Origin of the sequence: Oceanithermus desulfurans (assembly GCF_014201675.1) — a bacterium.
In the GTDB taxonomy this organism is placed as follows: Bacteria; Deinococcota; Deinococci; order Deinococcales; family Marinithermaceae; genus Oceanithermus; species Oceanithermus desulfurans.
In genome coordinates this window covers 1-110,730 of sequence record NZ_JACHEZ010000008.1, presented here as the reverse complement: position 1 = coordinate 110,730, position 110,730 = coordinate 1, and the positions used below count along the sequence as shown (strand labels likewise).

Below are 110,730 nucleotides of genomic sequence, written 5' to 3'. Positions count from 1 at the left end.
CTGCTGGTGCTGGAGGCGGTGCGTCCTGAGGTGATCGAGGCGGGTACGCAACTCGCGGAGGTGCGCGCCTGGACGTTCGAGCTCGTCGAGGAGGGATGCCGCGATGCGTGAGGAGATCGTCATCGTACCGACGCACGAGGCCGAGATCTACGTCGAGGACACCGGACCGGAGGACGCGCCGGTCCTCGTCGTGCTTCACGGCGGACCGGGCGGGTCCAGCTACCCCTACCGCGCCGCCTGGGAGGAGGAGCTAGCCGACTACCGGGTCGTCTACCTAGACCAGCGCGGCGGCGGGCGCAGCCCCGAGTTGCCGCTCGAGCCCCGCTACTTCACCGTCGACGCCCTGGTCGACGACCTGGAGGCGGTGCGCAGCTGGCTGGCCGTGGACCGTTGGATTCCCGTGGGCCACGGCTTCGGGGCGCTCGCGGCGCTCGAGTACGGCCGCCGCTATCCCGAGCTGGTCCGCGGGGTGGTGACCCTCGGGCCCTGGATTCATTTCCCCGAGCTGGCGCGTGCGCTCTGGCGCGCGGCCTTCGGCGGCGGCGAACCTCCTGCGGACCCCACCCAGGCCGTGGAGGAGGCCTTTTCCGCCGTCGGTCCCAAGCCGCTCTTCGACCGGCTCAGCTTCCCCTCCGAGCACGGCCGCGCCCACCTGGAGTGGATCGTCGAGGGGCTGCCGCTCGCCGGCAGCGAGGGCGTGGAGGCGGCGTTCCGCACCAACGGCCTCTGGGAGCTGGACTACAGCGGCCACCTGCTCGAGTACCCGCTGGAGGTCGTGGTGATCGCCGGCGAGCGCGACGGCACCAGCCACCCGCACCAGACCGAACGCCTTGCCGACCTGACCGGGGCGCGGCTGGAGCTGATTCCCCGCGCCGGCCACTACCCCTGGATCGACGAGCCCGAAGCCTTCTTCCGGGCCTTCTACGGCGCGGTCGACGCGTTCAGCGAGTGAGCGCGGCGCGCTATGGACGCCGCGGCCCAGGAGGCGCTTCGCGCGGTTCCCGTCGCCGCCGCCCTCACCGCCTCCCCCTTTCCTCCCGCCCCAAACCGGTTGGCCTTCCTCATCAAAGAGTGAAAGAATAGGCTCATGGAGCTCTCGATCGCCGCGGCCTTCCTCGCGGGTATGCTGTCGTTTCTCTCGCCGTGCGTGCTGCCCCTGGTTCCCACCTACCTGGCCTACCTCGGCGGCGACCAGGGCCGCCCGGTGAAGAACGCGCTCTTCTTCATCCTGGGGTTCGGCATCATCTTCATCCTGCTGGGGCTGCCCTTCACCGTCCTCGGCAGCCTGCTGCAGGACTACAAGCCGGTGCTGGCCAAGGTGGGCGGCGTCCTGCTCATCCTCTTCGGGCTGTACATGCTGGGCCTCAAGCTCCCCTTCCTGGCGCAGATGCGCGGCGTCAGCTACACCGGGGACACCTCCCGGCCCTGGGGCGCCTTCCTGATGGGTGCGGCGCTGGCCACGGCCTGGCTGCCCTGCATCGGCCCCATCCTCGGCGGCATCCTCACGCTGACCGCCATGGAGGGGTTCGGGGGTCTGGTCTACCTGGTGGCCTACGTGCTCGGCCTGGCCGTTCCCTTCTTCCTCGTCGCCCTCTTCGCCGACCGCGTGGCCGTGATCATCCGCAAGAGCGGCCGAATCTCGCTCTGGGTCGAGCGGGTGGCCGGGGCCATCCTGATCTTCGTCGGTTTCCTGATGATCACCGACGCCTTTCAGCGGCTCAACAACTTCTTCATCCGCTTCACGCCCGAGTGGCTGTTCGAAAGGCTGTAGCGAACGGTGGCGGATCCCTTCGTCGAGGTCCAGAACGTCTGGAAACGGTTCGGCCGTCAGTGGGTGCTCCGTGACCTTTCGCTGGCGGTCGAGCGCGGCGAGGTGGTCGCGCTGCTGGGGCCCAACGGCGTGGGCAAGACCACGCTGCTGCGGGTGATCGCCACGCTGATCCGTCCCCAGCGGGGCACGGTGCGGCTTTTCGGGAAGCCGGCGCGGGCGCTCGAGGCCGAGCGCGGCCGCATCGCGCTGGTGGCCAACCCGCCGGCCTTCTACCGGCACCTGAGCGGCGAGGAGAACCTGGAGCAGTCCCTGGCGCTGGCGGGCCGGCCCATCGCGCGCGCAGAGGCGCTCGAGGCGATGGCGCGGGTGGGGCTGCCGGAGGGCCGCGCGGTGGCGGCGTACTCGAGCGGGATGCGCAAGCGCTTGGCGCTGGCGCGCACCCTGCTGGCGCGGCCGCAGCTGCTGCTGCTGGACGAGCCGGAAACGGCGCTCGACGCCGGGGGGCGCGAGGAGCTGGTGCGCGTCATCGGCGAGGTCGCCCGCGAGGGCGCGGTGGTGCTGGCGACCCACGACCACGGCTTCGCCGCCGAGGTGGCGACCCGCAGCTTCGCGATGGGGGCGCAGGCGTGAGGGCGCTGGTGCTGGCGCTGCGCGACCTGCGCCTGGAGTGGCGCGGGCGGGCGGGGTTGCTCTCGGCCTTTTCGTTCATCGCCGTCGTGCTCTTCATCATGGGCATCGCCTTCGGCCCCGACGAGGCTAACCTGCGCCGGGCGGGCCCGGGGGTGCTCTGGGTCGCCCTGGCCTTCGCCGGCAGCATGCTGGCGAGCCGCGCCTGGGCGCTGGAGGTGGAGAACGAAACCCTCGACGACCTGCTGCTCACCCCCGGCAGCCGCGAGTGGATCTACGTGGGCAAGCTGCTCTTCCTCTGGCTCCTGATGATCGTGATGGGGGCGTTCCTGCTGGTGCTCGTCGCCGCCTGGTTCTACCTGCCGCTCGCGGCCTGGCCCCAGCTCTTCGTCACCTTGGTCCTCGGCGGCACCGGCTACACCGTCATCGCCGCCTTCTACGCCGGTCTGACCGTGCGCCTGCGGGCCCGCGACGTGCTGCTCTACCTGCTCGTTTTTCCCATGATCCTGCCGGTGGTGCTTGCGGCGGTCAAGGCCACGCTGGGGATCGCCTTCGGGGCCGAGTTCGCCGAGATCGTGAGCTGGTGGAAGCTCCTCGGCGTCTTCGACGTCGTCTACCTGACGCTCTGCGTGCTGCTCTTCCCCGGGGTCATCGAGGGCTGAACACGAAAGGCGCCGCCGGGAGGCGGCGCCCGGGCGTGCGCCGGCGCGTCATTCCCGGAAACGCAGCGCCGCCTGCACCCGCTTGGCCTCCTCGCCGAGCCGCTTGACGTCGTTGCCCAGGAAGATCTGGTAGGCGTCGGCGTGGCCGTTGCGGTGCAGCGCCACCACCAGCGCCTGGCGGCGTTCAGGGCTGTACTCGGGGGTTACCTCGAGCACCGCCACCGCCGCCCAGTCGGCCCGGAAGAGCCGCAGCGCCTCGTCCTCGGGGTATTCCCGGGACTTGTAGCGCCCCCAGCCGGAGATCTCGGTGAGGATGCCGGGGAAGAGCAGGGTGAAGAGGTGGTCCGGTTCGGGTGCGGACGCGTGCGGGTCGTCGTAGTCGATCTCGACGCGGTCGAGCGGGAGAACGACGTAGCGGATCTCCACCTGGCCGTCGTCCGAGACGACCCGGTGCTGGTAGGGGAGGACCGGGTTGAACTCGACGGGGGCGGGGGCGTAGCCCGGGGGCAGCTGGTAGACCATGCCGGCCTCGTCGAGCAGCTCGGCGAAATCCTGGGCTGCGGGAGCAGCGGCCAGCGCCCCGCCCAGCCAGGCGAGGGCGAGGAGGGCGAGGGCGAGGGGCCGTCTCACGGCCCCGCCTCCCGTTGCGCCTGCCACGAGGCGCGCAGGTCGCGCGCGGTATCCTTCCACGCGCCCACCGGGGCACGCTCGATGAAGGCGTCCAGGTCGGCGATGGCCGCTTCCTTCTCGCCCAGCGCCCAGCGCACCGCGGCGCGGTTGAAGTAAGGGGCGGCGGCGGTGGGGTCGATGGCGATGGCGCGGTCGAAGTCGGCCAGGGCCCCTTCCTCGTCGCCCAGCTCGAAGCGCAGCACCCCACGGTTGAAGAGCGCCGGCAGGTAGTCGGGGTTCGTCTCGAGCGCCCGGTCCAGGCTGGCCAGCGCGTCGGACTTGCGGTCGAAGCGGCGCAGCGCCTCGGCGTAGTTCACCCGGACCCCGGGGTCTTCGGCGAGGTCGAGGGAGCGCTCCAGGTCGGCCAGCGCCTTGGCGTACTCCTCGAGCTGCAGCCACAGCGCCCCCCGGACCGCGTAGAGGTGGGCGTTTTCAGGGTAGCGGGCGATCGCCTGGTCGAGCGTGCTCAGCGCCTCGCCGAACTGACCCTTGGACTGGTACATCAGCGCCACGCCCGCCCAGGCGTCGGGGTCCAGGCTTTCGTGGGCGTAGGCCTCGTCGTGGGGCCCGATCTTCGAGAGGTCGAGGGGTCCGGCCTTGGCGCCGGGCGGCAGCGTCGGCGGGGCCGTCGGGGCGGCGGCCGGCGCGGCTGCGGTGGGCGGAGGCGCGGCCGCCTGCTCGGCCTTCGTCGGCTTGCAGCCGCCGACCAGCGGCGCGAGGGCGAGCATAAAGAGGAGCGCGGAAAGGTGCCTGGGCATGATTCGTCTCCTGGTGCACAATTTAACGCGTGAAGATGAGGCGTGGGCTGGAGTCGATCTCCAGCCCACGCGCGGCAAAGCCACGGGATTACTGACCCTTCTTGGCATCCTCGTAGTACTTGAGCAGCATCTTGTGCATCAGGTCGAGGTGCTCGGCGTTGCTGAGGGTTCCGGGCGTGCTGACCACGTTCCAGACCTTCTCGTTGGTCATCTCCTTGTGGCAGCCCATGCAGAGGCCGCTGCGGTTCATGTTCTCGCGCATCTCCGCGGGGAGCGAGCGCGAGAGCGGCCAGTGGGTGCCCACGGTGGCGACCTGCTCGCCGGTCTTGGGGTCGACGATCCGCGACCAGTCGAAGGTCAGGTCGGGGATGGCCGGGATCTGCACCTGGTAGTTGCTGGCCAGCGGTTCGCCGGTGCGCGGGTCGGTCAGGTCGGTGATGATGTCCTCGGCGTAGCGGTTCTGGTAGATGCCGCCGTCGATGCCGTACCCGAGCGCCTTGGGGTTGTCGTGGCAGCTTTCGCAGCGACGGGCTTCGGGCAGGGCCGAGTGCGGCTGCGCCGGCGCCATGTCGATGGCGAGGGGAACCAGATCCTGACCCAGCTGGGCCGCCTCGTCGGGCGAGCGGGCGATCACGTTGTGGGCGATCGTCTTGCCCTCGGTGTCGATGACGGTGTAGACCACCTGGCAGCCGGGCATGAGCGGGGTTACGCGGCCCTCGCCGTTGATGCCCAGGACCGGGTCTTCCCAGCGCAGGTAGGAGCGCGACTCGGAGATCTTACCCGGCGACTTGATGCCGCTCGAGCCGATCGCCGACTCGGCGGTCATGCCGTGCTCGTCCACGACGCTGCCCGACTTGATCCAGTCGGTGCCGCTGGCGCCGCCGGAGTAGTCCACCTTGACGTGGCAGCCGTAGCATTGGGGCACCCAGGAGGCGTGGCAGGCGTAGCACTCCAGGTTCTCGGCGTGCTTGGCCACCGAGACCATGGCCACCTTGGCGTCCTGGGAGACCCAGGCGTCGGCCTGGTTGATGGCCTTGAGCACCGGCACCTCGAAGTCGGAGCCCGAGGCCGAGTGCACGATCACCTTGTCGCCCTTCTTGACGACGTTACCGAAGGGGTTGCCGCGGGCGGTGAGCAGGTAGCCGTCCTCTTTGGGGTAGAGGGTGGCGAAGGCCGCGGTCTCGGGGAGCGGCGCGTCGGCGAGGCCGCGCGGGGCGTTGCCGATGTCGCGTCCGAACTCCTCGCCCTGGCCCAGCGGCAGCTCCCAGGGGAACTTCTCGGGGGTGCCGTGGCAGTCCTCGCACTCGATCTCCACCTGGGCCAGCGTGGTGGCGAAGATGTTACCGTCGCCGTGCATGTCGATCGTGGTGTGGCAGTCCTGGCAGAGCATGCCGCCCTTGCCGGGCTGGCCGCGGTGGTGCACGTCGTCGGCGATGAAGAGGTACTTCTTGGTGTGCAGCTTGGGCTGTTTGCCGCCCTTGGCGTTGAAGGGCGTGCCGTAGGGGAACTCCATCAGCCCCTGGAAGGTTACCCCGATGCGCTTGCCGCGGTTGTGGCAGGAGTTGCAGGTCGCGGTGGGGATGCCGCCGCTCGCGCCCTCGTGGATCCCGCCGATCTCGCGGGTGGCCACGATGCGGTGCTTGAGCGGGTGGCCCCGCTCGTCCTTCTTGATCGCGGGGTCGTTCCCTTCGTAGAAGCCCTCGTCGCCGTAGAGGATGTGGCACGACGAGCAGCCCATGCCGCGGTAGTCGCCCCGCTTCTCACGGCCGTTGACGCCCACGTGGCAGCGCTGGCAGTCGTGGCGCTGGTAGGTGAGCGCCGCCAGCTTGGGGTCGGCCTGCACCTCTTCGGGGCTGGCCTCGGGGAGCTGCTTCAACTCGCGGGGGAAGGCCTGGGGGTACATCTCGATCAGCTGGGTCATGTACTTCTTGTAGGCCTCGGTCCCCACCTGCGGCACCGGCCCGTCGGTGTCCTTGACGTCGTAGTTGCCGTAGGGCGTCTTGCCGTCCCAGGTCTCGGGGAAGCCCCAGGTGTGCAGGTTGCCCTGGATCTTGCCGGCCTCGGTCTGCATCAGCGCCAGGTTGAGGCGGTAGTCGTAGCCCGGGTGGCACTGCCCGCAGGTGCGGTCGGCGATCCAGATGGAGCCCGGGTCGGGGTAGAAGGTCTTGGGCCCGCGCGCTGCGAGCGCCTCGGGGGCGCCGGCGTGGGCCTCCTCGGCCGTCAGCCCCTGGGGGTTGCCGCCGTGGCAGACCACGCAGCCCGCCGGATCCCCGGCCATCGCCCCGAAGGCCTTGATCTGGGCCATCATGCCGCTTTTTGCGGGCACGATGTCCTCGATCCCCTCGTGGCAGCTGAGGCACCCTTTCTGGGCCGCCACCTCGGGGCTGACCTTCTCGGGTGCCTGCGCCCAGGCCAGCGCCGCGAGCGCCACCAGGGCCGTCCATACCAGTCGATTCATGCCTCCACCTGCCTTTCCACGTCCGGCCTCGTCCGGACATGCTGTGGTTTCTAATCCACATCATAAAAGTTGGAGCAGGTCATTTGTCCCGAAAAGTACTGGGCAAAATCGGCGGAAAAGCCCGTGCTGAACGAAAGGTGTAAATGCATATACTAAGTACAAATATTCATTTACTAAATACCCAATCCAGGTTGGTGCCGTCGCGTTCTCATCCTTTGCTGCAAACCCCTTCATCCTCGGTGTGATAGGTTGGGGCGCGAGAAAGGTCGGGCGCCGTCACCGTTTTCACCTGAAGGGGAAGGAGAATGTACGCGTGAACCACGCCGAGAACACTTCCAGCCTCGATTCTGCTTCGCGCGGGTTGCTGGCCCTGGCGCTGGTCGTCTTCGCAGTGGGGCAGTACCTGGCGTTCAAAGCCCCCCCGGACGTGCAGCAGGGGTACCTCATCCGCATCCTCTACGTGCACGTCGGCGCGGCCTGGGTGGCCTACCTGGCCTTCTTCGTGGCCATGCTCTACGCCGTCCTCTACCTGTGGAAGCAGGACGCCGCCTACGACCGGCTCTCAGCCGCCAGCGCCGAGATCGGCCTGCTCTTCATGCTGCTGACGCTGTTCGGGGGCATGATGTGGGCCCGGCCCACCTGGGGGGTGTTCTGGACCTGGGAGCCGCGGCTGACGACGAGCGCCATTCTGACCGCGTTCTACGTGGGGTACTTCCTGCTGCGGCACGCGATCGAAGACCCCGAGTTCCGCGCCAAGGCGGCCGCTGCCGCGGCGATCCTGGGCGTGGTCAACATTCCCATCAACTACATGTCGGTCTACTGGTGGCGCAGCATCCACCAGACGGCCACCTTCGACGTCATCAACCGCAAGACCCACATGGACGGGTCCATGGTGGTGGCCATGCTGGTGAACCTCCTGGCCATCACCCTGTTCTACCTGGCCTTCCTGCGCATCAAGGGTCAGATCGCCGCGCGCGCGGCGGCCCGGGAGGAGTGGGATGAATAGCTCGAGCCTCGGCATCTACGTTACCGCGGTCTACGTCGCGACCTACGCGGTGCTCTTCGGCTACGCCGCCTACCTGCTGTGGCGGAACTCGGAGGTGGGCGGTGAAGACTAAGTACCTGATCGGCTTCCTGATCGTCGTGGCTGCGATCGCCTACCTGGCCTTCGGAGGGCTGGGCAACAGCCTGGTCTACTACGTGCTGCCCAGCGAGTACGCCGAGAACCCGGCGCGCTACGAGGGCAAGCGCATCCGCCTGGGCGGCCTGGTCAAGGAGGGCACGATCCGCTACGATCCCCAGACGCTCGAGCTCGACTTCGTCGTCACCGACGGCGTGGTGGACATCCCCGTGCAGCACGAGGGTACCCCGCCGGAGCTCTTCAAGGACAACCAGGGCGTCGTCGTCGAGGGGCGCTTCGACGGCAGGGTGTTCAAGGGCGATAACCTGCTCATCAAGCACTCCGAAACCTACCAGGCGCCGCCGGAGGGGGGCTACACCCCCGAAGAGGTGCGCAAGCTGATCGAGGAGGCCAAGTGAACCCCAGCATTCTGGGCAACATCGGGCTCGTCCTGGCGGTCTTCTTCAGCGTCGCGGGCCTGGTGGCCGTCGTCTTTTCCTGGTTCCTGCGCGACGCCCGCTACGTGCGGGTGGCGCGCCGCAGCGCGCTGCTGGCCTTCCTGGGAACCTTCGTGGCCTTCGGCGCGCTCGAGTGGGCGCTTCTCAGCGACGACTTCTCCATCGCCTACACCGCGCGCAACCACACCTCCGCGAGCCCCACCTGGGTGAAGTTCGCCACCCTCTGGGCGGCGCTCGAGGGTTCGATCCTGCTCTGGGCGCTCTTGCAGACCCTCTACACCTGGCTTGCGGGGCGCAGAATGCGCGACTACTGGACGAGCCCCGTCGCTCTGGGCACGCTCTTCGTCATCCAGCTCTTCTTCCTCGTCAACGTCCTCTTCGTCATCAACCCCTTCACCCCGGTACCCAACCCACCCGCCGACGGCCCCGGCCCCAACCCGCTGCTGCAGAACCACTGGATGATGGCCGTCCACCCCATCCTGATGTACCTGGGCTTCGTGGGCCTCTCGGTGCCCTTCGCCTACGCGATTGCCGCGATGGTGACCCGCCGCTACCAGACCTGGGTCGGCGAAACCAAGTGGTGGCTGATCTTCGCCTGGGGCTTCCTCACCGCCGCCATCTTCGCCGGCGGCTGGTGGAGCTACGAGGTGCTGGGCTGGGGCGGCTACTGGGCGTGGGACCCGGTGGAGAACGCCTCCTTCATTCCCTGGCTGCTGGCCACCGCCTTCGTGCACACCGCGATGGTGCAGGAGCGCCGGGGGCTGTTTCGCAGCTGGAACTTCGCGCTCGTGACCCTGGCCTTCGCCGGCACCGTCTTCGGCACCTTCCTCACCCGCTCCGGCGTCATCGAGTCGGTGCACGCCTTCGCCGGCGGCCCGGTGGGCCCGATCTTCCTGGGCTTCCTGCTCGTCATCCTCGCCGTGGGCTTCTCCCTGCTGGGGCGCGTTTCCTCCGAGGTGCGCGACGTCGGCAGCGTGAACGTCTGGAGCCGCGAGGGGCTGCTGCTCTTCGGCGCCCTCGTCTTCGTGGTCATGGCCTTCGTGGTGATCCTCGGCACCCTCTTCCCGCTGCTGGTGGAAGCCACGAGCGGGGCCAAGGTCTCGGTGGGGGCGCCGTTCTTCAACCAGCTCTTCGTACCCCTGGGCTACGCCATGCTGGTGCTCATGGCCCTCGGGCCGCTGCTGCCCTGGCGCAGGGCCGACCCCGAGACGCTGCGCGTCATCGCCTGGATGGCGGTTTCGCTGGTGCTGGGCACCGCCGTGGGGCTCGCCGTGGGCTGGACCCTGTGGGTGAGCCTGACCGTCGGGCTCTTCCTCTTCAACCTCGTCGCCCTGGGGTGGCTGGTCGCCAGCCCGCTCGCGCGCAAGTCGCGCGCCCTTGGGGGCGTGCGCGCCGGCATGGGGTCGCTGGCCTGGACCCGCAGGCGGTACGGGGGCTACCTCGTGCACTTCGCGGTGGCGCTCACGGCCCTGGCCATCGCGTTCAGCCAGAGCTACCGGCTGGACGTCCAGAAAACGCTGCAGATCGGTGAGGCCTGGCAGGTGGCCGGCCGCACCATCACGGTGCACGCCCTGCGCGCCGTCGAGGACCCGCACCGCTACTCGGTGATCGCCGACGTGGAGATCAGCGGCATGGGTCTCCGCCAGCCGCGGCTGAACTACTACCCCACGTCGCGCACCCCCTTCGCCTCGCCCTCGGTGGCCTACACCCTGGGCAAGGACTACTACCTGGTGCTGCAGGCCTTCGACCAGGAGAACGCGCAGTGGGTGACGCTGCGGCTGGTCGTGACGCCGCTGGTGCTGTGGCTTTGGGTCGCGGCGGTCCTCATGGCGCTCGGTACCGCAATGATCCTCTGGCCCGCCCGCCGCACGGCGCGGGCGGGCGCCGCCGCCGGGGAGGTGGGCGCGTGAGAGCCTTTTTCGGAGTGCTGCTCGCCCTGGCCATCGGGGCGTTGTTCTGGTGGGGCATGCAGACGAAGGACGAACGCAGCGAGCTGCCGTCGGCGCTGGCGGGCCGGCCGGCGCCGACGTTCGACCTGGAGCTGCTGCCCAGCTCGCGCGAGGTCTGGGGCGAACGGCTCAACCTGAGCGACTACCTGGGCAAGAAGCCGATCATCCTCAACTTCTGGGCCAGCTGGTGCTACCCCGCCTGCTACGAAGAGGCGCCGATCCTCGAGGCCACCTGGCGCCGCTGGAAGGACCGGGTGCTCTTCGTCGGGGTCAACACCCAGGACGAGCTGGACGCGGCCGAGAAGTTCATCGAACAGTTCGGCATCAGCTTCCCCAACGTCTACGATCCCCGGGGGAAGGTGGGCATCGACTACGGCATGTACGGCGTGCCCGAGACCTTCGCCATCTCGGTCGAGGGGCGGGTGCTCGAGCGCTTCGCCGGTACGATCAGCGCCGAGAAGCTCGAGTCCATGATTCGTGAGGTGCTGCCGTGAGACGCTGGCTTTGGATCCTGGTCTTCGCGCTGGGGCTGGCGGGCGCGCAGACGGTGGGCAACGAGCCGCCCCCCGACCTGCCACCCAAGGTCTTCGAGATCGCCAAGAAGCTGCGCTGCCCGGTGTGCCGCGGCGAGAGCGCGGCCGAGTCGAACGCCGGGGTCACCGAGGAGATGCGGCGGCAGATCGCCGAGATGCTGGCCGAGGGCAAGACCGAGGACGAGATCATTCAGTACTTCGTGGACCGCTACACCGAGTGGATCCTCTACGAACCCCCCAAGCGCGGCCTGGGGCTGGTGGTGTGGCTGGCGCCGGTGATCGGGCTGGGCCTCTTCGGTTTCGGCCTCTACAGCTACCTGCGCGCCACCTCGCGGCGGGCGGCGGAGCTCGAAGGCGTCAGCGATGAGGAGCTGGCCCGGGCCGAAGCCGAGCTCGGGCGCGACGACGAAGGAGGTCCTCCGTCATGATCCTGTTTTGGACCGTGGTTGCGTTGCTGGTGCTCCTGGCCGCCGTTTACGCCACCCTGCCGCTGGCGCGCGAGCCCGAACCCTTTCCCGCCGACCCCCTTCCCGAAGAGCTGCGGGCCGAGATCGAGGCGCTGAAGCAGGAGGCGCGTGAGCTCGAGGGCAGCGAACGCAAGCGCACCCTGGGGCGCATCGTGCAGCTCGAACGCCGCCTGGCCGAGCTCGAGGGGCGCCCGGCCGCCCCCCGAACGCGCCGCGTTTCCTGGGTGGCCCTCATGGCGACGACCGCCTTCCTGGTCTTCGTGGGCGGGGTGCTGCTGCGCTACACCCTGCCGCGGGCGCCGGGCGAGACGATCACCACCTCGAACCTGATCAGCGGCGAGCGCGCCGTCGACCGCGCCAAGCTGGCCGAGCTCAACCGCCTCAAGGCGCAGGCCGAGCGCAACGACGACGCGGAAAGCTGGCTCGCCTACGGCAACGCGGCCTGGGAGGTGGCCGACTACAACGCCGCCGCCGAAGCCTACAAGCGGGTCCTCGACCTAGACAGCAAGAACCTGACCGCCTGGAAGCGGATGGGGATCCTCTTCTTCATGTCCGGGTTCCCGGAGGACGCCGCCCAGGTCCTCCAGGTCGTCGTCGGGGTGGACCCCAACGACCCCGAGGCGCTGCTCTTCCTGGGCAACGCCTACTCGATGCTGGGCCGCTTCGACGAGGCCGTCGGCGTCTGGGAGCGTTACCTCGCCGTCGGCGGCCCGGACGCCGAGCGGGTGAAGGCCCTCATCGCCCAGGCGCGCGCCCAGCAGGAGGCCAAGGCCGCGGTCGACCGCGGCCAGGCTCCTGACGGAAACGTCGTCTACGAGGCCAAGTGCGCGGCCTGCCACGGACAGAACGCCGAGGGCGGCATCGGCCCCCGCCTGGTGGGCAACCCGGTGCTGCGGGTCGACGGCGCGGTGGCCGAGATCGTGAAGAAGGGCACCGGCAGCATGCCGGCCATCCCCATGAGCGAGGCCGAGCTGCAGGCGCTGCTGGACTACCTCAAGGGGTTGTAGCCGTGAAGCTGAGCCGCCGCGACCTGGTGTGGATCGTGCCCTCGGGGATCGCCGCCACCTTCTTCGGCTGGTTCGGCTGGCGCACCGTGAAGATTCAGTTCCTCAAGTCGGGCCCCAACGCCCAGCCCCAGTGGAAGCAGGGCGAACGCGTCCGCATCGCGGAGCTGGCCGAGCTCGACGAGGTCTGGTCGTTCAAGTACTTCGAGTACCCGCTGGCCGCGGGCAAGCTGCCCTGCACCGTGCTGCGTCTGCCCGGCCCGGTTCCCGGCGGGCTCACCGTCGAGGGCCGCCACTACGCCGCCTGGTCGCGGATCTGCACCCATCAGGGCTGCACCGTGGACTACGTGCGCAACACCGAGGCCGGGGCCATCCTCTACAACTACCGATCCGACCACCCCTTCTTCGGCTGCAAGTGCCATTTCGGGGCCTTCGACCCGGTGCAGGCGGGCAAGGCCGTCTTCGGCCCGCCGCGCTTCCCGCTGCCGCGCATCCGGCTGGTGGCCGAGCTGGGCGTCCTTTACGCCACCGGCCACGAGGTTCCGCTGCGGCCGCTCGAGAGCCTGCGCACCACGGGCGGCGGCTCAAGCGCCTGAGCCGCCCGCGCCGCGGAGCGGCGCTACGGGTTGCGTCCGGGCCGCACCGCGCCTCCGGTTCTCCGGGCAGTACCGGTCAGCCCGTCCGGAAAGCGGCGGCGCCGCGCCAGGGCCAGGCCAGGTAGCCGAGGAGCGCGCCCACCGCGAGCGCCAGCCACGCTTCCGGCGTCGGGGATAGGGCCTCCTTAGGCCAGAAGCCGGCCCAGAGCAGGCTCACCGCCGCGCCCACCAGGGGCCGGCGGGACCAGGCCATGAGCGCGAGGGCGGCCGCCCCCAGCGCCAAAGCGAGGAGGGCGAAGGCGGCGATCGCCGGCCCGAGGTTCATGGGATCGGCCGGGGCCATCAGGGCCGCCAGGCCCAGGCAGAGGGCGAGCCAGGCGGCAGGGTTGGCGACGAGGCTCGTCCAGAAGACGGCCCGGGGGCCGTAACGGCGCGCCAGCTCCGCCACCCCGGCGCCGTAGACGGCGGCGACGAGGTAGGTCAGCCCGGGCGGTGCGGTCAGGGCGAGGGCCGCCCAGGTCCAGGAGGCGATGCGCAGGTAGGTGCGCATGCCCCAGTCTAAGCGGGGCGCGGCGGCGCTCCGCCGTGACGGGGTTTACAAAGCGCGGGCTACTCCTTGAGCTGAACGCGCACGAACTTGTCCTTCCCGCGGCGAAGGATCCGCGGCCGCTCGAGGGTGACCTGCAGCTGCGGATCGGTGATCACCTCGCCGTCGAGGCGCAGGCCGCGGTTCTGGATGAGGCGGCGGGCCTCGCCGTTCGACCGGGTGAGCCCCGCGAGGGTGAACAGCCGGGCGACCCAGATGGCCCCCTCCTTGAGTTCGGAGGGGTCGATCGCGACGGTGGGGATGTCGTCGGGGACGCCCCCTTTGGCGATCTCGTCGTAGCGCGCCTCCGCCTGGGCGACGGTGCGGGCCAGCTCCGCGTCCTGCGGGTCACGGGGCTGGCGGTCGCGTCCGGCCTCGTCGAGCCGGTAGCCGAGGCGTTCGTAGAAGCTGCGGTCCAGCCAGGCGGGCACGACCTCCTGGGCGTAGGCGCCGGTGAGCAGGCGGGCGAGGACCCGGTGCGCCCCTACCATGCCGCCCTTTTGGATCACGGCTTCGACCTCCTCGGGCTCCAGGTCGGTGAGCAGGCGGAAGTAGTCGGGCAGCACCGCGTCGGGGACGCGCATCAGCTTCTTGAACATCACCGCAGGTTCCTCGCTGACGCCGACGTAGTTGTCCAGGCTCTTCGACATCTTCTCCACGCCGTCGAGGCCCACGAGCAGGGGCATGATGACGAGGACCTGGGGCTCCTGGCCGTAGAACTTCTGCAGGTCGCGGCCCACCAGGAGGTTGAACTTCTGGTCGGTGCCCCCCATTTCGACGTCGGCCTCGAGGGCCACCGAGTCGTAGCCCTGGGCCAGGGGGTAGAGGAACTCGTGGATGCCGATGGGGACGCCCTCGGTGTAGCGTTTCTTGAAGTCCTCACGCTCGAGCATCTGCGCCACCGTCATCTGCGCGGCGATGCGGATGACCTCCTCGAAGCTGAGCTTGGAGAGCCACTCGGAGTTGTAGCGCAGCTCGAAGACCTCGGGTTCCTGGCGCAGGATCTTGCGCGCCTGCTCGACGTAGCTCCGAGCGTTGGCGCGGGTCTCCTCCAGGGTGAGCGGCGGACGCGTCTTGCTGCGCCCGCTGGGGTCGCCGATCATGCCGGTGAAGTCGCCGATCAGCAGGATCACCTTATGACCCAGCTCCTGGAACTGGCGCATCTTGCGCAGCACGACCGCATGGCCGAGGTGCAGGTCGGGGCGGGTGGGGTCCACACCCAGCTTGATCCGCAAGGGGCGTCCGGAGGCCAGCTTCTGCTTCAGGTCGTCTTCGGTGATGATCTCGGCGGTGCCGCGACGCAGGAGGGCGAGGGCTTCTTCGGGCTCCATGACCTTCAGAGTATACTCTAACCATCTACGGCTGCTTTGGCCCATGGGGAGGCGATATGTGGCGGAACCTGCTGATTCTTGGAGCGCTCCTGGGAGGGGTCTACCTTTACGGTCTGAACTACGGCCTGGCCCTTGGTCTTCCCCCGTTTACCCCGGTTTACTACCTGAACCACAGCGCCGAGATGAGCTACGGGTTGCGGGTCGCGGGCGGTTCCGACGCGGTCAAGATCAAGCTGGAGGGCAACCTCAAGAAGGGCCGCGTCTCGATCTGGCTGACGCGCCAGGGCCGCCGGCTGGGCAAGGTGAAGGTGTACAAGGGCCGCTTCCGCGACCAGATCAAGTACAAGGTCGAAGACGGGTTCTACACCGTTCACGTCAAAACCCAGGAGGCCGAGGGCACGGTGCGCTACGACTGGGTGTCGACGCGGTTCCAGGCTTACTGAAGGCCCGGCGCTTGGCAGCCCGCCGGGCGCTGTGGTAAACTTGCGGTTGGCTTGCCCTACGGGGCCTAGAGGAGGAATATGGCGAACAGCAGCGCACGTACCCCTTCGGCGATGAAACGCCACCGCCAGTCGCTCAAGCGGCGCGCGCGGAACAAGGCGAAGAAGTCGATGATCAAGACGTTCAGCAAGAAAGCGGTTCAGGCGGCCGAAAACGGCGACAAGGAGCGCGCCCTGCGCTACCTGCGGGTGGCCGAGAGCCTGATCGACAAGGCGGCCAAGGGTTCGACCCTGCACGCCCGCGCCGCCGCGCGCAAGAAGTCCCGCCTGATGAAGAAGCTGCACCAGATCCTCGGCGGCTTGCAGGCTTAGGAGGCAACCATGGGCCGTGGAGACCGCAAGACCCGCAAGGGCAAGATCGCCAAGGGTACGTACGGCAAGTACCGCCCGCGTCGCAAGAAGTAGAGCGCGGCTTTCGAAACCTCACACGCCCCCCGCGGGCGTTTTTTTCTTCAGGCTCCCTGCCGGCGTCCCCAGGGTTCGATGACGATCTGATCCCCCTCGACCCGGGCGCGCTCGGGGCCCGCGGGCGCGGGGGCGTCCTCGGGAGCGACGGCGACGTGGCCGGCGATGCGCAGCTGTTTGGCGGCCAGCTCGAGCGCCCATATCGTCGCCTGCTCGTTCCCTTCGGCCCCGGCGTGGGCGAGGCCGCGCAGTTTCCCCACGACGATCACGTCGCCCCCCGCCACCACCTCGGCCCCGGGGTTGACGTCGCCCAGCACGACGACCGTTCCCGCCGAAGCGATGCGCTGACCGCTGCGCAGGGTGTGGTCCACGACCTCGGTGTGCGGCACCCTGCGCTCGCCGCGGGGCGGGCGGAAGCGCACCTCGAGGTTCCGTGAGGCGGCGGCCTCGAGCAGCGCCTGCACCACAGACCCCGGGGTGGCGCCGGCGATCTCGACCTCCAACGGCATCTCGGGGGCTTCGGCCAGGGCGGCGGAGAGCTCTTCGGGGGTCTCGTTTCCGTCGAGGCGGATGGCCAGGGCGCCCAGGGTCGCGCGCAGTCGCATGCTGCTTAGTATGTCACGGGCCGGCCGCCCGGGCGACGGGGGCCGGCACCTTCCAGTAGGCGGCCATCACCTTCTTGACCGCCGGCAGGGCGACGCGGCTGCCCTCCCCGGCGTTCTCGAAGAAGGCCACCACCGCAAGGGGCGGGTAGGGGCTGGAGCCGTCGAGCGGGTAGGGGCCGTAGCCCATGTACCAGGCGTGCTCGTAGCCCGCCTTCTTGCCGGGGGTCTCGGCGGTTCCGGTCTTCCCGGCCGTCGGCACCGGGAAGTCCTTGAGCCGGAAGGAGGCGGTGCCTTCGGTCACGGTCTCGCGCAGGCCTTCCTGCACCACCCGCCAGTAGCGCCCGCGAACGCGCGCGGGCGCGCTCCCGGCCCCCTGCACCAGGTGGAGCGGCGGGGTGCGCCCCGAGGTGGCGACCAGCGCGAGCATGCGCGCGACCTGCACCGGGGTGGCCAGCACCGCGCCCTGACCGATGGCCACCGAGAGGGTCTCGCCGGGGTACCAGGGCTCGCCGAAGCGTTCCCGCTTCCAGGCCTTGTCCGGCACCAGGCCCCGCTTCTCGGCGATCTCGAGCCCCGTCGGCGCCCCCAGCCCCAGGGCGCGGGCCCGGTCGGCGATCACCTCCACGGTCTCCACGGGGCCGGCCTCGATCACCGCCTGGTAGAACCAGGTGTTGCAGCTGTAGGCGAGCGCGTCGGTGACCTTCATCGGGCCCATGTCCCGCGGGGACCAGTTACGGCGCGTCTGCCCCCCGAAGCGGATCGAAGGCAGGCAGCGGAAGGTGGTGGCGGGGCCCACCAGCCCTGCTTCCAGCAGGGCGCTGGCGGTCACCGGTTTGAAGGTCGAGCCCGGCGTGTAGGCCTGGACCGCGCGGTTCAGCAGCGGCAGGGCGGGGTCGTTTTGCAGGGCGCGGATCTCCGAAGCGGGGGTGGGGCGGCGGGTGAACAGGTTGGGGTCGTAGGCGGGGGCGGTGGCCATGGCCAGCACCTCACCGGTGGTGGGGTCCACGGCCACGATCGCCCCCCGGGCCACGGTCTCGGGCGGCAGGCCCAGCTTCTTACGGCCCGCGTTCAGGTCGGCCAGCGCCTCGGCCAGGGCCCGCTCGGCGGCGCGCTGCAGGTTGAGGTCGAGGGTCAGGCGCACGTCGCGGCCCGGCACCGGCGGGGCCAGCACCTGTTCGCGCAGCACCTCGCCGCGGACGTCGACCTCGACGAGCTTCAGCCCGCGCCGGCCGCGCAGCGTCTCCTCGAGCGCCGCCTCCAGCCCCGCCCGGCCCACCAGGTCGCCCCGTTCGTAACCGCGCTTCAGGTCGGCGGCGGTGGGCCCCTGCACGTAGCCGATCACCGGTCCCGCGATGGGGTTGGGGTAGTAACGCTCGATGCGCTCCTCCAGGCGCAGGTTGGGCTGGCCCGCGGTCAGCTCCGCGAGCGTGGGCACCCACTTGTCGGGCAGGTTGGCCGCGAGCACGACCTCCTCCTCGCCCTCGGGGACCTCGGGCAGGCGCTCGAGCCCCAGGATCGTCAGGATCCGCGAGGCGAAGCGCACCGGTCCGCCGCGGTAGTAGAGGTCCACGGCGATGCGGTTGGCGGCGATGGGGGTGCCGTTGCGGTCGAAGATGCGGCCCCGCGGCGCGGGAATCGTCTCTGTGCGCTGGTGGTTGCCCTTGGCCAGGGTGGCGTACTTGCCGTGCTCGAAGACCTGCAGCTGCACCAGCCGCCCCACGAGGAGCAGGAGGACGAAGTAGACCAGGACGAGCAGCAGCCGGACCCGCTCAGGCATAGGCCTCTTCCCCCGGACCGAGGAGCGCTTCCGCGAGCCGCAGGTAGAAGGGGGCGACGAGCAGGGTTAGGACCAGCTCCGGGGCGAAGACCTGCGCCCAGGTGCTCGTCGGCAGCGTGGTATAGCGCATCCAGTAGACCAGGATTAAAAAGCCGCCCCACTTGGCGAGGAAGGCGAGGGCCAGGACGACCATCCGCGCCGCCGGCTCCTCCCAGTGCAGCCAGACGCGCAGGCCGTAGAAGGCGTAGGCGGCGGTGGTGAGCCCCAGGGCGTGGAAGCCCAGGTAGCCGGCCGAGCTGAGGTCCTGGAGGAGGCCCAGGCCGAAGGCGGTGGCGAGGCCGGCGTAGGGGTTCTGGCGGCTGGCCAGCACCACCGCCAGCAGGAACCAGAGGTCGGGGGGGCTGACCCGGTCGGGCAGCAGCCCCGAAAGCAGAGCCTGCAGCACCAGCGAGAAGAAGACGAGCACGAGCGCGTTCATAGTTTGCCCAACACCACCACTTCTTCGAGCAGGCCGAACTTGACGAGCGGTTCGGCGCGCACCACCTTGCGCAGCGCCCCCGGCGCGCGCGGCAGGATGCGGGTCACCCGCGCCACCGGGATGCCCTCGGGGAAGAGCCCCTGCAGGGAGCCGGTGACGAGCAGGTCGCCTACGGCGATCGGTGTCTCCACCGGCAGCTCGACGCGCAGCCCCGCCGGCGGCTCGCCCATGGCGATGCCGCGGCCGGGGCTGCCCTCGGGGCGCACCCCGACGCGGGACTCGGGGTCCACGATGGTGCGGACCACCGCGCGGTGGGGGGTGGTCTCGATGATCACCCCCACCAGCCCGTCGGGGCTGGTCACCGGCATGCCCACCGAGAGGCCGTCGGCCTCGCCGAGGCCCAGGATGAGGCGCCGGTAGAGGCCCGAGGTGTCTTCGGTGATGACCGGAGCGATGGCCACCACGCCGGGGGCCTGGGCCTCGCGCACCGCCAGCGCCCGGCGCAGGCGCTCGAGCTCGACCTTGAGCTCGAGGTTGCTCTCCTTGAGCCAGGCGACCTCCTCGGCGAGCAGGCGGTTCTCGTGCCGCAGGTTGCGGCGGTCGAGCAGCGTGGTCGCCGCGGCGCGCAGGTTTTGCGCGGCGCGGTGGCCGAGGCCGAACAACGGCGCGATCCGGGCCGAGACCTCGCCCGGGAACCGGGGCGCGAAGTTGGCGGTCAGCGCCGAGAGCGCCAGCGCCAGCAGCACGTACCCCAGGTAGACGAGCCTAAGCATCCCAGACCTCCGCAAGCGGGTAGCCCAGCCGCGCCAGCGCTTCCCACAGCCGGGCGACGGGAAGCCCCATCACCGTGAAGAAGTCGCCCTCGACCGCCTCGACCAGGACCATGCCCTTTTCCTGAATGCCGTAGCCGCCGGCCTTGTCGAGGCCTTCGCCGCTGGCGGCGTAGGCGGCGATCTCCCAGTCCGCAAGCTTGCGAAAGCGCACCCGGGTGCTGCTGACCAGCGCCGCCGTCCCGGCCGGGGCCCGCAGGGCCAGGCCGGTGTGCACCCAGTGGTCGCGTCCGGAAAGCAGCTCCAGGAACCTGCGGTTCTCGGCCAGGTCCCGCGGTTTGCCCAGAATGCGGCCGTCGACCGCGACGACGGTGTCGGCGGCCAGCACCCACGCCCCGGGGGTGCTGCGCACCTTGAGCTGCGCGAGGCGGCGGGCGGCGTCGGCGGGGTCCTCGCCGGGGACGACCGACTCGTCCACGCTTGGCGGCTCCACCCGGTGCGGCAGACCCAGCCGCGCCAGCAGTTCGCGCCGCCGCGGGCTGCCGGAGGCCAGCACGATCACGGGCCGGCTCGTCGCCACGCTTGCCATACCTTTTCTTTGTACCGCCGCGCCAGCTGAGGGTGGGTGAGAACCAGCAGGTTCTCGTCGTTGCGGCTGACCGCAGAGCGCGTGAAGTTGAAGGATCCGGTGACGACGGTGCGCTCGTCGATGACGATCGCCTTCAGGTGCATGGCCGCGGGGTTGGCGTCGGCGCGCACCTCCACCCGGGGGCCCAGCGCCTCCTCGCGCGAGTCGGGCAGGTTGCGGCGCTCGAGCAGCACCCGCACCGCGACCCCGCGCCGCGCCGCAGCGTTCAGCGCCTCCAGGACGCGGGGGTGGGTGAGCACGAAGGCGGCCACCCAGACCTCGCGCTCGGCGGCGTCGAGTTCGCGCACGACCCGCCCTATGGCCGCCTCCCCGTAGCCGGGGCTGAAGTAGACGCCGAGCCGGCCGCCGTCGAGCTCCAGCGTCGCCGGTGCGGGGGGTCTGGGCTTGCGCTGCCAGAGCGCGACGAAGGCCGCGTGGTAGAGGCGCGCCGCCGGTTCGCCCCGAAGGACGAGCAGGTCGTTGTCGTTCTTGTGCAGGCCGTTGTAGCTCCAGTTGGCGCTTCCGGTCCAGACCTCGCGGGCGTCGAAGACGGCAAACTTGTCGTGCATCAGACCGGGCCGGTCGTCATAGCAAAGGTCGACGCCGGCGAGCCGCTCGCAGTTTTCCGAGGTGCGCCGCAGCAGGGCGTAGGCCTCATCGAGGCGCACCCGGGGCCTTCCTGAGGTCTGCCCCCGCGAGCCCGCGAGCAGTGTGGAGAGCGTCTGCTCCCGGTTTTCCCGCTCGCTGAAGATGCGGACCCGGACGCCGCGGGCCGCGGTCTGCGCCAGCAGGTAGCCCAGGCGGGTGTCGTTCAGGGTCAGCAGGGCCAGGTCGGCGGTGCGCTTGCTGCGTGCCAGGGCGCGGCCCAGCGCTTCGACGGCCGGGGGCTCGTCCTCGGGCAGGAAGAAGACCGCGGGCCGCACCACGCCCGCGGGCGGCGGGTTGGTGTAGCCGCTGCGCTGCTGCCACAGCGCGATCCCCGCCAGCAGCACCAGGAGCGCGTACCCCAACCAGGCGGGTTTCGGCTTGGGACGCGGCGGCGGCTTAATAGCCCCGGCTCTCCCCGCCCTCGACCAGCGCCACGCCGCTCGAGGTGCCCAGGCGGCTCGCTCCCGCCTCGATCATCTTCCAGGCGTCCTCGCGGGTGCGGATGCCGCCGGCGGCTTTGACCTTGGCCCGGCCGCCGGCCACCTCGGCCAGCAGCCGGACGTCCTCGAGGCTGGCCCCGCGGGGCCCGAACCCGGTCGAGGTCTTGAGGAAGTCGGCCCCGCCGGCGAGCGCCGCCTCGGCGGCCCGGCGGATCTGCGCCTCGTCCAGGTAGCCGGTCTCGAGGATCACCTTGAGCACCGCGTCCGGGGCGGCCTCGCGCACCGCCCGCACGTCGGCGGCGACCGCGTCCCAGTCGCCGGCGAGCGCCCGGCCCACGGGGATGACCATGTCGAGTTCGTTGGCGCCCTGGCTGACGGCGAGGGCGGCCTCGGCGGCCTTGACCTGGGAGGCGTTCGCCCCCAGGGGAAAGCCGATCACCGCCGCGACCCGCACGGGGCTTGAGCCCAGGGCCTTCCTGGCGGTGGTCACGAAGCCGGGGTTGACGCAGACAGCGTAGAAGTAGTGCTCGTCGGCCTCGCGGCAGAGGCGTTCAATGTCGGCCGGCGTGGCCGTGGGTTTTAAGAGGGTGTGGTCGATGTACTTGGCGAGCTCGGTGTCCATGCTTCCATGCTACACGCCGCCGTTAGCGGCCGGCTGCGGCGTAGGCGCCGTTGCCGAGCATCTCCAGGATGCCGGCGGCGATGCCCTCGGCCAGCTTCTGGCGGTAGTCGGCGCGGGCGAGCAGGCGGCCCTCGGTGGGGTGGTTGGCGAAACCCACCTCGACGAGCACCGCCGGGATGCGGGCGTAGCGCAGCACGTAGAAGGGGGCCGAGTGCACCCCGCGGTTCTTGGTGCCGGTGCGCGCGATCAGCTGCTCGAGGATGTCGTCCGCCAGCCGGGCGGAGAACTGCAGGTTCCCCTGGGCGATCAGGTCGGCGAGCGCCGCCTCGGCCGTGCTCTCGGCCTTCTGGGTGAGCTTTTCGCCGAGCTCCCCGCCGCCGTTCTCGGCGATGGCCAGCGCCAGGGTGCGCGGGTCCAGGGTCTTGCCCAGGTAGTAGACCTCGATGCCGCGGGCGGGCCGCTCGGCCGAGTTGACGTGGATGGAGACGAAGAGGTTGCGGTTGCCGTTGGTCATCTTGGCCCGCTGGTTGAGGTCGAGCAGCTTGCGCTCGTCGAAGTCCTTGACCGACTTGGGGGCGAGGTCGTAGTCGCCGTCGCGGGTGAGCACCACCTCGATCCCCCGGGCTTCCAGGATCTTCTTGACGCGCAGGGCGATGTCGAGGGTGACGACCTTCTCCTTTACGTATCCGACGGTTCCGGGGTCGGGTCCGCCGTGGCCCGGGTCGATGACCACCACCGGGGCCGGAGGCTTGGGCTTGGGCGGCGGCGCGGCGCGGCCCGCTTCGGGTTGCAGCACGTCGATCACCAGGCGGAAGCGGCCTTCGGGGCCCTCGAGCACGAAGGGTTTCTTCGCCGTCGCTCCGGGGCGCAGGTAGAGGCGCACCTCGGCCCCCTCCGCGGAGGGTTGCAGCTCCACCCGCTCGACGGCGGCGTCGCCTGGGCGCAGCGTCTCGGGAGCCTTCACGCTCAGCCCCAGCGTCACCCGCACGAGCGCGCCGCTGCGCTCGGTTGCGTAGGCGGTGCCGACGGGCAGCTCGAAGACGAAGCGGGTGAACCCCTCGTCGTCGTGAGCCGCCCAGCGCATCCAGCCAGGGCTCGCCCAGGCAAGGGCGGAGAGGAGCAGGACCAGGGAGGCGAGGGCGCGCATCTCCCGCGATTATAGCCAGAATGCGGGTGAGAACGCAGCGGTTCCAGATTCGATGGTAAACGCGTCCCTAGCCGCTAGCGCCTGAGAAGTGTAAGAATGGCGGAGTGTGCTCCGATCCGGAGCGGAAAGGGGGCAAGCCGTGGACTACCTAACGGAACTGCAGGCGGGGATCACCGCGATCGTCTTCTTCCTCGTCGGCCTCGCCATCGTCTTTGTGACGATCGGGATCGCCCGCTTGCTGGTCGGGGTGCGCCCGAAGCCGCCGGGCAAGCTCGACGCCTACGAGTCCGGGGAGATACCCATCGGCGACGTCAACCTGCGGTTCAACGTCAACTACTACATCTTCGCGCTGCTCTTCCTGCTCTTCGACGTCGAGGCCGCGCTGCTCTTCCCGTGGGCGGTGGCGTACGACAAGCTGGGCTGGCTGGGCTTCTTCGAGGCGGCTATCTTCATCGGCATCCTGGCGATGGGGCTGGTCTACGCCTGGCGGAGGGGGGTGCTCAAGTGGGTCTACTAGGTTCGGACGAACGACCGCGCGACATCATCTTGGGAACGCTGGACGACCTCATCAACATGGCGCGCAGCCGCAGCATGTGGCCGCTGACCTTCGGCATCGCCTGCTGCGCCATCGAGATGATGGCCACCTGGGATCCGAAGATCGACGCCGACCGCTTCGGGATGTTCTTCCGCAACACCCCGCGGCAGGCCGACGTGATGATCGTCTCGGGCACGGTCAACAAGAAGCTGGCCAAGCGCCTGCGCCGCCTCTACGACCAGATGGCCGAGCCCAAGTGGGTCATCTCCATGGGCGCCTGCGCCAACCAGGGCGGACCCTTCCGCCAGGGCTACTCGGTCGTCGAGGGCGTGGACAAGATCGTTCCCGTGGACGTCTACATCCCCGGCTGTCCGCCGCGGCCCGAGGCGCTTCTGCAGGCGCTCCTGCTCTTGCGCGACAAGATCGCCGACCGCGAGCTGCGCTATCAGAAGCCCCGTGAGATCCCCACCGACTACGACGTCCTGGCCGAACCCGGCAAGGACGGGCGGCTTCCGGTGCTCTAGGAGGTGGCCGTGGAAGCGAGGATGAAGCAGGAACGCCTCTTCGACGAGGACGTCTACACGGTCCACCCCGAGGACTACCGGGCGCTGTGCGAGCGGCTCGCGGCCGCGGGGTACGACTTTCCCCGGGCGATCAGCGGCATCGACATGGGCTACGGTCTGCGCGTCACCCTGCAGCTGACCCGGATGAAGGACCTGGCCAAGGTGACGGTGCGCACCGACGTGCCCTACGACGACCCCGTCGTGCCCTCGGTGACCGACCTCTGGCCCGGCGTCGAGTGGTATGAGCGCGAGGCCTACGACATGCTGGGGATCCGCTTCGCGGGGCACCCCGACCTGCGGCGCCTGCTGCTGGAAGACGAGTGGGAGCTGCACCCCCTGCTTAAGCGTTTCGACACCGGCGGCTACCCCGTGCCCGGCTGGGAGGCCAAACCCTGGCCCGACCCCGAACCCTGGGCGCCGCCCCCGCCGCCCGAACCCGAGGACGCGGGCGAGGCGGGCGAAGGAGGTGAGGCCTCGTGAGCACGATGAGTCTGGAACCGGTGCCCGGCCGCAGCGACGAGATGATCGTCAACATGGGGCCGCAGCACCCCGCCACCCACGGCGTGCTGCGGGTGGTCCTGGGGCTCGAGGGCGAGCGCATCACCCGCGCGGTCCCGCACATCGGCTACCTGCACCGCAACCACGAGAAGATCGAAGAGGCCCGCAGCTACCCCCAGGTGATCGCCTACACCGACCGCATGGACTACGTCTCGGGCACCCAGAACGAGCTGCCCTTCGTGCTGGCGGTCGAGGACATGCTGGGCATCGAGGTGCCCGACCGGGCCAAGAAGATCCGCACCATGTTCTTCGAGCTCTACCGTCTCGCCAGCCACCTGGTCTGGATGGGGACGGCGATGCTCGACCTGGGCGCGATCTCGCCCTTCCTCTACACCTTCTGGGACCGCGAGATCATCCTGGGGATCGTCGAGAAGACCGCGGGCGCCCGCATGCTGCCCAACTACTACACCTTCGGCGGCGTCCGCCGCGACGTCCACCCCGACTTCTTCAAGGACGTGGCCGACTTCCTCGACCACATGGAGCGGCGGATGGTGGACTACGAGCACCTGGTGCTCGAAAGCCCCGTGGTGCACGCGCGCACGATCGGCGTGGGCGTGCTCAGCAAGGAGCGCGCCATCGCCCGCGGCGTCAGCGGCCCGGTGCTCCGCGCCAGCGGCGTGGCCTACGACGTGCGCAAGGCCTTCCCCTACGACGCCTACCCCGACGTCGAGTTCGAGATTCCCACCTCGCCGGACGGCGACACCTACGCCCGCTTCTGGGTGCGGTTCCAGGAGATGTACCAGTCGATCCGCATCCTGCGGCAGCTGGTGGAGCTCACCCCCAAGACCGGGCCCTACAAGGGCAAGGCGCCGGCCCGCATCAAGCCCCCGGCGGGCGAGCGCTACCGCGCGGTCGAGAACAGCCGCGGTGAGCTGGGCGTGCTGGTGGTCTCCGACGGCACCGACAAGCCCTACCGGGTCAAGCACCGGGGGGCGGCCTTCTCGAACCTGCAGATCGTGCCCGACCTCTTCGTCGGCGCCAAGTTCTCCGACGCCATCGCGATCCTGGCCTCGCTCGACCCCGTCTTCGGGGAGATCGACCGATAGGAGGTGCACCGGTGAGCCAGATCCCCATTCCCGAAGACCGGCACTTCCGCCCGCGCCTGCTCGGCTACGACCCCCAGAAGAGCCGGCCCTGGCTTGAACGCACGGTCTATTCCGCCTACGTCTTCGTCTTTTGGCTGATCGTCATCGGCACCTACGCCGGCGTGCCGGCGCTCTTCGGAGCGCTGGGCTGGGACAGCGGCTGGGGCTTCGTGCTGATGCGCGCCCTGCAGGTGGTGCTGCTCTTCCTGCTCTCGGCGGTCATCGCGCTGCTGCTCATCCTGCTGCTGCGCAAGTACCTGGGGAAGGTGCAGGAACGCTACGGCCCCATGCACTACGGCCCCGCCGGCGGCATCCAGACCGTCTTCGACGCGCTGAAGCTCCTGGCCAAGGAGGACTTCGTGCCCGCGGCGGCCGACGTCCTCACCTTCCGGCTGGCGCCGGCGATCACCTTCGTGGCCAGCTTCGCCATGTTCGCCGTCGTCCCCTTCGCCTCCGGCTGGGTGCTGGCCGACACCAACGTGGGCCTGATCTACCTGATCGCGGTCTCCACCCTCAGCGCCTACGGCGTGCTGCTGGGCGGCGTTTCCTCGGGCAACAAGTGGGCCCTGATCGGCGCCTTGCGCGCCGGCGCGCAGATGGTCAGCTACGAGATTCCGCTGGCCCTCGTCTTCCTGACCGTGGCCGTCTGGAGCGGGACGCTCTCGCTGGGCGGCATCGTGGACGCCCAGCTGGGGCTGTGGAACTTCCTGCCGCTGGCGCTGCCCTTCGTGCTCTACGTGATCGCCAGCCTGGCCGAGCTCAAGCACATCCCCTTCGACTTCCCCGAAGCCGAGTCCGAGCTGATCGCCGGCTACAACGTCGAGTACTCGGGGATGAGCTTCGCTTTCTTCTTCCTCGCCGAGTTCGTCGAGCTCTTCCTGCTGCCGGCGTTGATCGTCGTCTTCTTCTTCGGCGGCTGGCACGGCCCGCTCTTCGGGCTCGAGCCCGGCAGCCTGGCCGCGGGGGCGCTCGAGAGCCTCTACTTCACGGCCAAGACCGCGGTCTGGGTCTGGATCTTCCTCTGGATCCGCGCCACCCTGCCCCGCTACCGCGACGACCAACTCATGGAGTTCGCCTGGAAGGCGATGATCCCCCTGGCCCTCTTTGGACTGGTACTGGCGGCCTACCTGCGCCTGATCTGGAGGTAAGATGAGCCTGCTTCAAGAAGTCTGGCAAGCCGTGAAGGCCATCGGTACCGGGATGGCCACGGTGCACAAGCGCGTCTACGAGGAGGCGCCCACCGAGTTCTACCCCTACGTCAAGCCCGACCTGCCGCCGGTCTCGGTGCAGTCGCTGGCGCTCGTGGAGAACGAGGACGGCTCGGAGCGCTGCATCGTCTGCCTGCAGTGCGAGCGCGCCTGCCCGGCGCAGGTGATCACCATCGAGCGCCACCGCAACCCCGAGGGCAAGGGCTTCCTCATCGACCGCTTCGACATCGACCTGGTCAACTGCATGTACTGCGCCGCCTGCGTCGAGGCCTGCCCGGTCAGCTCGATCGTGACCATCCAGGACTTCGAGATGTCCACCTACGACCTGCAGACGCTCAAGGCGGACGTCGACTTCCTGCACGAGCAGGCGCGCCGCGCCCGGCAGTGGTACAGCCCCAAGTTCGGCGTGGAGATCCGCACCGAGGACGGCCGCATCGAGAAGGCGCCGCCGGAGATGCAGCCCGGCGGCCTGGCCGAGATCCTGAAACCGGCGGAGGAGGTGGACTCGTGAGCCTGACCGCGTTCTACGCCCTGGCGGCCTTCGTGCTCGTCTTCGCGATCCTGGCGGTCACGACGGCCAGCATGGTGCGCGCCGCCCTGAGCCTGGCGATCACCTTCTTCCTGATCGCGGGGCTCTACCTGCTCCTGGGCTCGCCGGCGCTGGCGGCCATCCAGTTCATGGTCAACGCTTCGGCGATCCCGATTATGACGTTGTTTATCATCATGATGACCCAGTCGCGCACGAGCGCGGGGCCGCGGAGCTGGCAGATCGTCGCCGGCCTGCTGGCCGCCGCCGCGGCCCTGGTCTTCTTCAAGGGCAACGTCGGCCACGGGGACGGCCAGATCACCCCGGTCAGCCCCGAGACGCTGGGCGTCAACCTGCTGCAGGCGGCGCTGCTGCCCTTCGAGGTGGCCTCGGTGCTGCTGCTGCTGGCGATGGTGGGCGCGATCGTCCTCGCCCGAAGGAGGGCCGGCTGATGGTGACGCTCGGACACTTCCTGTTGCTTTCCGGCCTCTTGATGGCCATCGGGCTCTACGGCGTGCTCACGCGCCGCAACCTGATCGCGGTGCTGATGTCGGTCGAGATCTTGCTCAACGCCGCGGCGCTGGCGTTCGCCAGCGTGGCCGCCTTCCGCGACCCGAGCCTTTTCGCGGGGCAGGTCTTCGCGCTCTTCATCATCGTGGTGGCTGCGGCCGAGCTGTCCATCGGCTTCGCGATCCTCTTGAACGTCTACCGCACCCACGGCGCCGTCACCGACGACGCCATCAGCGAGATGCGCGGATAAGGAGGCGAACGTGAGCTACGTTGAACTAAGCTACTGGATTCCGCTGCTGCCCGCGCTGGGGTTCGTGCTGCTCATCCTCTTCGGGCGCTCGCTGCCGGGCCGGAGCTCGGGCTGGATCGCCACCGCGGTCATGGCGGTCGCGGCCGTGCTCGCACTGGGCCTCCTGCGGGACGTCATCCTCGCCGCGCCGGGCTGGAACCTCGCCGCGTTGCTCGGCGGCAACCACGGGGAGGCGCTGGCCAAGGCGGGGTCGCCCGACTTCCCCTTCCGGCTCGAGTGGACCTGGCTGGCCATCCGCGGCGAGGCCGGGATTCCCCTCGTCATCTACATCGACGCGCTGGCGGCGGTCGTCACCGCGATGGTGGCGCTGGCCTCGCTCTTCATCCATCTCTTCTCGATCGGGTACATGCACGGCGAGGAGCGCTACTCCACCTTCTTCGCCTACCTGCAGCTCTTCAGCGCCGCCATGCTGGCCTTCGTGCTGGCGGGCAACTTCTTCCACTCGCTCCTCGCGTGGGAGGTCATGGGCCTGATGAGCTACCTGCTCATCGGCTTCCTCTACAAGAAGAAGACCGCCCAGCAGGCGCAGAAGAAGGCCTTCATCACCACCAAGCTGGCCGACCTGGGCTTCATGCTCGGCCTCTTTTGGCTCTACCTGCTCATCGGCAACTTCGACCTCGCCGACCTGGCCAGCGAGCAGACCCTGGCCATGATCGGGACCGGCGCCGCCGCAGCGGTGGGGCTGCTCGTCTTCGTCGCGGCGATGGGCAAGAGCGCCCAGTTCCCGCTGCACGTCTGGCTTCTGGACGCCATGGAGGGCCCCACGCCGGTCAGCGCGATGATCCACGCGGCGACGATGGTGGCCGCCGGCGTCTACCTGACCGGCCGCTTCTACCCGCTGCTCATCCACGGCGAGGTGCTCTGGGTGGTGGCCTGGGTGGGGGCGATCACCGCACTGTTCGCGGCGGTGCTGGCCCCGGCCTTTGCCGACGTGAAAAAGATCCTCGCCTGGTCCACGGTCAGCCAGCTCGGCTACATGTTCCTGGGGCTGGGCGTCTTCGGCTGGGCGGCGGCGATGTTCCACCTGCTGGCCCATGCCTTCTTCAAGGCGCTCTTGTTCCTGGGCTCGGGCTCGATGATCCACGGAGCCAAGACCCAGGACATCTTCGAGATGGATCGGCTGAAGAAGTACATGCCCTGGACCTACTGGACCTTCCTGATCGGGGCGCTGGCGCTGATGGGGATCCCGCCCTTCGCCGGCTTCTGGTCGAAGGACCTGATCCTCCACGCCGCGGAGGAGCACGCCCGCTTCCTTTGGCTGGTGGGCCTGGTCGCGGCCTTCTTCACCGCCTTCTACACCACCCGCATGATCGTGATCGCCTTCCACAAACCAAGGACGGCCAGTCCCTGGAAGGCCGCGGCCTGGACCCAGGGCGCGCCCTGGCTCAACCTGGGGCCGGACGAGGCGGAGCCCGACCCCAGCCCCCCCGAGGGGCACCATCCGCACGAGTCGGGCGCCGAGATGATCACCGCGCTGGTGGCCCTGGCGGTGCTCAGCCTGCTCGTGGGCTTCTGGGGCAGCCCCCTCTTTGGCTACGGCCTGCTCACCCTCGTTTACTGGGGTGAGGCGCCCGAGCTGCTGCCTGCGGCCAAGCTGATGGGCGGCTACGTCACCGGTACGCTCGTCGCCCTGGCGGGCGCGGGCCTCGCCGTCTACTGGTACGCCGCCGATCCGCTGCGCCAGCGCGCGCCGCTATGGCTCACCCAGGCGCTGCAACGCCGGCTCTACCTCGACGAGTTCTACTACCGCGTGCTGGGGGCGCTGGCGCAGGCGCCTACCTATGCGCTCGAGCTCTTCGACCGCTACGTGGTGGACGGCCTGGTCGACCTGGTCGGCTACCTGAGCCTGGTGGCCTCGTCCTTCCTGCGCCACCTGCAAAGCGGCCGCTTCGCGGTCTACGCGCTCTACATGCTGCTGGGCGCGTTGGCGCTCTACGTGGGAGGTGTGCGGTGACCCTGATCCTGATCTTCCTTCCCATCGTGGCCGCGGCCTTCGTGGGCCTGCTCGACGACCCGCGGGCCGAGGCGGCGAAGCGCACCGCGCTGGGCGTCGCGCTCTTCACGCTGATCGCGAGCCTCGGGGTCTACCTGGCCTACCCGGTTTCGTTCGGCGGCTTCGTCAGCGAGTTCAAGCTCGCCTGGCTGCCCCTCGTGGGTTCCAGCCTCCACGTGGGCCTCGACGGGCTGAGCCTGCCCTTTATCGCCCTCACCCCGCTGCTCACCGCGGTGAGCGTGCTCGCCAGCTGGCGCAAGACCGACAAGGGCTTCTTCGCGCTGATGCTGCTCCTGCAGGGCGCTTTGGTGGGCGTCTTCGCAGCACTCGACCTGATCGTTTTCTTCGTCTTCTTCGAGCTCGTGCTGGTGCCGATGTACTTCATGATCGCGCTGTGGGGCTACGAGCAACGGCGCTACGCGGCGGTCAAGTTCCTGATCTACTCGCTGGTGGGCTCGGTCTTCATGCTTGCGGCCATGCTGGCCACGGCCTATCTGGCCGCGCCGGCGCTGGGCCGGGTCAGCTTCGACTACCTGGATCTGGTGAGCGTGGCCGGCTACCTGGCGCTCTTGCCGGCGGCGGGCTGGCTCTTCTGGGGCTTCGCACTGGCCTTCCTCATCAAGCTGCCGGCGGTGCCGCTGCACACCTGGCTGCCGCACGCGCACACCCAGGCGCCCACCGCCGGCTCGATCTTCCTGGCGGGGCTGCTGCTCAAGATGGGCGGCTACGGTCTGATCCGCTTCAACCTGGCCCTCTTCCCGGGAGAGCTCGAGCGCTTCGCGAACCTGCTCGCGGTCGTGGCCCTCGTCTCCATCGTCTACGGCGCCTACGTCACCCTGGCCCAGCGCGACCTCAAGCGCCTGATCGCCAACTCCTCGGTGAACCACATGGGCTACGTGCTGCTGGGCATCGCCTCGATGACCGCGGTGGGGCTGCACGGCGCGGTCTACCAGATGGTGGCCCACGGCGTGATCACCGGCCTGATGTTCCTCATGGTCGGCCTTCTGGCCGACCGCACCCACACCCGCGAGATCGCGGCGATGAAGGGCGTGTACAACGCCGCCCCCATCCTCGGCGGCGTCCTCTGGCTGGCCCTCTTGGGCGGGCTCGGCCTGCCCGGTCTGGCGGGCTTCCTCGGCGAGTTCCAGAGCCTCTGGGGCGGCTTCCTGGCCGACGTGACCCGGCCCTACGTCTGGGTCGCGGTCTTCGGGATCGTCATCCTCGCCGGCGCCATGCTCTGGACGATCCAGCGGGTGCTGCTGGGTAAGGCCGAGGGGGCGCTCGACGATCTGAACCCGGTCGAGGTGGCCGCGGCGGCGCCGCTCGTCTTCCTGGCGGTGCTGCTCGGCCTGGTTCCGGCGGCGCTGACGCCCTGGATCGACGCGGGGGTCCAGCCCCTGCTCACCCTGGTGCAGGAGGTGCTGAAATGACGCTCGCAGTCATCGTACTGCTCGCCTTCGGAGGGCTGGTGTTGGCCCTGCTGGCCCCCAACTTCGACGACCGCCCTGCGGCCATCGGGGCGATCAGCGGCACCGTCTTCGGCGCCACCCTGATCCTGGGTCTGCTCGCGGCGCAGGAGTCGGGCGTGCTCTACGGGGCCGTGACCCTGGGCCCGCTCACGGCCGCGTCGATCGTCCTCCTCAGCCTGGTGGGCCTGCTCGTGGCCGCCGGGGCGACGATCCGCGGGGGCGGCTTCGCCCTGGGCAGCGGCGAGGTGCACGCGCTGGTGATGTGGGGGGTGCTCGGCGGGATCCTGCTCGTTGGCTCGGCCCACCTGCTGATCTTCTACCTGGCGCTCGAGCTCTCAGCCTACGCGACCTACGTGCTCGTGGGCTACGACCGCGAGCGCCGCTTCGGCACCGAGGCCGCGGCCAAGTACATGATGCTCGGCTCCGTGGGTTCGGCGCTGCTGCTCTTCGGCATGGCCCTCGTCTACGCCGAGACGGGCAGCCTGGGCTACGGCGGCATCGCCGCCGGCCTCGCCTACCAGACCAGCGGGCTGGCCCTGGGCGGCCTGGCGCTGATGCTGGTCGGCCTCGGCTTCAAGCTCGCCTGGGTGCCCTTCCACGCCTGGGCGCCCGACGCCTACCAGGGGTCCTTCCCGCTGATGGCCGGCTTCCTCAGCACCGCGCCCAAGACCGCGCTGGCGCTGGGGCTGGCGGTGCTGCTCGCCCGCGCCTTCGGCGGCGAGGGTTCGGTCGTGGCCGGCTGGATCGGCGGCCTGGCGCTGGTCTCGGTGGTGCTCGGAAGCCTCTGGGCGCTGTTGCAGACCGACCTCAAGCGTCTGCTGGCCTACTCCACCATCGTGCACATGGGCTTCTTGGGTCTGGCGCTCTCGACCGCCTCGCTGACCGGTTTCACTGCGGTGGGCTACTACCTGGTCGCCTACATCGTCACCAGCCTGGGCCTCTTCTTCGTGCTCGAGGCGCTCGAGGCCGGGGGGCTGCCCTCCACGCTCGAGGCCTGGAAGGGGCTGGGTCGCCGCAACGCCCTCGTGGGCGTACTCGTGGCCGTCTTCGTGCTCTCGCTCGCGGGGGTGCCGCTGCTCGCGGGCTTCCTCGCGAAGCTCTACGTCTTCGCGGCGCTGGCGCAGGCGGGCGCCTGGGCCGCCCTGGTCGTGGCCGTGGTGATGGTCGTCTTCGGCTACTACTTCTACTTCCGGGTGCTGGCCGCGGTCTTCCTGGACGCCCCGGCGGAGGAGGCGCCGGCGCTGGACTTCTCGCCCACGGCGCTCAGCCTGGTGGTGCTGCTGGCGCTGGCCGTGGTCGTCCTGGGCGTCTGGCCGCAGCCGGTGCTCGACTGGCTCAAGACGGCGATCGCCGGCCTCGTCTGAGCTTTTCTGAACGCAGTCCGAGCCGGGCTTCGGCCCGGCTTTACCTTGGTTTCACGCCCTTCACCCGGCCGCCCGGTAGGCTGGGGCCATGAAACGCGCCGGGCTGCTCCTCCCGTTGCTGATCCTGCTGGCCGCGGCCAGGTTCGCCGCGCTCTCGATCGAGCCCTACGGCGACCAGGTCTTCGACCTGGCCACCGGGGTGACCACCCTGCCCCAGGGCGGGGTGATCCGCGACAACGCTAACGACCTGAGCATCGACGCCGAGTACGTGGAGTACAAGGAAGACGTCTACGTGCTCGCGCGCAAGGCCAAGAGCGAGGCGGGGAAGGTGCGCTTCGCGGCCGAACAGCTGCGCTACGAGCTGCCCGAGGATCGGGTGCAGCTCGAGGGCGGTGTCGTCCTCGACACCCCCCAGGTCAAGGCCCTGGAGGCGCGCAGCGCCTGGATCTTCCTTGGCGACGGGGTGGCCGTGCTCGAGGGCGGGGTGCGGGCGATGAGCCCCGAGCTGGAGGCGCAGGCGATGGTCAGCGACTACCGCACCGGTGAGGCGTTGCTGCTCGCGCCCTACCGCTACCGCGACGCGGCGCTGGGGGTGACGTTGTCGGGCAAGAACCCCGAGAAGCCGCTCTACCTGAAGTTCGACGCCGAGACCGGCGAGGTGCGGGCGAGCAGCAAGCTGGACCCCGAGGTGCGCAGGCGGCTGTGGGCCTTCCTCGCGCGGACGGAGCCCAAGGAAGCCCCGTAGAATAGGCGGCGTGAACCCCAAGCTACTGCTGGCCCTCGCCGCCCTGGCCGCGGGTCTGGCCTGGGCGGGCCCCTGCGCGGACGCCGACGTGGTGCTCGAGGTCGAGCGCCCCCCGGCGGTGCTCGGCGGGGCGGAGTTCCAGCTCGACGGCGACGTCCTGACGTTTTCCGAAGGCGCCTGCCTGGAGGCCGGCGGCGCGGAGATGACCGCGGCGCGGATCGTCTACGACCGCGCCGCGGGGGTGCTGCGCGCCGAGGCGGTGGCGGGCGGCTTCGCCGGCTGGGCCTTTCGCGCCCCGCGCCTGCTGGGGGAAGGGGAGGCGCTGGTGCTCGAGCAGCCCGTCTTCGAGCGCGGCGACGCGGTGGTGCGCGCGGCCCGGGCGCGCTTCGAAGGGGGCCGGGCCGAGCTTGCGACCATCGAAGCGCGAACCTCGCGCTACCGCTTTAGCGCCGCCAGCGGCCGGCTCGCAGGCGAGGTCTTCACCGCCGAGGAGGTGCGGAGCACCCCCTGCAAGTGCGGTAACGCACTGGAGCTGGCCGCCCGCCGCGCCACCTTTCGCTTCGAGGACGAGGAGCTCGTCCTGCAGCAGGGCACCTTCCGGCTCTACGGGGCCGCCCTGGCGCGACCGGAACGCCTGCGCCTCGAGCTGGACCAGCCGCTCGATCTGCGCTTTCCGCTGCGCCTCAGCTACGGCGCCGGCTGGAACTTCGGCGTCGAGGGGCTGCCGCTGCCCGCGCCGGACGAGGCCTTCGGCCGCTGGAACACCCGGCTGACGCTGCTCGCCGAAGGCGTGGGCGGCGCGCCTGCTCCGGGCAAGACCGAGGCCGTGCGCTTCGCCGTCGAGCACGCTTCCGGGGGGCGCCGGTTGCGCTTCGGCCTGCGGCCGGCGCGCACCTGGGACGGTGCGGCCTGGCGCCGGCGGGTCGAGCCCGACGTTCGCCTGAGCGACGGCCCCCTCGACTTCCGCATCGGCTGGTCGGCGACGCTGAACCGCTCCGTGGCCGCGTTCACGCTCGCCCGCGCCTACGACCTGGGCGGGCTTCGGCTACGCCCCTTCGCGCGGCTGGCCCACGAGGAGCAGACCGGCCTGGCCGCGGGCGCGGACGGACGGCTGGTGGCCGCTGACCGCAGCTTCGGGGGCTTGAAGCTGCGCCTGGAGCTGCCCTACCTGCTGGCGTTCTACCCCGACGCCGCTCCCTACGCCTGGGGCGGCGGGCGCGCCGAGCTGCGGTACCGGGAGGGGTGGCGGCTTTGGGCCGAGGCCTACGGCATGCGCGGCCGGCCGCGCTACGGCTACGAGGCGCGCACGGCGCGCGAGGGTGCGGGCTTCGAGGCGGGCCGCACGCTGCGGGTGTCGGCAAGTTACCGGCGCGCGGTGCGCTACGACCTGGCCGCAGGTGCGGTGAGCCGCGAGGAGCGCAGCTACGCCGCCCGCCTGGACTACGACGCCGCCTGGGGGACGCTCGCGGCCGCGTGGCGCCGGGAGCAGCGACGCGACGGCGCGGGCGCGCCGCTCGGTGGCGACGAGCGCTGGACGCTGGCGGCCACGCGCGCGGAAAGCGAAGCGGAGCTCGCCTGGTGGCGCGGCTGGGACGCCGCCGGGAACCCCGGCTACAGCGAGCTGCGGCTGGCCTACCGGCCCGCGGCCCCCGGCTGCGCCGGCGGCTGGACCCTCGCGCCCTCGCTGGGCTGGGACCTGCTGCGCGGCCGGGTGAGCCGGGCGGGGCTCGAGCTCACCCTCAACGACTGCTGCTTCGCCTGGACCCTGGGTTACCAGGGCGTCTTCCTGCCCCAGCGGCCCGGGGAGGCCGCGGGCCACCAGGTGCGCTTCGGCGTCAGGCTTCGTTAGCGGGTTCGAGGCGGTGCACCCGCGGCCGCGGGTCGAAGCTCGCTTCCTCAGGAAGCAGGCGACGCTTTTTCGCGCGTGCGTAGGCGCGGTCCCACAGCTTGCAGTGGGCGCAGACCGCGCCGGTGGTCACCGAGCCGCAGCGCTCGCAGCGGCGCAGCTCGACCTCGCCCTCTTCCAGACCCTCCCGCAGCACCGGCTGCACCTTCTTCAGGTACTGCTCGAGGAAGACCTGTTTGGTGCCGGGCATGCGGGTTTCGAGCCGGTTCAGCACGTCTTTGTAGAGCAGGCTCTTGGCCCCCTCGGCGTGGGGGCATTCCTCGTGCTGGTATTCGATGCCGGCCAGGAAGGCGTAGGCGGCGACCTCGCGCTCGGTAAAGCTGTAGAGCGGCTTGATGCGCCGCGCCAGCCCCTCGCGCCCCTCGAGCATCGGCCCCTGGCGCACCAGCGCGTCGAGCTGCCAGTGGCTGACGTTGCCCAGCAGGGTGGCCGCCTCGTCGTCGAGGTTGTGGCCGGTGGCCACGACGTTGAACCCCTCCTCCTCGGCGACGCGGTTCATCAGGTAGCGCTTGGAGAGGCCGCAGCCGCTGCAGGCGGCGCGGCCGGTGGCCTGGGCGAGCTGGGGCACGGTGAGGCCGAAGCTCTCGCGCACGTCCACGACGATCAGCTCCAGCCCCCGCTCCGCGGCGAAGGCGCGGGTGGCCTCGAGCGCGCGCCGGGAGTAGTCGCCGATGCCGAGCTGGATGTGGAGGCCGGTGGCCGCGTGGCCCAGGCGGGTGAGCGTGTCCCAGAGCACCAGCGAGTCCTTGCCGCCGCTCACGGCGACGAGCACCCGGTCCTCCTTGCGGATCATCCGGTGCCGCTTGAGGTTGCGCCGCGTCTCGCCGACGAACCACTCGCGGTAGTGCTCGGCGCAGAACGCCCGGTTGCGCCGGCGCACCTCCATCTGCGCGGGGGCGCCGCAGACCGAGCAGTTCACGCGCCGCCCCCGGAGATGGCGCGGATCACCTCGACGGTGGCGTCGTCCTCCACGCGCGTGTCCAGCGTGAGCAGTTCGCGGCCCCGGGCGACGATGACGCCCTCGGGGTCCATGTCGAGGCGCTCGAGCAGCTCGCGCACCGTGAGCGGCCCCTCCAGCTCGCGTTCTTCCTTGTGCGGCGTGCGCAGAATCACCTTCACGGCCGTACCTTAGCACAGCAGCGGCGGCGGAAATGAAAGCGGGACGCCCACGGGCCTCACCCCGGCCCCCGATATACTTAGCCATGGATTCTCAGGCGTACCGGCGGTTGTTGGCGGTGGCGCGCGGCGAGGTGGAGCCCGACCTGGTGCTTGCGAACGCGCGCGTGATCGACGTCTTTTCCGGGCGTGTGGCCTGGGGGCACGTCGCCCTGGCGGAGGGGCGCGTCGCCGGCGTGGGCGACTACGCGGGCCCGCGCACCGAGGACCTGGAGGGTCGTTACCTGGCCCCGGGCCTGATCGACGCCCACGTGCACCTGGAGTCGAGCATGGTGCGCCCCGCGGAGTACGCGCGGGCGGTGGTACCGCGCGGCACCACGACGGTGATCAGCGATCCCCACGAGATCGCCAACGTGGCGGGAACCGCCGGCGTCCGCTACCTGCTCGAGGCCAGCGAGGGGCTGCCCCTCGACGTGCTCGTCAACCTGCCGAGCTGCGTGCCCGCCTCGCACCTTTCCTCGAGCGGCGCCCGGCTGGCCGCCGGCGACCTGCTGCCCTTCCTGGAGCACCCGCGGGTGCTGGGCCTGGCCGAGTTCATGAACGTGCCCGGCGCAGTGAACGCCGAGCCCGACGCGGTGGAAAAGCTGCTGGCCTTCCGGGGCCGGCCGATCGATGGCCACGCCCCGGGGGTGAGGGGGAAGACGCTCGCCGCCTACGCGGCCGCCGGGCCCTGGGCCGACCACGAGTCGGTGGCCCCGGACGAGGCGCTCGAGAAGGTGGCCGCGGGGCTCTACGTCTTCCTGCGCGAGGGCACGGCGGCGCGGAACCTCGAAGACCTGCTGCCCGCGGTAACCCCGGCCACCGCCGCGCGCCTGGCCTTCTGCTCCGACGACCGTCACCCCGCCGAGCTGCTGGAGGAGGGGCACGTCGACCACATGCTGCGCCGGGCGGTGGCCGGCGGGGTGGACCCGCTGCTCGCCCTGCGCATGGCTACCCTGAGCGCGGCCGAGGCCTTCGGGCTGCGCGACCGCGGCGCGGTGGCACCGGGGCGTTGGGCCGACCTGGTGGCCTTCGAGGACCTGGAGGGTTTCGAGGTGCACGCCGTCTGGTTCCGCGGCCGCAAGGTGGCTGCGGCCGGGCGGTCCCTCTTTACGGCCGCGGCGGAGGCCGACGAGGCGGCCGTGCGTGGCACCGTCGCGGTGGAGCTTGCGGACCTCGACCTGGCCGTGCCGGTCCGCGGCGAGCGGCTGCGGGTGATCGTGGCCCACGAGGGGCAGCTGATCACCGACGAGGCGCGGCTGGAGCCCCGGGTCGAGGACGGCCTGGCCGTGGCCGACCCGGCGCGCGACCTCGCCAAGCTGGCGGTGCTCGAGCGCCACGGCAACGGGGGGCGCCGCGCGGTCGGGTTCGTGCAGGGGCTGGGGCTCGCGCGCGGCGCCATCGCCGGCAGCGTGGGCCACGACAGCCATAACCTGACGGTGGCGGGCATGGACGACGCTTCGATGCGCACCGCCCTGGAGGCCGTGGTCCGCGCCGGCGGCGGCTACGCGGCGGCGCTCGGGGACGAGGTGCTGGCCGTGGTGCCGCTGCCGATCGCGGGGCTGATCTCCGACGAGCCCATCGAGGTGGTGCACGCGCAGATGAACGCCCTGCTGGAGCGAGCGCGCGAGCGCCTGGGGGCCAGCTCGCGCGACCCCTTCATGCAGCTGGCCTTCCTGCCGCTGGAGGTGATCCCCCACCTCAAGCTCACCGACCGCGGCCTGGTGGACGTGGACCGCTTCGAGCTCGTGGACCTCTGGGTCGGACCCGCGGAAGGCTAGCTCCATCCCGGGCGACGAGGGGTTAGGTGTGGTGTCCTGTGTGCCGCGTCGTACGTGGCGCGTGGTACGTGATCAACCACATCCGGCGCGCGCGGTGCGACGTGCTGGGGTGTTTCCACGAATCGCGGGCCACGAGCTACAAGCTGGGGGTTTATTACCTCCCCCTCGGGGGAGGTGGCGGCGAAGCCGCCGGAGGGGGTTGTTCGTCGGGGGGTGGGGGGAGGCGGACCGGCCGCGAGCCGGCAACGAACGCCTTGCGTATCCAGCACCCTTTCCACCGATATACGACTCCCCGGGCGAACCCGCGAAGCGGGCGCGACCCGGGCCCATGCCGGGCGGTGACCGCCGTTCGGTGGCCGCCAGTCTGCCCTGCAACTTGCCCCTTAGCACGTACTACGTACCACGTGCCGCTGTTATCCGTCATTCCGAGCGAGCAAACCGCCAGGTTTGCCAGGCCCGGAATCTTGCTTGGTGCGGATGAGGGGCTGAGCGCTCGAAGTGCGGACTGCGACAACGGCGCGCCTGCTCACTCGTAACTCACAGCCACGACAAGATCCCCGATCTCACCGGCTGCGCCGGTTCGTCGGGGATGACGAGGAAGAGGAGGGGGTGGTCTGCTAACACAAGACCCCGGACCGCGCGGCCTGCGGCCGCTTGCCCGGGGTGACGAAGCTGCGTCGGCCCGTTCGGTCTACGTAGACACGGCAAGATCCCCGACCTCGGTGCTTCGCGCCTCGTCGGGGATGACGGAAGAAGGTCATGAGGTGGGGGAGTGTATGTGACGAAAGGGGCGAAGGAAACAAAGAAGGCACGTAAATGCCGGGTCTTCGGGGTTCTGGGATGGCGAAGAAAACGACCGGCGGGCTTCGTTTGCTACCCGCCAGGCCCTGCTCCTCCTGGCACAACTCCCACCTGCTTACCTGTTTCGTACCACGTACCGCACACCACGCACCGCCGTCATCCGTCATTTCGTACGAGCGGGCTGCGCGGCCCGCGAGAGCCGGAGTCTCAAATAAACTCGCGGTCGAGAAGTAGGTCGCTCAAAGAATGGAAGGTAACGACGGTGCATCGGTTTGCTTCCGCTTGGAGCACGCAACCATGGCAAGATCCCCGACCTCGGTGCTTCGCGCCTCGTCGGGGATGGCGAAGAGGGGGGGCGTAGGGTCTAGGGGGTGAGACGTGAGTGACGAAGGGGGGACGTGAAAGCGCCGGCTCTTCGTCTTCTTGGGATTGCGAAAGAAGGCCGGCGGGCTTCCGGCCTCACCCGCTACGGCCGGTTCCTCCTCTTTCAAACTCTTACCTAACCACACGCCGCGCACTTCGCACCACGCACCGCCGGTATACGCCCTTCCGGACGAGGGGGCCATGGGGCCCGCGAGATCCCGGATCAAGTCCGGGACAGGTCCGGAATCTTAAAAACGCGCGGAAGGAAAACCGACGGTTCGAAGCGCGGACGTTGACGGTGGCGCGCCGGTTCGCCCTCGCCTGGAGTACGCGGGACCAGCTGGACCGTAAACCTTGCCGCGCCGACGGCCGCCGGCGGCCGGGCCTGCGGCGGAAACGCTGATCGGGCTAGATCGAGCGTCGCAAGGGGGCCAGCGCCTCGAGCACGTCGGCCTCGTCAAAGGGCTTGCGGATGTACTGGACGCGGTTGCTGCGCACCCAAAGCCCGCGCGGGGGCTGCTCGCTGACGACCCAGAGCGGAACGTAGCGGCCCGCGGCGCTGCTGCGCAGCTGGCGCACCCGTTCCGGAAGCTGGTCGCCCTCGATCAGGACCGCCGAAGGGCGCTTGCGCTCGATCATGCGCAGGGCGCCCTGGGCGTCCGGGGCGATCAGGGTGCGGAAGCGTTCACGCTCGAGCAGCACGAAGAGCAGCCGCCGCACCAGGCTGGACTCGGCCCAGATGAGGACGAGCGGGTCCTCGGGGGCCACCGTCGCCGGACGCAGCAGCCCGCGGCTCTTGAGCTCGTAGAGCAGGTGGAAGGCGTGCTCCTCCGAGAGCCCCGCCTCGACCGCGAGGCTGCGGGCCCGGTGGGCGCCGTCGGCGATCTCGAGCAGCTGCCAGGCTTCGCGCGGCAGCGAGTGCCGGGTGGGGTCGCCCGCGAGGACGAGCACCTCGTCGGGCTCGACGCTGCCCCGGTGCCACTCGTCGAGGCGGCGCGCGGCCTCGAGCACCGCGGCGCGGGTCTCGAGCGTGTGCGGCAGCGGCACCTGCGAGGCGTTTTCGTCGGCTCCTTCGGCGACGAAGGTGCCCTCCTTCCAGCCCAGCATGGTGGCGATGGCCTCGATGACCTGGTAGAAGAGCGCCTCGCGCAGGTCCTGTTCGGTGATCATCTTGCGGCTGAGCGCCAGCTGCCCCAGGGGGGTGCCGGGGTTCTCGTTGCGCTGCAGCAGCACCAGGTCCTGCACCTCCTTGAGGCTGACGTAGCCGAGGCGCACCAGGTACTCGCCCAGGTGCGGCCCCGGCTCGGTGCGGGCGTAGACCATGCGGCCGATGTTCAGGTGGATGCGGCCCCAGCCCTCGCGCGCCTTGACCGTGACGATCGCCGAGCGCTTGGCGGCTTCGAGCGCCTTGAGCAGCTCGCCGAGGTCGAGTTCGCTGAGGGTGCCCTTGATCATGCGTCCTCGAACAGGCCCCGCGGCCCCTCGGGGGGCGGGAGGCCCAGGTGCTCGTAAGCGCGCGCGGTGGCCACGCGTCCCCGCGGGGTCCGCTGGATCAGGCCGAGCTGGATCAGGTAGGGTTCGTGCACCTCTTCCAGCGTCGCCGGGTCTTCGTGCATGGCGGTGGCCAGGGTCTCGAGCCCCACCGGTCCGCCGGCGAACTTGACGATCATCGTCTCCAGGATGCGGCGGTCGCGGGCTTCAAGGCCCAGCTCGTCGAGGCCCAGCGCGTCGAGGGCCTGACGGGTGCGGGCGAGCGAGACCACCGTCTCGCCGGCCACCTCGGCGTAGTCGCGCACGCGGCGGAAGAGGCGCTTGGCCACGCGCATGGTGCCGCGGCTGCGGCGGCCGATCTCGAGCGCCGCCTCGCGCTCGACGGCGATGCCCATCAGCCGGGCGTCGCGCTCCACGCCCTGGGCGAGCTCGGCCTCGCTGTAGAACTCCAGGTGCTCGACGATGCCGAAACGGCTGCGCAGCGGTCCCGAGATGAGGCCCGGGCGGGTGGTGGCGCCGATCAGGGTGAAACGCGGTAGGTCGAGCCTGATCGTGCGCGCCGCCGGCCCCTGGCCGATGACGATGTCGATCTTGAAGTCCTCCATCGCCGGGTAGAGGTGCTCCTCGGCGGTGCGGCTGAGCCGGTGGATCTCGTCGATGAAGAGCACGTCGCCCTCTTCCAGGCTGTTGGTGAGGATGGCCGCGAGGTCGCCCGGCTTTTCGATGGCGGGGCCCGAGGTGACGCGGATGTTCACCCCCAGCTCCGCGGCGATCACGTGGGCCAGCGTGGTCTTGCCCAGCCCCGGCGGGCCGAAGAGGAGCAGGTGGTCGAGCGGCTCGCCCCGCTGACGCGCCGCCTGCAGGTAGACGGCCATCTTGGCCTTGAGCCGCTCCTGGCCGACGTAGTCGTCCAGGCTCTCGGGGCGCAGGGTCAGGTCGAGCTCCACGGACCCATGATACCTTTCCGAATCCCCGGGGTTCCGGCGGTCCCCCTAACGCTCAGTGAAGGGCTAGGCTGAAAGACGATGGCCGACCGCGCGCTCCCGGCCGAACGGGGCGGGGGACTCCTCGCCTACCTCGACCAGAACTACGCCTCGCGCATCGCCAAGCACCTGCTGGCGCTGCCGGGACAAGAGGCCTTCGGCGAGGTCTGGGAGGCCTTGCTGGTGCTGGGCGACCGGGCGCTCGCGCCGCCGAGCCCGTTTCACGCGCTCGAGCTCCACGGCGGCTACCTGTTGCCCGCCTTCCGCAGGATGTTCGACCGGGTGAGCCAGGGGTTTTGGGTGCGGCCCTGGCCCGACGTGGTGCGCCGCCAGGTGGCGCGGGGCGGTCTGGCGCGGGAAGACTTCCTATGGCGGCGGGGGAGCTGGGAGGAACCCGCGGATCTCGCGCCGCTATGGGGCCTTTTGGACCTCGAGCTCGAGGGCGACTTTTACGGGAGGGCGGCCGCGGCGCGGGCCTGGGCGCGCGGGCGGCTGGGGCTCGCGCGGTCGGCCGAGGCGGCGCCCTTCTTCCAGCTTTTGGGTCGGCTGGTGGCCTTCCGCTCGCTCGAGCGCAGCCGCGAGGAGCGGGCCAGCGACCTGCTGGACGTGGTCATGGCGGCCACGGTCGCGCCCTACGTGGACGTGCTGGCCACCGACCGTTACCTGCGCGAGGCGCTGGTGCGGGTGGGCGCGGGGGTGCGGGCCTGGTCGGGCCGCAGCGGTGAGGTGCGGGCGCTGGCGCGCTGGCTGTTGAAAAGGTTGGATAAGCCGTAACGAAGGGAACTCGCGACGGTGTTCATCCAGCTGGGGCACCGTTTTCCTTACCCTTTTCCTCATTTCCCCGTACGAGCGAAGCGGGATCCAGGGTTTCGTGGGCGCCGACTCCAGCAGCCCTTTTCCCTCCTCCTTCGGACTAACCGGCGAAGCCAGTGAGAACGGGATCTTACCGTGGCGCCCCGCCCCCCGTCATCCCCGACGAGGCGCGAGGCGCCGAGGTCGGGGGATCTCATGGTTGCCGCGGGTTTCGAGTGAACCGACGAACCTCCTCACCTTCCATGCTTCGAGCGACCTACTTCTCGACCGCGAGTTTAAGATTCCGGCTCTCGTGGGCCGCGCGGCCCACTCGTCCGGAATAACGGATAGGGGCGGTGCGTAGTTTGTAGTTCGCAGTTCACAGTTCGTGGTGCGTAGTAGGTGGTGAAAGGGAGCTCGAAAGAGAAGGAGCGGGCGTAGCGGATGAGAACGGAAGCCCGCCGGCCGTTTCTTCGCGATCCCAAAGCCACGAAGACTCCCATGCTTCCGCGCCTCTTCAACTCCTGTTCTTGTACCCACCCCCTACACCCCACCCCCTACGCACTCCTGCCGTCATCCCCGACGAACCGGCGCAGCCGGTGAGATCGGGGATCTTGTCGTGGCTGTGAGTTACGAGTGAGCAGGTGCGCCGTTGTCGCAGTCCGCACTTCGAGCGCTCAGCCCCTCATCCGCACCAAGCAAGATTCCGGGCCTGGCAAACCTGGCGGTTTGCTCGCTCGGAATGACGGATAACAGCGGCACGTGGTACGTAGTACGTGCTAAGGGGCAAGTTGCAGGGCAGACTGGCGGCCACCGAACGGCGGTCACCGCCCGGCATGGGCCCGGGTCGCGCCCGCTTCGCGGGTTCGCCCGGGGAATCGGTTTTGTTGGGAGGTGCGCTGTGCCGGCCAGTGCGCGCAGCACCGGTTCGCGGTCTACCCATCTTTGCCCACTGCACCCCCATGCCATGCCGTTACCGGGACGGGTCAAGGCGATCCGCAGCCTTGGAGTGTTAGGCGTATCCCTCCCACTCGTCGAGGAAGCGCTGCACGTAGGCCTCCATGAAGGCGTGGCGCTCCGCGGCCAGCGCCCGGGCCGTGGGGGTGTGCATGCGGTCCTTGAGCAGGAAGAGCTTTTCGTAAAAGTGCATCAGCGAGCTCGAGTTCGTCTTCCGGTAGGCCTCGAAGCTGGCGTGCCGCTCGGGGGCCTCGTGCGGGTCGTAGAGGAGCCGGCCCCGGGCTCCTCCGTAGGCGAAGGCGCGGGCGACGCCGATGGCGCCGATGGCGTCGAGGCGGTCGGCGTCCTGCACCACCCGGCCCTCGAGGGTGGGCATCGCGTCGGGCACGCCTGCGCCCTTGAAGCTGACCCTCTGGGCAATCTCCACCACCCGGGCCGCGGTCGCTTCGTCCACCCCGGCTTCCGCGAGCCAGGCCGCGAGGGTGCCCGCGGGGCGGCCCAGCTTGTGGTCCTCGACGTCGTGGCCCAGCGCCGCCAGCTCACAGGTGCGCACCTCGGCGCCCTCGGCCGCGGCGATGCGCCGCGCCAGCCGCCACACCCGCCAGACGTGCCACCAGTCGTGGCCGCTCGCCTCGTCTGAGAACTCGGCCTCGACCCTGCGGCCGAAGGCCTGCACCTGGGGGTCGGGATGCTCGAAGGGCATGGGACGAGTATACGCAGGCCGCGTAGAATACGGGCGTGGCCAAGTTGACGATTCCCGAACTGAAGTCCCGCAAAGGCCGGGGATCGCTGGTGATGCTCACGGCCTACGACTACCCGACGGCCAAGCTGGCCGCCGAAGCGGGCGTGGACGTGCTGCTCGTCGGCGACTCGCTGGGGATGGTGGTCCTGGGCTACGACAGCACCGTACCCGTGACCCTGGAGGAGGTGCTGCACCACACCAAGGCTGCCCGAAGAGGCGCGCCCGGAGTGCACCTCGTCGCCGACCTGCCCTTCCTCGCCGACGCCACCTCCGAGCGGGCGCTGGCGGCGGCCGAGCGGCTCGTCAAGGAGGGCGGAGCCGACTCGGTCAAGCTCGAGGGGGCCAAGCTGGAGGTGGTGCGGGCGCTGGTCGCCGCGGGGGTGCCGGTGCTGGGGCACGTGGGCCTCACCCCGCAGACCGCGAGCTCGCTGGGCGGCTACAAGGTGCAGGGCAAGACCCCGGAAGCGGCCGAGCGCCTGCTCGCGGACGCGCGCGCGCTCGCCGACGCGGGGGTTTGGGGGGTGGTGCTGGAGATGGTGCCGGCGCCGCTGGCGGCGTTGGTGACCGAGCGGCTGGCGGTGCCGACGGTCGGCATCGGCGCGGGCGCGGCCACCGATGGCCAGGTGCTCGTCTTCCACGACCTGATCGGCGTCTTCGACCGCTTCAAGCCCAAGTTCGTGCGCCGCTACCTGGAGGGCGGGGCGCTGATCCGCGACGCGATCGCCGCCTACGCCGCCGACGTGCGCTCGGGGGCGTTCCCCGCGGACGAACACGGCTTCGCGATGGACGAATCCGCGCTGGAGGGGCTCTACGGTAAGGAATCCTGATTTCGAGGTGGCCGTGGTGGGGCCGGGGGCGCTCGGCCGCGTCTTCGCCGCGCGCCTGGCCGCGGTCGTGCCCACCGCGCTGGTAGCGCGCTCGCGGGAGCGGGCCGCCGAGCTCGGGGAAGGCTTCGAGCTCGTCCATCCCTCGGGGCGTTCGGAGCGCGTGCGCGTGCCGGTCTTCGGCCCCGAAGAGGCGCCTCCGGCCCGCTGGGCGGTCGTGCTGGTCAAGGGACCCGACACCGAGGCGGCCGCGCGGGTGGCGGGCGGGCTCGCCCGGGAGGGCGTGCTCAGCCTGCAGAACGGCTGGGTGCGGGAGCGGCTGCGTGCGGCGGCGGGGGAGGGGCGGCTCGTCGACCAGGGAGCCACGACGGCCGCGGCCATGCGCGAAGCGGGGCGCACCGTCTGGGTGGCCGCGGGGGAGACCTGGCTGCCGCCGGCCTTCGCGGCGCTCGCCGAGCGCCTCACGGAGGCGGGGCTGCCGGCCGCGGCCACGCCCGAGGTCGCGGCGCGCCGGCTCGAGAAGCTGGCCGTGAACCTGGTCGTCAATCCGCTCACCGCGGTGCTGGACGTGCCCAACGGAGGACTCCTCGAGCCCGAGCTCTGGCCCACGGTGCGCGACCTGGTGTTGGAGATGCACCCGGTGCTGGCGGCGCGCGGCCCCCTGCCCGATCCCGAGACCCTGCTCGGTCGGATCCGCCGGGTTCTGGCCGCGACCGCGGCCAACACCAGCAGCATGCGCGCCGACGTGCGCGCCGGACGGCCCACGGAGATCGAAGAGATCACCGGGGTTTTGCTCGCCTGGGGGCGCGCCGGGGGCCGGGCGCTGCCGCGCCACGAGGCCCTCTACCGCATGGTGCGCGCCCTAAAGCAGGTTCACCGAGGTGAGCCGCTCGAGGAGTGAGCCCGCGTCGGTTCCGCGCCCCAGGTCGAGGCTGGTGACCACCACCCGGCGCACCGGAACGGTGACCTCGCCGCCGTTCTCCCGCCGCTTGTAGGCCCAGAAGGCGTGCGCTGCGTGGTGACAGCCGTCCACCGAGCCCAGGTAGAGCATGACGTGCCCCGGCATGCATAGGAGGGCGGGACCGGCGTCGAGCTCGGCCAGCTTGCGCGCCCGCGCCTCGTGGGGTTCGCCGGCGTCGAAGGCGATCGCCGGACGGGTGGCGGCGCACTGCGCCGAGGCGTCGCGCGGCAGGCGGTACCCGAAGACCTTGAAGACGTCCTGGACGAAGCGCGAGCAGTCGAGGCCGGGCCCTTCGGGGGTGAGGCCGCCCCAGCCGTAGGGGCGGCCCAGCGGGGCGAGGGCGCGGGCGAAGAAGGCCTCGGGGGTGAGGGGCGGGGGTTCGGGGGCGAGCTCGGGGGCGCCGCGGAGGCGGGCCTTGCTCCAGAGCAGCTGGCCGTGTTCGTCACGGGCGGGGTAGGCGAGCATGCCGCCGCGCAGCCCCGGCAGCCGGCTGCCCATCTGCAGCAGGGTGGCGCCGCAGGCGGTTTCCAGTTCGGCGGTGGGGCTCAGAAGGACCGGCCCCGGCTGCGCCAGCAGGTTGGCGATCTCGCCGGGAAGTTCGGTCCAGGCCAGTTCGCGGGCGCGGATCCAGCCGCGGTAGTCGGGGGCCTGGACGAACCACCACGCCCCATCGCGGCTGGGGTGCAGCAGCGCCAGCGGCGTGAGCGGCTCGAGCGCGGTGTGCTGCAGGCGGTCGAAGCCGTCCTCGTCGTTGGTCTTGTGGCCGCGCGCGGCGGTAGGCAGGGCGCGCAGGTTGGCGCGGCCGAGGGTGAGGCCGTAGCGGTCGGCCTTGAAGGGCCGCAGCCCTTCGAGGTTCAGCCGTGCGCGCAGCTGCGCCCGTGCCGCTTCGTCGCTGGGGCGGCCGTCCAGGACCGCCCACCACGCGTCCGGGACCCGGGCCGCCTCGATCCATTCCCCCAGCGCCGCCGGCGCCACCGGCCCCAGCTCGAGCGGGTCCCACAGCGCCCGGGAGCGCTCGGCGAGGCGCGGGTTCACGACCGCCGGCGCTCCGGGGTCGAACCGGCCCCGCCAGCGCCCGGCCCAGAACCCAGGGTCCGCGAGCGGCGCGCCGGCGTGCGGCGAGAGGACGTGCGGCATTCGCCCATTCTACTTGGGGGCTCTCACCCGCGGCGGCTATGATGGTCGGGTGAAGGTGCAGGGTTCCCACGTCTTCGAAGCCGAGGGCGAGCGTCTGGATCAGGCGCTGGCGCGGGCGCTGGGGGTGAGCCGCGCCCGCGCGCAGGCCTGGATCAGCGGCGGCCACGTGCGCGTCGCCGGCGAGGTGGTCACCAAGCCGGCCCGCCGCCTCGCCGGCGAGCGGGTCGAGGTGGAGGTGCCGCCCGAGCCCCCCGCGCGCGTCGAGGCCGAGGACCTGAGCGTCGAGATCCTTTACGAGGACGAGGACATGGTCGTCGTCAACAAGCCCGCGGGCATGGTCACCCACCCGGCCCCCGGGGTAACGCGCGGCACGCTGGTCAACGCCCTGCTGGGCCGCTGGGTCGAGCCCGGGGGCGAGCCGGTGCGGCCCGGGATCGTGCACCGGCTCGACAAGGAGACCTCGGGGGTGATCGTCGTGGCCCGGCACGAGGCGGCGCTCAGGCGGCTCGCCGACGCCTTCAAGCAGCGTTTCGTCTTCAAGCGCTACGTCGCCCTGACCGAGGGGGTGCCCGCGAACACCACGGTGATCGCGCCCATCGGTCGTCACCCGGTGCACCGCTTCAAGATGCACACCGGCGGCATCAAGGCGCGCTACGCCGAGACCGACTTCGAGGTGGTCGCCGAGGCCGGGGGGCGGGCCCTCGTCGAGGCGCGGCCCCACACCGGCCGCACCCACCAGATCCGGGTGCACCTCAAGCACCTGCACACCCCCATCTGGGCCGATCCCCTCTACGGCAAGCCCTCGCCGTTCATCGACCGTCTGGCGCTGCACGCCTACGAGCTGCGGGTGCCGCACCCGAAGAGCGGCAAGATCCTGAGCTTCACCGCCCCCGTGCCCGAAGACATGGCCCGCGGCTGGGAGGTCGCGGGCGGGGTCTGGCCCGAAGGGGTTCAGCGCGCCGGAACCAGCCGGTAGACCGCGCCGCCGCCGTGGTCGACCAGGTAGACCTCGCCGGCGGCGTCCTCGCCAAAGCTGCTGATGCGCAGCTTGGTCTGGAGCAGCAGCTCGCTCTGCCAGCGGTCCCCGGTCCAGCGGGCGGCCCAGACCTTGCCGCTGCAGTAGTCGCCGTAGATGTAGGCCCCCACCAGCTCGGGGATGGCCCGCCCGCGGTAGACGTAGCCGCCGGTGATCGAGCACCCCTGGTCGTGGCCGTACTCGAGGATGGGCGGCACCAGGCCCGCGCGCTTGCAGTTCTTGGCGGGCTTGAAGCAGTGGTTGCCCTCCATGATGTTCCAGCCGAAGTTCCAGCCGCCGCTCGTGCTCATCGGCGCAGGGACGTAGTCCACCTCTTCCCACTTGTTCTGGCCCACGTCGGCGATGAAGAGGTCGCCGGTTTCGCGGTCGAAGCTGTAGCGCCAGGGGTTGCGTAGCCCCAGCGCCCAGATCTCCGGACGGTACCTGGGGTTGGCCACGAAGGGGTTGTCCTCGGGGACGGCGTAGGGATCACCGCGGTCCACGTCGATGCGCAGCATCTTGCCCAGCAGGCTCCCGGGGTTCTGGGCGTGGCCCTGGGGGTCGCCCCCCGAACCGCCGTCGCCGGTGCCGATGTAGAGGTAGCCGTCGGGGCCGAAGGCGAGGTGCCCCCCGTTGTGGTTGGCGTAGGGCTGGTCGATGGTGAGCAGCACCCGGTAGGGCCGCCCGGCGCGGTACTCCTCGATCACGGTGCGGCCGCGGCGGTCGGTGTAGTTGAGGAAGAAGCGGCGGTTCTGCGCGTAGCCGGGGTGGAAGGCCAGGCCCAGAAGCCCCCGCTCGCCGCAGCAGCTCACCTTCTTGCGCACGTCCAGCCAGAGCGTCTTCTTCGCGCCTGCGAGCGCCAGGACGCGCCCCCGCTGCTCGAGCACGAGGAGCGGACCGCCCGGTTCCTGGGTGAGGTAGAGCGGCTTGTCCAGCCCCGTGGCCACGGGCTCGAGCCCCACCCCCTGCGCCCAGGCCAGCGCGAACACCAGCAAGCCACCGCTTAGGATTCGTTTCATGATGCCCCCCTGTGGTACGCAGCATAGCAGGACCGGCGCGGGGCGGGCGCGTGCGATAATCGGGGGTGGTGGTCGACGTGAACTGGGACACCTGGGAGAGCCGGATGCAGGCGGCGCGCCGCGAGGTGGCGCGGGCCCTCGGCTTCGAGCCCGGCCTGACCCTCGAGGCCCCCTTCGGCGAGGTGGAGGTCCGCCTGCCGGGTGGGCGAAGACGGCTGCGAGGCAACCTGCGTACGGGGTTGTGGCGCCTCGTCGAGGACGAGGCGGCGCTTTCGGACGAGGCGCCGCTGGTGGAGATCCTGCGGCGGCTCGACGTCGGGGTGCATGGCTGAACGGGTCCGACTGGACGTGGCCCTGGCCGCGCGCGGCCTGGTGGAAAGCCGCGCCAAGGCCCAGGAGCTGATCCGCGCCGGCCGGGTGCGGGTCGACGGCGCGGTGGTGACCAAGCCCAGCCACCGGGTGGGGCCGGAGGCCACCATCGAGGTTCGCGGCCCCGCGCCCTACGTGGGGCGGGCGGCCCACAAGCTGTTGGGGGCGCTCGCTGCCTTCGAGCTCGAGCCCGCAGGGGAGGTCTGGGCCGACGTGGGCGCGGGCACCGGCGGTTTCACCCAGGTGCTGCTCGAGCGCGGCGCCCGCAGGGTCTACGCGCTGGACGTGGGCCACGGCCAGCTGCACCCGCGCCTGCGCGCGGATCCGCGGGTGGTGGTGATGGAAGGGGTCAACGCCCGCCACCTGGAGGCGCTGCCCGAGCCGCTGGACGGCGCGGTGATGGACGTTTCCTTCATCTCCAGCACTCTGATCCTGCCCAACCTGCCGCGCCTGATCCGGCCCGGCGGCCGGGCGCTCGTCCTCGTCAAGCCCCAGTTCGAGCTCGAGCCCGGGAGCCACGCCGGGGTGGTGCGGGACGAGGCCCAGCGCAGGCGGGCGCTCGAACGGGTGAAGGCGGCCGCCCGGGAGGCCGGGTTCCGGGTGGCGGGCGAGGCCGAGAGCCCCCTGCCGGGCAGGGAGGGCAACCGGGAGTTCTGGCTCTACCTGGAACGGCCGTCTGCGGGCGTAAGCTGAAGCGTGCACCTGAGCGAACACGAAGTCCTCGAGGCGTTCGCAGAGCCCCGCTGCCCGGTCTGCACGCTGGCCCGCAAGGCGGCGCGCGGCTACCTGGCGGGGGTCATCGAGGGCGGGATCAACGACCCCGCCCTCCGCGACGACTGGCGCCGCCGCGGGGGGCTCTGCGGCCGCCACTGGCGCGAGGCGCGCGACCTGGAGGCGCCGGCCTTCCCCCTGGCCATCCTCACCCAGGACCTCCTCGCCGCCGAGCTGGAGCACCCCCACGCGCGGGTGCGCTGCCCTGCCTGCGAGGTGCAGGCCGCCGCCGAAGGCCGCTACCTGGAGAGTCTGCGGTCGCTGCCCCTCGAGGCGGTGCGCAAGGCGCTGGAACGCGGCCGCGGTTTCGTCTGCCTGCGCCACCTGCGCGACCTTCCCGAAGGCGAGCTGGCCGGGCTGCTGCGCGTGCGGTTGCGGCAGATCCTGGACGACCTTGACGCCTTCCAGAGAAAGTACGACCACCGCCACACCCACGAGCCCATGGGCCCCGAGGGTGATGCCTGGCTGCGGGCGATCCGGGCGCTGGGCGGCGAGGTCTAATCCCGGTTACTCCTTGGCCGTGGCCGGGGCCACGGTGCGCAAGACTTTCCAGCCGTCCGCCTCGCGTACGAACTCCACGCGAACGGTTTCGATCAGCTCGACGCCTTCGTAACGTTCGGGATGCTTTCGCATGTCCTCGCGGGTGCAGGCGTCGCGGAAGCGGTAGGCGACCTGCGCCTCGCGTTCGCCGATCCGGCTCCAGAGCTCGCTGTAGTCCCGGGCGCAGGCCTCCATCTCGGCGAACAGATCGAAGGCGTAGGCCCAGGCCTCGTCCAGCGTGATGCCGCGCCGCTGGACCAGCTGGCGGGCGGCGTCGTCCAAGTCGGCGAGGGCTTCCTCTGCGAGCGTGGATTTCCAGGCGGCGAAGTCGTGCGCCAGCAGAGCTTCGCGGTAGCTATCGAAAACCTTTTGTGGGGAGGGTGCGGAGGCGTGCGCGGTTGCCAGAACAAACAGCAGCACGAGAGTCCGGTTGGGGAAGGGTAAGGGTTTTCGCATGGCTCGAAGCTACCCAATTTTCCCGTTCAAATAGGTATTCCAGACGACGTCCCGGGGTGTTCAATCGTACCGGCGGGTTGGTATAACGGGGGCGTAGGGTGACGTCGTGCTCTTCTTGGTGCTGACTTTTCCATAAAACACGGGGTGAGGGTGACGCATTGAACCGTTCACAGGGTGAGGAGTTGCAGGCGACCTTCGTCGTCGAGGTGACGGGGGTGCACGGAGGGGCGGACGCGGAGCTGCTGGCCCGCGAACTGGGCGCGCGCGCCGTACGGCGCGCGCGCTTGTTTTATCTGCAGGGATTGGACCGCGCGCAGGTGGAGGCGCTGGCGGACGAGGTGCTGGCCGACGCGGTGAGCGAGCGCTGGCGGGTGGCGCCGGCGGAGGCGCCGCCCGAGCTGGAGCCCGGCTGGACCTACCTGGACGTGACCCTTCACCCGGGGGTCACCGACGCCGAGGCCGAGACGCTGCTCGCGGTGCTGACCGCCCGCGGCCTCGCGGGGGTGCGGGCGGCCACCGGGCGGCGCTACTACGTAGCGGGTCTGGATCCCGCCCGGCTCGCGGAGCGCGCACCGCGTACGCTGGCCAACCCGGTCGTCGAGCACTGGAGCGTGGCCGCGCCGGCGCGGCCGGGTTTCGTGGAGTCCGAACCCGCGCGCATGGAGGCGCGAGAGGTGCCCCTGCGCGAACTCGACGAGGCCGGGCTCGCGGAGCTCTCGCGCGCCCGCCGGCTGGCGCTCGACGTCCAGGAGATGCGGCAGATCCAGGCCTACTTCGAGCGCGAGGGGCGCGAACCCACCGACGTGGAGCTCGAGACCCTGGCCCAGAGCTGGAGCGAGCACTGCGCCCACAAGACCTTCCGCTCGCCGATCGTCTACACCGGACCGCCTCCCGGGCAGCGCCGCGGCGAGGTGACCCAGCGCATCGACGGCCTGCTCCGCAGCTACATCAAGGGGGCGACCGACCGGCTCGACCGCCCCTGGGTGCGCTCGGCCATCGAGGACAACGCCGGCATCGTGGCCTTCACGGAGGCGTTCGACCTGGCCTTCAAGGTGGAGACCCACAACCACCCCTCGGCGCTCGAGCCCTTCGGCGGCGCCGGCACCGGCGTGGGCGGGGTGATCCGCGACGTGCTGGGGGTGAGCGCGCGCCCCCTCGCCGTCACCGATGTGCTCTGCTTCGGACCCCTGGAACTGCCGCGGGAGGAGCTGCCCGAAGGGGCGCTCCACCCGCGGCGCGTTTACGAGGGCGTGACCCGCGGCATCGAGGACTACGGCAACAAGATGGGCGTGCCCACGGTGAACGGCGCGCTCTGGTTCCACCCCGGCTACACCGCCAACCCCCTCGTCTACGCCGGCTGTCTGGGCGTCCTCCCCAGCGGGAGCCATCCCACCGAGCCGCAGCCGGGTGACTGGGTGGTCCTCGTCGGCGGCCGCACCGGCCGCGACGGCATCGGCGGGGCCACCTTCTCGAGCGCCACGATGGACGCCACCACCCACGAGGTCGCAGGCGCGAGCGTGCAGATCGGCGACCCCATCCAGGAGAAGAAGGTGGCCGACCTGGTGCTGGCGGCGCGCGACGAGGGGCTCTACCACGCGATCACCGACTGCGGCGCGGGCGGCCTTTCCTCGGCGGTGGGCGAGATGGGCGCAGCGCTGGGGGTGCGCGTGGAGCTCGAGCGGGTGCCACTGAAGTACCCGGGGCTCGCGCCCTGGGAGATCTGGCTCAGCGAGGCCCAGGAGCGCATGGTGCTGGCCGTGCCCCCCGACCGCTGGGAGCACCTGGCCGAGCTGGCCCGCCGCTACCGGGTGGAGGCCGTGCGCATCGGCCGCTTCGAGGCGAGCGGCCGCCTCGTCGTCGAGGCGGGCGGGCGGGCGGTGGCCGACCTGGCCATGGACTTCGTCCACGGCGGCTGGCCGCGGCGGGAGCGCCGGGCCGAGTGGCGGCCGCCGCGGTTGGCGCGCGCCCGCTTCGAGCCGGGGCCGGAGCTGCTGCCCGCGCTGCTGGCGCACCCCAACCTGAGGAGCCGGGAGGCGCTGGTGCGCCGCTACGACCACCTGGTCCAGGGAGGCACCGCCGAGGGGCCGCTGGTGGGTGCGGCCAACCACGGCCCCGCGGACGCGGCCGTGCTGGTGCCCCAGGAGGTGCAGGGCGAGGACCCGCCCGCCGCGGCGCTGGCGGTGGGGCTCGCGACCGGGCTCTACCCGGTGGACCCCTACCTGATGGCCTTCATGGCCCTCGACGAGGCGGTACGCAACCTGGTGGCCGTGGGGGCCGACCCCGACCGCATCGCCGTGCTCGACAACTTTTCCTGGGGCGATCCGGACCTTCCCGACCGCCTGGGCGGGCTGGTGCGCGCCAGCCAGGGGCTCTACGACGCGGCGCTCTGCTACGGCACCCCTTTCGTTTCCGGGAAGGACAGCCTCAACAACGAATACACCGACGCCCGCGGGGTGCGCCACGCCATCCCCGGGACCCTGGTGGTCTCGGGTTTGGGGCGGCTGGCGCGGGCGAGCGAGGCGCTGAGCCTCGACCTCAAACGGCCGGGCGACCCCGTCTGGCTGGTGGGCGCCACCGGCCGGGCGCTCGCGGGAAGCCATGCGGGGGCGCTGGCGGGCCTGCCGGTGACCGCCGGCGGCCTGCCCGTCTTCGACGAGCGCGCGCCGGACTGGATGCGCGCCCTCCACCGGGCCGTCCGCGCCGGCTGGGTGCGGGCCGTGCACGACCTCAGCGAGGGCGGGCTGGCGCTGGCCGCCGCCGAGATGGCGATCGCCGGGCGCTTGGGGCTGGACCTCGACCCGGCGCGCGCGCCGGTCGTCGAGGCGCTCAGCGAGGCCGAGCTGCTCTTCTCCGAGTCGCCCTCGCGGTTTCTGGTCGAGGTGGACCCGGCCCACGAAGCGGAGTTCGCCGCCCTCTTCGAGGGTCGGCCCGCCGCGCGGGTGGGGCGGGTGACGCCCGAGCCGGAGCTGCGCCTGGGAAGTTGGCGCTGGCCGCTCGAAACCTTGGAACGCGCCTGGCGCGGCGAACTCGCTCCCGACCCCCGGCCGCACCGCGCCGCGCCCGAGCCCTACGCCGCGCCGGCGGTGCGCCGCACCCCGCCGCGGGCGGCCGTCCTCTTCGCCCCCGGCACCAACCGCGATGGTGACGCCCGCATCGCCCTGGAGCGCGCGGGGGCGCGGCCCGAGCGGGTACCTCTTTCCGAGCTGGAGCCCCGGGACCTCGCGGCCTTCGACCTGCTGCTGCTCCCGGGCGGCTTCTCCTACGGCGACGACCTGGGGGCGGGCAAGGTCTGGGCCCTGGAGTTACGCGACCGCTTCGGGGAGGCCGTGGACGCCTTCGTTGCCGCCGGCAAGCCGGTCCTCGGTATCTGCAACGGCTTCCAGGCGCTGGTGAAGGCCGGCTTCCTGCCGGGCGGGTCGGGGCCGCCGGCGGTCACGCTGGCGCCCAACGCCAGCGGCCGCTTCGAGACCCGCTGGGTCTGGCTCGAGCCCGAGCCGGGGGCCGCCTGCCCCTTCGTGGCTGGGCTTTCCGCGCCGCTCTACGTCCCGGTGGCCCACGGCGAAGGCCGGCTGGCGGTGCGGGGCGCGGAAGCGCTGGGGCGGCTCGAGGCCGCGGGTCAGGTGGCGCTGCGCTACGCCCGTCCCGGCGGCGGCGAGCCCGTCTACCCCTTCAACCCCAACGGCTCGGCGGGTCACGTCGCGGGGCTGTGCAACCCCGCGGGCAACGTCCTGGGGTTGATGCCCCACCCCGAAGACCACGTCTTTTCCTGGCAGCACCCGCGCGCGCATCGGGGCGAGCGCGGCTTCGACGGCCTCGCGCTCTTCCGGCGCCTGGTGGAACACGCATGAGGGAGGGAAGCATGTTCAGCGAAGAGGAATGGAACGAAGCCTGGAAGCACCCGCTGCTCGAGGCCCGGCTCGAGGGCCTGGGGCCGCGGGAGGCAGGCAAGGTGCGCGACATGTACCGCGCCGGGGACCTGCGGGTGCTCGTGGCCACCGACCGCATCTCGGCCTTCGACCGGGTGCTGGGGGCCGTGCCCTTTCGCGGGCAGGTGCTCAACCAGCTGGCCGCCTGGTGGTTCGAGGCGACCCGTGACCTGGTGGCGAACCACGTGGTGAGCGTGCCCGACCCCAACGTCACGATCGCGCGCGAGGCCGAGCCGCTGCCCGTCGAGGTGATCGTGCGCGGCTACATCACCGGCAGCACGACCACCTCGCTGTGGTACCTCTACGAACGCGGCGAGCGCGCTCCCTACGGGGTGCCGTTGCCCGAGGGGCTGGCCAAGAACGACCCGTTGCCCGAGCCCATCATCACCCCGACCACCAAGGCGGCCCCGGGCGAGCACGACGAGCGGCTCACCGCCGCCGAGGTGACCGAGCGCGGCCTGGTCGAGCCCGCGCTCTGGGCGCGGGTGCAGCAGGTGGCCCTCGAACTCTTTTCGCGCGGTCAGGAGGTGGCCCGTCAGGGCGGCCTCGTCCTGGTCGACACCAAGTACGAGTTCGGCCTGCAAGGTGGGGAGCTGGTGCTGATCGACGAGGTGCACACCCCCGACTCGAGCCGTTACTGGGACCTGGCCGCCTACCAGCATGGCGAGATCGTCCACTACGACAAGGAACACCTGCGCCTGTGGTACGCCGCCCGCGGTTTCCGCGGCGAGGGGGAGCCGCCGCCGCTCGCTCCGGAGCTGGCGCGCGAGCTCGCCCAGCTCTACGTGACCGTCTTCGAGCGGCTCACCGGCGCCCGTTTCGAGCCCGGCGAGTCGCCGGCGGGGCCGCGCATCCAGCGGAACGTGGAGCGGGCGCTGGCCGAACTGGGGGTGGGCCGTGGCTAGCGGGCGCGTGATCGTCCTCATGGGCTCGGCCTCCGACGCCGAGCACGCCGGCCGCGCCACCGCGCTGCTGGACCGGCTGGGGGTGCCCTGGTCCTTGCACGTGGCCTCGGCGCACAAGACGCCGGAGCGGCTCCTGCAGGTCCTCGCCGAAAGCGAACGCCGCGGCGGGGCGCGCGTCTACCTGACGATCGCAGGCCGCTCCAACGCGCTCTCGGGCCTCGTCGACGCCCAGGTGGCCGCCCCCGTGATCGCCTGTCCGCCGCTGGGAAGCGGGTCCTGGGCGCCCTACGACCTGGCCTCGTCGCTGCGCATGCCCTCGGGGGTGGCGCCGCTCGTCGTTCTCGACCCCGAGAACGCGGCGCTGGCCGCGGTCAAGATCCTGGCCCTGGCCGAACCCGGGCTGGCGGAGGCGGTGCGGTCGTACCAGGCGGCGCAGCGGGAGAAGCTCGAGCGCGCCGACGCGGCGCTGGGCGGGGGTGCGCCGGAGTGAGGCTGGGCGGGATGCACGAGGCCTGCGGCGTCGCCGGGGCGGTCACGCCCGGGCGGCAGGCGGCGCGGCCCGTCTTCTTCGGCCTCTTCGCGCTGCAGCACCGCGGCCAGGAGGCGGCGGGCATCGCCAGCTCCGACGGGCGCGCCGCCTACATCCACAAGGGCCTGGGGCGGGTGGCCCAGGTCTTCGACGAGGACAACCTGCGTCCGCTTTTGGGCGAGCTGGCGATCGGGCACAACCGCTACTCGACGACCGGGGCCACGCAGCTGCGCAACGCCCAGCCCCACCTCGTCGAGACGGTGCTGGGGCCGCTGGCCGTGGCCCACAACGGCAACCTCACCAACGCCCGCGCGCTGCGCCGCGAGCTGCTCGAGGCGGGCATCGGGTTCTCCAGCGGCAGCGACACCGAGGTGATCCTGCGCCTGCTCGCGCTGCCCGTGGAGGCCGCGGACGACCCCTGGATCGCCCGCATCCGCCGCCTGATGGCGCGGGCCGAGGGGGCCTACGCGCTGGTGCTGCTCACCCGCGACGCGGTCTACGCGCTGCGCGACCCCTGGGGCTTCCGCCCGCTGGTGGTGGGCGAGCTCGCGGGCGGGGGCTGGGCGGCGGCCTCGGAGTCGAGCGCGCTCGCCACGATGGGGGCCCGTCCGGTGTTCGAGGTCGAGCCCGGCCACGTCGTCCGCATCGACCGCGAGGGCTACCGGGTCTTCGAGGTCGCCGCAGAGCGCCCGCGGGCGCTCTGCGTCTTCGAGTACGTCTACTTCGCCCGTCCCGACACCGTGCTCGCGGGGCGCGAAGTGCACGCGGTGCGCCGGCGGCTGGGCGCCGAGCTGGCGCGTGAGGCCCCCGCGGACGCCGACGTCGTCGTGGGGGTGCCCGACTCGGCCACGGCCCACGCGCTCGGCTACGCCGAGGCCGCGGGCCTGCCCTTCGCCGAAGGGTTGATCAAGAACCGCTACATCGGCCGCACCTTCATCGAGCCCGACGACGCGCTGCGCAAGACCGGGGTGCGGCTCAAGTACACCCCGCTCGCCAGCGTGCTTGCGGGCCGGCGGGTGGTGCTCGTGGACGACTCGATCGTGCGCGGTAATACCGCGGGCCCGCTGGTGCGGCTGCTGCGCGAGGCGGGGGCGCGCGAGGTGCACCTGCGGGTGGCGTCGCCGCCGGTGCGCCACCCCTGCTTCATGGGCCTCGACATGGCGACCCACGACGAGCTCATCGCCCACCGGCTCGAGCTCGAGGCGATCCGCGCGCACGTCGGCGCCGACAGCCTCGCCTACCTGAGCCACGCCGGGCTGCTGCGGGCGGTGGGGACGCGCGAGGGCCTGTGCGACGCCTGCTTCAGCGGGCGCTACCCGCTCGCGGTGGAACCTGCGGCCCCCGAAGGGGACGCGCTGGTAGGGGAGGGGTGAGGATGGCCGAGGTGCTGGTGGTGGGCGGCGGCGGGCGCGAACACGCGCTCGCCTGGGCGCTGGCCGGGAGTTCCGAGGTGACGCGGGTCTACGTGGCCCCCGGCAACGCCGGCACGGTCGGACCCGCGGGCGAGGGTCGCGCCGAGATGGTGCGGGTGCCCCTGGCCGCGGACGACCTGGAGGGGCTGGCCGGCTTCGCCGCGGAGCGCGGGGTGGCGCTCACCGTGGTGGGCCCCGAGGCCCCGCTCGCGGCGGGGCTGGCCGACCGTTTCGCGGAGGCGGGGCTGGCCGTCTTCGGCCCCCGGCGCGAGGCGGCGCGCATCGAGGCTTCCAAGGCCTTCGCCAAGGCGCTGATGGACGAGGCGGGGGTGCCCACGGCGAGCTGGCGCGCCTTCGAGCACCCGGAGGCGGCGCTGCGGCACCTGGAGGCGACGCCCGCGCCCTGGGTGGTCAAGGCCAGCGGACTGGCCGCAGGCAAGGGTGTGCTCGTCACCGGCGACTACGAGGAGGCGCGCGCCTTCGTGCAGGGCCTGTTCGCGGGGCGCTTCGGCGCGGCGGGCCGCCGGGTGGTGATCGAGGCCTACCTCGAGGGGCCCGAGCTTTCGGTCTTCGCGGTGGCCGCGGGCGAGCGCTTCGTGCTGCTGCCCCCGGCGCGCGACTACAAGCGGATCTACGAGGGGGGTCTGGGGCCCAACACCGGGGGCATGGGGGCGCAGAGCCCGGTGGCGCTGGCGCCCGGGCTGCTCGAAGAGGTGGGGCGCACGGTGATCGCCCCCACCCTGGCGGCGCTGGCCGCCCGGGGCACGCCCTACCTGGGGGTGCTCTACGCCGGGCTCAAGCTGACGCCCGCCGGCCCCAAGGTGCTCGAGTTCAACGCCCGCTTCGGCGACCCCGAGACCCAGGCGGTGCTGCCGCTGTTGCGCACCGACCTCTACCGCCTGCTGATGGACGCGGTGGAGGGGCGGCCCGACGCCACGCCGCTGCAACACGCGGGGGCGGCGCTGGCCGTGGTGCTGGCCGCGCCCGGCTACCCCGGCCCCTACCCCAAGGGCCTGCCCGTCGAGGGTTTGGAGCAGGCGGCGGCCCTGCCCGGGGTGCACGTCTTCCACGCCGGCACCGAGCGCGCGGAGGGGCGCGTGGTCACCGCCGGCGGCCGGGTGCTGGCCGTCGTGGGCCGGGCGGACACCCCCGAACAGGCGCGCGCCCGCGTCTACGCCGCGGTGCGGCGGGTGCGCTTCGAGGGGATGCACTACCGTCGCGACATCGGCACGGAGGTGGTGGGGTGAGGTACGAAGACGCGGGGGTGAACCTGAACGCCGCCGAGGAGACCACCCGCCGCATCAAAGAGGCGCTCGCCGGGGCCCGGCACCCCGGCGTGATCGCGGGGGTGGGGGCGTTCGCGGGAGCCTTCGACGCCGGCCGGCTCGCGGCCCTCGAGCGCCCGGTGCTGCTCGCCTCCACCGACGGCGTGGGCACCAAGACGCTCGTCGCCGCGCGGGTCGGGCGCTGGCGCGGCCTCGGCGCCGACCTGGTGAACCACGGGGTCGACGACCTGCTCGCGGCGGGGGGGTGGCCGCTCTTCTTCCTCGACTACCTGGCCGCGGCCCGGCTCGAGCCCGACGTGGTGGGCGAGGTGGTGGCGGGGCTGGCCGAGGCCGCACGGGCGGCGGGGCTGGCCGTCCTCGGGGGCGAGACCGCAGAGATGCCCGGCGTCTACCGCGAGGGGGCGCTGGACCTGGCGGGCACCATCGTCGGCTACGCCGAGCGCGAACGGCTGCCCGATCCGGCGCGGCTCCGGCCCGGCGACGTGCTGCTGGCGCTGGCCAGCTCGGGGCTGCACACCAACGGCTACTCGCTGGCGCGGCGGGCGCTCGCGGAGCTCGACTGGGAAGCGCCGCGAAGCGAGCTGGGGGGGCGGAACGTCGCCGAGGCCCTGCTCGAGCCCCACACGAGCTACCTGCCGGTCTGGCGGAGGCTCGAGGCCGCGGGGCTCCTGCCCAAAACGGCCGCCCACATCACCGGCGGCGGGGTCTACGGCAACCTGCCGCGGGTGCTGCCCAAGGGTCTGGGTGCGCGCCTGATCCGCGGCCGCTGGCCCGAGCCCCCGATCTTTTCCCTGATCCAGCGGATCGGCGGGGTGGAGGACCGCGAGATGTTCCGCGTCTTCAACATGGGCCTGGGGATGCTGCTCGTCTACGACCCCGCGGCGGCGGAGGCCGCCCTCGAGGTCCTGGACGGGGGCTGGCGCGTCGGCGAGGTGGTACCGGGCGAAGGGGTCTTCGTGGAGGGCGTGGATGGCTGAGCCGGCGCGGCTGGTGGTGCTCGCCTCCGGACGGGGTACGAACCTGCAGGCGTTGCTCGACGCCTGTGCTGCGGGCGGGCTGCCGGCGCTGGTGGTGCTGGTCGTCTCCGACCAGCCGAGCCGGGCGCTCGAGCGGGCGCGGGGGGCGGGGGTGCCGGCGCTGTTCTTCCCCAGGGAGAAGGGCCTCCCGCGCGAGGCCTACGACCGGCGGCTCGCCGCCTTCGTCGCCGCCGCCGAGCCCGACCTGGTGGTGCTGGCCGGCTGGATGCGCATCCTCACCCCGTCCTTCCTCGATCGTTTCCCCGGCCGGGTGATCAACCTGCACCCGGCGCTCCCGGGGGCCTTCCCGGGGCTGGACGCCATCCGCCGCAGCTACGAGGCCTTCCGCCGCGGCGAGGTGAAAAGCGGCGGGGTGATGGTCCACCACGTCGTTCCCGAGGTCGACGCGGGGCCGGTGATCGTTTCCGAGCCGGTGCCCGTCGAGCCGGACGACACCCTCGAGCGCTTCGAGGCGCGGGTGCACGCCGTCGAGCACCGGCTGCTCGTCGAGGCGGTGCGCAGGGTCCTCGGGGCTTGCTAGGGCATGCCGTCGATCGTGCGCGGGCGGTCGAGCCCCTTCGCGAGCACGGTGTAACTGCCGTCGTCCAGCGCGATCCGGTAGACCTCGTCGGCGTGCAGGGAGGTGGCGTAGAGCGCGCCGTTGCCGGCGAGCAGGCCGGTGAGGGCCTTGGGAAAACCGGCGGCGAAGAGCTCGGCCGGACCGTCCTCGCGGAAGCGGTAGAGCTCCCCCTTGTTGTTGGCCACGTAGAAGGCGCCGTCCAGGTAGGTGATCCCCGAGAGCCAGGCCCCGCCGACCTCGCCGCTGAGGTCTTTGAGGATGCGCGCGCTGTAGTTTTCGAGGTCGATGGCGAAGACCGCCTTGCGCCCGTTTTCGCTGACCACCAGCTCGCCCCCGACGACGATGCCGTGGAGGTTTTGCAGCGAGGACCCGCCGGCCCCCGGTATGGGTACGGTGGCGAGGGTGGCGCCGCTGGGGTCGAGGAAGCGGACGTAGTCGTCCTTGTTGTCGAGCACGGCGATGCGCCCGTCGCCGATCGCCACCAGCCCCACGGCCTGGGTCACCGGTTCGCAACGGATCGTTTTCTGCGGCTCGCCGTTCAGGTCGTAGATGCGCAGCTCGCGGTTGTTCGCGGCCAGGTAGAGCCTGCCGGCGTGCACGTCCTGTGCGTAGGCGGCCGGAAGCATACCGCTCACGGTTCCGGTGGCGGGTCCACCAGGACGCTGCCCGTCCGGGTGCCGACGAGGAGCGACCGGTATGCGGCGGCCTGCGGCGCGCCGGCGTAGCCCGCGAGGGACGCGAGCGCCACCAGCCATCCAGCAACCACGGCCAAGCTTGGGGAGAATCGCAGGGTTTTCACGGTCCCGTCCTCCTTTCCAGGTCGCTGCGTAGGTTGTAAACCACGGGGCGTTACGGCGGCGTTGCACTGTGCCGCGAAGCTTCGCCGGAGGGCGCGGGCTGCTTTAGACTGCGGGCATGAAACTCTACCTCGTCACCAACGTCCTGTGTTCGGGTGCCGGCCCCGTCGTCGAGTCGGTCTACGTGGTCGCCGCCGAAAACGAAGAGGAGGCCCGCGGCAAGGCCCGCGGCAAGGCCAAGACGGAGCTGCTCGAACAGCGGGTGCGCTCCCTGGTCTTCGACCACGAAGGCACGGCGCTCGTCTGGATGGGGGCGCCGCAGACCGGCGAGGCCGAACACCGCAGCGGCCGCGCCCGGAAGGAGAGCGGCATGCGCGACGGCCGCTAGCAATTGTGACGCCCGTAGCTGCCCCCGCCCCCGGGGAAGGGCTAGGCTGAGGCCGCAGAGCGACCGGGACGAATGGGCCTCGTGGGCCACCTGCGACCGGGTTAAACTTATGAAGACTGCGTTTTTCATCGTTCGCTCACCCCTAGGGCCGCTCAAGTGAACGATGGCACAAAAGGAGGGGATACGTTGCAAGCCACGACGGAGTACATCAACATCCTGATCTACTTGGGGATCGCCGCCGGGATCGGCGTGGTCATGCTGGCGATGGGGGCGATGCTGGGACCCAAGAAACCCAGCCCCACCAAGCTGATGCCCTACGAGTCGGGCAACGACCCGGCCGGCGAGGTGCACCGACTACCGGTGCATTTTTACGTGGTGGCCATGCTCTTCATCATCTTCGACGTCGAGGTGGCCTTCCTCTGGCCTTACGCCGTCAACGCCGGAAAGCTCGGGCTCGCCGGCTTCTGGGCGGTGACGACGTTCACCCTGATCGTGCTCGCGGGCTTCGTCTACGAGTGGAAGAAGGGGGTGATGAAGTGGGATTGAAAGACCTGTTCGAACGCGACGTGCAGGAGCTCGAGCGTGAGGGCATCCTCTTCACCACCCTGGAAAAGCTGGTGGCCTGGGGTCGTTCCAACTCGCTTTGGCCCGTCACCTTTGGGCTGGCCTGCTGCGCCATCGAGATGATGGCCTCTTCCGACGCCCGCAACGACCTCTCCCGCTTCGGTTCCGAGGTCTTCCGCGCCAGCCCCCGCCAGGCCGACGTGATGATCGTCGCCGGCCGGCTCTCGAAGAAGATGGCCCCGGTGATGCGCCGTGTCTACGACCAGATGGGCGATCCCAAGTGGGTCATCGCCATGGGGGCCTGCGCCGCTTCCGGCGGCATGTTCAACAACTACGCGATCGTCCAGTCGGTCGAGAGCGTGGTCCCGGTCGACGTCTACGTGCCCGGCTGCCCGCCGCGGCCCGAAGCGCTCATCTACGCGGTGATGCAGCTGCAGAAGAAGATCCGCGGCCAGGCCTACGACGACGCGGGGCGCAAGCTGCCGCCCATCGAGGCCTGGGTGAGGGGGTAGACCGTGCGACTCGAACGCGCCAAAACCTACGCCGCCGAGCACGGCTACGCCGTGGAGGAGGCGCGCGGACTCGTCTGGCTGGACGTTCCGCGTGAAGCGCTGGCCGACTTCTTCCCGGCCATGCAGGAGCTGGGGTTCAACTACCTGGCCAACGTCATCGGCATCGACTACAGCAGCTACCCCGAGCCCCGGCCCGAACGCTACGCGGTGCTCTTCGAGCTGGTCTCCATCAAGGGCTGGAAGGACGGCGACGGCTCGCGCTTCTTCGCCCGGGTCTGGGTTCCCGAGCGCGACCCGGTGCTTCCCTCGGCCGTGCCCTTTTACGCCAGCGCCAACTTCTTCGAGCGCGAGATCTTCGACCTGCTGGGGATCCGCTTCGAGGGGCACCCCGACCTGCGCAAGATCCTGACCCCCGAGGACCTGGAAGGCCACCCCCTGCGCAAGGACTACCCCCTGGGGGAGACGCCCACCCAGTTCAAGGACGGCCGCTACATCGACCCCGCCTCGTTCCGCGCGGGGCTCGCGGGCGGGGATCCGGGCCTGACCGGGCGCCGCGGCGGGGCGCGCCGCGGCTACGCCGAGATCTATGAAGACGTGCGGCGGGCGCAGGCCGCCGAAGGGGAGGACGCATGAAACCGCACACCGACGTTCCCCCGCGCGAAGAGCCGCGCGAGCTGCGCAGCGAGTTGATGGTCCTCAACGTCGGCCCGCAGCACCCCTCCACCCACGGCGTGCTGCGCGTCGTGGTCACGCTGGCCGGCGAGGAGATCGTCGATCTGGTGCCGCACATCGGCTACCTGCACTCGGGCTTCGAGAAGACGATGGAGCACCGCACCTACACCCAGAACTTCACCTACACCCCGCGCATGGACTACGTGCACTCCTTCGCCCACGACCTCGCCTATGCGCTTACGGTGGAGAAGCTGGTGGGGGCGCAGGTGCCCGAGCGCGCCGAGACGATCCGCATCATCCTCAACGAGCTCAGCCGCATCGCCAGCCACCTGATCTTCGTGGCCACGGGCCTATTGGACCTGGGCGCGATGACCCCCTTCTTCTACGCCTTCCGCGAGCGCGAGGCCATCCTCGACCTCTTCGAGTGGGTGACCGGCCAGCGCTTCCACCACAACTACGTCCGCGTGGGCGGGTTGAAGGAGGACGTGCCCGAGGAGTTCGTTCCCGAGTTGAAGAAGTTCCTCGCGGGCTTTCCCGCCAAGGTGGACGACTACCAGGGGATGTTCGACGGCTCGCCCATCTTCGAGTCGCGCGCCCGCGAGATCGGGGTCATCCCGCCGGAGGTGGCCATCAACCTGGGCCTCACCGGCGGCAGCCTGCGCGCCAGCGGCGTGAACTACGACGTGCGCAAGGCGCACCCCTACGGCGGTTACGACAAGTACGACTTCGACGTGCCTCTGGGCACGCGCGGCGACGTCTACGACCGCATGATCGTGCGCCTCGAGGAGATGCGGCAGTCGCACCGGATCATCGAGCAGGCGGTGGAGCGGCTCGAGCCCGGTCCGATCCGCGACCCCAACCCCCACCTCTCGCTGCCGCCGCGCGAGATGCTGGGCCGCAGCATGGAGGCCCTGATCTTCCACTTCAAGCTGGTCACCGAGGGCTTCCACCCGCCGCCGGGCGAGGTCTACGTCCCCACCGAGTCGGCGCGCGGCGAGCTGGCCTACTACATCGTCTCCGACGGGGGCAGCATGCCCTACCGCGTCAAGATCCGCACCCCCGAGTTCGTCAACATCCAGTCGCTGCCCTACGCCAGCAAGGGGCACCAGTTCGCCGACTTCATCGCCATCCTCGCCACCCTCGACCCGGTGCTCGGGGGCATCGACCGCTAACGGAGGTAATGCATGGGCTTCTTTGACGACAAGCAGGAATGGCTCGCCGAGGTCTTTGCGCAGTACCCCGAAGACCGCCGGCGCTCCGCGCTCATGCCCCTCCTGCGGCGGGTGCAGCAGGACGAGGGCTACGTGGACTTCGAGCGCATGAAGGAGATCGCCGAGCTGGTGGGCACCACGGCCACGGAGGTGGCCGGGGTGATGAGCTTCTACAGCTACTACCAGGGGCTGCCCACGGGCAAGTACCACCTTCAGGTCTGCCGGACGCTCAGCTGCAAGCTGGCGGGGGCGGACGAGCTTTGGCACACCCTCACCGATCGGCTGGGCATCCTCCCCGGCGAGGTGACCGAGGACGGCCGCTTCAGCCTCCAGGCGGTGGAGTGCCTGGGCAGCTGCCACACCGGGCCGGTCGTTCAGATCAACGATGAGCCCTACGTCGAGCGCGTCACCAAGGCGCGGCTCGAGGCCCTGCTCGAGGGCCTGATGCAGGACAAGCCGCTCGAGGAGGTGCGCCAGACGCTGCCCGACGAGGACAAGATGGGCAAGGCGACGATCGAGCTGGCCGAGGAAGGGGGTGCGTCGTGAGCGAAGGGCCGATCACCAGCGGTCACGATCCGCGTTTCACCCCCACCCTCTACGCCCACGTGGGCCGTCCGAACAGCTGGACCCTCGACTACTACCTGGGCCACGGCGGTTACGAGACCGCGCGCGCGGTGCTCACCGGCCGGCAGCCCGAAGAGGTGGTGGAGGAGGTCAAGAAGAGCGGCCTACGCGGGCGCGGCGGCGCCGGCTTTCCCACCGGCGTCAAGTGGAGCTTCATGCCCAACGACGGCCAGCAGCACTACCTGATTGCCAACGCCGACGAGTCGGAGCCCGCCTCCTTCAAGGACCGCTACCTAATGGAGGACGACCCGCACCAGCTGATCGAAGGCATGATCATCGGTGGGTTCGCCATCCGCGCCACCAAGGGCTACGTCTACATCCGCGGCGAGTACCGCAAGGCCTACGACCGCCTCACCGCCGCGATCCGCGAGGCCTACGACCGCGGCTACCTGGGCAAGAACCTCTTTGGCTCCGGCTTCGACTTCGACCTCTACGTGCACCGGGGCGCGGGGGCCTACATCTGCGGCGAGGAGACGGCGCTGATGAACTCGCTCGAGGGCCTGCGCGCCAACCCGCGCATGAAGCCGCCCTTCCCGGCGCAGTCGGGCCTCTACGGCAAGCCGACGACGATCAACAACATCGAGTCGCTGGCCAGCGTGGTGCACATCCTGCAGCGCGGCGCCGACTGGTTCGCGCAGATGGGCACGGAGCGCTCGAAGGGCATGAAGCTCTTCCAGGTCTCGGGCCCCGCCCGTCGCCCCGGCGTTTACGAGCTGCCGCTGGGCACCACCTTCCGCGAGCTCATCTACGACTGGGCCGGCGGCCCCACCGAGCCGATCAAGGCCTTCATTCCCGGGGGCTCCTCGACGCCGCTGCTGCCCTTCACCGATGAGTACCTGGACCTGCCCATGGATTACGAGTCGCTCGTCGCGGCCAAGTCGGCGCTGGGCACCGGCGGGGTGGTCCTCATCCCCGAGTCAGTCTGCATCGTGGACGCGATGTGGAACCTGATCCGCTTCTACGGCCACGAGTCCTGCGGCAAGTGCACGCCCTGCCGTGAAGGGGTCTCGGGCTGGCTGCCGCAGCTCTTCGAGAAGTTCGAGCGCGGCCAGGCCACCCACGAGGACCTGAAGACGATGGAGGACCTGCTCGACCAGATCGAGGGCCGCAGCTTCTGCCCGCTGGCCGACGCCGCGGTCTGGCCGATCCGCGGGGCGCTCAGGCACTTCCGCGACGAGTTCCTGCACCACATCGAGCACGGCAGCTGCGCCGTGAAGTCCGGGCCGAGGTGGAGGTGAGCATGCCGAAAGTCAAGGTCAACGACCGCACCGTCGAGGTTCCCCCCGGCACCTCGGCGATGGACGCGATCTTCCACGCCGGCTACGACGTGCCCCTCTTCTGCGCCGAGCGCCACCTGAGCCCCACCGGCTCCTGCCGGATGTGCCTGGTCAAGGCGGGGGCGCCGCGCAAGGGGCCGGATGGCGAGTGGATCAAGGACGAGTCGGGGGAGGTCAAGATCTTCTGGTTCCCCAAGCTGATGGCGAGCTGCACGCTGGCCGTCAGCGAGGGCATGGTGATCGACACGCTCTCGGACGAGGTGCGGCACGCCCAGTCGGGGATGGTGGAGCTGACGCTCGCCAACCACCCGCTCGACTGCCCCACCTGCGACAAGGGCGGCGCCTGCGACCTGCAGGACCGCGCTTACGAGTACGGGCTGGACGCCAAGTTCTACACCGACCCCAGCGGCGAGCCGGTCTACACCCGCTACGCCTTCAGCAAGCGCCACGTCGACAAGCACCACCCGCTTTCCGAGTTCATCATCCTCGACCGCGAGCGCTGCATCCACTGCAAGCGCTGCGTGCGCTACTTCGAGGAGATTCCCGGCGACCAGGTGCTCGACTTCATCGAGCGGGCGGTGCACACCTTCATCGGCACCGCCGACGAGGGGCTGCCCTCGAACTTCAGCGGCAACATCACCGACATCTGTCCGGTGGGGGCGCTGCTCGACCGGGTGGCGCGCTTCCGCGGCCGCAACTGGGAGTTCGAGCAGACGCCCAGCGTGAGCACCGACGACGCCTCGGGTCAGTTCATCTGGATCGACGCCCGCTCGGGGCGCATCGAGCGCATCCGCGCGCGCGAGAACCCCGAGCTCAACGACATCTGGATCTCCGACGCGGCCCGCTTCGGCCATGAGTGGGCCGACATGGACCGCGTCACCCAGCCGCTGGTGCGCAAGGGCGGCTCGCTCGAGCCCGCAACCTGGGAAGAGGCGCTCGCCGCCATGCGCCAGGGGCTCGAGGGCGTCGAGCGGAAGCGCGTGGGCCTCGTGCTCCCCGGCGACGCCACGATCGAGGAGGGGCTGGCCGCGTCCGAGCTCGCCAAGCAGCTGGAGAGCGGCTTCCTCGACTTCGAGGGGCGCACCGCGGTGCCGGCCTCGAACTTCCCGGCGGTGCCCTTCGCGAGCGTGCTCGAGGCCGACTACCTGCTCGTGGTGGGCGACCCCACCGAGGAGCTGCCCATCGCGCACGTCTGGATCCACAAGCGGCTGCGCGGGGTTCCCATGCCGCCGCGTTTCAACCACGGCACCCCGATCGCCGACCTTTCGATCCGCGAGCACACCCCGCCCGACCCCCGGCTCCTGGGCGCCTTCGCCCCGCACCCCACGCGGGTCATGACGTGGGCCGAGGCCAAGGGGGTCTTCGAGCCCGGTCATGCCGTCGCCTTCCTCGCCGCCTTCGACGCGGCGCTGGCGGGGCGCGAGCCTACCGAGGTGGCGGGCGTGGACCCGGCGGCGGTGAGGCGCGCCGCCGAGCGCTGGCTGGCCGCGGAGAAGCGGGTCCTCTTCCTGGGCGCCGAGGTGCTCATGGACCCCGAGGCCGCGAAGCTGGCCGAGAAGATCGCCAAGTCGCAGGGCGCCGGCGTCTTCGCCATGACCCCGGCGGCCAACGCCCGCGGGCTCGAGGCCATGGGCGTCTGGCCCACGGGCGACCGCGAGGGGCCGCGCGCGGCCTTCATCGCCGCCGAGGCGCCGCCGCAGAAGCTGCTCGACATGACCGAGTTCCGCGTCTTCCACGCCGCGCGCATGAGCGAGGTGGTCCGGCGCTACGCCGACGTGGTGCTGCCCGCCCGGACGCCTTACGAGAAGCGCGGCACCCTGCTCAACGTCGAGAGCCGGCTCGTGGGCCTCGAACCCGCGCACGTCGACGCCGGCGAAGCCGAGGGGCTGACGCAGGCGCTGGGCCTCTTCGCCGACGCGCTGGGGGTGCAGGCGCCGGTGCGCTTCGTGCGCCAGGCGCGCCGGCGCTTCCACGAGCGCTACCGGATCGACCTGGACAAGCTCGAGCCCTACGGCACCCTCTGGCGCCCGCGCGTCAGCCTGGCGCCGCGCCCGGCCCCGATGGAGGGCAACCTCTACCTGCGGCCCAGCATGTGGAAGGCGCGCCACCGCCTGGGGGCGACGGTGCAGCGGGCGCTGGGCGCGCTCGAGCTGGCCGCGCACCCCGAAACCGCCCTGGCCGAGGGGCTCGACGAGGGGGCGACGCTCGAGGTGGAGACCCCCCAGGGTGCCCTCAGGGCGCGCCTCGTCTTCGATCCCGAACTGCCCAAGGGCTGGTTCTTCCTGCCGGCGGGCATGCCGGCGGCCCGGCTTCCCTTCCGGGCCCTGGTTCCCCAGGGAGGTGAAACCTCATGATCTACCTGATCGCCGCGATCAAGGGCCTGGTCCTGATCCTGCTCCTGCTCTTCGCCTTCGCCTACCTCACCTGGGGCATGCGCCGGGGGCTGGCCCGCTTCCAGGTCCGCCTCGGTCCCAACCGGGTCGGGCCGCTGGGCCTGCTGCAGCCGATCGCCGACGCGGTCAAGGCCATCTTCAAGGAAGACATCTCGGTGGCCAAGGCCGACCGCTTCGTCTACTGGCTGGCGCCGGTCATCTCCTTCACCTTCGCGCTCGCCGCCTTCGCGGTGATCCCGCTGGGGCCCGAAGGCAGCCTCTTCGGCCTCGACCCCTGGGTCGCCGACCTGGACGTCGGCATCCTCTACATCTTCGCGGTCGCCGAGCTGGCCGTTTACGGCATCTTCCTCTCCGGCTGGGCTTCCGGGTCGAAGTACAGCCTGATGGGCGGCCTGCGCTCGGCGGCGGGGCTGGTGGGCTACGAGCTCGCGCTGGGCGTCGCGCTCTTGGGCCCGGTGCTCGTCGTGGGCTCGCTCAGCCTGCGCGACATCGTGGACTGGCAGGGTCGGTACGGTTGGCTGATCGTCTGGCAGTTCCCCGCCTTCATCGTCTACTTCATCGCCGCGCTGGCCGAGATGGGGCGCACCCCCTTCGACTTCGTCGAAGCCGAGCAGGAGCTGGTGGGCGGCTTCTCCACCGAGTACAACAGCATGAAGTTCGTGGCCTTCTACATGGCCGAGCTGCTGCACTGGATCACGGCCTCGGCCCTGATCCCGACGCTGTTCCTGGGCGGATGGCACGCCCCCTTCGGCCTGCCGGAGGTCCCGATCCTGTGGTTGTTCGTCAAGTGGCTGGTCTTCATCTTCCTGGTGATGTGGATCTGGGCCAGCTGGTTCCGCACCCGGTACGACGTGATGATTCGCTTCGCCTGGGGGGTGCTCTTCCCGGTGGCGCTCGCCTGGTTCCTGGCGACGGCCTACTGGGTGGCCAGCAAAGGAGGAGCCGTATGAGCGTGTTCGCATTGGCCAAGGCGATGGGGATCACCCTCAAGCACCTGTTCTCCAAGCCGGTGACCATTCCCTACCCGAGCGCACCGGTGCCCCTGAAGCCGCGGTTCCACGGCCGGCACGTGCTCACCCGGCACCCGGACGGCCTGGAGAAGTGCATCGGCTGCAGCCTTTGCGCGGCGGCCTGCCCCGCTTACGCCATCTACGTGGAGCCCGCGGAGAACGACCCCGAGCACCCGGTCTCGGCGGGGGAGCGCTACGCCAAGGTTTACGAGATCAACATGCTGCGCTGCATCTTCTGCGGCCTCTGCGAGGAGGCCTGCCCCACCGGGGCGATCGTGCTGGGCAACGAGTTCGAGCTGGCCGACTACGTCTACTCCGACTTCGTCTACGGCAAGGAGGACCTGCTCGCCAGTACCGTGGGGTCCAAGCCGCAGCGGCGCGAGGCCCAGGTGACCGGCAAGCCCCTGAAGCTGGGCTTCGAGGTCCCCTACGTACGGCCCGAGCTGGAGGGGGTGAAGTACGAGTGAGCGCCTTCGACCTGATCGCCGGGGTGCTGCTGGTCGCCAGCGCGCTTGCGGCGGTCACCCTCAAGAACGCGGTGCACGCGGGGTTGGCGCTGGTGGGCAACTTCCTGGTGCTGGCCACCGTCTACTTCGCGCTCGAGGCCCAGTTCCTCGGCTGGATCCAGATCATCGTCTACGCCGGCGCGGTGATGGTCCTCTTCCTCTTCGTGATCATGCTGCTCTTCGACGCCAAGGCCGACGTGGGCACGGGCCGCATGCCCTGGATGCGGCCGCTCGCCGCGGCGCTCGCCGCCGTCTTCTTCCTGGCCCTGGCCTACGCCTTCTCGGGCGTGGGGCCGGTCCACCCGCTCGCCGAGATCAAGCTGGCCGGGGGGCTTCCGGGGCCGCTGGGGCGGCTGCTTTACGGGCCCTGGCTCTACGTCGTGCTGCTCATCGCGGTGCTGCTCTTCGCGGCCACCGTGGCTGCGGTGGTGCTGGTGCAGCCGGGGGTGCGGGGGGCGCGCAAGAAGTTCCAGGTGCTCGAGCGGGAGCGGGAACTCGGGGAGGTGGACCGGTGAGCTACTACCTGCTGCTTTCCGCCCTGCTCTTCGCCATCGGCCTCTACGGCGTGCTGGCGCGGCGTACGGCGATCCTCATCTTCATGTCCATCGAGCTGATGCTCAACGCCGCCAACCTGGCCTTCGTGGCCTTCGCCCGCAATTCGGGCAACCTCGACGGGCAGGTGATGGCGCTGGTGGTCATCGCGCTCGCCGCCGCCGAGGTGGCCGTGGGTCTCGGCATCATCGTCGCGGTCTTCCGCGCCCGCAGCTCCACCTCGGTGGACGACCTCGCGGAGCTTAGGGGGTGACCATGCTGCTCCTACTCATCCTTCTCCTGCCGCTCCTGGGCTTCGTCTTCCTGGGGCTCTTCGGCAAGCACCTGCGCGAGCCCGCGCCGGGCGTGATCGCCTCGGCCCTGACGGGGCTCAGCTTCCTGCTGGTGCTCTACGGGGTGCTGACCGGGGGCGCCGAGTGGGCGGTCAAGGACTGGCTGCCCGGCATCCCCTTCAGCCTCGTCCTCGACCCGCTTTCGGGCTACATGGGGCTGGTGGTCACGGGCATCGGCTTCCTGATCCACGTCTACGCCATCGGCTACATGCACGGCGACGCCGGGTTCAGCCGCTTCTTCGCCTACCTCAACTTCTTCATCGCCATGATGATGACCCTCGTCCTCGCCGGCAGCTACCCGGTGATGTTCATCGGCTGGGAGGGTGTGGGTCTGGCCAGCTTCCTGCTGATCGGCTTCTGGTACACCGAGAAGAAGAACGCCGACAGCGCCCGCAAGGCCTTCATCACCAACCGCATCGGCGACCTGGGCTTCCTGCTGGGCATGGCGCTGCTCTACAGCCTCTTCGGCACCCTCTCGATCGCCGAGCTGCGCGAGGCCATCGAGTCCAGCACGGTGCTGCCGCTGGCCCTTGGCACCGCGGGCCTGCTGCTCTTCGTCGGCGCGGTGGGCAAGAGCGCCCAGGTGCCGCTGATGGTCTGGTTGCCCGACGCCATGGCGGGCCCCACCCCGGTCAGCGCCCTGATCCACGCGGCCACGATGGTCACCGCCGGCGTCTACCTGATCGCCCGCAGCTCCTTCCTCTACGCCAACCTGCAGGACGTCTCCTACTTCATCGCCGTCATCGGGCTCGTCACCGCGGCCTACGGGGCGCTCAGCGCCCTGGGGCAGTGGGACATCAAGAAGATCGTCGCCTACTCGACGATCAGCCAGCTGGGCTACATGTTCCTGGCCGTGGGGGTGGGGGCGTACTGGATCGCGCTCTTCCACGTGATGACCCACGCCTTCTACAAGGCCCTGCTCTTCATGGCCTCGGGCTCGGTCATCCACGCCCTTGGGGGCGAGCAGGACGTGCGCAAGATGGGCGGCCTCAGGAAGTACCTGCCGCGCACCCACCTGCACGGCCTCGCGGGCGCGCTCTCGCTCGCCGGATTCCCGCTGCTCGCCGGGTTCTGGTCCAAGGACGCGATCATCACCGCGACGCTCACCTACCCCTTCGGGGGCACGGGCTTCTACCTGGCCGGCCTGGCCGTGGCCTTCCTCACCGCGGTCTACGCGATGCGCTGGTACGTGCTCGTCTTCCTGGGCGAGTACCAGGGCAGCGGCCACCCCCACGAGGCGCCGCCGGTGATGACCGTGCCCAACGACGTGCTGGCGCTGGGCGCGGTCTTCGCGGGTTTCCTGGCCCTCCCCGAGCCGCTTTGGAACCTGGTGGAACCCTACCTGGCCCCGGCGCTGGCCCACGTCGAGAAGCACCACATGGCGCTCAGCCTCGAGTGGGGGCTGATCGCGCTCTCGGCCGTGGTCGCGCTGGTGGGCCTTTACCTCGGCTACCTGGCCTTCACCCGCCAGGCGCTGCCGGGGTGGTACCTCACCTTCCAGACCTGGTCGTCCAACGCCTTCTACGTGGACCGGGTGTACAACGTACTGATCGTGAACCCGCTTAAGGAGCTGGCCCTGGTGCTCGCGCTTTTTGACGGCTTCCTCGACACCGTCTACATCGCCGCCGCCGGAGCGGGCTCGTGGCTGGGCGGCCTCCTCTCCAAGGTGCAGACGGGCTACGTGCGCGCCTACGGTGCGCTCATGGTGCTCGGCCTGGTGGCCGTGCTGGTCTGGGGGGTGCTGCGATGATCCACGTGCTGATCTTCCTCCCGCTGGTCTTCGGCCTGCTGGTGCTGCTGCGGCCGGGCCAGGCCCGGGGGCTGGGACTCCTTGGGGCGGCGGCCGCGCTGGTGCTGGGCCTGGTGAGCTTCGGCGCCTTCCTGGACGGCTCGAGCGGGGCCTACCAGGTGCCGCTGCTGGCCGAGGCCGGCGTCTACTACGCCGTGGCCTGGGACGGCGTGGGCGCGGTGTTGATGCTCGCGGTCGTGATCACGACCTTTATCGCCCTGCTGGCGGCCCACGACGTGCCGCCGGCGATGGTGGGGCTGGCCCTGCTCATGGAGTCGGGGCTGCTGGGCATCCTGGCCGCGCGCGACCTGGTGCTCTTCTACGTCTTCTTCGAAGCGACCCTGATTCCCAGCCTGCTCATGCTCGGCCTCTTCGGCGGCAGCGGACGGGTGCGGGCGCTGGTCAAGTTCGCGATCTTCACCCTGGTGGGCAGCCTGCTGATGCTCGCGGGCATCCTGGCCGTGCGCTACCTGGGCGGTGCGCCCAGCTTCCTGCAGGCCGACCTGGTGGCCCATCCGCTCGCGGGCGCCGCCGGAACGTGGGCCTTCGCGGCCTTCCTGATCGCCTTCATGGTCAAGACGCCGCTCTTCCCGCTGCACGTCTGGCTGCCCGACTTCCACGCCGAGAACCACCCCTCGGGGCTGGCCGACGTGATGGGCACGCTCTACAAGGTGGGCCTCTTCGGGTTCTTCCGCTGGGCGTTGCCGCTCTTCCCCGAGGCCTTCGCCGCCTTCCAGCCCTGGCTGCTGGCGCTGGCGGCGCTGACGGCGTTGGGGGCGGCCTGGACCGCCTACGCCCAGACCGACTGGAAGCGGCTTTTGGCCTACGGCGCGCTCTCGCACATGGGCGTGGGGGCGCTGGGCCTCTTCAGCGGCACCCCGGAGGGGGCGCTGGGGGCGATCTTCCTGCTGGCGGCCTCCGCGGTCTACACCGGGGCGCTCTTCCTCTTCGCCGGCAGCCTGCACCGCCGCTTCGGCACCCTTGACCTCAGGCCCACTTCGGGCCTGGCCAAGTCGGCGCCGGCGCTGGCGGCGCTGGGGCTGATCCTGGTGCTGGCCATGGTGGGCCTCCCGGGGCTCTCGGGCTTCCCGGGCGAGTTCATGAACCTGCTGGGCGCCTGGCAGACCAGCCCCGTCTGGACCTTCGTCGGCTTCCTGGCCGTCATCGCCGCGGCCGCGTACGCGCTGGGCGCCTACCAGCAGATCTTCCACAGCGCTCCCGACAAGCCCGCGGACGACCTGGACGCCTTCGAGTGGCAGTGGGGCACGCTGGCTACGCTGGTGATCGTCTTCATGGGCGTCTACCCCAAGCTCTTCACCCAGGCGCTCCAGCCTGCGGCCGAGGCGCTGGCCGCCCTGCTCGGAGGTGGACGGTGACCACGCTCTGGATCCTCTTCCTGACGGCCCTCGCGGCCACCTTCGTGGGCTTCTTCGCCCCCGCGCGTACGGCCAAGGTCTTCACCCTGCTGGGCCTGGTGGCCGCGCTCGTCAGCCTGGCGCTGCGCTGGGGCGAGCCTTTTTCCGCCTACGGCGGGCTCTACGTCCTCGACCCCTTCGCCCAGGGGTTCACCCTGGTGATGATCACGGGCGGTCTGCTGGCGCTGCTCGCCGACTGCGACTACTTCCAGCGGAAGGGCTGGCCCCCGTTCGAGTACTACGCGCTCGTGGCCTTTGCGGTGCTGGGCGGCCACGTGATGGCCAGCACCGCCCACCTGGGCGTGATCGTGGTGGGGCTCGAGCTGCTCTCGATCCCGCTCTACGCGCTGGCGGCGAGCCGCCGCGACGCGCTGAGCTACGAGGCCAGCCTCAAGTACTTCCTGCTGGGGGCGGTGGCCGCGGCCGTCTTCCTCTACGGCATCGCCCTCTACTTCGGCGCCACCGGCGGCTTCGTGCTGGGCGCCGGGGGCTCGGGGCCGGTCTACGCCGCCGCGGTCATGCTGCTGCTCGCGGGCCTGGCCTTCAAGACCGCGCTCGTCCCCTTCCACTGGTGGACGCCGGACGTCTACCAGGGCAGCCCTTCGCCGGTCACCCTCTTCATGGCGACCGCGGTCAAGGCGGCGGCCTTCGCCGCCTTCGCCCGGGTGCTGGCCGCGGTGGGGCTCGAAGGCCCCGTCTTCTACGCGCTGGCGGCGCTGGTGCTGCTCACCGTCTTCTGGGGCAACCTCACCGCGATGGTGCAGGGCGAGGCCAAGCGGATGCTCGCCTACTCCTCGGTGGCCCACGCGGGCTACATCGCCATCGCCCTCTTCGGCCCCGACCCGGCGCCGGCGATGGGCTACTACCTGCTCGCCTACGCGCTTTCGACCGGGCTCGCCTTCGCGGTGCTGACGCAGCTCGACGAGGGCAAGGGCGTGCGGCTCGGGGAGCTGGCGGGGCTTTGGAGCCGTTCACCGCTGCTCGGCCTGGGTTGGACCGTCGCCCTCTTTTCGCTGGCGGGTCTTCCGCCTCTTGTGGGCTTCTGGGGCAAGTACCTGGTCTTCCTCGAAGCGGCGCGCGGCGGGCAGTACCTGCTCGTGGCCCTGGCGCTCTTCGCTGCGGTGATCGCCGCCTACTACTACCTCAAGCTGCTGGGCGCGGCGCTGTTTGCGAAGGCTGCGAAGGTCGAGAAGATCGTTCTTTCCGGCTCCACGCCGGTGGGGATCGCGCTGGCGACGCTGCTCGTCGTGCTGCTGGGCGTGCTGCCGGGGCTGGGTTTCGGCCTCTTTACGGCGGCGAACGCCCTGGTCCGCTAGGCCGCACGAAAAAGGCAAGGGCGCGGAGCGTGCTCCGCGCCCTTTCGGGTTGGGCTCAGGTGAGGGCGTTCTCGCCGGTGATGTCGCGCCCCAGAATCAAGGTGTGGATGTCGTGGGTGCCCTCGTAGGTGTCCACGGTCTCCAGGTTGAGCATGTGGCGGATGGCGTGGTACTCGACGGTGATCCCGTTCGCGCCCAGGATCTCGCGCGCCAGACGCGCGCTTTCGAGGGCGACGCGGACGTTGTTGCGCTTGGCCAGGGAGACGTGGGTGTGCTTGAGGGTGCCCGCGTCCTTCATCTTGCCCAGCTTCCAGGCGAGGAGCAGCCCTTTGGTGTGCTCGCTCAGCATGTAGACCAGCTTGTCCTGGATCAGCTGGCGGGCGGCGATGGGGCGGCCGAAGGTGATGCGGCTCTTCGCGAACTCGAGCGCCTCGGTGTAGACGGCCTCGAGCGCGCCCAGCGCCCCCCAGGCGATGCCGTAGCGGGCCTGGGTGAGGCAGGAGAGCGGTGCCCGCAGGCTGCCCGACCCCGGAAGCAACTGGTCTTTGTGGACGCGCACGTCCTCGAGCACCAGCTCGCTGGTCACGCTGGCGCGCAGGCTCATCTTGTGGTGGATCTCCGGCGCCGAGAAGCCCGGGGTGTCGGTGGGCACGATGAAGCCCAGGATCCTGCCCTCCTCGTCCTTGGCCCAGACGATGGCGATCTGGGCGATGGAGCCGTTGGTGATCCACATCTTGGTGCCGTTCAGGACGTAGTGGTCACCGTCCTTCACGGCCTTGGTCTTCATGTTGCCGCCGGGGTCGGAGCCGCCGTCGGGCTCGGTGAGGCCGAAGGCCCCCACGATCTCGCCCGCGGCCAGCTTGGGCAGGTACTCCCGCTTCTGCTCCTCGGAGCCGTAGGCGTAGATGGGGTACATCACCAGGGCGCCCTGGACGCTGGCGAAGCTGCGCAGGCCCGAGTCGACGCGCTCGAGCTCGTACATGATCAGCCCGTAGGCGTTGTTCGACACCCCCGCGGCGCCGTACTCCTCGGGTAGGTTCGAGCCCAGGAAGCCCATCTCGCCGAAGGCGCGGATCAGGTGGCGCGGAAACGTCCCCTGCTCCCACCAGTCGCGGATGTGGGGCATGACCTCGGCGTCCAGAAACTTGCGGGCGGCTGCTTGAACTTGCCGCTCTTCGGGGCTGAACAACTCCATGACCTGGTAGTAGTCGAGCATCGCGAACCTCGCTTCCTAGCCCCAAGCATACGGAGAGCCCCCGCGCCTGACAAGGGAACGGCGTCCGCCGAACGCTGCCCACCGAGGCTTTGACAAGCCGCATAAAGATACGTACGATGTAGGCGGACAGGATACTCGGGAGGTGGATATGAAGCTCACGCGTGGACTCGTTGTACTGGCCCTGTTGCTAGCCGTAGGCCTGGCCTTCGGCCAGGTCAAGCGCATCTCGCTCGCCACCGGCGGTACCGGTGGCGTTTACTACCCCCTGGGCGGCGGCATCGCGCAGATCTGGACCGACTACGTCCAGGGCGTCGAGGCCAGCGCCGAGGTGACCGGCGCCTCGGTCGAGAACGTCCGCCTGGTGGCGGGCGGGGAGGCCCAGGCGGCGCTGGGCACCAGCGGCGTGGTGGTGCAGGCCTACAAGGGCGAGGGCAAGTTCAAGGGTAAGCCCCAGCCCATCCTCGCCATCGGGGCCATGTACCCCAACGCCTGGCAGTTCGTGACCGTGGCCGAGACCGGCATCAAGAAGATCGCCGACATCAAGGGCAAGCGCGTTTCCACCGGCGCCCCCGGTTCGGGCACCGCGGTGATGACCCGGGCCGTCCTCGAAACCCTCGGCTTCAAGCCCGGCAAGGACTTCAAGGAGTTCCGCCTCTCCTTCGCCGAGCAGGTGTCGGCCCTCAAGGACGGCACCATCGACGTCGGCTCCTGGTCCGTGGGCCTCGGCCCCGGTTCGCTGGTGGACCTCGCCACCACCCGCCAGATGGTCCTCATCTGCATGACCCCCGAGGAGCAGGCCAAGGTTTCGGCGGAGAACCCCTACTACAAGCCGTTCACCATTCCCGCCGGCACCTACAAGGGCGTCGACTACGACTGCCTGACCGTGGGCACCCCCAACGTTCTCTTCGTGAACGCTGACGAGGACACCGAGCTCGTCTACCAGCTCACCAAGGCGCTCTTCGAGCACGTGGACGAGCTGGGCCAAATCCACCCCGCGGGTAAGACGATCAGCCCCGAGTACGTGCTGAAGGCCACCCTGATCCCGCTGCACCCCGGCGCGATCAAGTACTACGAGGAAATCGGCCTGACCGTTCCCGATCAGCTCAAGCCCGCCAAGTAACCGATCGACGATGAAAAGGGCCCCCTCCGCGCTCGCCGCCTTGGGGGCCCTGTCGTTGTTCCTCTGGCTGGCCTGGCCGGTCACGGTGCTCCAGGTCGGCATCGAGGGGGTCGGGCCGCTCTTCTTCCCGGTAGGGGAGGGGACCGTGGTGGAGCTCGACTGGGTGCACTCGGTGTCGGCCATTCCCGTGCGCGAGGTCTTCCGGGTCGAAGGCGGCGAGCTCTGGCTCGAGGAGACCCACAACCCCTGGTTCGCCGCGGGGCTGGGCGAGATCCGCGGCCGCGGCCGCACCGTGGCCGAGGCCGACCACGCCGTGGCCATCGTCGACATCCACGAGCGCGCCGAGGGCATGGTCCTGCGCATCGGCAGCCCCGAGATCCACCATACGGTGGTGGTGGCCGGCGCGCGCTGCGACCTCTCCCGCCTCGCCCCGCACAAGCGGGCGGTCTTCGAGGTGCTGACCCTGCCCCGGGTCTACACGTTGCGAGGTGTGCGCTGTGAGTGAACCGGAAAACCGCAGGAACGTGCTGGGCGTCCTCCTGGCGGTCGTGGCGTTGCTGCTCGTCGCCTTTCAGATCTACACGGCGGGCTACGCGCCCATGACCGCGATCTTCCAGCGCTCGATCCACCTGACCTTCATCCTGGTGCTGCTCTTTCTCTCCACCCCGGTAAGTCGGCGCTGGCCCCCGGCGCTGCGCTGGCTGGTGGACGGGGTGCTCGTCGCGGCCAGCCTCGCGATCGGCGGCTACCTCTACTTCAACTACGACGCCATCATCGACCGCTTCGGTTGGTGGGAGCCGAGCGACGTCTACCTGGGCATCGTGGCCATCGTGCTGGTGCTCGAGGCCACCCGCCGCGCCATCGGCTGGCCCATGACGATCATCGCCGCCCTTTTCATCGCCTACGCCTACTACGGTCCGCACATGCCCGGCGTGCTGGCGCACAAGGGCTACGGTACCGAGCGCCTGGTGGGGCAACTCTACCTGACCACCGAGGGCATCTTCGGCGTGCCCCTGGGGGTGGCCGCGACCTTCGTTTTCATCTTCATCCTCTTCGGCTCGCTCCTCGAAGCCACCGGCGCCGGTAAGTTCTTCATCGACTTGGCCTACGCCCTCGCCGGCAAGAGCCGCGGAGGGCCGGCGAAGGCCAGCGTGGTGGCCAGCGCCTTCATGGGGTCCTTGTCGGGTTCGGCCATCGCCAACGTGGTCACCACCGGCGCCTTCACGATCCCCCTCATGAAGAAGCTGGGGTACAAGCCCGAAGAGGCCGCGGGCGTGGAGGCGGCGGCCAGCACCGGCGGGCAGATCATGCCGCCGATCATGGGGGCGGGAGCCTTCCTGATCGCCGAGTACACCCAGACGCCGTACCTGACCGTCGTCAAGCTCTCGATCGTCCCCGCGATCCTCTACTTCCTCACCGTCTACCTCTTCGTCGATCTGATCGCGGCCAAGCGCGGCATGCGGGGCCTCCCGGCCGGCGAGCTGCCGCCGGTGCGCAAGGTGCTGATCGAGGGCTGGCACTACCTGATTCCGCTCTTCATCCTCGTCTACTACCTCTTCAAGGGCGTGAGCGCGATGAAGGTAGGCTTCATCGGCGTCCTGGCCATCGTCCTGGCCAGCAACCTGCGGCCGCGGCCGGGGAGCGCCGGGGGCCGCTCGACGCACTTGGCGCTGCACCTCGCCGCCATGGGCTACCTGCTCTACATCGGATTCCAGCCCAGCCACGGCTTCGCGCTCTGGCAGTTCTACCTGGTGGTGGGGATGGTCTTCGCGAGCAGCCTCAGCCCCTACAGCCCACTCAACCTTTCACGGTTGCTCGAGGGCCTGATCGCCGGGGCCAACGCAGCCATTCCGGTTTCCGTGGCCACCGCCGCCGCGGGGATCGTCGTCGGGGTCGTGGGCCTGACCGGGGTGGGCCTCAAGTTCAGCCACCTCGTCGTTTCGGCCTCGGGCGGCCACCTGCTGCTGGCGCTGCTCCTCGTGGCGATCGCCAGCCTGGTGCTGGGGATGGGCCTGCCGGTCACGGCGTCGTACATCGTGCTCGTCGTGCTGGCCGGCCCGGCATTGCAGGACCTGGGGGTGGCACTGATCATCGCCCACCTGATCGTCTTCTGGTACAGCCAGGACTCGAACGTGACCCCGCCGGTGGCGCTGGCGGCCTACGCCGCCTCCGGACTCGCGGGAACCGACGCGATGCGCGCGGGGGTGCAGGCGTGGAAGTTCGCCAAGGGCCTCTACCTGATTCCGCTCCTCATGGTCTACGCTCCCGGCATCATGTTCACGGGCTCGCCCGGCGAGATCGTTTTCGACCTGGTGCGGGGCCTCCTGGGGCTCTGGGCCTTCGCCGCGGCGCTGGAGGGGTACATGTTCCGCGCGGCGCTCCCATACGAACGTCTGCTGCTGGCCGCCGCGGGCGTGGGCCTCTTCTGGCCGCTCTTCGAGGTGAACCTGGCGGGTTTTGCGCTGCTGGCCCTCGCGGTGGCGCTGGGGCGACGGAAGGCCTGAAGACGGGCAACGGGATACCGCCCCCGGCCCCCGCATGGCCGGGGGCGGTCGGCTGCGGGTTCAGATGAGCTGGTTGACCGTGATCGTCACCGTGACCGTGCGGGTGTTGCCGTCCGAGTCGGTGACCCGGAAGCTGATGACGTGCTCGGTCACGGCCTCACCGGCCTTGGCATAGAGCTTAACCGGGAGCGTATTGCCGTTGCCCAAAAGCTGCTCGCCGCTCGCCGGGCCGCCCGGCTGGACGTCGCCGCGGTCGGTGTACCAGCTTCCGGTGAGGGGGCCGTCCTCGGCGTCGCTGGCCGTGCCCTGCAGGGTGATGCTGTAGTACCAGCCGTTGGCGTCGCTGGCGTCGACCCAGACGTTCAGGTCGCCGCTCGGGTTGGTGATCGTCACCGTGGGCGGGGTGTTGGTGCAGGGATCGACGACGACGTCGACGTAATCGCTGGCCTGGGCGCCGTCGGCGTCGTCCACCAGGGCGATGAAGCGCACGGTGCCGGTATCGCTAAGGGTGTAGCTGGTTGAGGGGGTGTCGTTAGCGAACGTCCACCCCAGATAGATATCGCTAGGATCGGGGTCGTAGATCCAGTCCACCCGGTCGCTGACGTTGCCGCTTTCGAAGTAGGGAGCGGTGTCGACGTCGCTCGCCAGCGCCCTGAGGGTGATCGTCTCGTTCTGACAGTAGGGACCGCTGCTCAGGGGCTGGGTAATTTCGACGACCGGGTCCACGTTGCTCAGGGTGAAGGTGTGGCTCAGGCGGTCGAGCTCGACGCCGTTGATCTCGACCACCGCCTCCAAGGTGTGCGGGCCGGTGGCGTACTCCCAGGTGCTGAGCGAGCCCGTGGTGGCCGCGCTCGCCACCTCGGCGCCGTCCACGTACCAGCGGGTGTAGGGTTCCACGGCGGTGGTGTCGCGATCGTACTCGCCGTTTAGTTCGAAGCTGAGCGGCTGATTCCTTGCCCTTGACGAGGGTGCGGTGATTTCGAGTAGCGGCTGGTAGACGGTGAGAACACCGAGGACGTCACCGTCGCTCATTCCCGAGCGCTGGCCGATGGGCCGTCCCTTGCCGTTGTTCTCGCAGGTGATCCCCGCGACCATAGGTTCCAGGGTATTCAGACCGCTGCGCTTAGCGAAGTCCGTACAACCGTAATGCATGATGGAATCGAAATCGTAGGGGCCGACATCGACACCGCGGTTGAGGAACCAGCCGTCGGGGTTTTCAAAGTTGTGTTTCTTGCCGGATTGAATGTTGTCCCAGAGGATACGCACGTAGCCGCCTCGGTCGTCGCGGGTCTGTTCGTGGTAGAAGCCGAGCGCGTGCATCGTTTCGTGAACGGCGATGCCCTTCGTGTAACAATGCCCACCTCCCGTGGGTGCCTCCAGCCAAACGTGGGCTTTTTCCTGCGGTGACCCGTTTCGGTTGGTTCCGATGGTCGAGTGGCAGCCCTCATTCTTTCCGCCTGAGTGGTAGACGATACGCCGCGCCTTTGTGGGGTCGCGCACGAAGAGCAGATTGGTCCGCGCTTCGATTTCCTCGATGGCTTGGGCTACGATGCTCTCAAGGGTCTCCGACCCCACCGTGGCCCGCTCGGGGTCCGCAACTTCGTAGTAGACGATTTTGCGGGGCCATTCGTCGCACCACCAGCGGGCGTATTCGCAACTGTTGCTGAGGGGGCTTACGCCGGCTTGCGCCATGGAGGACACCTCATCCACCGTGCCCAGGACAATGTCGCCTTCAAGGATGACCTTGCCGTCCTTGACCAGCGCCTCGAACGAAGAGCCGTCGGAAAGCCGGATGGTCTGGACGGTGCCGGGCACCCCCGGCTTGTATTCCTCGGTCGTGTACGGTTGACCAGGGCCCTGGTTGGCGGGCGGTGGCGTGGAGCAGGCCATCAGCCCGAGCACCAAGGCGGAGAACAGGGCAAGGGCGCTTAGCGATTTCTTCACTGTAGTTACCTCCAGGGTCAGGGTAGACGTAGGGGCGTTACGGCGGCGTTGCAGATGGGCGGGGAAAAATGACCGAACGGTCAGTCTTGCGGTAGGCTGAAGGCGTGCCGGCGCTCGAGCTGCTTCGCGATCCCCACTACCGCAACTACTGGATCAGCCTTTTTGTCAGCCAGCTGGGCACCTGGATGCAGTCGGCCGCGCAGGCCTGGTTGGTGATCGAGCTCACCGGCTCAGCCGAGCGGCTGGGCCTGGTCGTGGCCTTGCAGTTCGCCCCCTCGCTGCTCTTCAGTCTGCCCGCGGGGGTGCTGGCCGACCGCTGGCCGCGCCGCACCCTGCTGCGCATCACCCAGGGCAGCATGGCGGCGCTGGCGCTGGCGATGGCGGGGCTGCTGTTCGCTGGCGCGATCACCTACGGCTGGGTGCTCGTCTTTGCGACGCTTTACGGCCTGGCCAACGTCTTCGACCTGCCCACGCGTCAGGCCTTCACGGTGGAGCTGGCGACCCGCGACCGCTACCCCGGGGCGATCGCCCTCAACTCGTTCAGCTTCAACGTAGCGCGGCTGGCGGGCCCGGCGATCGCCGGCCTCCTGATCGCGCGGCTGGGGATGGGCTGGGCGTTCCTGATCAACGGCCTTTCGTTCTTTCCCATGCTCGTCTTCCTCAGCGTGGTGCCGGTGGGGCTGGCCGCGGCGGGGGCGCGGGGCAACCCGCTGGCGCAGCTGGCCGCGGGCCTTGCCTACGTGCGCCGCACCCCGGAGGTGCTCTCGGCGATCGTGCTGATCTTCTGGGTGGGCACCTTCGCCATCAACTTCCAGACCCTGGTGCCGGCCTACGCGCGCCTGGTGCTGGGCCTGGGGGCCGAGGGCTACGGCGGCATCATGAGCGCCATGGGGGCGGGCGCCCTCGTGGGGGCGGTGGGCCAGGCGCTGGCGCGGGGTTTCAATCCCCGGCGCATCGACTACGGGGTGGGTGTGCTGGTGACCGCCCACCTGCTGCTCTTCCTGCCGCTCGGCCCCTGGGCGGTGGCCGCGGTGATGGGGCTTGCGGGTTTGGGGATGGTGCTCACCCTCGTCGGCACCAACACCCTCATCCAGACCGCGGTGCCCGACGACCTGCGGGGCCGGGTGATCTCCATCTACATGCTGGCGCTGCTCGGTTCCGGGCCCCCCGGCTCGTACCTCACGGGCTGGCTGATGGACGTGCTGGGCGGCCGTGCGGCCGCGGGGGTCCTGGGGCTCTTGGCCTTCGCGGGCTGGGCCGGGGTGCGAATCTGGGCGGCGCGCCGGCCCCGCACTTCGTGGTAGGCTGCCCTCAAACCCGCTTGGGGAGGGAGACATGCCACGGTTCATCGATTTGTCCGCGACGATCGCGAACAGCCCCGAAGGTACCCCCGAGTTCTTCAAGACCGAGATCGCCTACGCAGACCACGAAGCCGGCGCCCGCCAGATCCAGGCCCTTTTCGGCGTTCCGCCCGAGCTGCTGCGCGAGGGCGAGGGCTGGGCCGTCGAGACGATCACCCGGCTCGGCACCCACGACACCACCCACGTGGACGCCCCCTACCACTACAACCGCCGCATCGGCGGCGAGCCCGCCGCCACGGTGGACCAGCTGCCGCTCGAGTGGTTCTTCGCGGACGGCGTGGTGCTCGACATGACGGGCCGCGAACGCGGCCAGGTGGTCGAGGTGGCCGACCTGGAGGCGGAGCTGGGGCGCATCGGCTACACCCTCAAGCCCCTCGACATCGTGCTGGTGCGCACCGGTATGGACGCCTACTACGCTCATCCCGACTACTTCCTGATGGGGCCCGGGGTGAGCCCCGAGGCCACCCGCTGGCTCTTCGACCGGGGCGTGCGGGTGATGGGCATCGACGCCTGGAGCTGGGACGCGCCCTTGGATCTGCAGGCGGAGGCGGCGCTTCGGGAAAAGCGCCCCGGCGTCTTCTGGGCGGCGCACCAAGCCGACCTGCCCTACGCCCAGATCGAGCGGCTCGTGGGGCTGGACCGGCTGCCCCCCTTCGGTTTCAAGGTGGCCGCCTTCCCGCTCAAGATCGAAGGCGCCAGCGCCGGGCCCGCGCGGGTCGTGGCCATCCTGGACTAGGAGGTGGACGGTGAGGCTGAAGCGTCTGCGGCTCGAAGACGGCGAGGCCAGCGTCGCCGCCTGGCACGGGGGCCAGTGGTACCCGCTCGCGCCGTTCGAGGCCGAGCTGGGGGCGGCGGCGCGCGACCTGCTCGCCTTCCTCGCCGGGGGCGAGGCGGTGCGGGCGCGCGCCCTGGAACGGCTGGAGCGCGCCCACGCCGAGGGCCGTCCTCCGGAACCGGCGCGCGACGAGGCTTTGCTGCCCTTCGAACCGACGAGTTTCCGCGACTTCATGCTCTACGAGGCCCACGCGATCGGGGCCACCAAGGGGTGGCTGAAGCGCTTCCTGCCCCGGGCCTACCGCTTCGTGGAGATCTTCGAGCGCATCAGCGGCCGTCCCCACGCCAAGGTGCGCCCTTCGGCACTTTGGTACGAACGGCCCATCCACTACCTGGGCAACCCCCGCGCCTTCCTCACCGAAGGGGCCGAGGTGCCCTGGCCCGGCTACACCCGCGCCCTCGACTACGAGCTCGAGCTCGGCTTCGTGCTGGCGCGGCCGCTTCGCGACGCCGACCCGGACGAGGCCCTGGCGGCCATCGGCGGCTTCTTCGTCCTCAACGACCACTCCGCCCGCGACGTCCAGGCCGCGGAGATGCGCTCGGGCTTCGGTCCGGTCAAGGCCAAGAACTTCGCCACCGGCATCGCCGCCGAGGTGGTGACGCCCGACGAGGTGCTGCCCGACTGGCAGCGGCTATTGGGGCGGGTGCGGCTCGACGGGGAGGTCGTCTGCGAGGGCTCGGCGGCCGGACCCCGTTTCGATCTGGGCGAGGCCGTGGCCTACGCTTCGATGGGCGAACCGCTCGAGGCGGGCGCGGTGCTGGCCACGGGAACCTTCCCGGGTTGTTCGGCGCTCGAAAGCGGGCGCTGGCCCGAGCCGGGTCAGGAGGTGACGGTGGAGATCGACGGCGTGGGGCGGCTCACCCAGCGTCTGGGCCGGCCTCCGGGCTAGGCGCCCAGTCGTCCGGCCGCGGCCCCAGCCCCAACCGCCAGGCCACCGCCGCGGCCACCCGCCCGGCGGCGCGGCCGTCGCCGTAGGGGTTGGGGGCGGCGGCCATGCGGGCCCTTTGGACCGCGTCCGCGAGCAGCTCGCGCAGCGTGCGTTCGAAGCCTTCGGGTTCGTTGCCAGCGAGCCGCAGGATGCCCGCCTCCACCCCCTCGGGGCGCTCGGTGACGTTGCGCGCCACCACCACCGGCACGCCCAGAGCGGCGCCCTCTTCCTGGAGGCCGCCCGAGTCGGTGACGATCAGCTCGCTCACGGCCAGGAGCGCGGCCATCTCCGAGAACTCCAGGGGCTCGAGCAGCACGAAGTTGGGCACGCCCGCGAGCGCCGGCCGCACCGCCTCGCGCACCACCGGGTTCTTGTGCACCGGGTAGACGAAGGTGAATTCCGGGTGGCGGCCCGCGGTGCGCGCCAGCGCCGCCGCGAGGTCCGCGAGCCGCGGCCAGTTCTCGCGCCGGTGCAGCGTCACCGTCACGTAAGGCCCGGGGGGCAGGCCCGCGGGCAGGCGGCCGCGGGCGGCGGCGAAGCGCACCGCGTCGATGCCCGTCTGGCCGGTGACGACGACGCGCGCGGGGTCGAAGCCCTCGGCGCGCAGGTTCGCCGCGGCCCCCGGCGTGGGGGCGAGGGCGAGGTCGGCGAGGATGTCGGTGAGCCGGCGGTTGGCCTCCTCGGGAAAGGGTTCGTCGAGGCGGCCGCTGCGCAGCCCCGCTTCGACGTGGCCCACGGGGACGCCTTCCAAGAAGGCGGCCCAGGCGACCGCGAAGGTGGTGAGGGTGTCGCCGTGGACGAGGACGTAGTCGCTTTCGAGCTCGGCGAGGGCCCGCGCCGCCGCGGGCACGATGCGCGCGAAGAGGTCGGGCAGCGCCTGCCGCTCGGTCATCGCCTCGAGGTCGCGGTCGGCCGTCACCCCGAAGACCGCCAGCGCCTGCTCCAGCTGCTCGCGGTGCTGGCCGGTGAGCAGCACCCGCACCCGCAGATCGTCGCGGGCGGCGAGGGCGTGGTGCACGGGGGCCATCTTGATGGCTTCGGGGCGGGTGCCGAAGGCCAGGGTGACGGTTCTCACGAACCCCTCCGGGCCGCGCGGCGGCGGCGCCAGCTGGCGAAGGCGAGCAGCAGGGCCGCCCCCGCGGCGCTGGTGAGCGTGACGGTCCAGCTCATTCCCTGGGCGCGCATGGCCGCGGTGCCGCTCGCCAGGGTAAGCGCCCAGAGCACCACGGCCACGCGGTGCTGGTCGAGGCCGCGCGCCAGCAGCCAGTGGTGCAGGTGGTCCTTGCCGGGGTGGGCCAGCGGGTTCTTGCGCACGGCCAGCCGCCGCAGCACCACCTGAGTGGTGTCGAGGATGGGAATGGCCAGGAAGAGCGCGGTGGGGACCAGGGCCCAGACGGTGCTGATCTTGAGGTTGCCCAGGATCGCCGTGGCCGCGAGCACGTAGCCCAGGAAGTAGGCCCCGGCGTCACCCAGGATGATGCGGCTGGGGTGGAGGTTGTGGCGCAAGAAGCCCAGCACCGCGCCCGCCACCGCGGCGAGCAGCAGCGTGGCCGCGGCGCGCGCTTCGAACTGGGCGCTGGCGGCGAGCAGGAAGACCGCGGTGATCAGGCTCACGCCGCCGGCGAGGCCGTCCACCCCGTCGAGCAGGTTGACCGCGTTGGTGATGCCCACGATCCAGAGCACGGTCAGCCCCAGCGAAAAGGCGGGGTCGACGGGCGAGCCGAAGGTGGCGTCGATGCGCACGCCGCCGGCGTAGAGCAGCAGCGCCACGGCTACCTGCACGACGAGGCGGAAGAGGGCGGGCAGCTCGTACTGGTCGTCGATGAAGCCCAGGAGGACCATCAGCGAGCCGCCGAAGAGGATGACGAGCAGCTGCAGCAGCACGTCGTCGAGCACAGTGGGGCGCAGCAGCAGCGCGAAGAGAAGGGCGAGGACCACCCCGCCGAAGACCGCCAGGCCGCCGACGTTGGGCAGCGGCGCGGTGTTGAGGCGGCGCTCGCCCGGCTGATCGGCCCAGCCCACGCGCAGCGCGAAGCGCACCAGCCCCGGCACGCTGCGCCAGGTGACCACGGCCGCGACCACGAAGGTAAGCACAACGGTCCACCAGCCGCGCCCCAGGGGATCGGCGATCCCCAGAGCGTTCAGGTAGTGGAGGAGGAGGTCGGGCATGGTCAGGGCTCGTGGCCTGTGGCGAGTGGCTTGTGGTTTCTACGAGCTACAGGCTACAGGCCACAGGCTATTTGGTTCCATAAATCCGGTCGCCGGCGTCGCCCAACCCGGGGACGATGTAGCCCTTTTCGTTGAGGCGCTCGTCCACCGCGGCGACGCAGATGTCGACGTCGGGGTGGGCCTTCATCACCCGCTCGATGCCCTCGGGGGCGGCGATGATGCTCATCAGCTTGATGTGGGTCGCCCCCTTCTCCTTGAGAACGTCGAGGGCCTGCACCGCCGAGCCGCCGGTGGCGAGCATGGGGTCGGTGAGGAAGATGCGGCGCTCGGCGATGTCGAGCGGCAGCTTGGCGTAGTACTGGGTGGGCTCGAGCGTCTCCGGGTCGCGGTAGAGCCCGATGTGGCCCACGCGCGCCGCGGGGATGAGGCGCAGGATGCCGTCCACCATCACCAGCCCCGCGCGCAGGATGGCCACCAGGGCCAGCTTCTTGCCGGCCAGCACCTTGACCCGGGCCGGGGCCACGGGCGTTTCCACGACGGTTTCTTCGAGCTCGAGGTCGCGGGTGGCCTCGTAGGCCATGAGCATGCTGACCTCCGCCATGAGCTCGCGGAAGTCCTTGCTGCCGGTGTTCTTGTCGCGGATGAGGGCCAGCTTGTGCTGCACCAGGGGGTGGTCGACCGTGGTTACCTTCATCTATCCCAAGCTACCACGGGGTGGCCGGAAACGCGTGCAAGGCGCGCTCGATGCGCGGCAGCTTGTCGGCCAGGGCCGCTTCGAAGCCTGCGGGCTCCTTCTCGCGGAACCAGTGCAGGTCGTGCAGCAGGGTCAGCGGAATCCAGATTCTAAGCCGACCCCAGACGCCTCCCGGGTCGGGGTAGCAGCGGACGATCTTGCGCAGGGTCTCGAGGCAGCGTTCGTGCGGCAGCAACCCCAGGCTGCCGGTCGTCAGGATGGCGAGGTCGCGTGCGGGGTCCTCGCCGCCGGCGCGGCTCCAGTCCACCACCAGCACCGCGCCGTCAGGGGCGACGAGGACGTTGCCGGCCCAGAGGTCGTTGTGGGCGAAGACGCGCGGCACGCCGGCGAGCCGCGGCAGCCGGGGCTTCAGCGCCTCCAGCGCCTCCACCGCCGCGGGCAGGTCGGCGAGGGCCTTGCGGAAGCGCCGCCAGCGCGCCTGGATGGGCTCGAGCCGGGTGAGGCCGGGTTCGGGCAGCCGGTGCAGCCGCAGCAGGAAGCCCGCGAGCTGGGCCAGCGCCCGCGGTCCGAAGCGCCCGGGCTCGAAGGGGCGGCCGGGGAAGCGCCTGAGCACCAGCGCGGCGTACCCCTCGAGCCGGTGGTCGCCCCAGACGGCTTCCACCCACGCGCCCAGCCCGGCGCGCGCCAGGTTGCGCGCCTCCAGCCGGGGCAGGTGGCGCTCGTGGGGGCCGTAGATCTTGATCACGCGCCCGTCGGTGAAGAAGACGCGGGCCTCCTGACCCTCCGCCGCCGGGTGCAGGGGGGTGCCCAGGGCCGCTTCGAGGCGCTTCACGACGTTGCCCGGCACGTTCAAGGTGGCCACCCGACCATCATAAACGCGGCCGGGGCCGGGATTACAATACGTCGGTATGCGCGCCGAGTGCCGCGAGGCCTCCACCCTGATCCACCCCGACCCCCGGCACGTCCTCAGCTTCGACCGCGAGGGGCGGCTCTACACCTTTTACGACGACGGCGTTCTCTACAAGCGCGCCCTCGACAGCACCCTCCACTGGCGCCGGCGGGCGCCGGGAGGGCCGCGCGAGCGCGGGGTGCTGGCGCCCGAGGAGGCGCGTACGGTCTTCGCCCGGGTGCACGAACACGCACGCCGCGCCGCGGAGCTCCTCGACCCGGCCTGCGCCGCCCGCGTGACGGAAGAGATCCTTCCCTGGACGCCCGAGCAGCTCGCCGCCGAACGCGAACGCTTCCACGCCGTCTACCGGCCCATCGCCATCCTGCCGCCCGACCAGTACTTCGCCGTCGTCGTTCAGGCCACCGAGGGCTGCACCTGGAACAAGTGCACCTTCTGCAGCTTCTACCAGGGCCGCCCCTTCCACGCCAAGACGCCCGAGCAGCTGCGGGCGCACGCCGAGGCGGTGCGCGACTTCCTGGGGCGGCAGCTGCTGTTGCGCCGCGGGGTCTTCCTGGCCGACGGCAACGCCCTGGCGCTTTCGCGGGGGCGCCTTTTGCCCATCTTCGAGGCGGTGCGCGAGGTCTTCCCGGGCCGCCCGATCTTCGGCTTCGTGGACCTCTACAGCGGCGAGCGCCACGACCCCGCGGACTGGGGCGAGTTGCACGCTCTGGGACTCGAGCGCGTCTACGTGGGCATGGAGACCGGCCTCAACGAGCTGCTGGCCTTCCTCAACAAACCGGGATCCGCCGACGAGCTGGTGGCCTTCGTGCGCGAGCTCAAGGCCGCGGGGGTGGGCGTGGGGCTGATCGTGATGGTGGGGGTGGGCGGGCGCGGCTACCGCGAGGCCCACGCGCGGGCGACGCTGGCGACGCTGGCGCGGATGCCGCTCGACCGCGGCGATCTCGTCTACCTCTCGCCCTTCGTCGAACACCCCGACTCGGTCTACGCCCGCGAGCGCGCGGCGGCGGGGCTGGAGCCGATGAGCTGGGAAGAGATCGAGGCCGAGACCGCCCGCCTCACAGGGGCGGTGCGGCGGCTGGGGGTGCGCGCGGCCCGCTACGACATCCGCGAGTTCATCTACTGAGCCTCGTCCTTGCCGAAAAGGGTCACGCCCATGGCCAGGGCGAAGTAGAGCACCACGGCCACGGCGCTCAGCATTCCGCCCCAGAGCCGCAGCGGCGACGCGAGCAGGTAGTCGCCGAGGATGCGCGCCAAAAGCGCCGCGTGCAGCAGCCCAAGCGGCAGGTACATGGCGGGGTGGAAGCGGATCTTGAGCCGCAGCACCGCGGGGAAGATGACGGGGGCGTGGCCGAAGACCATGGCGAAGGTGAAGCCGACGAAGACGGCGTGCAGGGGGCCGTCGTACCCCGGACCCGCCGGCGGCAGGCCCGCGGCCAGCATCCAGAAGCCGCCCACCAGCAGCCAGACGTAGCCGGTGAGCAGGCTTACCCCCATGAACTTGTGCACCCCCTCGCGCTTCAGGTTGACCCAGGCGATGTCGAACTTGAGGAGCCAGACGCCCTGGAGCAGGAAGCCCAGCCCCACCCAGCGTTCGGCGTGGAAGACCCCCAGCGTGGCCAGGACCAGACCCGCGAGGGTGAGCAGCGTGACCGCGATGAAGCCGCGGAGGGCGGCGGTGGGCTTGGGTACGAAGCGCGAGAGCTCGAGCCGCTCGCCGGCCACGATGAAGACGATGAAGGCCATCCACCACAGGCTGACCACCTGCGGCGGGGCCGTGCGCAGCCAGAGCACGTCGCCCAGCAGCAGGGCGAGCGCCCCCAGGCCCATGACCAGGGTAAAGTCGGCGGGTTGCAGGCGGTAGATGTAGACGGCCACGGCCACGTAGAAGGCCGCGCCCACGGTGAGTACCAGCTGCACCCAGCGCAGGTCCAGACCGGCGAGGAACCCCAGCCCGCCCAGCGCCATCAGCACCGGGCCGACGTAGGTCCAGGCCTTGCCGAGGCCCACGGCGCGCTCGAGCGCGATCAGGGTTCCGAAGAAGGCGGCCACCATCAGCGGGCCGTGCTGCCCGGCGAGGCCGCCCGCGGGCAGCGCCCAGCCCAGCCGCACCACCCCGGCCCAAAGGCCGGTCACCATCAGCACCACCGACGACACCAGCAGGCCTACGCGCAGAAACATGTCGGCTCCTACCTCGCTTCCTGGCCCAGCTCCTCGAGCAGGGCCTTGTACACGTCGCCGGCGAAGCGCGCCAGCTCCTCGCGCACGTCGCGCCCTTTCAGCGACTGCGGCAGCCGGGCGTCGGCGATGCGCAGCGCTTCGGCCAGCACCTCGGGGTAGACGGGCCAGCCGCCGCCGGCGGCCTCGGAGGGCGCCGGGGCTTCGGCCTCCGCGGAGCTGCGCTCGCCCTCGCCGTTGCCGCCGCGCGGCTTGCGCCGCCGCTTGCGGCTCTTCGCCTGGGGCTCGCCGTGGGTGCGCCGCAGCAGCTCGAGCGCCAGCTCCGCGGCCACCTTCTCCGCCTCGCGCTTGCTGCGCCCCTGGCCGGTGGCGAGCAGCTCGCCGTTCAGGGAGACGTCGCTGATGAAGAGGGGGTCGTCCTCGGTCCCGGTGCCCCGGGTCTCGAACTTGGGCAGCGGCAGGCTCTTGCTCTGGCAGTAGGCGTTCAAGGCGGATTTGGGATGCGTCACGGTGAACCTCGTTGGCGTGGAGTTTCCGCCACTTCGGGCGGCCGAGCGTATTCTAGCACGCACGCGCGGGGGCGTTTCGTTTTACAATGAACGGGATGATTCGAATCCTGATAGCCGACGACCACTCCCTCTTCCGCCAGGGCCTGCGTTCGCTGCTCGAGGCCGAGGGGGACCTGCGGGTGATCGGCGAAGCCGCGAGCGGGCGCGAAGCCCTCAGGGCCGCGCTCGAGACCCGACCCGATATCGTCCTCATGGACATCCAGATGCCCGGGCTCGACGGCGTCGAAGCCACCAAGGAGATCCTCAAGGAGTTCCCCGAGGCCAAGGTGATCATGCTCACCATGTACCGCCAGGACGCCTACGTCTTCGAGGCGGTCAAGGCCGGCGCCCGCGGCTACCTGCTCAAGGACGTGGACGCCGAGGCCCTGGTCGACGCGGTACGCCGCGTCAACGAGGGCGAGGTGCTGCTCGACGCCGAGCTGGCCGAGCAGATCATCCACGACTTCCGGGCCAAGCGCGACGTGCTGCCCCAGGCCCACCACGCCGACCTCACCGACCGCGAGGTGCAGATCCTGCGCCTGCTGGCCCAGGGGGCGACGAACCAGGAGATCGCCGACGAGCTCGGAATCTCGGAGAAGACGGTGCGCAACCGGCTCTCCGAGATCTTCTCGAAGCTGCACCTCAACAACCGCACCCAGGCCGCGCTGTACGCGATCCGCGAGGGCCTGGCCGACATCGAGGAATGACCCCCCAGGACTTCCTGCGCCGCTTCGGGGCGGTGGCCGGCGACGAGGCCAGGGCCGACTTCCTGGCCGAGTTTTTTTCCGGCCGGGGCGAGGTTCCGATGCGCGACGAGGAGGGCAACCTCTGGGTGGGGGAGGGGCCCGTCGCCTTCGCCGCCCACCTGGACACGGTGCTCACCCCGCGGCCGCTGACCCTCGAGTCCGAGCGCTGGTGGGGGCCGGCCGTGGGCGACAACTCCAGCGGCGTTGCCGTGCTGGCCACCGCCTGGTCGCGCGTCCCCGAAGGGGCGACGCTCGTCTTCACCGTGGGCGAGGAGGGCCTGGGCAATCTGCGCGGCGCCCGCGCCTTCGTGCGGAGCCGCCGCCCCGAGGCGTTCGTGGCGGTGGACGGCTACCTGGGCAACCTGGTGACCCGGGCGCTGGGCTCCGTGCGTTTCGAGGTGCGCTTCAGCGGCCCCGGCGGTCACTCCTGGGGCGACCGCAGCGCCCCCAACCCCGCCTGGGCGCTGGGCCGGCTCATCCGCGCGGTGCAGGCGCTGCCCTGCTGCGAGCGCTCCAGCCGCAGCGTGGCGCGGGTCTGGGGCGGCGAGGCCATCAACGCCATCCCCCGCGAGGTGGGGCTGGCGTTGGACGTGCGCGCGACCGAGGAGGCCCTCCTGGCCGAAGCGGAGCGCGAGGTGCGCACCCGCGCCATGCAGGCGGCCCAGCTCGAGCGGGTCCAGGCCGAGATCGCCCTGTTGGGCCGCAGGCCGGCGGGCTCGACGGTCACCGAGGCCTTGCGCGAATGCGCGCTGCAGGCGGCCGCGGGCGTCGGCGTCGCCGCCGAGGAGGGGGTGGGCTCGACCGACATGGCCGCGGCGGTGGAGGCGGGCATCCCGGCGATCACGCTGGGGGTCTACCGTGGCGGCGGCGCCCACACCGAGGCCGAGTGGGTGGATCCCGCCTCCCTCGACCAGGGAGCGGCCTGGTTGCGCGCCTTTTGGAGGTGTCTGCGTGGAAGCGCTGCTGCGTAAGCTGCAGGAGGAGGGCGTCTACTACGTCGCCCAGGTGGACGACGCCGAGGGCGTGAGCTACGCCACCGTCGAGCTCGAGGGCGAGCTCTTCATGTACGCCTTTTCCAGCGCCGAGGCCGCGCGGCCGCTCGCCGAGGCCGTGGGCGGGCGGGTGCACTGGCACCCGGTGCTGCTGGAGGTCTTCGAAGCCTTTCCCGAGGAGCTCGCGGGGCTCGTGGTGGACGTGGACCTGGAGACCGGCGAGGGCTGGCTGCTGCGACCGGACGAGGTGTCCTGACGCGCGGCTTGTGGTAGGTTGGGGGTTTGATGCGCCTAGGATTGGTCGATACCTGGATGAGCGAGCGCTACCTGCCCTTCTGGCGGGCCTACCTGCGCGAGCTGGGCGCCGAGCTGCTCGAGCCGCGGCTGCCGGTCAGCGAGGCGCTGGCGCGGCTCGAGGAGCCCTGGCCCCGCCCGGCGCGACTGCTGGCGGCGCGGGTGCTGGAGCTGAAGGCCCGTGGCGCCGAGGCGATCTTCGTGCCCGAGGCGGTCGGCGAGAGCCCGCGCGGCACCGGAACCTGCCCCTGGGCGGTGGATCCGGCGAGCATGCTCGAGCGCGTGCTCCCCGGCCTGCCGCCGCTGGTGCGCGTTCCCTCCGAGCTCGCGGAAGGGGTCCTGGGTCTGGCGGCGCGCATCGGTCAGGAGCTGGTGCAGAACCCTCAGGAGGTCCGCCGCGCCCTCGACCGCACCCGGCAGCTGCTCAAGCCCTACAAGCCCCCCGCCATGCCCCGCGGCGCGCGCCTGCTGGGCCTGGCGGCGATGCCCTACCTGCTCGGCGACGAGCGCCTCTACCCCGAGGTACTCGCGGCCGCCGAGGCGGCGGGGTGGACGCCGGTGCGCCCCGACGCGAGCCCCGAGCGATTGCGCGAGGAGGGGGCGCGCACCGGGCTCAACATCGACCTGCCCGCCGACCTGGAGTTTGCGGGCGCGGCGCACTACCTGGGCCGGCTCGGCCGCGTGGCGGGGTTGTTGCTTGTCGTCGACGACCACTGCCCGCCCGAGGAGCGGCTGGCGCGCCGGCTGGCGGCGACCACCCCCAAGCCCGTGGCCGTGCACGTGCTGGGCGAGGATCCCCAGACGGCGCTCGAGCGCATTCAGAAAGCCACCCGCTAGTCGGAAGCGGGGAAGGGGCGTAGAATGGCGGACGTGAAAACTGACCGGTCAGTACTCTCGTTCGTGCGCGGCATCCAGCCGTTCGCGCGCCCTTACCTCTGGAAGTACGCGGTCGGTCTCTCCTTCGGTCTGCTCGTGCAGTTCGGCGTCATCCTGGGGCCCTACTTCATCCGCCGCGCCATTGACGCCATCGGTTCCGGCAACGGCGGCTACGTCTACTGGGCCATGGGCCTGATCGGCCTCTGGGCGGTGATCGCGGTGCTCAGCTGGGCGCAGCGCCGCCTCAGCATCGTGGCCAGCCGCGAGATCGAGTACGAGATCCGCCGGGCGCTCTTCCACAAGCTGGTTCACCTTGACTTCTACTTCCACGCCCGCGAGCGCGTGGGCGACCTGATGAACAAGCTCAACACCGACCTGGGCGCCGTGCGTGACCTGCTGGGGCCCGGCCTCAACATGGGCTGGCGCATCGCCTGGTTCCTGGTGATGGCCGCGGTGGCCATGTTCCTGGTCAACGCCACCCTGGCCGCCTGGATGCTCGTCGCGGTGCCCCCGGTCTTCTTCGTGATGCGCTACCTGCTCTCGCTGATTCACCGCCGCTACCGGGCGGCGCAGGAGGTCTTCGACAAGATCAGCACCTTCGCCCAGGAGAACTTCTCGGGGATCCGCGTGGTCAAGGGCTTCGCGATCGAAGACCGGGAGACCGCGCGGTTCCAGGAGCTGAACCGGCAGTACATCGCCCGCAGCCTGGCGCTCGCGCGGGTGGAGGGGCCGCTGCACGCGATGATGAGCCTCCTCATGGGCGCGGCGGCGGTGCTCGTCCTCTGGCTGGGCGGCGGAATGGTCGTGCGCGAGCAGATGACGCTGGGCGAGTTCGTGCAGTTCAACACCTACCTGCTGCAGCTCTCCTGGCCGCTTTTAGGCCTCGGCTGGGTGATGGGGTTGTGGCAGCGGGGCATGACCAGCTGGGTGCGCCTGAACGAGCTCTTCCAGGCCGAGCCGCGGATCGCCGACGGGCCGCAGACCGACTTCAGCATCCGCAGCTACGCGCCGGAGGTGCGCTTCGAGGACGTCCGCCTCGAGCTGGGCGGGCGCGAGGTGCTTTCGGGCCTCACCCTCACGATTCCCGCGGGCCGCACCCTGGGCATCACCGGGCGCACCGGCAGCGGCAAGACGATGCTCGCGCGCCTGATTCCCCGCATCCTCGAGCCCACCGGCGGCCGCATCCTCGTCGGCGGCCACCCGATCGAACGCGTCCCGCTCGCGGTGCTGCGCGGGCGCATGGCCGGGGTGCAGCAGGAGCCCTTCCTCTTTTCCGAGACCATCGCCGAGAACATCGCCTTCGGCCTGCCCGAGCTGGATATGGAGCGGGTCGTCTGGGCCGCCAAGCTGGCGGGCGTGCACGACGACATCATGGCCTTCCCGGACGGCTACCAGACCCTGCTGGGTGAGCGCGGGGTCACCCTCTCGGGCGGCCAGCGGCAGCGGGTGGCACTGGCGCGGGCGCTGGCCAAGAAGCCCGATATCCTCATCCTCGACGACGCCATGAGCGCGGTCGACACCGAGACCGAGGCGCGCATCCTGAGCGGCCTGCGCGAGGTACTGGGGCGGCAGACCACGGTACTCATCAGCCACCGCGTCTCCACCCTGGCGCACGCCGACTGGATCGTGGTGCTCGACAGCGGCCGCATCATCGAAGAGGGCACCCACGAGCAGCTCCTCGCCGCCGGGGGGCACTACGCCGAGCTCGAGCGGATGCAGCGGCTGGAAGCGGAGGTGGGCTAGTGTACGAAGACGAGGCCTTCCGAAAATCCTTCGATCCGCGCCTGGCCCGCCGCATCCTGCGCTACACCTTTCCTTACTGGAAGGTCGTGCTGGTGGCGCTGGTGGCCCTGATCGTCACCACCCTGACGGCCAACGTCTTTCCGCTCATCCTCAAGTACGCCATCGACCACGCGCTGGTGCCCACCCAGGTCACCGAACTGGCCGAGCGCTACCGGGTGCTGCTGCTGGCGAGCGCCCTCTTCATCGGGGTGCGGGTCGTGGACTTCGCCGCGCGCTACACCCAGACTTACGCGCTGGCCTGGTTGGGGCAGCACGTCCTCTTCGACCTGCGCAGCGACATTTTCCAGAAGATCCAGCGTCTGCACCTGGGCTTCTTCGACCGCACCCCCGTTGGGCGCCTGCTTACCCGCATCACCTCCGACGTCGATGCGATCAACAACTTCATCACCGGCGGGCTGGTGGGTTTTCTGGCCGACTTCTTCATGCTCGTCGGCATCATGGGCTTCATGCTCTACCTCAACTGGAAGATGGCCCTCATCACTTTCGCGGTGATGCCGTTGTTGCTGTGGGTGACGACCCGCATCCGCATCGGCATGCGCGACGCCTACCGCTTGATGCGCCTCAAGCTGGCGCGCGTCAACGCCGCCTTGCAGGAGAACCTCTCGGGGGTCGAGACCACCCAGCTCTTCGCCCAGGAGGACCGCCAGGAACGCCGCTTCGACACGGTGAACCGTGAGCTCCGCGATGCCTGGATCCAGGTCATCTGGTGGTTCTCGATGTTCTACCCGATCGTCAGCTTCCTGGGGGAGGCCACCGTGGCCGCGATCGTCTGGTTCGGGGGCGGGGCGGTGATCCAGGGGGCGATCACCTTCGGGCTGCTCGTCGCCTTCCTCGACTACGTGCGCAACTTCTTCCAGCCCATCCAGGACATGTCCGACAAGTTCAACATCTTCCAGGCGGCCATGGCCTCGGCCGAGCGCATCTTCAACCTGCTCGACACTCCGGAAGAGATCACCGACAAACCCGACGCGCTGCCGGTCGAGCGCTTTCGGGGCGAGATCCGCTTCGAGAACGTCTGGTTCGCCTACAAGAGCCCCGGCGAGGAGGTGGCCGACGACGAGTGGGTGCTGCAGGGCGTCAGCTTCCACATCCGCCCCGGGGAGAAGGTGGCGCTGGTGGGGGCCACCGGCGCCGGCAAGACGAGCACGGTCAGCCTGATCGCGCGGTTCTACGACGTGCAGAAGGGCCGGGTGATGATCGACGGCCACGACGTGCGCGACTACCGCCAGCGCTACCTGCGCCGGGCGATCGGCATCGTGCTGCAGGATCCTTTCCTCTTCTCCGGCACGATCGAGTTCAACCTGCGTTTGGGTGACGAAAGCCTTCCCATGGAGCGGGTCGTCGAGGTCTGCAAGTTCGTGGGCGCGCACGACTTCATCGAGAAGCTGCCCCAGGGGTACCGGACCGTACTCACCGAGCGCGGCGGCGGGCTTTCCACCGGACAGAAGCAGCTCATCGCGCTGGCGCGGGCGGTGCTGCACAACCCCGACATCCTGCTCATCCTCGACGAGGCGACGGCCAGCGTGGACACCGAGACCGAACGCCAGATCCAGCGGGCGATGGCGCGGGTGATGGAGGGGCGCACCTCGATCATCATCGCCCACCGCCTTTCCACCATCCAGGGCGTGGACCGCATCCTCGTCTTCCGCAAGGGGCGGATCGTCGAGGAGGGCAGCCACACCGAGCTGCTGGCCGCGGGCGGTTACTACGCGCGGCTCTACGAGCTGCAGTACGCCGAGGCGGGTTAGCGGCGCTCGGGCGCTTCCTGGGTGCGCGGCTTGATCCGCTCGAGCGTGGGCCGGGTGTGCACGAAGAACATCCCGTAGGTCATCAGCGCCACCGAGGTCCAGGCGGCCCAGCGGGGGGCCTCGGAGAAGAAGATCAGGTAGAGCGCGGTGAGGCCCACGGTGACGCTGGCCAGGATCTTTCCGCGCCGGGGGATGGCCTTGTGCCGCTTCCAGTCGCGGGCGGCGGCGCCGAACCAGCGGTGGTGGTAGACGTAGCGGTACATCCGCTCGGATCCGTTGGCGAAGGCCCAGAGCGCCAGCAGCACCAGCGGGGTGGTCGGGAGCACCGGGAGGACCACCCCCAGGGCGGCCAGCCCCAGGAAGACGAACCCCAGAAGGTTGAAAAGCCAGCGCTTGGCGGAAGGTTCCATCGTGCGGCCCATTCTATACGAGGGGGAGCTAGACGATCCGCACCTCGAGCGCCCGGCCCACCCCCTCGACCTCGACACGGACGCGGTCGCCGCGGGCGAGCGGGCCCACGCCGCTGGGCGTGCCGGTGAGGACGACGTCGCCCGGCTCCAGCGTCATGAAGCGGGAAACGTAGCTGATCACGCGCGCCACCGGAAAGATCATCAACTCGGTGCTCGCCTCCTGGCGCAGCTCGTCGTTGACCCAGGTGCGCACTACCGTGGCGTTCGGGTCCAGCTCGGTCTCCAGGACCGGCCCCAGCGGCAGGAAGCCGTCGGCGCTCTTGGCGCGGATCCACTGCAGGTCGCTCTTCTGCTTGTCGCGCGCGGTCAGGTCGAGGGCGTTGGTGTAGCCCAGCACGTAACCGAGCGCCTCCTCCTCGCCCACGTTCCTGGCGGTCTGGCCGATGACCGCGGCCAGCTCGCCTTCGTAGTGGAGCTCCTCGGTCCAGTCGGGGTAGGTCACCTCCGCCCCCGAGGGCACCAGGGTGTTGGGGGCCTTGAGGAAGAGGCCGGGCTCGGCCGGCAGGTCTTCGCCGAAGGCGTGCCCCATCTCCTTGATGTGGTCCGCGTAGTTGCGGCCCACGCAGACGATCTTGCTGGGCTCGGCGGGCGGCAGCAGCTCGAGCTCGCGTATGGGGTAGACCTCGCCGGCGGGTTCGCCGTCCAGCTTGCGCATGGGGGTCACGTGGTCCTCGCCCATCAGCCAGCCCCACTGCACCCGGCCGTCCTTGCGGAAACGAAGCATCTTCATGGCTTCGATGGTAACAGAAGGGGGCCGCGGGCCGTTCGTGCGTGCGGCATGGGGGGCGCGTTGGGGAGGACCCGCGTGCCTGCCTGTACGGCGCGCAGGGCCTGGCAACAGCACCGACTTGTGGCCTGCGGTGGGCTGGTTATCGACGATCTTGCCCTTTCGCCCAGCATGGACCCCGGATCTCGACGGCAAAATGCCGCCTCGTCCGGGGATGCGTTTTTGGTTTTGTGAACGGAAGGTAGTTCGCTTCCCCGGCCGAGCGGGCGAAGCCCGCGCGAGCCGGGGCCCATGCTGCGTCGTCCATCCACGGTTTCATCACCGTTAATCCCGCTCCCTCCCCGGGGAAGGGTCGGGGAGGGGGTTGTGGTTGCCGCATACTCCGGACGTATGCCACCGACTTCACGGCCTTCCCGCCCCTACCGCCCACCTCCTTTGCTCGTCGTCCCCGACGGGGCGCAGAGCGCCGAGGTGGGGGATCTTTAGGTTGTTGCGAGTTTCGATTGAACCGACGGGCCGTCGTCACCGTCCTCGCGTCAGGCGCTCGGCCCCTCGTTCGCACCCAGCAAGGTTCCGGGCCTGTCCCGGACATGATCCGGGATCTCGTGGGCCAAGCGGCCCCCTCGTCCGGAATGACGGATAACGGCGGTGCGTGGTGCATGGTGCGAGGTACGTAGTAAATAGGAGTTTGAACGAGGAGGGGCAGGGGCGAAGCGGATGAGGGCGGAAGCCCGCGGGCCCTTTCTTCGCTACCCCAAAGCCGCGAAGACCCCGTGCTTTCGCGTCTCTTCATCTCCCGTACTTGCACCCCACCCCCTACACCCCCGTCCCTCTCTCGTCATCCCCGACGAGGCGCGAAGCGCCGAGATCGGGGATCTTAATGGTTTCTTTGTGGCTGCTGGTCGCAAATGAACCGACGCGTCGTCCTCGCCTTAAGCGCTCCGAGCAAGCGACTCTTCCTCAGCGTTAAGGTTCCGGACCTGTCCCGGACTTGATCCGGGACCTGTCCCGGACCTGATCCGGGATCTCATAGGGGCTGCGGCGGGGTCTAGGAGGACTCGAGCTCTTCCACCGCCCGTTCCCAGGCGGCCTCGCGCTCGGCCAGCGCCTGGTTCAGCTCCGCTTCCTCGCGGGCGATGGCGGCGTAGTCTTCGTGGGAAAGCCCCGGCTCCGCGGCGCGCGCGTGCACGGCGGCGAGCCGCTCGTGCAACTCTTCGATCTCGGCCTCCAGCTTCTCGATCAGCCGTTCGGTGTGCCAGCGGCTCTTCTTGCGCCGGGGCCTTTCGGCCGGCCTGGGTTCGGGCGCGGGCGCGGACGCCGCACGCGCCGCGGCGGCGGGCTCGTCGGGCGGGCGGGGCGTGTCGGCAAAGGTTCCGTCCTGCACCCGCCAGGTGCGGGTGGTGAGCTGCTTCAGGAAGGCGAGGTCGTGGCTGACGACGATCAGGGTGCCTTCGTAGCGCGTCAGGGCCTCTTCCAGGGCTTCGATCGTTTCCAGGTCGAGGTGGTTGGTGGGTTCGTCGAGGACCAGCAGGTTGGCTTCGAGTAGGGCGAGGTTGAGGAGGGCCAGCCGTGCGCGTTCGCCGCCCGAGAGGTCGCCCACCCGCTTGAACTGGGCTTCGTAGGGGAAGAGCCAGGCTCCCAGCAGGTTGTGGGCCTCCTTGTCGCCCACGAGCCGGTGCAGGGTCTCGAAGAGGGTGAGGTTCTCGTCGAAGCCGCTCAGCCGCTGGTCGTAGTAGCCGACGCGTACCCCCGGGCCGGTGCGCACGAAGCCGGCCGGGTCGTCGGAGCCGAGCTCGCCCAGCAGCATGCGCAGCAGCGTGCTCTTGCCCGCGCCGTTGGGGCCGACCAGGGCGATGCGCTCGCCGCGGCGCACGGTCAGGTTCTCCACCCGGAAGAGGCGGCGGCCGCCGAGGCGCTTTTCCAGGGCCGCGGCCTCGAGCACCCGTTCCGGCCCTGCCGATGCGGGAAAACGAATGCGGACGCTGCGCCCTGTGCGCTCGGGCCGCGGCGCTTCCTCGGCCAGCAGCTTTTCGTAGCGGGTTTCCAGGGCACGCTTGCGGACCGCCTGTTTCTCGCTCGAGTGCGCCCAGCGGCGCGCCTGCTCCAGGCTGGCCTCGAGTTCGCGGCGGCGGTTCTCCCAGTTCTGCCAGGCGCGCTGCGCCTGCGCTTCGCGCTCCGCCCGCGCCGAGCGAAAGGCGTCGTAGTCGCTGGGGTAGACCGTGAGCCGTCCCCGCTCCAGGTGGGCCACCGCCGCAGCCAGCCGGTTCATGAACCAGCGGTCGTGGCTGACAAAGAGCAGGCCGCCCTTGTACTCGCCCAGAAAGCCCGCCAGCCAGGCGCGCATCGGAGCGTCGAGGTGGTTCGTGGGCTCGTCGAGCAGCAGCCCGTCGGCGGCGGCGAGGAGAGCCCGCCCCAGCTCGAGCCGCCGCGCCTCGCCGCCGGAGAGCCGGGTTGCGGGTTCGTCCTCGCGGCCCGCGAAGCGCAGGCCCCCCAGTACGGCGCGGTAGCGGGCCTCGCGGGTGTAGCCGCCTGCGGCCTCGAAATGGGCGTGCAGCTCCTCCCACTCGCCGTAGGCCGCGGGGTCGTCGAGGCGCGTTTCGAGTTCGGTCAGCCGCGCTTCCATGCGCTCGAGCCGCGCGAAGCCCTGCCGCAGCACCTCGCCGACCGTTTCCCCGCCGAAGCGGGGTTCCTGGCGCGTGCGCGCCAGCACCACGCCCGGGCCGAAGAGCAGCCGGCCGGTGTGGGGCTCGAGCTCGCCGGCGAGCAGCCGCAGCAGCGTCGTCTTCCCGGAACCGTTGCGGCCCACGAGGGCGACGCGGTCGCCGTGGCGCAGCTCGAAGCCGACGCCGAGCAGCAGGTCGCGGCCGCCGAGCGAATAGCTGAGGTTCTCCGCGCGAACCAGACGCATGGCTACCGCCGGCCTTTGAGCAGGCGCAGTCCCCGGACCAGCACCACCACGGTGACCCCGAGCATGGCCCGGAACCCTTCGCGGTCGTCTTGCAGCGCCCAGAGCGCGTAGGCGTAGCCGAAGAGCGCGGCGAAGGGAATCGGGTAGATGCCGAGGACGCCCCCGCGCCTGCGCCACCAGGGGTAGTAGAGGAGCGCCACCACCGCCACCACCGCCAGAGCGACGAGCGTAACCGCAGGGCGGAAAACGAGGAAGAAACCCAGGCTGGGCGCGAGCCCGCCGCCCCCCGAGAAGCCGAAGTAGACCGGCCAGCAGTGTCCCGCGACCACCGCGGTCGCCATCCAGGGGGCCAGGCCCCCTGGAGCCTGGGCCGCCAGCAGGGCCACCAAGGCGCCCTTGGCGGCGTCGAGCAGGGCGGTGAGTACGCCCCAGACGGGTCCAAGCTGACGGAAGACGCCCGAACCGCCGGGAAGGTCGCGGCGGCGCAGGTCGAGGCCGTGGGCGAAGCCAAAGATCAAGCCCCAGCTGATCGAACCGATGAGGTAGCTGAGCAGGATCCAGAGCAGGTCGACGGCGTTCATGATGGGCTTCCCCGGGCGTCCTGGCCCAGGATACACTAAACCTACGGTGGGAAACGGTTCGAAGGCGCCCAAGAACGGAAGGAACGCCCCGACGATCGCCGACGTGGCCGCGCGCGCGGGGGTGGGGATCGGCACCGTGAGCAGGGTGATCAACAACTCGCCGGCGGTGCGGCCCGAGACCCGTGCGAAGGTGCAGGCGGTCATGGAGGAGCTGGGCTACGTGCCCAACCCCCACGCCCGCCGCATCGCCGGCGGCCGCAGCTACACGGTCTCGGTGTTGCTTCCGTTCGTGGGCACCGAGTTCTACCTGCGCCTGCTCGAGGGCATCGAGGCCGAGCTGGGCGAGCAGCGCTACGACCTGGCGCTCTTCCCGCTGCTCTCCAAGCAGCGGCTCGAACGCTTCCTCAGTTCCTCGGCGCTGGCCTACCACACCGACGGCCTGATCGTGGCCAGCTACGACCTCGCCGAGCGCTTTCCCGGCGGCCGCCTGCCCACCGACCGGCCCGTGGTCATGGTCGACGCCCGCAGCGAGGCCTACGACTCGGCCTACCTCGACAACGCCCTGGGCGGACGTCTCGCCGCGGAGCACCTGCTTGCGCTGGGGGGTCCGGTCTTCGCGGTGCAGATCGAGGAGGAACTGGACCGGGCGTTTGCGAGCACCGTCTTTTCCGCCCGCATCGGCGGCTTCCGCGAGGCGCTGGCGCAGGCCGGGGTGCCCCTGCCCGAAGACCACGTCTTCCGGACGCGGCTCTCGGCCGAAGGGGGGCAGATCGCCCTGCAGCGCTTCCTCGAGCTGCAACGGCCGCCCTTCAACGTCTTCGCCGCCGCCGACGTGGTGGCGCTGGGCGTCGTCGAGGCGGCCGAGCGGTCGGGGCTCGAGGTGGGCCGGGAGGTGCGCGTCCTCGGCTTCGACGGCCAGCCCTGGACCGCCACGCGCGGGCTCTCCACCCTGGAGCAGCCCGTGGAGACGATGGGGCGGGCGGCGGCGCGCATGCTCATCGAGCGCCTGCAGGGCACGGAGGGGCCGCCGCGTCACGAGCGCTTCGAGCCCCGCCTGGTGGTGCGCTCCTCCACGCAGACCGGATTTTGACCCCGGTCCCGCTAAACTAGAGCCATGATCCATACCCTGGACCTGCGGTTCGGCCGGCCGCACACCATCGCGGCCTACCTGGTGGAGACCTCCGCCGGACCCGTGCTCGTCGAGACCGGGCCCGAGTCGACCTACCCGCGCCTCAAGGAGGCGCTCGCAGAGCACGGCGTCCTGCCTGCCGACCTGCGCGCGGTCTTCGTGAGCCACATCCACCTCGACCACGCCGGGGCCGCCTGGCGGCTCGTGGAAGAAGGCGCCCCGGTCGTTTACGTCCACCCACGGGGCGCGCCCCACCTGGTCGACCCTTCGCGCCTCTGGGAGAGCGCGAGCCGCATCTACGGGGCGCAGATGGAGGCCCTTTGGGGGCGTCCGGGGCCGGTTCCCCCGGGCCGCGTGCGCGCCGTGGAGGACGGTGAAGAGGTGGCCGTGGGCACCTCCCGCTTTCTCGCCGTGGACACCCCGGGCCACGCGGGCCACCATCACGCCTGGGTTTTGGGCGGCGTGATCTTCTCGGGCGACGTCGGCGGGGTGCGCATCGGTGGGGGGCCGGTGGTGCCGCCGTTTCCACCCCCGGAGATCCACCTGGAGCGCTGGAAGGCCTCGCTCGACCGCTTGCGCGGCCTCGGGGCGACGGAGATCCGCCCCACCCACTTCGGCGCCTACCCGGACGTGGCCGCGCACCTGGACGACCTCGAGGACCGCATGTTCCGCTGGGCCGAGCGGGTGCTCGGCTGGCTGCGCGAGGGCCTGGACGAGGACGCGATGATCCCGCGGTTCGAAGAGCTGGTGGCCGACGAGCTGCGCTCGGCGGGGCTGGACGAAGAGACGCTGGCCGAGTACGAGATCGCCGACCCCGCCTGGATGAGCGTGCCGGGTTTGGTGCGCTACTGGCGCAAGGTTCATCCCGAAAGGGCCGCCGGTGCCTGAGGAGGTCTGGGTCTTCGACGTCGAGGGCACCCTGACCGCGGGGGAGACCTGGCAGGGCGTGGGGCGCTGGCTCGAGCAAAACGGCCGCCGCGCCGCCTACCGGCGCTTCTTCCTCGCCCACCTGCCGGGGGCGCTCCTCGCCAAGGCGGGCCTGATCGACAAGCGGCGCTACCAGAACAAGTGGATGCGTGACCTCGCGGGCCTGTTCGCGGGCGCCTCCGCAGGCGAAGTCGAGGTCATGGCCGGTTGGGTCGCGGAGCACGAACTTTGGCCGCAGCGGCGCGAGGACGTGCTCGCCGAGCTGCGCGCCGGGCTGGAGCGCGGGGTGCGGGTCGTCCTCGCCTCGGGCACCTACCAGCCGGTGCTGGAAGCGTTCGCCCGGCGCCTGGGCCCGGAGGTGGAGGCGCTGGGCACGCCCTTCGTCTGCGTGGACGGGGTTTGTCCGCAGAACCCCGCGGGCGAGGTCAACGTGGCCGCGGTCAAGGCCCGGCGGGTGCGGGAGCACCTGGGCGGGCGCGCGCCCGACCGCGCCTACGGCGACACCGCAAGCGACCTGCCGCTGCTGGAGCTGGCGCGCGAGGCCGTGGCCGTCTACCCCGACCGAGTGCTGGTGCGGCGGGCGCGTGAGCGCGGCTGGCGCGTCCTGGGGGGTGCGGGGTGAGGCGGGCCGGGTGGTTGGGGTCTTCCTGCTGGCCCTGGCGGGCGCGGCGCCCGGTTGGCTGCCGGGGGTGGACGGCGCGGACGGGGCCTGGATCGAGCTGGAGGGCGGCTGCGGCCGCGCCCTGGAGGCGGGGGCGCCGGTAAGCTTCCGCGTGGGCGTCGCCGACGACGCCTTCGTCTACGTCTTCGACGCGCGTGACGCCGCGGACCTGCGACGCCTGGTCCCCGCGGCGGGCTCGGGGTCCGTGCGTCTGGCCGCGGGCGAGGTGCGCCGCTTCCCCGCGGACGGCGGGGTCCGCTACGTCGCTGACGCCCGCGAGGAACGCGGCGTCCTCTACCTGCTGGCCGCGCGCGTGCCCCTGGCGCTGGCGCCGCGGACGACCGCGTCGGAGCTGCGCGCGGTGCTCGAGCACCTGGACCGCGACGCCTGGCGGGCCGCCGCTTGCGGCTACCGCGTGCGCCAGAGCGCCCAGGCCTTCCTGGAGGTTCGCAGCGAGCCAGCGGGGCTTGCGGTCTGGCTCGACGGCGTGCGGCTGGGCCTCACCCCGTTGAGCGCCGAGGTGGCCCCGGGCCGGCGCCGTCTGCGCCTCGAGGGCCCGGGGTTCACGCAGGAGCAGCAGCTCTCGCTGGCGCGGGGCGAGCGGACGAGGCTCGAGCTGCGCCTCCCGGCTCCCGTGGCCGGGGAGCGGGTTCGCTTCGACGTGGCCTCGCGTCCGGAGGGCGCCTGGGTCTACCTCGACGACCGCTACGCCTGCACCGCCCCCTGCCGGCTCGAGCCGGCGCCCGGGCGGCACGCGCTGCGCCTGGAGATGCCTGGCTTCCAGGTCTGGGGGCGTTACCTCACCGTCGCCCCCGGGCCGCAGGCGGCGGGGACGACGGCCCTGCTGGAGCGGGCCGCGGCGACGCTATCGGTGACCGTGAACGTCGAGGCCGAGCTCTTCCTCGACGGGATGCCGCTGGGGCGGATCGCCCGCGGGGCGACGCGCACCTTTGCGGTGACGGAGGGCTGGCACGAGCTGGTCGCGCTGGCTCCCGGTCGCGAGGCGGCCCGGGAACGTCTGCTGATCCTGCCGGACGACCGCGAAGAGATCGAGCTGGAGCTCGATCCCCTGTAGCAGCCGCCTTTTTGTTGACGCCCCCCCGCGCAGCCGCCTATAGTAAAGGGCGGACGCGCGCCGGGATGGCGGAACTGGTAGACGCAGTAGACTCAAAATCTACCGGCCGCGAGGCCGTGCGGGTTCGAGTCCCGCTCCCGGCACCAGAGGTACGAGGAGGACGAAATGGGCATCTTGTACACGCTGTTGATTCTGATTTACCTCGCCATCGCGGCGGGGCTGGTCTGGGTGGTGCTCCTCCAGGAGCCCAAGCAGGGTGGGGGCGACATCCTGGGTGGCGGGGCCACCGACCTGTTCGCCGCCCGGGGCGTGACCGGAGGGCTGTACCGGGTGACGATCTGGCTGGGCGCGGCCTTCCTCGTGCTCTCGGTCATCATCAGCAAGATTCCCCGTTAACCATGGCCGCAGACCACGGCGGGGCCTCGAGCCCCGCTTTTTCGTTTAGTGATCGGGATATTCATGAATTTTATACGCGGTACATTCTTGACAGGGCCCTTGCCTAACGGGTAACGTGCGACTAAGCCCAAATCCGCTGGATAGCCAATCGCCGAAGGCGGACTGGGTCACGAAAGAGGAGGTATCTAAATGAGGAAACCTATTTGGATCTTGGTCGTGCTGGCTCTGGGGGCGTTGGCCCTGGCCCAGCCCAAAGTGTTCAAGGCGCCGAACGCGGACGAGACGCCGGTGTTCGGCGGAGACTTCCGCGACTGGTCGACCTCCGACCCCAAGACCTTCAACCCCTTCGTGGCCAAGGAAACGTCCTCGACCGACGTGATCGGCCTCATGCTCCCTTCGCTGACGGGCTACGACCCCTACACCCTCGAGCCCGAAGGCCTGCTGGCCAAGAGCTGGGAGGTCAAGAACAACGGCCTCACCATCGTCTTCCACCTGCGTGAGGGCGCCAAGTGGTCGGACGGCCAGCCCATCACCGCGGACGACGTGATCTTCAGCGCCAAGGTGCACGCCGACCCCGACGTGGGCTCGAACTCGATCAAGAGCTTCGAGATCGACGGCTCGCCGATCGTCTGGACCAAGATCGACGACTACACCGTTCAGGCGGACTTCCCCAAGCCCTACGCCCCGGCGCTGATCCAGGGCTGGTACATCGTGCCCAAGCACGTCTTCGAAAAGGCCTACCAGGAAGGCAAGGTCACGGAGATGTGGGACGTGGGCACCGACCCCGCCAAGATCGTCTCCGGCGGCCCCTTCATGCTCGACCAGTTCGTCCAGGGTGAGCGCGTCGTCCTCAAGAAGAACCCCAACTTCTGGGGCGTGGACGAGAAGGGCAACCCGCTGCCCTACCTCGACCGCTACATCATCACCACCGTAGGCGACCTCAACGCGGCGCTGGCCAAGTTCCTGGCCGGTGAGCTCGACCTCTTCGCGGCCTCGAACGCCGACCAGGTGGCCCAGATCATCGAGCGCATCGACTCGGGCAAGCTCGACGCCACCATCTTCCCCAACGCCGACGTCACCACCGGCACCAACTTCATCTTCTTCAACTGGAACAGCGACGATCCCTGGAAGGCCCAGCTCTTCCGCAACAAGAAGTTCCGTCAGGCGATCGCCCACCTGATGGACAAGGACTCGATGATCGAGCTCGCCCTCGGCGGCCTGGGTAAGCCCCAGTGGAGCCCGATCTCGATCCCGGTGAAGCAGTTCTTCACCGACGACGTCGCCAAGTTCGAGTACAACCCCGAGAAGGCCGCGCAGCTGCTGGCCGAGATCGGCTTCCGCAACAAGAACGCCCAGGGCGTGCTGGTGGACGCCTCGGGGCGGCCGCTCGAGTTCCGCCTCTCCACCAACCAGGGCAATAACGTGCGTGAGAAGATCGCCCAGCTCTTCACCGAAGACGCCAAGAAGATCGGCGTGAACGTCAAGTACGCCCCGATCGCCTTCAACGAGCTGGTGCGCCAGATCCTCAACACTCGCGACTTCGACGCGATCCTCATCGGTCTGACCGGCGGCATTGAGCCCGCCTTCAGCCGCAACGTTTGGGAGCTCGACGGGCCGCTGCACATGTGGAACTACGGCCCCGACTTCCAGTCGTTCGAGATCCTCATCGACAAGCTGATGAAGCAGGGGGCGACCACCCTGGAGCAGTCGAAGCGCCGCGAGATCTACGTCCGCTTCCAGCAGGTCGTCGCCGAGAACCTGCCCCTCACCTACACCGTGGCCCCGGCGTACAACCCGGCGCGCCTCAACAAGCTGGGCGGCCTCTTCGCGAAGGACCAGATCACCTCGATCGTCGGGCAGTACCCCTACATCGAGACCGTCTTCGTCAAGAAGTAACCCGAACGTGGGGGGGGGGGGCCGGGGGCCCCCGCCCCCCCCGGGGGGGGGGTGTGTGTGGAAAGGAGGGGGGGGGGGGGGGGGGGCGCGACCCGCGCGCCCCCGCCCCGCGGGCGGGGCCCGCCAGAGCGCCCCCCCCCCCCAACC

112 protein-coding genes and 1 tRNA gene (1 of these 113 only partly in view) are annotated in these 110,730 nt (G+C 70.5%); 78 read left to right on the top strand and 35 right to left on the bottom strand.

Annotated elements, in window-relative coordinates:
- The 5 genes from HNQ05_RS10375 to HNQ05_RS10355 form a co-directional block, all read left to right on the top strand.
- Positions 1-111, top strand: partial view of a hypothetical protein gene (locus HNQ05_RS10375; protein WP_147146239.1) — the 3' portion only. The gene continues 102 nt to the left of window position 1, outside the view; only the last 111 of its 213 coding nucleotides appear in the window; the start codon falls outside the window, past its left edge; the stop codon is at positions 109-111.
- Entirely contained in the window at positions 104-952 is an 849-nt protein-coding gene (locus tag HNQ05_RS10370) for an alpha/beta fold hydrolase (RefSeq protein WP_147146241.1), read from the top strand. Before HNQ05_RS10375 ends, HNQ05_RS10370 begins: the two co-directional genes overlap by 8 nt.
- A 135-nt stretch (positions 953-1,087) precedes the next feature.
- On the top strand, positions 1,088-1,771 hold the full coding sequence (locus tag HNQ05_RS10365) for a cytochrome c biogenesis CcdA family protein (protein ID WP_147146243.1): 684 nt from the start codon (positions 1,088-1,090) through the stop codon (positions 1,769-1,771).
- 6 nt (positions 1,772-1,777) lie between these two features.
- Positions 1,778-2,401, top strand: coding sequence for an ABC transporter ATP-binding protein (locus HNQ05_RS10360; RefSeq protein ID WP_147146245.1), 624 nt, complete (start codon positions 1,778-1,780; stop codon positions 2,399-2,401).
- Positions 2,398-3,060: a heme exporter protein CcmB gene (locus tag HNQ05_RS10355; protein ID WP_013457259.1), complete on the top strand. Its 663-nt coding sequence runs from the start codon at positions 2,398-2,400 to the stop codon at positions 3,058-3,060. The genes HNQ05_RS10360 and HNQ05_RS10355 overlap by 4 nt, the downstream gene beginning before the upstream one ends.
- A gap of 48 nt (positions 3,061-3,108) precedes the next feature.
- On the opposite strand, the gene HNQ05_RS10350 is transcribed toward HNQ05_RS10355, so the two are convergent.
- The 3 genes from HNQ05_RS10350 to HNQ05_RS10340 all read right to left on the bottom strand — a co-directional run bounded on the left by HNQ05_RS10350 (position 3,109) and on the right by HNQ05_RS10340 (position 6,945).
- Positions 3,109-3,690: a hypothetical protein gene (locus tag HNQ05_RS10350; RefSeq protein WP_147146247.1), complete on the bottom strand. Its 582-nt coding sequence runs from the start codon at positions 3,688-3,690 to the stop codon at positions 3,109-3,111.
- Positions 3,687-4,487, bottom strand: a complete 801-nt coding sequence (locus HNQ05_RS10345) for a tetratricopeptide repeat protein (protein ID WP_147146249.1) — start codon at positions 4,485-4,487, stop codon at positions 3,687-3,689. The genes HNQ05_RS10350 and HNQ05_RS10345 overlap by 4 nt, the downstream gene beginning before the upstream one ends.
- An 88-nt stretch (positions 4,488-4,575) precedes the next feature.
- On the bottom strand, positions 4,576-6,945 hold the full coding sequence (locus HNQ05_RS10340) for a cytochrome C (protein ID WP_147146251.1): 2,370 nt from the start codon (positions 6,943-6,945) through the stop codon (positions 4,576-4,578).
- A 313-nt stretch (positions 6,946-7,258) separates the two neighbouring features.
- Here HNQ05_RS10340 and ccsA point away from each other — a divergent pair, with 313 nt between their 5' ends.
- From ccsA to HNQ05_RS10305, 7 genes are all read left to right on the top strand, one after another.
- Positions 7,259-7,951 (top strand): cytochrome c biogenesis protein CcsA, encoded by a 693-nt coding sequence (ccsA, locus tag HNQ05_RS10335; protein WP_147146254.1) that lies wholly within the window; start codon positions 7,259-7,261, stop codon positions 7,949-7,951.
- 101 nt (positions 7,952-8,052) lie between these two features.
- Entirely contained in the window at positions 8,053-8,484 is a 432-nt protein-coding gene (gene ccmE, locus HNQ05_RS10330) for a cytochrome c maturation protein CcmE (RefSeq protein WP_147146256.1), read from the top strand.
- Positions 8,481-10,433: a heme lyase CcmF/NrfE family subunit gene (locus HNQ05_RS10325; RefSeq protein ID WP_147146258.1), complete on the top strand. Its 1,953-nt coding sequence runs from the start codon at positions 8,481-8,483 to the stop codon at positions 10,431-10,433. Before ccmE ends, HNQ05_RS10325 begins: the two co-directional genes overlap by 4 nt.
- Positions 10,430-10,966 carry a TlpA family protein disulfide reductase gene (locus HNQ05_RS10320; RefSeq protein ID WP_147146260.1) on the top strand — a complete coding sequence of 179 codons (537 nt, stop codon included), beginning with the start codon at positions 10,430-10,432 and terminating at the stop codon, positions 10,964-10,966. The genes HNQ05_RS10325 and HNQ05_RS10320 overlap by 4 nt, the downstream gene beginning before the upstream one ends.
- Positions 10,963-11,433 (top strand): cytochrome c-type biogenesis protein, encoded by a 471-nt coding sequence (locus HNQ05_RS10315; RefSeq protein WP_147146262.1) that lies wholly within the window; start codon positions 10,963-10,965, stop codon positions 11,431-11,433. The genes HNQ05_RS10320 and HNQ05_RS10315 overlap by 4 nt, the downstream gene beginning before the upstream one ends.
- Positions 11,430-12,479 (top strand): tetratricopeptide repeat protein, encoded by a 1,050-nt coding sequence (locus HNQ05_RS10310; protein ID WP_147146264.1) that lies wholly within the window; start codon positions 11,430-11,432, stop codon positions 12,477-12,479. The genes HNQ05_RS10315 and HNQ05_RS10310 overlap by 4 nt, the downstream gene beginning before the upstream one ends.
- 8 nt (positions 12,480-12,487) lie before the next feature.
- A complete protein-coding gene (locus HNQ05_RS10305) occupies positions 12,488-13,072 on the top strand; it encodes a QcrA and Rieske domain-containing protein (protein WP_183677801.1) in 585 nt (194 codons plus the stop codon).
- 76 nt (positions 13,073-13,148) lie between these two features.
- Here HNQ05_RS10305 and HNQ05_RS10300 read toward each other — a convergent pair whose 3' ends face one another.
- Together HNQ05_RS10300 and tyrS are read right to left on the bottom strand one after the other, a co-directional pair.
- Complete coding sequence (locus HNQ05_RS10300) at positions 13,149-13,622, bottom strand: hypothetical protein (RefSeq protein WP_147146268.1); 474 nt, start codon at positions 13,620-13,622, stop codon at positions 13,149-13,151.
- A gap of 59 nt (positions 13,623-13,681) precedes the next feature.
- On the bottom strand, positions 13,682-14,989 hold the full coding sequence (gene tyrS / locus HNQ05_RS10295) for a tyrosine--tRNA ligase (protein WP_147146270.1): 1,308 nt from the start codon (positions 14,987-14,989) through the stop codon (positions 13,682-13,684).
- 56 nt (positions 14,990-15,045) lie between these two features.
- On the opposite strand from tyrS, the gene HNQ05_RS10290 reads away from it, so the two are divergent.
- The 3 genes from HNQ05_RS10290 (at position 15,046) to HNQ05_RS12405 (ending at position 15,894) form a co-directional block, all read left to right on the top strand.
- Positions 15,046-15,432 carry a hypothetical protein gene (locus tag HNQ05_RS10290; protein WP_147146272.1) on the top strand — a complete coding sequence of 129 codons (387 nt, stop codon included), beginning with the start codon at positions 15,046-15,048 and terminating at the stop codon, positions 15,430-15,432.
- 78 nt (positions 15,433-15,510) lie between these two features.
- On the top strand, positions 15,511-15,801 hold the full coding sequence (gene rpsT, locus HNQ05_RS10285) for a 30S ribosomal protein S20 (protein ID WP_147146275.1): 291 nt from the start codon (positions 15,511-15,513) through the stop codon (positions 15,799-15,801).
- 9 nt (positions 15,802-15,810) lie between these two features.
- A complete protein-coding gene (locus tag HNQ05_RS12405) occupies positions 15,811-15,894 on the top strand; it encodes a 30S ribosomal protein THX (protein ID WP_041553975.1) in 84 nt (27 codons plus the stop codon).
- A gap of 47 nt (positions 15,895-15,941) precedes the next feature.
- On the opposite strand, the gene minC is transcribed toward HNQ05_RS12405, so the two are convergent.
- Genes minC through HNQ05_RS10240 form a run of 8 tightly spaced genes read right to left on the bottom strand, consistent with a single transcriptional unit; the run spans position 15,942 to position 23,009 of the window.
- Positions 15,942-16,499, bottom strand: a complete 558-nt coding sequence (gene minC / locus HNQ05_RS10275) for a septum site-determining protein MinC (protein ID WP_147146277.1) — start codon at positions 16,497-16,499, stop codon at positions 15,942-15,944.
- A 13-nt stretch (positions 16,500-16,512) separates the two neighbouring features.
- Positions 16,513-18,276 (bottom strand): penicillin-binding transpeptidase domain-containing protein, encoded by a 1,764-nt coding sequence (locus HNQ05_RS10270; RefSeq protein WP_147146279.1) that lies wholly within the window; start codon positions 18,274-18,276, stop codon positions 16,513-16,515.
- On the bottom strand, positions 18,269-18,754 hold the full coding sequence (mreD, locus tag HNQ05_RS10265) for a rod shape-determining protein MreD (RefSeq protein ID WP_147146281.1): 486 nt from the start codon (positions 18,752-18,754) through the stop codon (positions 18,269-18,271). The genes HNQ05_RS10270 and mreD overlap by 8 nt, the downstream gene beginning before the upstream one ends.
- Positions 18,751-19,527: a rod shape-determining protein MreC gene (gene mreC / locus HNQ05_RS10260; protein WP_147146283.1), complete on the bottom strand. Its 777-nt coding sequence runs from the start codon at positions 19,525-19,527 to the stop codon at positions 18,751-18,753. Before mreC ends, mreD begins: the two co-directional genes overlap by 4 nt.
- A complete protein-coding gene (locus tag HNQ05_RS10255; RefSeq protein WP_183677799.1) occupies positions 19,520-20,104 on the bottom strand; it encodes a Maf family protein in 585 nt (194 codons plus the stop codon). The genes mreC and HNQ05_RS10255 overlap by 8 nt, the downstream gene beginning before the upstream one ends.
- Positions 20,083-21,162, bottom strand: a complete 1,080-nt coding sequence (locus HNQ05_RS10250; protein WP_147146287.1) for a phospholipase D-like domain-containing protein — start codon at positions 21,160-21,162, stop codon at positions 20,083-20,085. Before HNQ05_RS10250 ends, HNQ05_RS10255 begins: the two co-directional genes overlap by 22 nt.
- Before the next feature lie 34 nt (positions 21,163-21,196).
- A complete protein-coding gene (gene deoC / locus HNQ05_RS10245; protein ID WP_147146289.1) occupies positions 21,197-21,862 on the bottom strand; it encodes a deoxyribose-phosphate aldolase in 666 nt (221 codons plus the stop codon).
- A gap of 22 nt (positions 21,863-21,884) precedes the next feature.
- Positions 21,885-23,009, bottom strand: coding sequence for an N-acetylmuramoyl-L-alanine amidase family protein (locus HNQ05_RS10240; RefSeq protein ID WP_147146291.1), 1,125 nt, complete (start codon positions 23,007-23,009; stop codon positions 21,885-21,887).
- A 139-nt stretch (positions 23,010-23,148) separates the two neighbouring features.
- On the opposite strand from HNQ05_RS10240, the gene HNQ05_RS10235 reads away from it, so the two are divergent.
- From HNQ05_RS10235 to HNQ05_RS10175, 13 genes are all read left to right on the top strand, one after another.
- Positions 23,149-23,526 carry an NADH-quinone oxidoreductase subunit A gene (locus HNQ05_RS10235; RefSeq protein WP_147146293.1) on the top strand — a complete coding sequence of 126 codons (378 nt, stop codon included), beginning with the start codon at positions 23,149-23,151 and terminating at the stop codon, positions 23,524-23,526.
- The gene (locus HNQ05_RS10230) at positions 23,514-24,068 is read left to right on the top strand and encodes an NADH-quinone oxidoreductase subunit B (protein WP_147146295.1); all 555 of its coding nucleotides are present in this window, start codon (positions 23,514-23,516) and stop codon (positions 24,066-24,068) included. Before HNQ05_RS10235 ends, HNQ05_RS10230 begins: the two co-directional genes overlap by 13 nt.
- Before the next feature lie 9 nt (positions 24,069-24,077).
- A complete protein-coding gene (locus HNQ05_RS10225; RefSeq protein WP_147146297.1) occupies positions 24,078-24,587 on the top strand; it encodes an NADH-quinone oxidoreductase subunit C in 510 nt (169 codons plus the stop codon).
- Positions 24,588-24,592: 5 nt separating this feature from the next.
- On the top strand, positions 24,593-25,711 hold the full coding sequence (locus HNQ05_RS10220; protein WP_246104100.1) for an NADH-quinone oxidoreductase subunit D: 1,119 nt from the start codon (positions 24,593-24,595) through the stop codon (positions 25,709-25,711).
- A gap of 11 nt (positions 25,712-25,722) precedes the next feature.
- Entirely contained in the window at positions 25,723-26,898 is a 1,176-nt protein-coding gene (gene nuoH, locus HNQ05_RS10215; RefSeq protein ID WP_221266939.1) for an NADH-quinone oxidoreductase subunit NuoH, read from the top strand.
- Position 26,899: 1 nt separating this feature from the next.
- Positions 26,900-27,469 (top strand): 4Fe-4S dicluster domain-containing protein, encoded by a 570-nt coding sequence (locus HNQ05_RS10210; RefSeq protein WP_013457288.1) that lies wholly within the window; start codon positions 26,900-26,902, stop codon positions 27,467-27,469.
- Positions 27,466-27,936, top strand: a complete 471-nt coding sequence (locus HNQ05_RS10205) for an NADH-quinone oxidoreductase subunit J family protein (protein WP_147146301.1) — start codon at positions 27,466-27,468, stop codon at positions 27,934-27,936. The genes HNQ05_RS10210 and HNQ05_RS10205 overlap by 4 nt, the downstream gene beginning before the upstream one ends.
- Entirely contained in the window at positions 27,936-28,244 is a 309-nt protein-coding gene (gene nuoK / locus HNQ05_RS10200; RefSeq protein ID WP_147146303.1) for an NADH-quinone oxidoreductase subunit NuoK, read from the top strand. Before HNQ05_RS10205 ends, nuoK (HNQ05_RS10200) begins: the two co-directional genes overlap by 1 nt.
- Positions 28,245-28,254: 10 nt before the next feature.
- Entirely contained in the window at positions 28,255-30,258 is a 2,004-nt protein-coding gene (locus HNQ05_RS10195) for an NADH-quinone oxidoreductase subunit 5 family protein (protein WP_147146305.1), read from the top strand.
- Complete coding sequence (locus tag HNQ05_RS10190; RefSeq protein WP_147146307.1) at positions 30,255-31,727, top strand: complex I subunit 4 family protein; 1,473 nt, start codon at positions 30,255-30,257, stop codon at positions 31,725-31,727. The genes HNQ05_RS10195 and HNQ05_RS10190 overlap by 4 nt, the downstream gene beginning before the upstream one ends.
- On the top strand, positions 31,724-33,130 hold the full coding sequence (locus tag HNQ05_RS10185; protein ID WP_147146309.1) for an NADH-quinone oxidoreductase subunit N: 1,407 nt from the start codon (positions 31,724-31,726) through the stop codon (positions 33,128-33,130). Before HNQ05_RS10190 ends, HNQ05_RS10185 begins: the two co-directional genes overlap by 4 nt.
- Before the next feature lie 88 nt (positions 33,131-33,218).
- Positions 33,219-33,875 (top strand): hypothetical protein, encoded by a 657-nt coding sequence (locus HNQ05_RS10180; protein WP_147146311.1) that lies wholly within the window; start codon positions 33,219-33,221, stop codon positions 33,873-33,875.
- 10 nt (positions 33,876-33,885) lie between these two features.
- The gene (locus HNQ05_RS10175) at positions 33,886-35,724 is read left to right on the top strand and encodes a hypothetical protein (RefSeq protein WP_147146313.1); all 1,839 of its coding nucleotides are present in this window, start codon (positions 33,886-33,888) and stop codon (positions 35,722-35,724) included.
- Here HNQ05_RS10175 and HNQ05_RS10170 read toward each other — a convergent pair.
- Positions 35,711-36,700: a TIGR00269 family protein gene (locus HNQ05_RS10170; RefSeq protein WP_147146315.1), complete on the bottom strand. Its 990-nt coding sequence runs from the start codon at positions 36,698-36,700 to the stop codon at positions 35,711-35,713. The two genes, HNQ05_RS10175 and HNQ05_RS10170, sit on opposite strands and share 14 nt — an antisense overlap.
- Positions 36,697-36,900: a sulfur carrier protein ThiS gene (thiS, locus tag HNQ05_RS10165; protein WP_147146317.1), complete on the bottom strand. Its 204-nt coding sequence runs from the start codon at positions 36,898-36,900 to the stop codon at positions 36,697-36,699. The genes HNQ05_RS10170 and thiS overlap by 4 nt, the downstream gene beginning before the upstream one ends.
- Before the next feature lie 83 nt (positions 36,901-36,983).
- Here thiS and ade point away from each other — a divergent pair, with 83 nt between their 5' ends.
- Complete coding sequence (ade, locus tag HNQ05_RS10160) at positions 36,984-38,717, top strand: adenine deaminase (protein WP_147146319.1); 1,734 nt, start codon at positions 36,984-36,986, stop codon at positions 38,715-38,717.
- 1,572 nt (positions 38,718-40,289) lie between these two features.
- Here ade and HNQ05_RS10155 read toward each other — a convergent pair.
- Positions 40,290-41,336 carry a DUF4388 domain-containing protein gene (locus tag HNQ05_RS10155; RefSeq protein ID WP_147146320.1) on the bottom strand — a complete coding sequence of 349 codons (1,047 nt, stop codon included), beginning with the start codon at positions 41,334-41,336 and terminating at the stop codon, positions 40,290-40,292.
- Positions 41,333-42,319 (bottom strand): Holliday junction branch migration DNA helicase RuvB, encoded by a 987-nt coding sequence (gene ruvB / locus HNQ05_RS10150; RefSeq protein ID WP_147146323.1) that lies wholly within the window; start codon positions 42,317-42,319, stop codon positions 41,333-41,335. Before ruvB ends, HNQ05_RS10155 begins: the two co-directional genes overlap by 4 nt.
- Before the next feature lie 78 nt (positions 42,320-42,397).
- Between ruvB and HNQ05_RS10145 the strand changes: the two genes are divergently transcribed.
- Positions 42,398-43,129, top strand: a complete 732-nt coding sequence (locus HNQ05_RS10145; RefSeq protein ID WP_147146325.1) for a hypothetical protein — start codon at positions 42,398-42,400, stop codon at positions 43,127-43,129.
- A 1,030-nt stretch (positions 43,130-44,159) separates the two neighbouring features.
- On the opposite strand, the gene HNQ05_RS10140 is transcribed toward HNQ05_RS10145, so the two are convergent.
- Complete coding sequence (locus HNQ05_RS10140) at positions 44,160-44,807, bottom strand: HD domain-containing protein (RefSeq protein WP_147146327.1); 648 nt, start codon at positions 44,805-44,807, stop codon at positions 44,160-44,162.
- 35 nt (positions 44,808-44,842) lie between these two features.
- On the opposite strand from HNQ05_RS10140, the gene panB reads away from it, so the two are divergent.
- Together panB and HNQ05_RS10130 are read left to right on the top strand one after the other, a co-directional pair.
- Entirely contained in the window at positions 44,843-45,673 is an 831-nt protein-coding gene (gene panB / locus HNQ05_RS10135; RefSeq protein WP_147146329.1) for a 3-methyl-2-oxobutanoate hydroxymethyltransferase, read from the top strand.
- A gap of 7 nt (positions 45,674-45,680) precedes the next feature.
- Complete coding sequence (locus tag HNQ05_RS10130; RefSeq protein ID WP_147146330.1) at positions 45,681-46,571, top strand: ketopantoate reductase family protein; 891 nt, start codon at positions 45,681-45,683, stop codon at positions 46,569-46,571.
- Here the strand turns inward: HNQ05_RS10130 and HNQ05_RS10125 are convergent.
- Positions 46,533-47,768: an SH3 domain-containing protein gene (locus tag HNQ05_RS10125; protein WP_147146332.1), complete on the bottom strand. Its 1,236-nt coding sequence runs from the start codon at positions 47,766-47,768 to the stop codon at positions 46,533-46,535. The two genes, HNQ05_RS10130 and HNQ05_RS10125, sit on opposite strands and share 39 nt — an antisense overlap.
- A 55-nt stretch (positions 47,769-47,823) precedes the next feature.
- On the opposite strand from HNQ05_RS10125, the gene HNQ05_RS10120 reads away from it, so the two are divergent.
- Positions 47,824-48,744 carry an RluA family pseudouridine synthase gene (locus HNQ05_RS10120; protein WP_147146516.1) on the top strand — a complete coding sequence of 307 codons (921 nt, stop codon included), beginning with the start codon at positions 47,824-47,826 and terminating at the stop codon, positions 48,742-48,744.
- On the opposite strand, the gene HNQ05_RS10115 is transcribed toward HNQ05_RS10120, so the two are convergent.
- Positions 48,720-49,802: a PQQ-dependent sugar dehydrogenase gene (locus tag HNQ05_RS10115; protein WP_147146334.1), complete on the bottom strand. Its 1,083-nt coding sequence runs from the start codon at positions 49,800-49,802 to the stop codon at positions 48,720-48,722. The two genes, HNQ05_RS10120 and HNQ05_RS10115, sit on opposite strands and share 25 nt — an antisense overlap.
- Positions 49,803-49,867: 65 nt before the next feature.
- Here HNQ05_RS10115 and HNQ05_RS10110 point away from each other — a divergent pair, with 65 nt between their 5' ends.
- The 3 genes from HNQ05_RS10110 to HNQ05_RS10100 are packed head-to-tail and all read left to right on the top strand — an operon-like array spanning position 49,868 to position 51,443.
- A complete protein-coding gene (locus HNQ05_RS10110) occupies positions 49,868-50,134 on the top strand; it encodes a hypothetical protein (RefSeq protein WP_147146337.1) in 267 nt (88 codons plus the stop codon).
- Entirely contained in the window at positions 50,127-50,864 is a 738-nt protein-coding gene (locus HNQ05_RS10105; RefSeq protein ID WP_147146339.1) for a TlyA family RNA methyltransferase, read from the top strand. Before HNQ05_RS10110 ends, HNQ05_RS10105 begins: the two co-directional genes overlap by 8 nt.
- Positions 50,865-50,867: 3 nt before the next feature.
- Positions 50,868-51,443, top strand: a complete 576-nt coding sequence (locus tag HNQ05_RS10100) for a hypothetical protein (RefSeq protein ID WP_147146341.1) — start codon at positions 50,868-50,870, stop codon at positions 51,441-51,443.
- 6 nt (positions 51,444-51,449) lie between these two features.
- Here the strand turns inward: HNQ05_RS10100 and HNQ05_RS10095 are convergent, their stop codons facing one another.
- Positions 51,450-51,938 carry a hypothetical protein gene (locus HNQ05_RS10095; RefSeq protein ID WP_147146343.1) on the bottom strand — a complete coding sequence of 163 codons (489 nt, stop codon included), beginning with the start codon at positions 51,936-51,938 and terminating at the stop codon, positions 51,450-51,452.
- A gap of 158 nt (positions 51,939-52,096) precedes the next feature.
- On the opposite strand from HNQ05_RS10095, the gene purQ reads away from it, so the two are divergent.
- Genes purQ through purN form a run of 7 tightly spaced genes read left to right on the top strand, consistent with a single transcriptional unit; the run spans position 52,097 to position 61,553 of the window.
- On the top strand, positions 52,097-55,786 hold the full coding sequence (gene purQ, locus HNQ05_RS10090) for a phosphoribosylformylglycinamidine synthase I (protein WP_147146345.1): 3,690 nt from the start codon (positions 52,097-52,099) through the stop codon (positions 55,784-55,786).
- An 11-nt stretch (positions 55,787-55,797) separates the two neighbouring features.
- A complete protein-coding gene (locus tag HNQ05_RS10085; RefSeq protein WP_147146346.1) occupies positions 55,798-56,769 on the top strand; it encodes a phosphoribosylaminoimidazolesuccinocarboxamide synthase in 972 nt (323 codons plus the stop codon).
- Positions 56,762-57,259, top strand: coding sequence for an AIR carboxylase family protein (locus HNQ05_RS10080; RefSeq protein ID WP_147146349.1), 498 nt, complete (start codon positions 56,762-56,764; stop codon positions 57,257-57,259). The genes HNQ05_RS10085 and HNQ05_RS10080 overlap by 8 nt, the downstream gene beginning before the upstream one ends.
- Positions 57,260-57,270: 11 nt before the next feature.
- Entirely contained in the window at positions 57,271-58,671 is a 1,401-nt protein-coding gene (purF, locus tag HNQ05_RS10075) for an amidophosphoribosyltransferase (protein WP_221266938.1), read from the top strand.
- 2 nt (positions 58,672-58,673) lie between these two features.
- Positions 58,674-59,957 (top strand): phosphoribosylamine--glycine ligase, encoded by a 1,284-nt coding sequence (gene purD, locus HNQ05_RS10070; protein ID WP_147146353.1) that lies wholly within the window; start codon positions 58,674-58,676, stop codon positions 59,955-59,957.
- Entirely contained in the window at positions 59,954-60,973 is a 1,020-nt protein-coding gene (gene purM, locus HNQ05_RS10065) for a phosphoribosylformylglycinamidine cyclo-ligase (RefSeq protein ID WP_147146355.1), read from the top strand. The genes purD and purM overlap by 4 nt, the downstream gene beginning before the upstream one ends.
- On the top strand, positions 60,966-61,553 hold the full coding sequence (gene purN / locus HNQ05_RS10060; RefSeq protein ID WP_147146357.1) for a phosphoribosylglycinamide formyltransferase: 588 nt from the start codon (positions 60,966-60,968) through the stop codon (positions 61,551-61,553). The genes purM and purN overlap by 8 nt, the downstream gene beginning before the upstream one ends.
- Here the strand turns inward: purN and HNQ05_RS10055 are convergent.
- Both HNQ05_RS10055 and HNQ05_RS10050 read right to left on the bottom strand, forming a co-directional pair.
- Complete coding sequence (locus HNQ05_RS10055) at positions 61,550-62,218, bottom strand: NHL repeat-containing protein (RefSeq protein ID WP_147146359.1); 669 nt, start codon at positions 62,216-62,218, stop codon at positions 61,550-61,552. The two genes, purN and HNQ05_RS10055, sit on opposite strands and share 4 nt — an antisense overlap.
- Before the next feature lie 5 nt (positions 62,219-62,223).
- On the bottom strand, positions 62,224-62,391 hold the full coding sequence (locus tag HNQ05_RS10050; protein WP_183677791.1) for a hypothetical protein: 168 nt from the start codon (positions 62,389-62,391) through the stop codon (positions 62,224-62,226).
- Between the two features lie 116 nt (positions 62,392-62,507).
- Between HNQ05_RS10050 and HNQ05_RS10045 the strand changes: the two genes are divergently transcribed.
- From HNQ05_RS10045 to HNQ05_RS09975, 15 genes are all read left to right on the top strand, one after another.
- A complete protein-coding gene (locus HNQ05_RS10045; RefSeq protein WP_147146361.1) occupies positions 62,508-62,777 on the top strand; it encodes a hypothetical protein in 270 nt (89 codons plus the stop codon).
- Between the two features lie 186 nt (positions 62,778-62,963).
- Complete coding sequence (locus HNQ05_RS10040) at positions 62,964-63,323, top strand: NADH-quinone oxidoreductase subunit A (protein ID WP_147146362.1); 360 nt, start codon at positions 62,964-62,966, stop codon at positions 63,321-63,323.
- Complete coding sequence (locus HNQ05_RS10035) at positions 63,314-63,853, top strand: NuoB/complex I 20 kDa subunit family protein (protein ID WP_147146364.1); 540 nt, start codon at positions 63,314-63,316, stop codon at positions 63,851-63,853. Before HNQ05_RS10040 ends, HNQ05_RS10035 begins: the two co-directional genes overlap by 10 nt.
- 3 nt (positions 63,854-63,856) lie before the next feature.
- The gene (locus HNQ05_RS10030) at positions 63,857-64,486 is read left to right on the top strand and encodes an NADH-quinone oxidoreductase subunit C (protein ID WP_147146366.1); all 630 of its coding nucleotides are present in this window, start codon (positions 63,857-63,859) and stop codon (positions 64,484-64,486) included.
- Entirely contained in the window at positions 64,483-65,697 is a 1,215-nt protein-coding gene (gene nuoD / locus HNQ05_RS10025; RefSeq protein ID WP_147146368.1) for an NADH dehydrogenase (quinone) subunit D, read from the top strand. The genes HNQ05_RS10030 and nuoD overlap by 4 nt, the downstream gene beginning before the upstream one ends.
- 12 nt (positions 65,698-65,709) lie before the next feature.
- Positions 65,710-66,282 (top strand): NADH-quinone oxidoreductase subunit NuoE family protein, encoded by a 573-nt coding sequence (locus HNQ05_RS10020; RefSeq protein ID WP_147146370.1) that lies wholly within the window; start codon positions 65,710-65,712, stop codon positions 66,280-66,282.
- A complete protein-coding gene (gene nuoF / locus HNQ05_RS10015; RefSeq protein ID WP_147146372.1) occupies positions 66,279-67,598 on the top strand; it encodes an NADH-quinone oxidoreductase subunit NuoF in 1,320 nt (439 codons plus the stop codon). Before HNQ05_RS10020 ends, nuoF begins: the two co-directional genes overlap by 4 nt.
- 2 nt (positions 67,599-67,600) lie before the next feature.
- Positions 67,601-69,991 (top strand): molybdopterin-dependent oxidoreductase, encoded by a 2,391-nt coding sequence (locus HNQ05_RS10010; protein WP_147146374.1) that lies wholly within the window; start codon positions 67,601-67,603, stop codon positions 69,989-69,991.
- Entirely contained in the window at positions 69,988-70,980 is a 993-nt protein-coding gene (locus tag HNQ05_RS10005) for a complex I subunit 1/NuoH family protein (protein WP_147146375.1), read from the top strand. Before HNQ05_RS10010 ends, HNQ05_RS10005 begins: the two co-directional genes overlap by 4 nt.
- Positions 70,977-71,507, top strand: a complete 531-nt coding sequence (nuoI, locus tag HNQ05_RS10000) for an NADH-quinone oxidoreductase subunit NuoI (RefSeq protein WP_147146377.1) — start codon at positions 70,977-70,979, stop codon at positions 71,505-71,507. Before HNQ05_RS10005 ends, nuoI begins: the two co-directional genes overlap by 4 nt.
- A complete protein-coding gene (locus HNQ05_RS09995; RefSeq protein ID WP_147146379.1) occupies positions 71,504-72,061 on the top strand; it encodes an NADH-quinone oxidoreductase subunit J family protein in 558 nt (185 codons plus the stop codon). Before nuoI ends, HNQ05_RS09995 begins: the two co-directional genes overlap by 4 nt.
- Positions 72,058-72,351, top strand: a complete 294-nt coding sequence (gene nuoK / locus HNQ05_RS09990; RefSeq protein WP_147146381.1) for an NADH-quinone oxidoreductase subunit NuoK — start codon at positions 72,058-72,060, stop codon at positions 72,349-72,351. Before HNQ05_RS09995 ends, nuoK (HNQ05_RS09990) begins: the two co-directional genes overlap by 4 nt.
- A 2-nt stretch (positions 72,352-72,353) precedes the next feature.
- A complete protein-coding gene (gene nuoL, locus HNQ05_RS09985; protein WP_147146383.1) occupies positions 72,354-74,180 on the top strand; it encodes an NADH-quinone oxidoreductase subunit L in 1,827 nt (608 codons plus the stop codon).
- A complete protein-coding gene (locus tag HNQ05_RS09980; protein WP_147146385.1) occupies positions 74,177-75,595 on the top strand; it encodes a complex I subunit 4 family protein in 1,419 nt (472 codons plus the stop codon). The genes nuoL and HNQ05_RS09980 overlap by 4 nt, the downstream gene beginning before the upstream one ends.
- Positions 75,592-76,950: an NADH-quinone oxidoreductase subunit N gene (locus tag HNQ05_RS09975; RefSeq protein WP_147146387.1), complete on the top strand. Its 1,359-nt coding sequence runs from the start codon at positions 75,592-75,594 to the stop codon at positions 76,948-76,950. Before HNQ05_RS09980 ends, HNQ05_RS09975 begins: the two co-directional genes overlap by 4 nt.
- 55 nt (positions 76,951-77,005) lie before the next feature.
- Here the strand turns inward: HNQ05_RS09975 and HNQ05_RS09970 are convergent, their stop codons facing one another.
- The gene (locus tag HNQ05_RS09970) at positions 77,006-78,166 is read right to left on the bottom strand and encodes an acyl-CoA dehydrogenase family protein (RefSeq protein ID WP_147146389.1); all 1,161 of its coding nucleotides are present in this window, start codon (positions 78,164-78,166) and stop codon (positions 77,006-77,008) included.
- 148 nt (positions 78,167-78,314) lie between these two features.
- Between HNQ05_RS09970 and HNQ05_RS09965 the strand changes: the two genes are divergently transcribed.
- The 3 genes from HNQ05_RS09965 to HNQ05_RS09955 are packed head-to-tail and all read left to right on the top strand — an operon-like array spanning position 78,315 to position 81,790.
- Positions 78,315-79,286 (top strand): TAXI family TRAP transporter solute-binding subunit, encoded by a 972-nt coding sequence (locus tag HNQ05_RS09965; protein WP_147146392.1) that lies wholly within the window; start codon positions 78,315-78,317, stop codon positions 79,284-79,286.
- Positions 79,287-79,296: 10 nt separating this feature from the next.
- Positions 79,297-79,791, top strand: a complete 495-nt coding sequence (locus tag HNQ05_RS09960; protein ID WP_147146394.1) for a DUF1850 domain-containing protein — start codon at positions 79,297-79,299, stop codon at positions 79,789-79,791.
- Entirely contained in the window at positions 79,784-81,790 is a 2,007-nt protein-coding gene (locus tag HNQ05_RS09955; protein ID WP_147146395.1) for a TRAP transporter permease, read from the top strand. The genes HNQ05_RS09960 and HNQ05_RS09955 overlap by 8 nt, the downstream gene beginning before the upstream one ends.
- 60 nt (positions 81,791-81,850) lie before the next feature.
- Here HNQ05_RS09955 and HNQ05_RS09950 read toward each other — a convergent pair whose 3' ends face one another.
- Complete coding sequence (locus HNQ05_RS09950; RefSeq protein WP_147146397.1) at positions 81,851-83,734, bottom strand: M12 family metallopeptidase; 1,884 nt, start codon at positions 83,732-83,734, stop codon at positions 81,851-81,853.
- Between the two features lie 104 nt (positions 83,735-83,838).
- Here HNQ05_RS09950 and HNQ05_RS09945 point away from each other — a divergent pair, with 104 nt between their 5' ends.
- From HNQ05_RS09945 to HNQ05_RS09935, 3 genes are read left to right on the top strand one after another with little or no spacing between them, the layout of a single operon-like run.
- Positions 83,839-85,038 (top strand): MFS transporter, encoded by a 1,200-nt coding sequence (locus HNQ05_RS09945; RefSeq protein WP_147146400.1) that lies wholly within the window; start codon positions 83,839-83,841, stop codon positions 85,036-85,038.
- Between the two features lie 31 nt (positions 85,039-85,069).
- Entirely contained in the window at positions 85,070-85,831 is a 762-nt protein-coding gene (locus HNQ05_RS09940) for a cyclase family protein (protein WP_147146402.1), read from the top strand.
- A gap of 10 nt (positions 85,832-85,841) precedes the next feature.
- Positions 85,842-86,819, top strand: coding sequence for a fumarylacetoacetate hydrolase family protein (locus HNQ05_RS09935; protein ID WP_147146403.1), 978 nt, complete (start codon positions 85,842-85,844; stop codon positions 86,817-86,819).
- Here HNQ05_RS09935 and wecB read toward each other — a convergent pair.
- The 4 genes from wecB to HNQ05_RS09915 all read right to left on the bottom strand — a co-directional run bounded on the left by wecB (position 86,788) and on the right by HNQ05_RS09915 (position 90,583).
- Entirely contained in the window at positions 86,788-87,933 is a 1,146-nt protein-coding gene (gene wecB / locus HNQ05_RS09930) for a non-hydrolyzing UDP-N-acetylglucosamine 2-epimerase (RefSeq protein ID WP_147146405.1), read from the bottom strand. The genes HNQ05_RS09935 and wecB overlap by 32 nt on opposite strands.
- Entirely contained in the window at positions 87,930-89,027 is a 1,098-nt protein-coding gene (locus tag HNQ05_RS09925; RefSeq protein WP_147146407.1) for an MraY family glycosyltransferase, read from the bottom strand. The genes wecB and HNQ05_RS09925 overlap by 4 nt, the downstream gene beginning before the upstream one ends.
- A gap of 67 nt (positions 89,028-89,094) precedes the next feature.
- Positions 89,095-89,721: a uracil phosphoribosyltransferase gene (gene upp / locus HNQ05_RS09920; protein ID WP_147146409.1), complete on the bottom strand. Its 627-nt coding sequence runs from the start codon at positions 89,719-89,721 to the stop codon at positions 89,095-89,097.
- A gap of 10 nt (positions 89,722-89,731) precedes the next feature.
- Entirely contained in the window at positions 89,732-90,583 is an 852-nt protein-coding gene (locus tag HNQ05_RS09915) for an aminoglycoside phosphotransferase family protein (protein WP_246104096.1), read from the bottom strand.
- Between the two features lie 46 nt (positions 90,584-90,629).
- On the opposite strand from HNQ05_RS09915, the gene HNQ05_RS09910 reads away from it, so the two are divergent.
- Complete coding sequence (locus HNQ05_RS09910; protein ID WP_147146411.1) at positions 90,630-91,754, top strand: radical SAM protein; 1,125 nt, start codon at positions 90,630-90,632, stop codon at positions 91,752-91,754.
- On the opposite strand, the gene HNQ05_RS09905 is transcribed toward HNQ05_RS09910, so the two are convergent.
- Together HNQ05_RS09905 and HNQ05_RS09900 are read right to left on the bottom strand one after the other, a co-directional pair.
- Positions 91,748-92,809 carry a DUF8744 domain-containing protein gene (locus HNQ05_RS09905; RefSeq protein ID WP_147146412.1) on the bottom strand — a complete coding sequence of 354 codons (1,062 nt, stop codon included), beginning with the start codon at positions 92,807-92,809 and terminating at the stop codon, positions 91,748-91,750. The genes HNQ05_RS09910 and HNQ05_RS09905 overlap by 7 nt on opposite strands.
- A gap of 8 nt (positions 92,810-92,817) precedes the next feature.
- Positions 92,818-93,315: a putative dsRNA-binding protein gene (locus tag HNQ05_RS09900; protein ID WP_147146415.1), complete on the bottom strand. Its 498-nt coding sequence runs from the start codon at positions 93,313-93,315 to the stop codon at positions 92,818-92,820.
- A 95-nt stretch (positions 93,316-93,410) separates the two neighbouring features.
- On the opposite strand from HNQ05_RS09900, the gene HNQ05_RS09895 reads away from it, so the two are divergent.
- Genes HNQ05_RS09895 through HNQ05_RS09870 form a run of 6 tightly spaced genes read left to right on the top strand, consistent with a single transcriptional unit; the run spans position 93,411 to position 99,813 of the window.
- Positions 93,411-94,061: a response regulator transcription factor gene (locus HNQ05_RS09895; protein ID WP_041553991.1), complete on the top strand. Its 651-nt coding sequence runs from the start codon at positions 93,411-93,413 to the stop codon at positions 94,059-94,061.
- Complete coding sequence (locus tag HNQ05_RS09890) at positions 94,058-95,071, top strand: M20/M25/M40 family metallo-hydrolase (RefSeq protein WP_147146417.1); 1,014 nt, start codon at positions 94,058-94,060, stop codon at positions 95,069-95,071. Before HNQ05_RS09895 ends, HNQ05_RS09890 begins: the two co-directional genes overlap by 4 nt.
- Positions 95,052-95,348: a hypothetical protein gene (locus tag HNQ05_RS09885; RefSeq protein WP_147146419.1), complete on the top strand. Its 297-nt coding sequence runs from the start codon at positions 95,052-95,054 to the stop codon at positions 95,346-95,348. Before HNQ05_RS09890 ends, HNQ05_RS09885 begins: the two co-directional genes overlap by 20 nt.
- A gap of 29 nt (positions 95,349-95,377) precedes the next feature.
- Entirely contained in the window at positions 95,378-96,223 is an 846-nt protein-coding gene (locus tag HNQ05_RS09880; protein WP_147146423.1) for an acyl-CoA dehydratase activase-related protein, read from the top strand.
- A gap of 24 nt (positions 96,224-96,247) precedes the next feature.
- Positions 96,248-98,005: an ABC transporter ATP-binding protein gene (locus tag HNQ05_RS09875; RefSeq protein WP_147146424.1), complete on the top strand. Its 1,758-nt coding sequence runs from the start codon at positions 96,248-96,250 to the stop codon at positions 98,003-98,005.
- Entirely contained in the window at positions 98,005-99,813 is a 1,809-nt protein-coding gene (locus tag HNQ05_RS09870) for an ABC transporter ATP-binding protein (protein ID WP_147146426.1), read from the top strand. The genes HNQ05_RS09875 and HNQ05_RS09870 overlap by 1 nt, the downstream gene beginning before the upstream one ends.
- Here HNQ05_RS09870 and HNQ05_RS09865 read toward each other — a convergent pair.
- The 4 genes from HNQ05_RS09865 to HNQ05_RS09850 form a co-directional block, all read right to left on the bottom strand.
- On the bottom strand, positions 99,810-100,223 hold the full coding sequence (locus tag HNQ05_RS09865) for a YbaN family protein (protein ID WP_183677789.1): 414 nt from the start codon (positions 100,221-100,223) through the stop codon (positions 99,810-99,812). The genes HNQ05_RS09870 and HNQ05_RS09865 overlap by 4 nt on opposite strands.
- A 28-nt stretch (positions 100,224-100,251) precedes the next feature.
- Positions 100,252-101,013 carry a fumarylacetoacetate hydrolase family protein gene (locus HNQ05_RS09860; RefSeq protein WP_147146430.1) on the bottom strand — a complete coding sequence of 254 codons (762 nt, stop codon included), beginning with the start codon at positions 101,011-101,013 and terminating at the stop codon, positions 100,252-100,254.
- Positions 101,014-102,058: 1,045 nt separating this feature from the next.
- Positions 102,059-103,918 carry a ribosomal protection-like ABC-F family protein gene (abc-f, locus tag HNQ05_RS09855; protein ID WP_147146432.1) on the bottom strand — a complete coding sequence of 620 codons (1,860 nt, stop codon included), beginning with the start codon at positions 103,916-103,918 and terminating at the stop codon, positions 102,059-102,061.
- A 2-nt stretch (positions 103,919-103,920) separates the two neighbouring features.
- Positions 103,921-104,499: a glycerol-3-phosphate acyltransferase gene (locus HNQ05_RS09850; RefSeq protein WP_147146434.1), complete on the bottom strand. Its 579-nt coding sequence runs from the start codon at positions 104,497-104,499 to the stop codon at positions 103,921-103,923.
- A 46-nt stretch (positions 104,500-104,545) separates the two neighbouring features.
- On the opposite strand from HNQ05_RS09850, the gene HNQ05_RS09845 reads away from it, so the two are divergent.
- From HNQ05_RS09845 to HNQ05_RS09815, 7 genes are all read left to right on the top strand, one after another.
- Entirely contained in the window at positions 104,546-105,589 is a 1,044-nt protein-coding gene (locus HNQ05_RS09845; protein ID WP_147146436.1) for a LacI family DNA-binding transcriptional regulator, read from the top strand.
- A gap of 24 nt (positions 105,590-105,613) precedes the next feature.
- Positions 105,614-106,516 (top strand): MBL fold metallo-hydrolase, encoded by a 903-nt coding sequence (locus tag HNQ05_RS09840; RefSeq protein ID WP_147146438.1) that lies wholly within the window; start codon positions 105,614-105,616, stop codon positions 106,514-106,516.
- Entirely contained in the window at positions 106,509-107,177 is a 669-nt protein-coding gene (locus HNQ05_RS09835; RefSeq protein WP_147146440.1) for an HAD family hydrolase, read from the top strand. The genes HNQ05_RS09840 and HNQ05_RS09835 overlap by 8 nt, the downstream gene beginning before the upstream one ends.
- Positions 107,140-108,291, top strand: coding sequence for a PEGA domain-containing protein (locus tag HNQ05_RS12365; protein ID WP_147146442.1), 1,152 nt, complete (start codon positions 107,140-107,142; stop codon positions 108,289-108,291). The genes HNQ05_RS09835 and HNQ05_RS12365 overlap by 38 nt, the downstream gene beginning before the upstream one ends.
- Positions 108,292-108,350: 59 nt before the next feature.
- Positions 108,351-108,437: transfer RNA gene (locus HNQ05_RS09825), tRNA-Leu, on the top strand.
- A gap of 19 nt (positions 108,438-108,456) precedes the next feature.
- Positions 108,457-108,687, top strand: a complete 231-nt coding sequence (gene secG, locus HNQ05_RS09820; RefSeq protein WP_147146444.1) for a preprotein translocase subunit SecG — start codon at positions 108,457-108,459, stop codon at positions 108,685-108,687.
- 189 nt (positions 108,688-108,876) lie between these two features.
- Positions 108,877-110,583, top strand: a complete 1,707-nt coding sequence (locus HNQ05_RS09815; protein ID WP_147146446.1) for an ABC transporter substrate-binding protein — start codon at positions 108,877-108,879, stop codon at positions 110,581-110,583.
- Positions 110,584-110,730: the final 147 nt, after the last annotated feature.

What these genes read in the sequence shown, in the direction of transcription:
- HNQ05_RS10370 (WP_147146241.1), top strand. Translation starts at nt 104, where the DNA reads ATGCGTGAGGAGATCGTCATCGTACCGACGCACGAGGCCGAGATCTAC.
- HNQ05_RS10365 (WP_147146243.1), top strand. Translation starts at nt 1,088, where the DNA reads ATGGAGCTCTCGATCGCCGCGGCCTTCCTCGCGGGTATGCTGTCGTTT.
- HNQ05_RS10345 (WP_147146249.1), bottom strand. Translation starts at nt 4,487, where the DNA reads ATGCCCAGGCACCTTTCCGCGCTCCTCTTTATGCTCGCCCTCGCGCCG.
- HNQ05_RS10340 (WP_147146251.1), bottom strand. Translation starts at nt 6,945, where the DNA reads ATGAATCGACTGGTATGGACGGCCCTGGTGGCGCTCGCGGCGCTGGCC.
- HNQ05_RS10310 (WP_147146264.1), top strand. Translation starts at nt 11,430, where the DNA reads ATGATCCTGTTTTGGACCGTGGTTGCGTTGCTGGTGCTCCTGGCCGCC.
- HNQ05_RS10300 (WP_147146268.1), bottom strand. Translation starts at nt 13,622, where the DNA reads ATGCGCACCTACCTGCGCATCGCCTCCTGGACCTGGGCGGCCCTCGCC.
- tyrS (WP_147146270.1), bottom strand. Translation starts at nt 14,989, where the DNA reads ATGGAGCCCGAAGAAGCCCTCGCCCTCCTGCGTCGCGGCACCGCCGAG.
- HNQ05_RS10290 (WP_147146272.1), top strand. Translation starts at nt 15,046, where the DNA reads ATGTGGCGGAACCTGCTGATTCTTGGAGCGCTCCTGGGAGGGGTCTAC.
- rpsT (WP_147146275.1), top strand. Translation starts at nt 15,511, where the DNA reads ATGGCGAACAGCAGCGCACGTACCCCTTCGGCGATGAAACGCCACCGC.
- HNQ05_RS12405 (WP_041553975.1), top strand. Translation starts at nt 15,811, where the DNA reads ATGGGCCGTGGAGACCGCAAGACCCGCAAGGGCAAGATCGCCAAGGGT.
- minC (WP_147146277.1), bottom strand. Translation starts at nt 16,499, where the DNA reads ATGCGACTGCGCGCGACCCTGGGCGCCCTGGCCATCCGCCTCGACGGA.
- HNQ05_RS10270 (WP_147146279.1), bottom strand. Translation starts at nt 18,276, where the DNA reads ATGCCTGAGCGGGTCCGGCTGCTGCTCGTCCTGGTCTACTTCGTCCTC.
- mreD (WP_147146281.1), bottom strand. Translation starts at nt 18,754, where the DNA reads ATGAACGCGCTCGTGCTCGTCTTCTTCTCGCTGGTGCTGCAGGCTCTG.
- mreC (WP_147146283.1), bottom strand. Translation starts at nt 19,527, where the DNA reads ATGCTTAGGCTCGTCTACCTGGGGTACGTGCTGCTGGCGCTGGCGCTC.
- deoC (WP_147146289.1), bottom strand. Translation starts at nt 21,862, where the DNA reads ATGGACACCGAGCTCGCCAAGTACATCGACCACACCCTCTTAAAACCC.
- HNQ05_RS10240 (WP_147146291.1), bottom strand. Translation starts at nt 23,009, where the DNA reads ATGCGCGCCCTCGCCTCCCTGGTCCTGCTCCTCTCCGCCCTTGCCTGG.
- HNQ05_RS10220 (WP_246104100.1), top strand. Translation starts at nt 24,593, where the DNA reads ATGAGTCTGGAACCGGTGCCCGGCCGCAGCGACGAGATGATCGTCAAC.
- HNQ05_RS10210 (WP_013457288.1), top strand. Translation starts at nt 26,900, where the DNA reads ATGAGCCTGCTTCAAGAAGTCTGGCAAGCCGTGAAGGCCATCGGTACC.
- nuoK (WP_147146303.1), top strand. Translation starts at nt 27,936, where the DNA reads ATGGTGACGCTCGGACACTTCCTGTTGCTTTCCGGCCTCTTGATGGCC.
- HNQ05_RS10185 (WP_147146309.1), top strand. Translation starts at nt 31,724, where the DNA reads ATGACGCTCGCAGTCATCGTACTGCTCGCCTTCGGAGGGCTGGTGTTG.
- HNQ05_RS10180 (WP_147146311.1), top strand. Translation starts at nt 33,219, where the DNA reads ATGAAACGCGCCGGGCTGCTCCTCCCGTTGCTGATCCTGCTGGCCGCG.
- ade (WP_147146319.1), top strand. Translation starts at nt 36,984, where the DNA reads ATGGATTCTCAGGCGTACCGGCGGTTGTTGGCGGTGGCGCGCGGCGAG.
- HNQ05_RS10155 (WP_147146320.1), bottom strand. Translation starts at nt 41,336, where the DNA reads ATGATCAAGGGCACCCTCAGCGAACTCGACCTCGGCGAGCTGCTCAAG.
- HNQ05_RS10145 (WP_147146325.1), top strand. Translation starts at nt 42,398, where the DNA reads ATGGCCGACCGCGCGCTCCCGGCCGAACGGGGCGGGGGACTCCTCGCC.
- HNQ05_RS10140 (WP_147146327.1), bottom strand. Translation starts at nt 44,807, where the DNA reads ATGCCCTTCGAGCATCCCGACCCCCAGGTGCAGGCCTTCGGCCGCAGG.
- HNQ05_RS10125 (WP_147146332.1), bottom strand. Translation starts at nt 47,768, where the DNA reads ATGCCGCACGTCCTCTCGCCGCACGCCGGCGCGCCGCTCGCGGACCCT.
- HNQ05_RS10115 (WP_147146334.1), bottom strand. Translation starts at nt 49,802, where the DNA reads ATGAAACGAATCCTAAGCGGTGGCTTGCTGGTGTTCGCGCTGGCCTGG.
- HNQ05_RS10105 (WP_147146339.1), top strand. Translation starts at nt 50,127, where the DNA reads ATGGCTGAACGGGTCCGACTGGACGTGGCCCTGGCCGCGCGCGGCCTG.
- HNQ05_RS10095 (WP_147146343.1), bottom strand. Translation starts at nt 51,938, where the DNA reads ATGCGAAAACCCTTACCCTTCCCCAACCGGACTCTCGTGCTGCTGTTT.
- HNQ05_RS10085 (WP_147146346.1), top strand. Translation starts at nt 55,798, where the DNA reads ATGTTCAGCGAAGAGGAATGGAACGAAGCCTGGAAGCACCCGCTGCTC.
- purF (WP_221266938.1), top strand. Translation starts at nt 57,271, where the DNA reads ATGCACGAGGCCTGCGGCGTCGCCGGGGCGGTCACGCCCGGGCGGCAG.
- purD (WP_147146353.1), top strand. Translation starts at nt 58,674, where the DNA reads ATGGCCGAGGTGCTGGTGGTGGGCGGCGGCGGGCGCGAACACGCGCTC.
- purN (WP_147146357.1), top strand. Translation starts at nt 60,966, where the DNA reads ATGGCTGAGCCGGCGCGGCTGGTGGTGCTCGCCTCCGGACGGGGTACG.
- HNQ05_RS10055 (WP_147146359.1), bottom strand. Translation starts at nt 62,218, where the DNA reads ATGCTTCCGGCCGCCTACGCACAGGACGTGCACGCCGGCAGGCTCTAC.
- HNQ05_RS10045 (WP_147146361.1), top strand. Translation starts at nt 62,508, where the DNA reads ATGAAACTCTACCTCGTCACCAACGTCCTGTGTTCGGGTGCCGGCCCC.
- nuoD (WP_147146368.1), top strand. Translation starts at nt 64,483, where the DNA reads ATGAAACCGCACACCGACGTTCCCCCGCGCGAAGAGCCGCGCGAGCTG.
- HNQ05_RS10020 (WP_147146370.1), top strand. Translation starts at nt 65,710, where the DNA reads ATGGGCTTCTTTGACGACAAGCAGGAATGGCTCGCCGAGGTCTTTGCG.
- HNQ05_RS10010 (WP_147146374.1), top strand. Translation starts at nt 67,601, where the DNA reads ATGCCGAAAGTCAAGGTCAACGACCGCACCGTCGAGGTTCCCCCCGGC.
- HNQ05_RS10005 (WP_147146375.1), top strand. Translation starts at nt 69,988, where the DNA reads ATGATCTACCTGATCGCCGCGATCAAGGGCCTGGTCCTGATCCTGCTC.
- nuoI (WP_147146377.1), top strand. Translation starts at nt 70,977, where the DNA reads ATGAGCGTGTTCGCATTGGCCAAGGCGATGGGGATCACCCTCAAGCAC.
- nuoL (WP_147146383.1), top strand. Translation starts at nt 72,354, where the DNA reads ATGCTGCTCCTACTCATCCTTCTCCTGCCGCTCCTGGGCTTCGTCTTC.
- HNQ05_RS09980 (WP_147146385.1), top strand. Translation starts at nt 74,177, where the DNA reads ATGATCCACGTGCTGATCTTCCTCCCGCTGGTCTTCGGCCTGCTGGTG.
- HNQ05_RS09970 (WP_147146389.1), bottom strand. Translation starts at nt 78,166, where the DNA reads ATGCTCGACTACTACCAGGTCATGGAGTTGTTCAGCCCCGAAGAGCGG.
- HNQ05_RS09965 (WP_147146392.1), top strand. Translation starts at nt 78,315, where the DNA reads ATGAAGCTCACGCGTGGACTCGTTGTACTGGCCCTGTTGCTAGCCGTA.
- HNQ05_RS09960 (WP_147146394.1), top strand. Translation starts at nt 79,297, where the DNA reads ATGAAAAGGGCCCCCTCCGCGCTCGCCGCCTTGGGGGCCCTGTCGTTG.
- HNQ05_RS09940 (WP_147146402.1), top strand. Translation starts at nt 85,070, where the DNA reads ATGCCACGGTTCATCGATTTGTCCGCGACGATCGCGAACAGCCCCGAA.
- HNQ05_RS09925 (WP_147146407.1), bottom strand. Translation starts at nt 89,027, where the DNA reads ATGCCCGACCTCCTCCTCCACTACCTGAACGCTCTGGGGATCGCCGAT.
- upp (WP_147146409.1), bottom strand. Translation starts at nt 89,721, where the DNA reads ATGAAGGTAACCACGGTCGACCACCCCCTGGTGCAGCACAAGCTGGCC.
- HNQ05_RS09910 (WP_147146411.1), top strand. Translation starts at nt 90,630, where the DNA reads ATGCGCGCCGAGTGCCGCGAGGCCTCCACCCTGATCCACCCCGACCCC.
- HNQ05_RS09905 (WP_147146412.1), bottom strand. Translation starts at nt 92,809, where the DNA reads ATGTTTCTGCGCGTAGGCCTGCTGGTGTCGTCGGTGGTGCTGATGGTG.
- HNQ05_RS09895 (WP_041553991.1), top strand. Translation starts at nt 93,411, where the DNA reads ATGATTCGAATCCTGATAGCCGACGACCACTCCCTCTTCCGCCAGGGC.
- HNQ05_RS09890 (WP_147146417.1), top strand. Translation starts at nt 94,058, where the DNA reads ATGACCCCCCAGGACTTCCTGCGCCGCTTCGGGGCGGTGGCCGGCGAC.
- HNQ05_RS09880 (WP_147146423.1), top strand. Translation starts at nt 95,378, where the DNA reads ATGCGCCTAGGATTGGTCGATACCTGGATGAGCGAGCGCTACCTGCCC.
- HNQ05_RS09875 (WP_147146424.1), top strand. Translation starts at nt 96,248, where the DNA reads ATGGCGGACGTGAAAACTGACCGGTCAGTACTCTCGTTCGTGCGCGGC.
- HNQ05_RS09865 (WP_183677789.1), bottom strand. Translation starts at nt 100,223, where the DNA reads ATGGAACCTTCCGCCAAGCGCTGGCTTTTCAACCTTCTGGGGTTCGTC.
- HNQ05_RS09860 (WP_147146430.1), bottom strand. Translation starts at nt 101,013, where the DNA reads ATGAAGATGCTTCGTTTCCGCAAGGACGGCCGGGTGCAGTGGGGCTGG.
- abc-f (WP_147146432.1), bottom strand. Translation starts at nt 103,918, where the DNA reads ATGCGTCTGGTTCGCGCGGAGAACCTCAGCTATTCGCTCGGCGGCCGC.
- HNQ05_RS09850 (WP_147146434.1), bottom strand. Translation starts at nt 104,499, where the DNA reads ATGAACGCCGTCGACCTGCTCTGGATCCTGCTCAGCTACCTCATCGGT.
- HNQ05_RS09840 (WP_147146438.1), top strand. Translation starts at nt 105,614, where the DNA reads ATGATCCATACCCTGGACCTGCGGTTCGGCCGGCCGCACACCATCGCG.
- secG (WP_147146444.1), top strand. Translation starts at nt 108,457, where the DNA reads ATGGGCATCTTGTACACGCTGTTGATTCTGATTTACCTCGCCATCGCG.
- HNQ05_RS09815 (WP_147146446.1), top strand. Translation starts at nt 108,877, where the DNA reads ATGAGGAAACCTATTTGGATCTTGGTCGTGCTGGCTCTGGGGGCGTTG.